At 35.0% G+C, this 115343-nt stretch carries 98 protein-coding genes and 4 pseudogenes (2 of these 102 cut by a window edge); 81 read left to right on the top strand and 21 right to left on the bottom strand.

From position 1 onward, the window contains the following. The 8 genes from D2K62_RS08400 to D2K62_RS08365 form a co-directional block, all read left to right on the top strand. Positions 1-608 carry the 3' portion of a glycosyltransferase family 4 protein gene (locus D2K62_RS08400; RefSeq protein WP_117161245.1) on the top strand. The gene continues 601 nt to the left of window position 1, outside the view, so 608 of the gene's 1209 nt are visible here — the last part of the coding sequence; the start codon falls outside the window, past its left edge; it ends in the stop codon at positions 606-608. Beyond that, entirely contained in the window at positions 601-1620 is a 1020-nt protein-coding gene (locus D2K62_RS08395) for a polysaccharide biosynthesis protein (RefSeq protein WP_117161244.1), read from the top strand. The genes D2K62_RS08400 and D2K62_RS08395 overlap by 8 nt, the downstream gene beginning before the upstream one ends. Continuing rightward, positions 1620-2729 carry a capsular polysaccharide biosynthesis protein CapF gene (locus D2K62_RS08390; RefSeq protein WP_117161243.1) on the top strand — a complete coding sequence of 370 codons (1110 nt, stop codon included), beginning with the start codon at positions 1620-1622 and terminating at the stop codon, positions 2727-2729. Before D2K62_RS08395 ends, D2K62_RS08390 begins: the two co-directional genes overlap by 1 nt. A 3-nt stretch (positions 2730-2732) precedes the next feature. After that, positions 2733-3878 (top strand): non-hydrolyzing UDP-N-acetylglucosamine 2-epimerase, encoded by a 1146-nt coding sequence (wecB, locus tag D2K62_RS08385; protein ID WP_112182125.1) that lies wholly within the window; start codon positions 2733-2735, stop codon positions 3876-3878. Continuing rightward, a complete protein-coding gene (locus tag D2K62_RS08380; RefSeq protein ID WP_112182124.1) occupies positions 3859-5064 on the top strand; it encodes a glycosyltransferase in 1206 nt (401 codons plus the stop codon). The genes wecB and D2K62_RS08380 overlap by 20 nt, the downstream gene beginning before the upstream one ends. Before the next feature lie 6 nt (positions 5065-5070). Further along, positions 5071-6231: a glycosyltransferase family 4 protein gene (locus tag D2K62_RS08375; RefSeq protein ID WP_112182123.1), complete on the top strand. Its 1161-nt coding sequence runs from the start codon at positions 5071-5073 to the stop codon at positions 6229-6231. Between the two features lie 163 nt (positions 6232-6394). Next, positions 6395-7690, top strand: a complete 1296-nt coding sequence (locus D2K62_RS08370) for a hypothetical protein (RefSeq protein ID WP_112182122.1) — start codon at positions 6395-6397, stop codon at positions 7688-7690. 47 nt (positions 7691-7737) lie between these two features. Continuing rightward, positions 7738-8949 (top strand): lipopolysaccharide biosynthesis protein, encoded by a 1212-nt coding sequence (locus D2K62_RS08365; RefSeq protein WP_112182121.1) that lies wholly within the window; start codon positions 7738-7740, stop codon positions 8947-8949. 33 nt (positions 8950-8982) lie between these two features. Here the strand turns inward: D2K62_RS08365 and D2K62_RS08360 are convergent. Next, positions 8983-10144, bottom strand: a pseudogene (locus D2K62_RS08360) (IS3 family transposase). 397 nt (positions 10145-10541) lie between these two features. Here D2K62_RS08360 and tnpA point away from each other — a divergent pair. Further along, positions 10542-10835, top strand: a complete 294-nt coding sequence (gene tnpA / locus D2K62_RS08355) for an IS66 family insertion sequence element accessory protein TnpA (protein WP_112182120.1) — start codon at positions 10542-10544, stop codon at positions 10833-10835. A gap of 5 nt (positions 10836-10840) precedes the next feature. Next, entirely contained in the window at positions 10841-11002 is a 162-nt protein-coding gene (tnpB, locus tag D2K62_RS19455; protein ID WP_112182119.1) for an IS66 family insertion sequence element accessory protein TnpB, read from the top strand. Positions 11003-11016: 14 nt separating this feature from the next. On the opposite strand, the pseudogene D2K62_RS19450 reads toward tnpB, so the two are convergent. Beyond that, positions 11017-11363, bottom strand: a pseudogene (locus tag D2K62_RS19450) (endonuclease); the annotation flags it as partial. Positions 11364-11371: 8 nt separating this feature from the next. Here D2K62_RS19450 and D2K62_RS08340 point away from each other — a divergent pair. Continuing rightward, positions 11372-11761, top strand: a pseudogene (locus tag D2K62_RS08340) (endonuclease I family protein); the annotation flags it as partial. Between the two features lie 105 nt (positions 11762-11866). Here the strand turns inward: D2K62_RS08340 and D2K62_RS08335 are convergent. The 3 genes from D2K62_RS08335 to D2K62_RS08325 form a co-directional block, all read right to left on the bottom strand. Beyond that, positions 11867-12166: a hypothetical protein gene (locus tag D2K62_RS08335; RefSeq protein ID WP_112182117.1), complete on the bottom strand. Its 300-nt coding sequence runs from the start codon at positions 12164-12166 to the stop codon at positions 11867-11869. Positions 12167-12253: 87 nt separating this feature from the next. Next, the gene (locus D2K62_RS08330) at positions 12254-12742 is read right to left on the bottom strand and encodes a competence protein ComK (RefSeq protein ID WP_112182116.1); all 489 of its coding nucleotides are present in this window, start codon (positions 12740-12742) and stop codon (positions 12254-12256) included. Between the two features lie 37 nt (positions 12743-12779). After that, positions 12780-13022 carry a helix-turn-helix domain-containing protein gene (locus tag D2K62_RS08325; RefSeq protein WP_112182115.1) on the bottom strand — a complete coding sequence of 81 codons (243 nt, stop codon included), beginning with the start codon at positions 13020-13022 and terminating at the stop codon, positions 12780-12782. Positions 13023-13564: 542 nt separating this feature from the next. On the opposite strand from D2K62_RS08325, the gene D2K62_RS08315 reads away from it, so the two are divergent. After that, positions 13565-13951 (top strand): AbrB/MazE/SpoVT family DNA-binding domain-containing protein, encoded by a 387-nt coding sequence (locus D2K62_RS08315; protein ID WP_232827984.1) that lies wholly within the window; start codon positions 13565-13567, stop codon positions 13949-13951. 33 nt (positions 13952-13984) lie between these two features. Next, a pseudogene (locus D2K62_RS08310) lies at positions 13985-14260 on the top strand (type II toxin-antitoxin system RelE/ParE family toxin); the annotation flags it as partial. 188 nt (positions 14261-14448) lie between these two features. Here D2K62_RS08310 and D2K62_RS08305 read toward each other — a convergent pair. Then, positions 14449-15552 carry a Fic family protein gene (locus tag D2K62_RS08305; RefSeq protein WP_112182113.1) on the bottom strand — a complete coding sequence of 368 codons (1104 nt, stop codon included), beginning with the start codon at positions 15550-15552 and terminating at the stop codon, positions 14449-14451. A 538-nt stretch (positions 15553-16090) separates the two neighbouring features. Here D2K62_RS08305 and D2K62_RS08300 point away from each other — a divergent pair. Both D2K62_RS08300 and D2K62_RS08295 read left to right on the top strand, forming a co-directional pair. Then, entirely contained in the window at positions 16091-16573 is a 483-nt protein-coding gene (locus D2K62_RS08300; protein ID WP_112182112.1) for a PTS sugar transporter subunit IIA, read from the top strand. Between the two features lie 281 nt (positions 16574-16854). After that, positions 16855-17550 carry an N-acetylmannosamine-6-phosphate 2-epimerase gene (locus D2K62_RS08295; protein WP_112182111.1) on the top strand — a complete coding sequence of 232 codons (696 nt, stop codon included), beginning with the start codon at positions 16855-16857 and terminating at the stop codon, positions 17548-17550. A 349-nt stretch (positions 17551-17899) separates the two neighbouring features. Here D2K62_RS08295 and D2K62_RS08290 read toward each other — a convergent pair whose 3' ends face one another. Further along, positions 17900-18649, bottom strand: coding sequence for an SDR family NAD(P)-dependent oxidoreductase (locus tag D2K62_RS08290; RefSeq protein WP_112182110.1), 750 nt, complete (start codon positions 18647-18649; stop codon positions 17900-17902). 374 nt (positions 18650-19023) lie between these two features. Here D2K62_RS08290 and D2K62_RS08285 point away from each other — a divergent pair, with 374 nt between their 5' ends. The 7 genes from D2K62_RS08285 to D2K62_RS08255 all read left to right on the top strand — a co-directional run bounded on the left by D2K62_RS08285 (position 19024) and on the right by D2K62_RS08255 (position 29536). After that, entirely contained in the window at positions 19024-20016 is a 993-nt protein-coding gene (locus D2K62_RS08285; RefSeq protein WP_117161240.1) for a galactan degradation operon transcriptional regulator GanR, read from the top strand. A 291-nt stretch (positions 20017-20307) separates the two neighbouring features. After that, positions 20308-21597, top strand: coding sequence for a galactooligosaccharide ABC transporter substrate-binding protein GanS (ganS, locus tag D2K62_RS08280; RefSeq protein ID WP_117161239.1), 1290 nt, complete (start codon positions 20308-20310; stop codon positions 21595-21597). A gap of 105 nt (positions 21598-21702) precedes the next feature. Continuing rightward, positions 21703-22956, top strand: coding sequence for a sugar ABC transporter permease (gene ganP, locus D2K62_RS08275; protein ID WP_112182107.1), 1254 nt, complete (start codon positions 21703-21705; stop codon positions 22954-22956). Between the two features lie 15 nt (positions 22957-22971). Beyond that, complete coding sequence (ganQ, locus tag D2K62_RS08270; RefSeq protein ID WP_369974644.1) at positions 22972-23811, top strand: galactooligosaccharide ABC transporter permease GanQ; 840 nt, start codon at positions 22972-22974, stop codon at positions 23809-23811. 90 nt (positions 23812-23901) lie between these two features. Then, positions 23902-25965, top strand: a complete 2064-nt coding sequence (locus D2K62_RS08265; RefSeq protein WP_112182105.1) for a beta-galactosidase GanA — start codon at positions 23902-23904, stop codon at positions 25963-25965. Between the two features lie 178 nt (positions 25966-26143). Then, entirely contained in the window at positions 26144-28408 is a 2265-nt protein-coding gene (locus D2K62_RS19340; RefSeq protein WP_117161237.1) for a glycosyl hydrolase 53 family protein, read from the top strand. A gap of 45 nt (positions 28409-28453) precedes the next feature. Then, positions 28454-29536: an LPXTG cell wall anchor domain-containing protein gene (locus D2K62_RS08255; protein WP_117161236.1), complete on the top strand. Its 1083-nt coding sequence runs from the start codon at positions 28454-28456 to the stop codon at positions 29534-29536. Positions 29537-29627: 91 nt separating this feature from the next. On the opposite strand, the gene D2K62_RS08250 is transcribed toward D2K62_RS08255, so the two are convergent. Continuing rightward, entirely contained in the window at positions 29628-30254 is a 627-nt protein-coding gene (locus D2K62_RS08250; protein WP_117161235.1) for a helix-turn-helix transcriptional regulator, read from the bottom strand. 266 nt (positions 30255-30520) lie between these two features. On the opposite strand from D2K62_RS08250, the gene D2K62_RS08245 reads away from it, so the two are divergent. From D2K62_RS08245 to D2K62_RS08235, 3 genes are all read left to right on the top strand, one after another. Next, on the top strand, positions 30521-31144 hold the full coding sequence (locus tag D2K62_RS08245) for a superoxide dismutase (RefSeq protein ID WP_117161234.1): 624 nt from the start codon (positions 30521-30523) through the stop codon (positions 31142-31144). Between the two features lie 68 nt (positions 31145-31212). Next, the gene (gene ribF / locus D2K62_RS08240) at positions 31213-32157 is read left to right on the top strand and encodes a riboflavin biosynthesis protein RibF (RefSeq protein ID WP_117161233.1); all 945 of its coding nucleotides are present in this window, start codon (positions 31213-31215) and stop codon (positions 32155-32157) included. 67 nt (positions 32158-32224) lie between these two features. After that, entirely contained in the window at positions 32225-32464 is a 240-nt protein-coding gene (locus tag D2K62_RS08235; RefSeq protein WP_112182100.1) for a ferredoxin family protein, read from the top strand. Between the two features lie 149 nt (positions 32465-32613). Here the strand turns inward: D2K62_RS08235 and D2K62_RS08230 are convergent, their stop codons facing one another. Beyond that, positions 32614-33624: a DUF3048 domain-containing protein gene (locus tag D2K62_RS08230; protein ID WP_117161232.1), complete on the bottom strand. Its 1011-nt coding sequence runs from the start codon at positions 33622-33624 to the stop codon at positions 32614-32616. Between the two features lie 303 nt (positions 33625-33927). Here D2K62_RS08230 and D2K62_RS08225 point away from each other — a divergent pair, with 303 nt between their 5' ends. The 5 genes from D2K62_RS08225 to D2K62_RS08205 all read left to right on the top strand — a co-directional run bounded on the left by D2K62_RS08225 (position 33928) and on the right by D2K62_RS08205 (position 38397). Next, positions 33928-34371, top strand: coding sequence for a YbaN family protein (locus D2K62_RS08225; protein ID WP_117161231.1), 444 nt, complete (start codon positions 33928-33930; stop codon positions 34369-34371). Between the two features lie 339 nt (positions 34372-34710). Then, positions 34711-35577 carry a helix-turn-helix domain-containing protein gene (locus tag D2K62_RS08220; protein ID WP_112182098.1) on the top strand — a complete coding sequence of 289 codons (867 nt, stop codon included), beginning with the start codon at positions 34711-34713 and terminating at the stop codon, positions 35575-35577. A 24-nt stretch (positions 35578-35601) separates the two neighbouring features. Continuing rightward, positions 35602-36561 carry an FAD:protein FMN transferase gene (locus D2K62_RS08215; protein WP_112182097.1) on the top strand — a complete coding sequence of 320 codons (960 nt, stop codon included), beginning with the start codon at positions 35602-35604 and terminating at the stop codon, positions 36559-36561. Positions 36562-36582: 21 nt separating this feature from the next. Continuing rightward, positions 36583-37191, top strand: coding sequence for an NADPH-dependent FMN reductase (locus D2K62_RS08210; RefSeq protein WP_112182096.1), 609 nt, complete (start codon positions 36583-36585; stop codon positions 37189-37191). A gap of 18 nt (positions 37192-37209) precedes the next feature. Continuing rightward, the gene (locus D2K62_RS08205; RefSeq protein WP_112182095.1) at positions 37210-38397 is read left to right on the top strand and encodes an NADPH-dependent oxidoreductase; all 1188 of its coding nucleotides are present in this window, start codon (positions 37210-37212) and stop codon (positions 38395-38397) included. Between the two features lie 243 nt (positions 38398-38640). Here D2K62_RS08205 and D2K62_RS08200 read toward each other — a convergent pair whose 3' ends face one another. Then, positions 38641-39519, bottom strand: coding sequence for an aldo/keto reductase (locus D2K62_RS08200; RefSeq protein ID WP_198663194.1), 879 nt, complete (start codon positions 39517-39519; stop codon positions 38641-38643). A 472-nt stretch (positions 39520-39991) separates the two neighbouring features. Between D2K62_RS08200 and D2K62_RS08195 the strand changes: the two genes are divergently transcribed. Both D2K62_RS08195 and D2K62_RS08190 read left to right on the top strand, forming a co-directional pair. After that, on the top strand, positions 39992-41728 hold the full coding sequence (locus tag D2K62_RS08195; protein WP_117161230.1) for an ABC transporter ATP-binding protein: 1737 nt from the start codon (positions 39992-39994) through the stop codon (positions 41726-41728). Beyond that, on the top strand, positions 41715-43520 hold the full coding sequence (locus tag D2K62_RS08190) for an ABC transporter ATP-binding protein (protein ID WP_198671285.1): 1806 nt from the start codon (positions 41715-41717) through the stop codon (positions 43518-43520). The genes D2K62_RS08195 and D2K62_RS08190 overlap by 14 nt, the downstream gene beginning before the upstream one ends. 40 nt (positions 43521-43560) lie before the next feature. Here D2K62_RS08190 and D2K62_RS08185 read toward each other — a convergent pair whose 3' ends face one another. From D2K62_RS08185 to D2K62_RS08170, 4 genes are all read right to left on the bottom strand, one after another. Further along, positions 43561-44973, bottom strand: coding sequence for a glycoside hydrolase family 1 protein (locus D2K62_RS08185; RefSeq protein ID WP_112182091.1), 1413 nt, complete (start codon positions 44971-44973; stop codon positions 43561-43563). 37 nt (positions 44974-45010) lie between these two features. Further along, on the bottom strand, positions 45011-46852 hold the full coding sequence (locus D2K62_RS08180; protein WP_112182090.1) for a beta-glucoside-specific PTS transporter subunit IIABC: 1842 nt from the start codon (positions 46850-46852) through the stop codon (positions 45011-45013). Positions 46853-47023: 171 nt separating this feature from the next. Then, on the bottom strand, positions 47024-47875 hold the full coding sequence (gene licT, locus D2K62_RS08175) for a BglG family transcription antiterminator LicT (RefSeq protein WP_112182089.1): 852 nt from the start codon (positions 47873-47875) through the stop codon (positions 47024-47026). A gap of 772 nt (positions 47876-48647) precedes the next feature. Then, on the bottom strand, positions 48648-49166 hold the full coding sequence (locus tag D2K62_RS08170) for a sigma-70 family RNA polymerase sigma factor (protein WP_112182088.1): 519 nt from the start codon (positions 49164-49166) through the stop codon (positions 48648-48650). A 475-nt stretch (positions 49167-49641) separates the two neighbouring features. Here D2K62_RS08170 and D2K62_RS08165 point away from each other — a divergent pair, with 475 nt between their 5' ends. The 34 genes from D2K62_RS08165 to D2K62_RS08000 all read left to right on the top strand — a co-directional run bounded on the left by D2K62_RS08165 (position 49642) and on the right by D2K62_RS08000 (position 89535). Next, the gene (locus D2K62_RS08165; RefSeq protein ID WP_162632676.1) at positions 49642-54264 is read left to right on the top strand and encodes an AAA family ATPase; all 4623 of its coding nucleotides are present in this window, start codon (positions 49642-49644) and stop codon (positions 54262-54264) included. Between the two features lie 214 nt (positions 54265-54478). Continuing rightward, complete coding sequence (locus D2K62_RS08160; RefSeq protein ID WP_112182086.1) at positions 54479-55225, top strand: YveK family protein; 747 nt, start codon at positions 54479-54481, stop codon at positions 55223-55225. Further along, positions 55203-55889 (top strand): CpsD/CapB family tyrosine-protein kinase, encoded by a 687-nt coding sequence (locus tag D2K62_RS08155; protein WP_112182085.1) that lies wholly within the window; start codon positions 55203-55205, stop codon positions 55887-55889. The genes D2K62_RS08160 and D2K62_RS08155 overlap by 23 nt, the downstream gene beginning before the upstream one ends. Positions 55890-56644: 755 nt before the next feature. Continuing rightward, positions 56645-57523, top strand: coding sequence for a UTP--glucose-1-phosphate uridylyltransferase GalU (galU, locus tag D2K62_RS08150; RefSeq protein WP_112182084.1), 879 nt, complete (start codon positions 56645-56647; stop codon positions 57521-57523). A gap of 85 nt (positions 57524-57608) precedes the next feature. Next, positions 57609-58256 carry a sugar transferase gene (locus D2K62_RS08145; protein ID WP_112182767.1) on the top strand — a complete coding sequence of 216 codons (648 nt, stop codon included), beginning with the start codon at positions 57609-57611 and terminating at the stop codon, positions 58254-58256. 25 nt (positions 58257-58281) lie between these two features. Beyond that, positions 58282-59214, top strand: coding sequence for a glycosyltransferase family 2 protein (locus tag D2K62_RS08140; protein ID WP_112182083.1), 933 nt, complete (start codon positions 58282-58284; stop codon positions 59212-59214). A 22-nt stretch (positions 59215-59236) separates the two neighbouring features. Then, positions 59237-60385 carry a glycosyltransferase family 4 protein gene (locus D2K62_RS08135; protein WP_112182082.1) on the top strand — a complete coding sequence of 383 codons (1149 nt, stop codon included), beginning with the start codon at positions 59237-59239 and terminating at the stop codon, positions 60383-60385. A 23-nt stretch (positions 60386-60408) separates the two neighbouring features. After that, positions 60409-61839 carry a hypothetical protein gene (locus D2K62_RS08130; protein WP_117149474.1) on the top strand — a complete coding sequence of 477 codons (1431 nt, stop codon included), beginning with the start codon at positions 60409-60411 and terminating at the stop codon, positions 61837-61839. Beyond that, the gene (locus tag D2K62_RS08125) at positions 61820-62953 is read left to right on the top strand and encodes a glycosyltransferase (RefSeq protein ID WP_112182080.1); all 1134 of its coding nucleotides are present in this window, start codon (positions 61820-61822) and stop codon (positions 62951-62953) included. Before D2K62_RS08130 ends, D2K62_RS08125 begins: the two co-directional genes overlap by 20 nt. 21 nt (positions 62954-62974) lie before the next feature. Beyond that, positions 62975-64108: a glycosyltransferase gene (locus D2K62_RS08120; protein ID WP_117149473.1), complete on the top strand. Its 1134-nt coding sequence runs from the start codon at positions 62975-62977 to the stop codon at positions 64106-64108. Beyond that, positions 64109-65245, top strand: coding sequence for a glycosyltransferase family 4 protein (locus D2K62_RS08115; RefSeq protein WP_112182077.1), 1137 nt, complete (start codon positions 64109-64111; stop codon positions 65243-65245). 59 nt (positions 65246-65304) lie between these two features. Beyond that, positions 65305-66294 carry a GDP-mannose 4,6-dehydratase gene (gene gmd, locus D2K62_RS08110; RefSeq protein ID WP_112182076.1) on the top strand — a complete coding sequence of 330 codons (990 nt, stop codon included), beginning with the start codon at positions 65305-65307 and terminating at the stop codon, positions 66292-66294. A 3-nt stretch (positions 66295-66297) separates the two neighbouring features. Further along, positions 66298-67251: a GDP-mannose 4,6-dehydratase gene (locus tag D2K62_RS08105; RefSeq protein ID WP_117149472.1), complete on the top strand. Its 954-nt coding sequence runs from the start codon at positions 66298-66300 to the stop codon at positions 67249-67251. A 25-nt stretch (positions 67252-67276) separates the two neighbouring features. Further along, positions 67277-67858, top strand: coding sequence for a glycosyltransferase (locus D2K62_RS08100; protein ID WP_117149471.1), 582 nt, complete (start codon positions 67277-67279; stop codon positions 67856-67858). Beyond that, a complete protein-coding gene (locus D2K62_RS08095; protein WP_157967392.1) occupies positions 67845-68417 on the top strand; it encodes a glycosyltransferase in 573 nt (190 codons plus the stop codon). The genes D2K62_RS08100 and D2K62_RS08095 overlap by 14 nt, the downstream gene beginning before the upstream one ends. 36 nt (positions 68418-68453) lie before the next feature. Further along, positions 68454-69587 (top strand): glycosyltransferase family 4 protein, encoded by a 1134-nt coding sequence (locus tag D2K62_RS08090; protein ID WP_157967391.1) that lies wholly within the window; start codon positions 68454-68456, stop codon positions 69585-69587. Between the two features lie 41 nt (positions 69588-69628). Continuing rightward, complete coding sequence (locus D2K62_RS08085) at positions 69629-70636, top strand: glycosyltransferase (RefSeq protein WP_117149468.1); 1008 nt, start codon at positions 69629-69631, stop codon at positions 70634-70636. 79 nt (positions 70637-70715) lie between these two features. Continuing rightward, on the top strand, positions 70716-71831 hold the full coding sequence (locus D2K62_RS08080) for a polysaccharide pyruvyl transferase family protein (protein ID WP_117149467.1): 1116 nt from the start codon (positions 70716-70718) through the stop codon (positions 71829-71831). A gap of 25 nt (positions 71832-71856) precedes the next feature. Then, complete coding sequence (locus tag D2K62_RS08075; protein WP_117161229.1) at positions 71857-73371, top strand: oligosaccharide flippase family protein; 1515 nt, start codon at positions 71857-71859, stop codon at positions 73369-73371. Positions 73372-73397: 26 nt separating this feature from the next. Continuing rightward, on the top strand, positions 73398-74609 hold the full coding sequence (locus D2K62_RS08070) for a glycosyltransferase family 4 protein (RefSeq protein ID WP_112182068.1): 1212 nt from the start codon (positions 73398-73400) through the stop codon (positions 74607-74609). A gap of 28 nt (positions 74610-74637) precedes the next feature. Beyond that, on the top strand, positions 74638-74937 hold the full coding sequence (locus D2K62_RS08065) for a PqqD family peptide modification chaperone (protein ID WP_112182067.1): 300 nt from the start codon (positions 74638-74640) through the stop codon (positions 74935-74937). Between the two features lie 6 nt (positions 74938-74943). Further along, entirely contained in the window at positions 74944-76119 is a 1176-nt protein-coding gene (locus D2K62_RS08060) for a nucleotidyltransferase domain-containing protein (protein ID WP_117161228.1), read from the top strand. 80 nt (positions 76120-76199) lie between these two features. Then, positions 76200-77579 carry a sugar phosphate nucleotidyltransferase gene (locus D2K62_RS08055; RefSeq protein WP_112182065.1) on the top strand — a complete coding sequence of 460 codons (1380 nt, stop codon included), beginning with the start codon at positions 76200-76202 and terminating at the stop codon, positions 77577-77579. Between the two features lie 101 nt (positions 77580-77680). Further along, a complete protein-coding gene (locus D2K62_RS08050) occupies positions 77681-78859 on the top strand; it encodes a phosphohexomutase domain-containing protein (RefSeq protein ID WP_117161227.1) in 1179 nt (392 codons plus the stop codon). Between the two features lie 40 nt (positions 78860-78899). Beyond that, on the top strand, positions 78900-79586 hold the full coding sequence (locus tag D2K62_RS08045) for a response regulator (RefSeq protein WP_112182063.1): 687 nt from the start codon (positions 78900-78902) through the stop codon (positions 79584-79586). 1 nt (position 79587) lies between these two features. Next, entirely contained in the window at positions 79588-80046 is a 459-nt protein-coding gene (locus D2K62_RS08040; protein ID WP_112182062.1) for a lasso peptide biosynthesis B2 protein, read from the top strand. Next, positions 80043-81962, top strand: a complete 1920-nt coding sequence (locus tag D2K62_RS08035; RefSeq protein ID WP_117161226.1) for an asparagine synthase-related protein — start codon at positions 80043-80045, stop codon at positions 81960-81962. The genes D2K62_RS08040 and D2K62_RS08035 overlap by 4 nt, the downstream gene beginning before the upstream one ends. 15 nt (positions 81963-81977) lie before the next feature. Beyond that, positions 81978-82130, top strand: coding sequence for a paeninodin family lasso peptide (locus D2K62_RS08030; RefSeq protein WP_112182060.1), 153 nt, complete (start codon positions 81978-81980; stop codon positions 82128-82130). Between the two features lie 124 nt (positions 82131-82254). Continuing rightward, positions 82255-83181 carry a phosphoenolpyruvate carboxykinase (ATP) gene (locus D2K62_RS08025; protein ID WP_112182059.1) on the top strand — a complete coding sequence of 309 codons (927 nt, stop codon included), beginning with the start codon at positions 82255-82257 and terminating at the stop codon, positions 83179-83181. Beyond that, positions 83174-83467, top strand: coding sequence for a lasso peptide biosynthesis PqqD family chaperone (locus tag D2K62_RS08020; protein ID WP_112182058.1), 294 nt, complete (start codon positions 83174-83176; stop codon positions 83465-83467). Before D2K62_RS08025 ends, D2K62_RS08020 begins: the two co-directional genes overlap by 8 nt. Positions 83468-83499: 32 nt before the next feature. Next, entirely contained in the window at positions 83500-85281 is a 1782-nt protein-coding gene (locus D2K62_RS08015) for an ABC transporter ATP-binding protein (protein ID WP_117161225.1), read from the top strand. A 322-nt stretch (positions 85282-85603) separates the two neighbouring features. Next, positions 85604-86731 (top strand): GGDEF domain-containing protein, encoded by a 1128-nt coding sequence (locus tag D2K62_RS08010; protein WP_112182056.1) that lies wholly within the window; start codon positions 85604-85606, stop codon positions 86729-86731. A gap of 270 nt (positions 86732-87001) precedes the next feature. Continuing rightward, positions 87002-88396, top strand: coding sequence for a M24 family metallopeptidase (locus D2K62_RS08005; protein WP_198671284.1), 1395 nt, complete (start codon positions 87002-87004; stop codon positions 88394-88396). A gap of 359 nt (positions 88397-88755) precedes the next feature. Further along, entirely contained in the window at positions 88756-89535 is a 780-nt protein-coding gene (locus D2K62_RS08000) for a transposase (protein ID WP_117161223.1), read from the top strand. A gap of 42 nt (positions 89536-89577) precedes the next feature. On the opposite strand, the gene D2K62_RS07995 is transcribed toward D2K62_RS08000, so the two are convergent. Beyond that, positions 89578-90423, bottom strand: coding sequence for a DUF1206 domain-containing protein (locus D2K62_RS07995; protein WP_117161222.1), 846 nt, complete (start codon positions 90421-90423; stop codon positions 89578-89580). Positions 90424-90792: 369 nt separating this feature from the next. Then, positions 90793-91593, bottom strand: coding sequence for a Cof-type HAD-IIB family hydrolase (locus D2K62_RS07990; RefSeq protein WP_112182052.1), 801 nt, complete (start codon positions 91591-91593; stop codon positions 90793-90795). 142 nt (positions 91594-91735) lie between these two features. On the opposite strand from D2K62_RS07990, the gene D2K62_RS07985 reads away from it, so the two are divergent. The 6 genes from D2K62_RS07985 (at position 91736) to D2K62_RS07960 (ending at position 99337) form a co-directional block, all read left to right on the top strand. Next, positions 91736-92434 (top strand): HAD family hydrolase, encoded by a 699-nt coding sequence (locus tag D2K62_RS07985; RefSeq protein WP_117161221.1) that lies wholly within the window; start codon positions 91736-91738, stop codon positions 92432-92434. Positions 92435-92593: 159 nt separating this feature from the next. Next, positions 92594-93568 carry an SIR2 family protein gene (locus D2K62_RS07980; RefSeq protein WP_117149017.1) on the top strand — a complete coding sequence of 325 codons (975 nt, stop codon included), beginning with the start codon at positions 92594-92596 and terminating at the stop codon, positions 93566-93568. Between the two features lie 134 nt (positions 93569-93702). Next, the gene (locus D2K62_RS07975; RefSeq protein WP_232824137.1) at positions 93703-94704 is read left to right on the top strand and encodes a sugar-binding protein; all 1002 of its coding nucleotides are present in this window, start codon (positions 93703-93705) and stop codon (positions 94702-94704) included. Further along, entirely contained in the window at positions 94701-96125 is a 1425-nt protein-coding gene (locus D2K62_RS07970; RefSeq protein ID WP_112182048.1) for a sensor histidine kinase, read from the top strand. The genes D2K62_RS07975 and D2K62_RS07970 overlap by 4 nt, the downstream gene beginning before the upstream one ends. A gap of 15 nt (positions 96126-96140) precedes the next feature. Continuing rightward, positions 96141-97709: a response regulator gene (locus D2K62_RS07965; RefSeq protein ID WP_117161220.1), complete on the top strand. Its 1569-nt coding sequence runs from the start codon at positions 96141-96143 to the stop codon at positions 97707-97709. A gap of 230 nt (positions 97710-97939) precedes the next feature. Beyond that, a complete protein-coding gene (locus D2K62_RS07960) occupies positions 97940-99337 on the top strand; it encodes a sugar porter family MFS transporter (RefSeq protein WP_117149016.1) in 1398 nt (465 codons plus the stop codon). A gap of 161 nt (positions 99338-99498) precedes the next feature. Here the strand turns inward: D2K62_RS07960 and D2K62_RS07955 are convergent, their stop codons facing one another. The 4 genes from D2K62_RS07955 to D2K62_RS07940 form a co-directional block, all read right to left on the bottom strand. Continuing rightward, positions 99499-100296: a DUF817 domain-containing protein gene (locus D2K62_RS07955; protein ID WP_112182045.1), complete on the bottom strand. Its 798-nt coding sequence runs from the start codon at positions 100294-100296 to the stop codon at positions 99499-99501. A 58-nt stretch (positions 100297-100354) separates the two neighbouring features. Next, complete coding sequence (locus D2K62_RS07950; protein WP_117149015.1) at positions 100355-102541, bottom strand: type IA DNA topoisomerase; 2187 nt, start codon at positions 102539-102541, stop codon at positions 100355-100357. 501 nt (positions 102542-103042) lie between these two features. Beyond that, a complete protein-coding gene (locus D2K62_RS07945; RefSeq protein WP_112182043.1) occupies positions 103043-103843 on the bottom strand; it encodes a protein kinase domain-containing protein in 801 nt (266 codons plus the stop codon). A 200-nt stretch (positions 103844-104043) separates the two neighbouring features. Beyond that, complete coding sequence (locus D2K62_RS07940) at positions 104044-104799, bottom strand: SDR family NAD(P)-dependent oxidoreductase (RefSeq protein WP_117149014.1); 756 nt, start codon at positions 104797-104799, stop codon at positions 104044-104046. A gap of 464 nt (positions 104800-105263) precedes the next feature. On the opposite strand from D2K62_RS07940, the gene nagA reads away from it, so the two are divergent. From nagA to D2K62_RS07905, 7 genes are all read left to right on the top strand, one after another. Beyond that, entirely contained in the window at positions 105264-106433 is a 1170-nt protein-coding gene (nagA, locus tag D2K62_RS07935) for an N-acetylglucosamine-6-phosphate deacetylase (protein WP_198671287.1), read from the top strand. A gap of 1 nt (position 106434) precedes the next feature. After that, the gene (nagB, locus tag D2K62_RS07930; RefSeq protein ID WP_112182040.1) at positions 106435-107172 is read left to right on the top strand and encodes a glucosamine-6-phosphate deaminase; all 738 of its coding nucleotides are present in this window, start codon (positions 106435-106437) and stop codon (positions 107170-107172) included. A gap of 79 nt (positions 107173-107251) precedes the next feature. Next, a complete protein-coding gene (locus tag D2K62_RS07925; protein ID WP_112182039.1) occupies positions 107252-107977 on the top strand; it encodes a GntR family transcriptional regulator in 726 nt (241 codons plus the stop codon). Between the two features lie 25 nt (positions 107978-108002). Then, the gene (murQ, locus tag D2K62_RS07920; protein WP_117161218.1) at positions 108003-108899 is read left to right on the top strand and encodes an N-acetylmuramic acid 6-phosphate etherase; all 897 of its coding nucleotides are present in this window, start codon (positions 108003-108005) and stop codon (positions 108897-108899) included. Between the two features lie 124 nt (positions 108900-109023). After that, positions 109024-110037: an RpnC/YadD family protein gene (locus tag D2K62_RS07915; protein ID WP_232827983.1), complete on the top strand. Its 1014-nt coding sequence runs from the start codon at positions 109024-109026 to the stop codon at positions 110035-110037. Positions 110038-110141: 104 nt separating this feature from the next. Beyond that, positions 110142-110405 carry a 5'-nucleotidase gene (locus D2K62_RS07910; RefSeq protein WP_117161217.1) on the top strand — a complete coding sequence of 88 codons (264 nt, stop codon included), beginning with the start codon at positions 110142-110144 and terminating at the stop codon, positions 110403-110405. A gap of 79 nt (positions 110406-110484) precedes the next feature. Next, positions 110485-110724, top strand: coding sequence for a Parvovirus coat protein VP1-like protein (locus tag D2K62_RS07905; RefSeq protein WP_117161216.1), 240 nt, complete (start codon positions 110485-110487; stop codon positions 110722-110724). 63 nt (positions 110725-110787) lie between these two features. Here D2K62_RS07905 and D2K62_RS07900 read toward each other — a convergent pair whose 3' ends face one another. Further along, positions 110788-111882, bottom strand: a complete 1095-nt coding sequence (locus tag D2K62_RS07900) for an NAD(P)-dependent alcohol dehydrogenase (RefSeq protein WP_117161215.1) — start codon at positions 111880-111882, stop codon at positions 110788-110790. 456 nt (positions 111883-112338) lie between these two features. Here D2K62_RS07900 and D2K62_RS07895 point away from each other — a divergent pair, with 456 nt between their 5' ends. Both D2K62_RS07895 and ggt read left to right on the top strand, forming a co-directional pair. After that, positions 112339-115023 carry a GTPase domain-containing protein gene (locus tag D2K62_RS07895; protein ID WP_117161214.1) on the top strand — a complete coding sequence of 895 codons (2685 nt, stop codon included), beginning with the start codon at positions 112339-112341 and terminating at the stop codon, positions 115021-115023. Between the two features lie 149 nt (positions 115024-115172). After that, positions 115173-115343, top strand: partial view of a gamma-glutamyltransferase gene (gene ggt / locus D2K62_RS07890; protein WP_112182032.1) — the start only. It continues 1470 nt past the right edge of the window; only the first 171 of its 1641 coding nucleotides appear in the window; its start codon is at positions 115173-115175; its stop codon lies off the right edge, out of view.

Here is a 115343-nt window from a genome sequence, read left to right as displayed (position 1 = left end):
ATTTATTTACCACTGAATTTAATTCAATATCAGATTCTAAAGATTATAAATATATATTTGTGTTTGCAGGAAATATTGGTGATATGCAAAGTGTTGAAACAATAGTTAAAGCGGCTAATGAATTAAGTGATTATCCAGATATAGGGTTTTATATAATTGGAGATGGATCCAAGTTAGAAGAATGTAAGATAATCAGTAAAAGCTTAGGGCTGAAAAATGTTAGGTATTATGGAAGACTTCCTTTGAGTGAAATGCCAAAGTATTATAGTATGGCAGATGCAATGTTAATAACCCTAAAAGATAACAAAAACCTTTCTTATACACTTCCTGGTAAAGTCCAATCTTATATGGCAGCTGGTAAACCCATAATAGGAGCAATTAACGGTGAGACAAGACGTGTAATAGAAGAATCAAATAGCGGATTATGTTGTGCTGCAGAGGATTATAAAGGGCTAGCAAATATAGTTATTGAGTATTGTAATAGTAGTGAAAAAGAAAACATGGCTAGTAACTCATATGATTATTACATTGAGAATTATAGTAAAGAGAAATTTATGTCGATATTAGAGAACACCCTAAAAAGTCTTGGAGGGATAATAGATGTTTAAGAATAAAACGCTACTGATAACTGGTGGTACAGGATCTTTTGGTAATGCTGTTATGAAAAGATTTTTAGGTACAGATATAAAAGAAATTCGTATATTCTCACGAGATGAGAAAAAACAAGATGACATGCGTAAACTCTATAAAAATGATAAACTTAAATTTTATATAGGTGATGTACGTGATTTAGCAAGTGTAAAGAACGCAATGTATGGTGTTGATTATATTTTTCATGCAGCCGCTCTTAAACAAGTTCCATCATGTGAGTTTTTTCCTTTAGAAGCAGTAAAAACTAATGTTCTCGGTACGGAAAATGTTTTAAATGGTGCAGTGGAGAGTGGAGTTAAAAAAGTAATTTGCTTGTCTACTGACAAAGCTGCTTACCCTATTAATGCAATGGGGATTTCTAAAGCCATGATGGAAAAGGTTTTTGTGGCTAAGGGTAAGACAGTTGATCCCGCTGAAACTCTAATCTGTGGTACACGCTATGGAAATGTTATGGCTTCAAGAGGGTCTGTTATTCCACTATTTATTGAACAAGTTAAAAATGGGCAACCCTTGACGGTTACTGATCCTAACATGACAAGGTTCTTGATGAGTCTTGATGAGGCCGTCGAATTAGTAGTATTTGCATTTGAGAACGCTGAAGCTGGAGATATCATGGTCCAAAAATCACCAGCGTCAACTATCGGAGATTTAGCAAAAGCTGTTAATGAGTTATTCGATTCTGATAATGAAATAAAAACAATTGGTACGCGCCATGGTGAAAAGTTATATGAAACTCTTTTAACTAGAGAAGAGCATGTTGTTGCAAAAGATTTAGGTGGTTTTTATAGAGTACCTGCTGATAAGAGAGATCTTAACTATGATAAGTATTTCGAAGAAGGTGACCAGCAGTTATCCACTGAAGAAGAATATAATTCTCATAACACTGAGAGATTAAGTATTGAAGCAATAAAAGATAAATTATTAATGCTAGACTTTGTTCAAAATGAATTAAAAGGTTGGAATAAATAATGAAGATACTAGTAACTGGTGCCAAGGGTTTTATCGGTAAGAACCTTGTAGCAGAATTAAGGAACCAAAATTATACTGACATCTTTGAATATAATAAGAACACTAATCCTGATTTACTCGGTGATTATTGTAAAGAAGCTGACTTTGTGTTTCATTTGGCTGGAGTCAATCGACCTAAGAATGAGTCAGATTTTATGGATGGCAACTTTGGATTCACATCAATTCTGTTAGACACGCTAAAAAGACAAAAAAATACTTGCCCAGTTATGATTTCTTCATCAACCCAAGCCGAATTGGCTAACGGATATGGTATCAGCAAAAAAGCGGGGGAAGATTTACTTTATGAATATAATAAAGTCACAGGAGCAAAGGTTCTAGTTTACCGTTTTCCTAATGTTTTTGGTAAATGGTGTAGACCAAATTATAACAGTGCAGTAGCTACGTTTTGTTATAACGTATCTCATGACTTATCTATCACTCTTAACGACCCTAGTGTTGAGATGAAGTTGGTATATATTGATGATGTGATCGAAGAATTGATCAATGCATTAAAAAATAAAGAAACTTCGTCTGGTGATTTTTGTAGGATTCCGATAGTTCATACTCTTACTCTTGGGAAAATTGTTGACTTAATATATTCATTTAAAAAAAGTCGAGAAGAACGATCAATTCCAGATATGTCTAATTCATTTGAAATGAAATTGTATAGTACTTATCTCAGTTATTTACCAGAAGATAAATTCAGTTATGACCTTAAGATGAATGTAGACCAGAGAGGCTCCTTTACAGAGTTTATTAAGACTCCAGAAAGAGGTCAAGTTTCTGTTAACATATCAAAACCTGGTGTCACGAAGGGTAACCATTGGCACCATACAAAAAATGAGAAATTTCTTGTCGTAAGTGGGAATGGCGTCATTCGCTTTAGAGAAATTAACTCTGATGAAGTCATTGAATATTTTGTAAGTGCAGAAAAAATGGAGGTAGTTGATATACCAACGGGCTATACCCATAATATAGAAAACCAAGGTGTTACAGATATGGTCACTATTATGTGGGCCAACGAGCCATTTGACCCAGAGAAGCCAGACACATACTACCTGGAGGTATAACTAATGAAAAAGTTAAAAGTTATGACAGTTGTAGGTACTAGACCAGAGATTATAAGGTTGTCAGCTGTTTTAAATAAATTAGAAGAATCAAATGCAATTGAACACACGCTAGTTCATACTGGACAAAATTATGATTATGAATTAAATGAAATATTCTTTAGGGATTTTGGCCTGAAAAAACCTGACTTTTTTCTAAACGCAGCTACAGGAACAGCAGTAGAAACTATTGGTAATATTTTAGTCAAGATCGATCCTATTATGGAAGAAGTTAAGCCAGATGCTTTCTTAGTCCTAGGAGATACAAATAGTTGTTTATGTGCAATTGCAGCAAAAAGAAGGCAGATTCCAATTTTTCATATGGAAGCTGGAAACAGATGCTTTGACCAACGAGTTCCCGAAGAAACGAACAGAAAAATCGTCGATCATACAGCTGATGTTAATTTAACTTATAGTGATATTGCAAGAGAATATTTGTTAAGAGAAGGCCTCCCTGCGGATAGAATTATTAAAACGGGAAGTCCAATGTTTGAAGTGCTTCACTCTAGAAAAGCTGACATAGAGAAATCAGATGTACTAGAGAGATTGGAGCTACATGAAGAAAAATATTTTGTAGTATCAGCTCACAGAGAAGAAAATGTGAATTCAGATATAAACTTCTTAGATTTAGTTGTTAGTTTAAATGCGATTGCTGAAAAATATAATATGCCTGTTATTGTAAGTACACATCCTAGAACTAGAAAGATGATTGAGACTAAAGGAATAGAGTTTAATCCTTTAGTGAAAACTATGAAGCCATTAGGGTTTAATGATTATGTCAAGCTACAAATTAAAGCTAAAGCGGTGCTTAGTGATAGTGGAACGATCAGTGAGGAATCTTCCATTCTTGGATTTAGAGCACTTAATATTAGACAAACTCATGAAAGACCAGAAGCTATGGAAGAGGCTTCAGTTATGATGGTTGGACTGAAAAAAGATAGAATATTACAAGGCCTTAAAATCTTAGAAACTCAAGAAACTGGTACATTAAGGCTTGTTGAAGATTATAGTATGTCTAATGTATCCGATAAGGTAGTTAGAATACTTCTATCATATACAGATTATGTGAATAGGGTCGTGTGGGGGAAATATAGTGAGAATTTTACAAATTAACTCTGTTTGTGGTGTTGGAAGTACAGGAAGGATTACAACGGATATACATTCTATCTTAAAAGAACAGGGTCATGAAAGCTATGTTGCTTATGGAAGAAATAATCCAATGAATTGTGAATCAGCTATACGGATAGGAAATAAATTTGATAACTATTCCCATGTAGCTAAGACAAGAATACTTGATAAACATGGTTTTGGATCTCGAAGAGCTACTAAGAATTTTATTGAAAAGATAAAGTTCTTAGATCCGGATGTAATTCATTTGCACAACATTCACGGATATTATATTAATATTAAAATTTTGTTTGATTATCTAAAAGAAATTAATAAGCCTGTTGTTTGGACTTTACATGATTGTTGGGCATTTACTGGTCATTGTACTCATTTTGAATATGTAGGTTGTGAATGTTGGAAGGTAGATGGTAATCATATTTGTTCTCAAAAGAGAGAATATCCTGCAAGTCTATTTATTAATAATTCAAAAAAAAATTACAAAAAGAAGAAAGAAGCCTTTACGGGAGTGAAAAATTTAACTATTGTTACCCCTTCAAATTGGTTGAAAAATATAGTGAAAGCTTCTTTTTTGAAAGAGTATCCAGTTAAATTGATAAATAATGGAATAGATATAGATGTTTTTAAACCATCAAAAGGCACCTTTAGATCTAGATACGGACTTGAAAATAAATTTATTCTTCTAGGTGCCGCAAGTACTTGGAGTGAAAAAAAAGGTTATAACTTTTTTTTAGAACTTTCTTACAATTTAGAACAAGATGAAAAAATAGTTTTAATTGGATTATCAGAAAATCAAAAACAGAATTTACCTAATAATATTTTAGGTATTACAAGAACTAATGATATTAAAGAATTGGCAGAAATATATTCTTCAGCCGATGTATTTGTTAATCCTACTCTAGAAGAAGTATTAGGTTTAACTAATTTAGAGGCATTGGCATGTGGAACTCCTGTAATCACCTTTGAAACAGGTGGAAGTATTGAGTGTATAGATGATTCTTGCGGCATAGTTGTAGAGAAAGGTAATATGTATAAAACACTTGAAGCTATTAAGATTATAAAGACAAAATATAAATCATTTTATAGTATGAGTTGTATTGATCGTGTAAATAAGCTATTTAGTAAGGAAGATAAATATAGCGAGTATGTAGAACTATATGAAAATTGCAGGTGAAAAAATATGAAAATCACACATTTATGCTTATGCGGGCCACTAACTGATAATTGGACATATCAAGATAATCTACTTCCTAAATATCATAAAGCTTTAGGATATGATGTTAGTGTAATAACATCTCAGTATATATGGAATGATGTTGGAGACTTGGATATAGATAGTAGGGAAATCTATTATAATGAGTATGGAATTAAAACAATTAGAATTAAATCTCAATACAATACAAATGTTCATTCGAAATTCAAAAAATACCAAAATCTATATAAGACAATCTCTAATGAAAGGGCCGATATCCTTTTTATCCATGGTATACAATTTATAGATATTATTACAATTGTTAGATACTTAAAAAAACATTCTGAAGTTGTTGTTTATGTTGATAATCATGCTGATTTTTCAAATAGTGCTACAAATTGGTTCTCAGAGTATATCCTTCATAAGGTTATTTGGAAGTGGTGTGGTAAATTGATAGAGCCTTATACTAAAAAATTTTATGGGGTTCTGCCGGCTAGAGTTAATTTTCTAAAAGAGGTATATAAATTACCTGATAAAAAAGTAGAATTGTTGGTCTTAGGTGCTGACGATGAAAGAGTTAAAGAGGCGAAAGCTAATAGTAATAGATTAGACATTCGGAAAAAACATCAAATTAATTCAGATGATTTTTTGATTATAACAGGTGGTAAGATTGATTCAGCAAAAAAACAAATATTACTTTTAATGAAAGCAGTTAGCGAAATTGAAGTTGATAATAAAAAAGTTAAGCTTATTGTTTTTGGATCAGTTGAACCTGAGATTAAAGATGAATTAAAGTTATTAATTAATGGAAATAAGATACAATACGTAGGGTGGATTTCACCGTATGACACATACCAATATTTAGCTGCCGCTGATTTAGCTGTTTTTCCAGGAAGACATTCTGTCATATGGGAGCAAGTTGTTGGAATAGGAGTCCCTTGTCTATTTAAATATTGGGAGGGAACAACCCATATTAATGTAGGTGGGAATTGCCAATTTCTCTATGAAGATTCTGTGGATGAAATAAGAACTAAAGTTAAAGAAATCCTAGATAATCCAAATTTTTATGAATCTATGAAAAATAATGCAGAACTATATGGAATGGCAAGGTTCTCATATGCAAAAATTGCGAAAGAAAGCATACAATAATATGCTCTAGTATGGAATCTATTAATCTGAAAGAATTACCTTTTTTGACGAGATATGTATTAATTACATTACTTGCATAGATCTAGTTAATAATTTAATTAATGTTTTAAATAAATGAGGATTTTATAACTATGAAACATTAAGCAATAGAGGTGAAGTGAATTTGAAACAAGATAAGTATACAGGAGATAAGTTAAACATACTAAAGATATTTATGTATGTCTTAATATATAAAACAGTTATAGAACTTATTTATATTTTTAGAATATCACCATTATATAAATACACAGGTTTGACTTTAGAAACTAATGTTTTAGGTTTTTTTATTTCAACATTATTTCTTCTAATTATAATCTTTCTATTGCCAACAGATAAATCAAGACCCTCAACATATCTGTATTTAATGTTTGTTTTATTTTTAGTTGTACCATTACTTTCATATTATTGGCTAAATAATCAAAGTTTATCATATATTAGTGTTGTAATTTTGGCTTGTTTAATAATATCTATTTTTCTTAAATCAATAAAAATTGTTAATATTTTTGAAGAAATAAAATTCGCAAAATTACTTTTAAGTATTTTATTTATTATATATATACTGATAACAGTATATATGATTATAAAAAGAGGTGGAATAGATTTTAGGGCATTTAATTTTAATTCTATTTATGATTTACGTTCAGAGATTCACTTTTCTGGTATATCAGGATACCTATTAAATTGGTGTGCAAAAGTATTTTGTCCATTTTTCTTTGCATATTTTCTATTTAAAAGGCAAAAAGGGAAAATGTTTCTAATATTAATGCTTCAACTGCTACTTTATTTAAGTTTTGGTTTTAAAGCATATTTATTTTCTGTTGGGATGTTAGTGATGGTTGCTATAGTTTTCAGGAAAAATAAATTTGAAAGAGATTTTACATTAGGATTCACTGGTATAATCATAGTCTCTTATATCTTAGATATCATTAATATTTCAACTACACTTCGAAATTCCATTCCGTTTAGAATGGTTTATGTGCCTGCTCAAATACAGTACCAGTATTATGATTTCTTTAAATATAGAGATAAAATGTTTTTTGCAGATGGTATCATAGGGGAAATTTTCTCTGTAGAAAGTCCATTTAGTAAACCAGTACCATTCGTCATTAGTAGCCATTTTCACGATGGAGCTGTATCTAATTCTAACACTGGTATTTTCGCTGATGCCTATGCGAATGGTGGATTTATCAATTTGATATTTTTCGCAATAGTACTAGCTATCATTTTTTATATGATTGACTCATTAACCAGGCGAATTCCTCAGTATATAGTAGTAGCTGCATTTAGTTATATGGTGTTTGTACTGAATGACAACTCTCTTTTAACTGCTTTTCTTACAGGAGGAATAGGGTTAATGCTTCTATTATTAATATTGTTTAATTCCAGTTTGAAAAATGACGAACTTAAGGGGCTTACTTAAATAAAGATTCTATATTTAAAGTTGACATAAAAGAACGGGGTTAAAGCATGCTTTCATTTTTTAAAAAAGGTATCTATAAGGATTCATTTTTAAATATTGTTGCTTCACTAATTTTAACTGCAGCAGTTCAATTACTTGCATATCCATTTCTTGGTCGGCAATTTTCAGTATCTGATTATGGATTAATTCTTATGATTATGGGAATTATTAATGCTATAGGTGTATCCTTAGGTAATTCATTAAATAATACTAGAATATTATTACAGGCGGAATATGAGAAAAAAGGTTTTCATGGTGATTATAATCCAATATTCTTAGGTATCTCGATAGTAGGTGCTATTACTGTAGCCGTAATAACTACTATAGTTCTAAAGAAAATTGATGTAACAGTAATAGGCTCTATTGTAATAACCTTGCTAATTTTAATTCGTGCTTATTACTCAGCTAGTTTTAGAATAAATATAAATTATAATAAAGTACTAATGTCAAATTTATTTGGATTGTTTGGATATTTATTTGGTATTATTATTACTTATTTCACAGGATTATGGGTGTTTTTATTTATTTTCGGAGAATTATTTTCATGTATATACATTCTAAATACATCGAAAATTGTGCGTGATAAATTTCAAATAACGTCATTATTCAAAAAAAGTTTTAACAAATTCTTTTTCATTATGTCAGCATCTGTTTTATCTACAATGATGATGTATATGGATCGATTTTATATATATCCTTTTCTGGGAGCTGAAGAAGTTTCTGCATATACTGTTGCGTCATACCTTGGTAAGACAGCAGGAATTATATTTATTCCTATTGCGGGTGTTTTGCTCACATATTACGCCAAGGAAGACGAACTAAAAATAAGAGAGTTCTACAAACGTACAAGTCTTTTTGTGTTATGTTCCTTTGTTATTTATATAGGAATAATTACATTAGGAATTCCTATTACGAAGTTACTTTATCCAACAATTATTAATGACGCAATACCTTATTTTAATATTGCTAATCTAGCCGCTATTGTTTTTATTTTAGGAAACACAATTCAACCAACATTATTAAGATATTGTGAAGCAAAATGGCCACCTATAATTCAAGGTGTCTATTTTATTGTATATTTAATATTAGGTTATTACGGCATGATTCACTATGGTTTGCTTGGTTTTTGCTATGCTATATTAATTTCAAATATATTTCAAGTTATATTTATGTTAATTACAGTAACTGTCTCTTTGCATAAAAAAATTGTTATTCTATGAACTGACCTAGTGATATGAGACAAGAAAAAACACCTATGCTGCCTTTGCCCTGAATTGAACAGGGGAAAGGCAGTTTAATTTTGAAAATGGTCGTATATAGTTATAATAATACATGTAAGATTCCACTTTTTCTAGTACAATAGAGTTTGTAAGACGCGCCTTTTGGTGTGTGTAAATTCTTCCGACTTTATGGTGGAGTGGAAGGATTCAATGACGGCATTATCAAAGCAATTGCCTTTACGGGACACGCTTGTGATAATGCCTTTTTCTTGGGCTGAATTTTGAAAAGCATACGATGTATATTGCGCTCCCTGGTCACTGTGAAGAATCAGTCCTTTCGTTTCACGCCCATTACAAGCTGATTTCAATGTTTCTAGTACGAGATCTACCTTTTGGTTATGACCAATTCGATAAGCAATAATTTCATTGTTGTACAGATCCATAATGGTTGATAAATACATCGTTGATTCTCCAAAATTCAAGTAGGTTATATCTGTAACCCACTTTCGATTTGGTTTATCTACTTTAAAATTCTGTTCCAGTAAATTTGGAACGATACATTTACTTTCACCGGCAATTTTTGTTTTCCGTTTAGGTTTGACGCGACATTGGATCTTATATTTTTGCATGATCTTTTGCACAGTTAATCTATTAAGCGAAATCTGATGATCTTCTTTTAATAACTTTTTAACCATTCTGTGCCCTACTCTGTATTTTAGGGAGTTATAAATATCGATTATTTGTTTTTCTAGTTCTGTCGGCTTCCATGACTTTTGAATCCAACGATAGTAAGTGGACCTAGGAACGCCGATACAATCGCATATCATCGCTATCGTATAAACGCCTTTTAGCGACTCTACTAGCTCTATTACTACTTTTGGTGCCAACTCCTTTCGATTTCCTGGTACTTTTTTAAGATGTCATTTTTAATTTCTAGATGTTTCACTTTCCGTTTTAATTGTTCTATCTCGCTCAGTTCCTCAGGACCTTTCCCAAAGGAATATTGTTTACCAATGGGTTGTGACAGTCGATGTTCTTCTCCTTGTCTGTACCATCTCATCCACGTCTTAATTTGAGACTCATTACGTATCCCAAACTTGTCCATAAGCTGTTTATTCGTGTACTTCTTGGATAACTTCATTTCAATTACTTCTCGTTTAACTTCTTCCGTATAGAATCTTTTCTTTTCCCCCATGAGAAAAGTACCTCCAATAATAGTCGTTTAATATATATACGACTCACGGGGTGCTTTTTCCTTTGTCTCATTTAATTAGGTCTCTTCACTACATAATTGGTTTCAAAACGGTTTTTCTTATGATATACCCTATACCCTAAGAATAGTTTCGGGTGCCTGTCACTTCTCGAATAATCCTGTTTCAACTAGATTTTGATTAGTATGACCACTATAAGTTGAGAAGTCTTGTGAGGAAAATCGCAGCAAGGCTTTTTTGGTTGAAATTTTTTGAATTAATTGAATTGAAAGTTTAGAGGGCTGTGTTAGATGAAATATAAGCGTCAAATACTTCACGCGTATTCATCACAGCCTCCAGATGAGATAATCTTCATAGATTAAATCTCGAAGGAGGCTTTTCATGTCAGATAAACAGTTAGAATGGGAGGCAAGTATGGACCAATGGAGCGATAGTGGCCTTAGTATGGCTGCTTGGTACCGCAAAAAAAATATTAATATTCATCAAATGTATTACTGGAAACGTAAGTTTGATCAACAAACAGATAATATTTCTTCTAGCAATTGGTTAGAAATTAGCCATTCGGCTAACATCGATGAGCATTCATCTATCATTATTAAGATAGATAAGCTATCAGTGGAAGTAAAACCACAGGTTGATCGTCAACTTGTATCTGATGTATTACATTTATTGTAGTATCAATGATTCATCCATACTATGAAAGGGTCTATTTAGCTTGTAGTGGTCCTACGGACCTTAGAAAGTCAATTGATGGCCTAGCAATTATAGTAAAAGAAGCATTTGAACTTGATCCATTCTCCCTGCACTCTTTATGTTCTGTAATCGAAATAGAGATAAATTAAAAATTTTACAGTGGGATAATAACATTATTCGAGTTGTTTGGATCTTCATCTGTAGAACGAAGAGCATCCCAAACGTCATTATAGGAAAGCTCGGTATGATCATCAATAATATTATGGAGTGCCGATTTCAGGTTAGATCCCGTCTTGCCAATAGCATTATCATAATAGTCTCCAGTAGGATCAGAACTACTGTCTAACGTGAATTGATTTGTATTTTTAAGACCGGGATGGGCGTAATATGAGGTGTGTCATCAGCAATTGCCAAAGAATAATCATCACTGAAATTTGATGTTTGGATGGAAGATGAAGAAATTGGTTTACCTACTATATAACCTTCTACGGTTTGAACCGAGTTATCTTGTAATTGACTTGCGTCCTACGGATATGACTGTCAATAGCTCAAGAGGGAATAAAGAATTTGATAATGGGGGTACCGCACAAGGCGAAGCACCAGACACATATGCAGACAGTGATTCTTGGGAACCTCGTGATGAAGTTAAAGGCGATGTTGCACGCATGATTTTTTACATGGCAGTACGTTATGAAGGGGATAATGGTGAGTTAGACTTAGAGGTTTCTGGATCTGTAAATAACGGTTCTTCGCCTTTACACGGTAAACTTTCAACTTTAAAAGAATGGAATGAACAAGACCCAGTAGATGACTTTGAAAGAGAAAGGAATGAAATAATTTATCTTGATTATCAACATAATCGCAATCCATTTATAGACAATCCAGGATGGGTAGAAGAAATATGGTGATAACAGTAAAAATCCAGGACCCTGACGATAGAGGGAGAGTGTAGCTGCTAAAATATAATGAAATAGTAGAATTATTGAAGAAGCAGAGAACTTTTCGCTGCTTCTTCAATAATTTACTTCAATAAACGCGTTGAATTCACTTTCTCTTAAGGTAGAAAAGGTATGAAGAAATGCTTGGACATCATCTTCTGATTTGAATGCTTTATGAAGTAAATGCCGTTCGATATGATAGGTTGTTTCGTCACGCAAGGTTATTTTATAAATGTCTAAGATGAGGTCACTGGCATTACTACGCATGACAGCCATGCCGTGTATTGGGTTTGTTGGATGAATTAACATACCTTCATAATAAGAATGTGCTGCGATGTTTTCGTCTACTAGGAAGCTAAGATTTTGGTTGGTCATTAGTCGATCTCCTTTTAATAGATTACTTCCATTCTACATTATTCTCTTGTTTAAGTCCTTCTGATTTTATGTCTATTTTATTACAGTTTAGACAGGTTGTAAGTTCGCATCTTTAATCGCATAGTGTAGTTTTAATGTGCGAGTTAGTTGGTTTTGTAGTTGATAAGCAGATTCTTCGAAGTCAATTGTCGTGCCATTACGAAAGATGATCGTTGATTGGGTTTGTTTACTTCTTGCTTGTGGGTGTTCGATTATTTTATGTATATGCTTGGCAAACACCCAACTACAGCTAAAGTTGCTAGGTGATTGCGTGGGAAATGCATAAATCTGTGCACGTTCATAGATAAGTATAGGTACTTTACGGGTTGAACCAATTAGCTTACTTGCTGCTTTTTGTCGTCCTTGATAAGAGGCAGCGCCTGCTATGCAATTGGTTTTTATGATTGTGAGTGGTGTTTGTTGGACAAGCAACTCACGCTTCGTTTCCCGCACAATTGCTTGATAGTCCACAGTCATAGCAGGAAGGATTGCTAGTGTATTGCGATTAATTTGATAGAACGTACTTATTTTTAACATAGATATCTACCCTTTTCGATAGCATAAATAAGCGCGACTATGATTCGGAGTCACTAGAATGATGTAATAGATTCTTAATATACGTATGATCAAGATGTAGTTTCTCTTCTAGCAACAGACTACTTGTTAAACTTGGAGAAGTAATTCCTCTTTCAATCCGTCCGATAGCCTCCGTACTGATGCCAATTTGATAGGCCAATTCTTCCTGTGACAGCTCCTGGATATTTCGTTGATTCTGTATGTATTGCCCATAACTTCTTTTGAATTGTTCACGTGTCATTTGTAGGCCCTCTTATTTATTTTCCAAGAATGAATAAGAAATGAGTACAAACTATAGTGTGTTTAATGGAAATTAAAGGGTATTTTGGGGAGTTTATTTTCAAGTGTCTGTCACTATCTGTGTTAAGTCGTATGAACGTTGTGGATGTGTGAGGGAAAGTCTTGTGAGAGAAATCGTAGCAAGGACTTTTCGGTTGAAAAAAGTCTTTAAATAAAGAGATCTGTGAGCGTATCCTTGAGATGGATAAATTAAATGATTTGTTCTTTTCGGAAGAATAGTTAGTATTTGGCGCTTCCCATTAGCATGATTTTATATGAGGTATTTTTAATCAAAGTTAAGTATATTTTAGGAAAAGGGCAATGAAAGGCTTATTGGCTAGGGTAGTCTTTTTGATAGCAATATGTTATTATTAAACAAAGAAACAAAGAAACAAAGAAACAAAGAAACAAAGAAACAAAGAAACAAAGAAACAAAGAAACAAAGAAACAAGGAAAAAACAAACAAAGAAATCGGTATATTATGCGATGGAGAGGACATAACTTATGGTAATGATACAAAAAGAAGCGGAGAGAGCTGCCATGCCAAATCGTCCCAGAAAGGCTAAACGAATTGCCGTTTCAAGTAAAAGGCAGATTAGCATTCCTAAAGAATTTTATGACCAGTTAAATATTGGTGAAGAAGTTAGTTTGGAACTATACGGAAATCATTTAATTTTAAAGCCAATAAGTGAAAACTTTGATGATTTTTCTGAGGATATCTTAGGAGACCTTATAAGGGAAGGTTATCAAGGGGAAGATCTGATGGTGGAATTTAAACATCGTAAATCTCAAATAGGAAATGCCGTTGATAAGTTGGTAGCTGATACTAAATATTCAGGAGAAAAAACAACGATTGACGATTTATTTGGAGAAGACGATGATGCACTATGATTTAATTACTTCTTCAGCAACAAAAAAGTTTATAAAAAAATGAAAGATAAGCCTTTAAAAGAAAAATTTAAATCTGCTTTTAAAGAAATTCAGCTAGACCCTTTTTATGTAGGTGAACCGAAAAAAGGTGATCTGGCTGGAGTTTATGGTTATGATATAAAACATAACGGCACTTCTTATGAAGTAGCTTATGCAATTGAAGAAGATGAAAATGGGAATGTTGTACTTGTAATCCTTGCAGGAACAAGAGAACAGTTTTATGAAGAACTAAAAAGGTATATTAAAGGTTCAAAGATACATAAAAATTAACAATAGAGAGCTGGTTCCCTCTGACTGGTTAGTTTCATTGTTACTTGCTTAATAGGAAGCTGGGGACGGTTCCAGTTTAATGACAAACAAAAAAAGCCCTGCAGAGATATCTCTATACAAAGCTCTTAATGGCACTTGAAGTAATTGCCATTATAAGCTGATCTCTATGTCAAGACTGGTTAGTTTTTTTAATCATTCATAATTCGAATGAGGTCGTAATGATAGAATCTTCTATTTCTTTTTCTATCGTCCCCATAAATCATCTTCAAGTGAACAAGTTCGTTTAGACTTTTTCGGATAGTCACAGGAGCTAAACTAGTATCGTTTACTATTTGATGCACTGTTGCAATAGGATATTTAAAAAGGGCTCCCCAAACTTTTTCAGTAGAAGGTTGTTTCAATTTACTTAATCCTTCTTTATATAATCTTTCTGCTTGTTCAAGTTTATTAAATTGTCGTTCCGCCATTCGAATCGTTGCATTAAGGAAGAAGGTTATCCAACTATCCCAATCAGGTTCGAATTTGTTTAGTGCACGAACACCGTTTAACATTGTATAATATTTAAACTTTTCTTTCTCTAGTTCTTCACTTAGGAAAAAGAACGGGGAGTCAATTATATTGGATTGCAACATATAAAGTACGATTAGAATCCTTCCTAACCGACCGTTTCCATCTAAAAAAGGGTGAATAGATTCAAATTGTGCATGGATGATTGCTACTTTAATTAAAGGGTGAAGTGTGTCCATTTCTTCATCTAAGTATGGATGCCCATTAATATATCTCTCTAAATTGGCCATATATTCTCCCATTAATTGTGGTTCAGGCGGAATATAAGAAGCATCTTTTAATTGCTTTGTAGGTCCGATAAAATTCTGGATGGTCCTATATTCACCTGCAGCACTTGTAGAACCACGATTATCTTTCATCAACTCGCTATGGATATCACGAATCAATCGTTCCGATAATGGATATCCTGTCTGTATGATTTCAACACCAATTTTTAATGCTCTTTGGTAATTACGAACTTCAACATTCTCCCAGTCCTTTTTTTGATCAATTTCATCTTCTAGCATTTCACTAAAAGTCACTTTGGTTCCTTCAATTCTTGTAGATTGAACAGACTCATGTAGTGTTAATAATTGCAGAAATGATTCACTGATTAAAGAATAATGAATTTTTTGTTTCAGCTTTTCCAACACGGATGAGGCTTCAACGACTTTCTTATAAAAAGTAAGTTCAGATTCAGCATCAAATGTGTGTGATAGAAGTGGTAATGGATAAGGCTTTTTCATTCTTAACACCTCGTTAGAATATTTATTGATTATATTATAGTTTAAAATACATCAAAGTAAATAATAGTGATATTTTGAAGTGATGAAATATCGTTATGGTGTTATGTGTGTTTTCAGGTGCCTGGTCATTTTCAGTTTTATGTCGAATAAATGTTCATGGTGTTTGAGTAGGAGGTAGGGTGCTTGTGTAACTGCTAAACAAACTAAGGGAAATCGTTTTGCTTGATAAAACTGAACACATTATGGTCATACATACCAGCTATGGCTGTCGAATCTGTAATCACAAAGAACAATAACTTCTATAGATCCGTTCCTAATCCTCTGTTAAGAAATCTAACAGGTTTATTGATATCGGTGTCTATTATGTTACTTTGAGTATAGGTAAGAAAAACAGTGAACTTCCTACAAAAATACAGATAATTTGTATCTTAGATGATTATCTCCCCTGTAATTTATATAGATTACTAAATTGGTTCAATAATAATTGAGCATATCATTAGGATAATATAAAAAATGAATGTAATGGGAGAGGATCTTTATGTTTGGTCTATTTAAGAATAAAAATAAAGTAACCGCGGTTGATGAGTTTGTTATGCCAATTGAGGGTGAAATTATTGACATCACAGAAGTGGAAGATCCTGTTTTCTCGGAAAAAATGATGGGGGACGGCTTTGCAATTATTCCAGTCGCTGGTTCTGTGGTTTCACCTGTTAATGGGGAAATCATTAAGGTGTTTCCAACAAAACATGCGATTGGAATTAAATCCGCGAAAGGATATGAAATTCTCATTCATGTAGGCATTGATACGGTTCAGTTAAATGGGAAAGGCTTCACTGCCCTTGTTAACGATGGGGATAAGATAAAGGTAGGACAAGAAATTTTACAGTTTAATGTAGAAATTATTAAGAAATCGGCTTCATCTTATGTAGTTCCTGTGGTCTTTACCGATTCGACAAAAGTTAGTGTGAAAAAGTTTGGCAAAACAGCGCAAGGCGAAAGAGACATCTTGTCTTTTGACTAAGAACACGCATGAACATAAAAAGCTACTTGATTTGGAGTAACACTCCTTTCAAGTAGTTTTTTTGTATTTTAATTGTTGAAGATAAGATAATGAAAACATTTATAACACCATTGAATAACGATAAGCTGGACTATATGATAGGAGTATAAGTTTAAGTGAGTTACCACATAACACTTATAAAACATAAATAAGATAGACTTGATGAAGAAAATTTTTGAGAAAGCTCAGCAATTTGGTAAATCGTTGAGTAATAAGATTTTATAGTAAGGACGTGTTTGGATATGCATCAAGTGTTAGATAAGATTGAAAAGGGATTAATTGTTTCTTGCCAGGCTTTAGAAGGGGAACCGTTACACAGTTCTTTCATCATGGGGCGTATGGCAGTAGCTGCAAAAGAAGGTGGAGCTGTTGGGATTCGTGCCAACTCCGTTTCGGACATAGTCGAAATCAAAAAACAAGTAGGGTTGCCGGTCATTGGCATCATTAAACAAGTGTACAAAGACCATCCAGTCTTTATTACACCTACGATGAAAGAGATCGATGCCTTAGCAGAAACTGGTGTCGAGATCATTGCCACAGATGCGACAAATCGACTTCGACCTGATGGTTGCGATTTAGCTACATTTTATAAAGAGATAAGATCTAAGTATCCTGATCTCTTGTTGATGGCGGACGTCTCTTCGGTTGAAGAAGCAATGTTTGCCGATGAGTTAGGGTTTGATATAGTGGCGCCGACTTTATACGGCTATACAGCGAAAACGAATGGATTGAAAATTGATGATCATGATTATGACGTTATTAAACAAATTGTAAAAAAAGTGACTAAAGCAAAGGTTTTGGCAGAGGGAAATGTTTCGACGCCAACTATCGCAAGGTCCGTTCTAGATAGTAATGTTCATGCGGTCGTTGTAGGTGGTGCAATTACAAGACCACAGCAAATTACACAAAGATTTGTTGATGCATTGGCACAAGATTAACGATGAGTGAATAGTTCATGAGTGGATTATGCTGGCTAGCTACATTAGTAAACAGTGTTAATATCATATCTAGCAAAGTCCGCTTGTGATAAGCTTTTGTATCGACTCGAGCGACGAAACTCTGATTATTGATGGCTGAATATACGGATGTTTCTTCTCCTATGGGTGCCAGTTTAAAGGTTCTCTGCTTTTTTTTTGGTTCTTATTAATCTTGATTTCATTTAAAATACGAATAAAAATTTTGCTTACCATTTATAGTGACTTTTCATAATATATACAGCATAAATAGGCAAACGCTTAAAATCAGTGTTTGCCTATTTATATATAAATCTATATTTAGTGTTAAAGATTATTTTGTATTCGTGAATCCACCATCAATTCTAATCACATCACCATTTATATATTGTGCTTTAGAAGTTAGTAAGAATGCCACTAGTTCAGCGACTTCTTCAGGGGTACCCAAACGTTTTTGTGGTATACCATTTTCTGCGTTTTCTTTCATTTCAGGATTCGCATCAAAGAATTCCTTCACCATTGGCGTTTCTGTAGGTCCTGGAGCAATGGCATTGACACGCAATCCATCCTTGGCATATTCAGCAACCATACTCTTTGTTAATCCAATGATACCGTGTTTTGTTGCTGAATACGTTACAACAGAGTCTTGTCCTATTACGCCTGCGCTTGATGCAGTGTTAACAATTGAACCTCCGCCATTCTTTAACATCACTTCAGCTACGTAGCGAACACCATACAATGCTCCCATCAGATTGATGCCAACGATTTGTTCAATTTCTTTAATATCCGTATCTAAGTAGTATTTACCACTGCCTGAAATACCAGCATTGTTAAAGAAATAATCAATGGAACCAAACTTCTCAACAGTTTTCTCAACATAATTTTTGACTTCGTCGACTTTAGCTACGTCAGCTTTAATGAAAATAGCATCCACTCCAGATTTCTTCAGCAATTCTACTGTTTCATTTCCACCTTGTTCATTAACGTCTACTACTGCAATGTTAATACCTTCTTCAGCTAGACGTAGTGCTGTTGCTTGTCCTAATCCACTACCACCGCCGGTTATAACTGCAACTTTATTCATGTGAAAAACCTCCTCAATATTAATTCAAGAGCCCAAATGGTAAGGGTGTCTTATAAGTATATACCCTTAATTTTATGAATTAAAATCAAAAGATTTAAATTAAAAATTTTCATAAATAGATAAAAAAGTTACAACGCGATTTTAATAGGAAGCTTTATATATTTTAACCCCGAACTAATGCTACAGTTTTGGGATTAGCCGTTTTCTTCTATCAGATAACTCTTGATTAACCCCCCAATAAAAACTGCCCTTGACATTTATTTTCAATACGATAAACTAATGGTAAAATGTTTTACTAAATATTATTAAATGTAGTGCTTTTCTATATATATTTTGAGTTGATGTAAAGGTGATTTTGGTAGGAGGAAGAAGCGATGGCGACGATTAAAGATGTGGCGAAAACGGCAGGTTGTTCTATTACAACGGTTTCTCGGGTGTTAAATAATGATCCAAAGCTTTCTGTTTCAGATGAGATGCGTGAGAAAGTGTATCAGGTTGCTGATCAACTGGATTATAAGAAGAAAGTGATGCGGCCATTAATTAAGAATATTGTATTTTTATACTGGTTAACGGATATTGAAGAACTAGAAGATGTTTATTTTAAAGCGATGCGTTTAGAGTTAGATAAATTAGCCAAGAAATTCAATGTGGAACTTACAACCTATAAAATTAATGAAGGAATTGAGCGGATTCCTGATGATATTGAAGGATTTATTGCGGTGGGGACCTTTTCCAATAAAGAGTTAGTTCAACTGAGGGAGTTAACACCAAATGGTGTCTTTATTGATGCGACACCTGATCCTTATCACTTTGATTCAGTAAGACCGGATTTAGCGCAGGTGACCCGAAGAACAGTTGACTTTTTAGTGGATAAAGGACATAAAGAAATTGGATTTATAGGTGGGACTTTTCGCAATCCAAATACCCATGAAGATGAAATGGATATTAGAGAACGAACATTTCGGCAGTATATGGAGGAGAAAGGTTTGTTAAATGAAGATTTTATCTTTTGTCACAGAGGCTTCTCTGTCGCAAATGGCTATCACTTAATGAACAATGCTTTGGAAACACTGGGTGATCAATTACCGACTGCGTTTTTTACAGCTGCTGATCCGATTGCAGTTGGTTGTTTGCAAGCATTAAACGAAGCAGGTATTGCGATTCCAAACAGAGTATCCATTATCGGCATTAATAATATTAGTGTTGCAAAATATATCTCTCCACCGCTCACTACATTCGATATAGATATCCATGAAATGTGTAAAAATGCGTTGGAGTTACTGGTAGAAAGAGTTGTAGAAAAACGTAAAATAGTAAAAACATTATATCTAGGTCCGGAAATGATCATTAGAAAAAGTACAAACTAAACTAGTTGAGGGTGACGAAGAAGGCTATTACCAGGCGAATAATCGTTGGTAATAGCCTTCTTTATTGTTATCTAAGTTAGACGGAAGCGGAGAACCGTCCCTCGCTCCCAGTAAAATATATTGATTATCAAGTAAAATATTTTACTTGATAAAGGTAAAAATATAATAATAAAAAGGTAAAAAATTTGTTTACTTATATTATTTCTTGTGCTATATTTATATCAATAAAACGTTTTCATTATATAAGAAAGCGCTTTATCAATTTATTGATTAAAAGGGAGATGTATCCTAATGATAAGATTAAAAAAATACTTAGGACTTATTAGTTTTACAGCGTTACTTTTTGCTTTAGTTGCTTGTGGACCTCAGGAGAGCAATGGAGACTCTGGTGATTCATCAGATTCGAGTCAAAATGCAGAAGAAACGAAAGAATTAACTGTTTGGGCAGATATTGATAAATCTGCAGGTATAGAAGCTGCAATCGCTGTGTTTGAAGAAGAACATGATGTTGAAATAGAAGTAATCGAAAAGGCTTATGCACAACAAGTAGAAGATTTACGTTTAGATGGACCAGCTGGTACAGGCCCAGATGTTTTCACAATGCCTGGTGATCAAATTGGTACAGCTGTTACAGAAGGCTTACTTAAAGAATTAGATGTAAGCGAAGACGTTCAATCCATCTACACAGATGTTGCGATGAATTCTCAAATTTATGATGGTAAAGTTTATGGCTTACCAAAAGCAGTTGAAACAAACGTGCTTTTCTATAACAAAGATCTTGTTTCAGAAGATGAAGTTCCTACAACATTAGATGGTTGGTATGAATTATCTCTTGAGTTAACAGAAGGTGAAAACTACGGTCTATTAGCTCTATTTGACCAAATCTACTATGCCAATGGTGTGTTAAGTGGTTATGGCGGATACGTGTTTGGGAAAGATGCTGACGGTAACTTTGATCCAACCGATGTTGGATTAAACAACGAAGGCGCTATTGAAGGGGCAGAGTCAATTCAAAAGTTTTATGATGAGGGTCTTTTCCCATCAGGTTTAGTTGGGGAACAAGGTATTAATGTGTTAGATTCTTTATTCTCTGAAGGTAAAGCTGCTGCAGTTATTTCTGGTCCATGGAATCTAGGACCATATGAAGAAGCTGGTATTAATTATGGAGTTATGAAATTACCTGAATTAGCAAATGGTGAAAACATGAGTGCATTTGTTGGTGTGAAAAGCTACAATGTCAGCTCGTATGCTAAAAATCCAGAACTTGCAGAAGAATTTGTTGAATTCATAACAAATGAAGAAAATTCAAAAACAAGATATGAAATTACAGGCGAAGTGCCAGCTGTTAAAGCATTGGCAGAGGATCCTGTAGTTGCGGAAAGTGAAGCAGCACAAGCTGTAGCACAACAGTCGCAGTTCTCAGAATTGACTCCAAGTATTCCTGAAATGAATGAAGTTTGGACACCTGCTGATGCGGCATTACAAACAATTGCTACTGGTAAGGCAGATCCAGAAGAAGCATTAAACCAAGCGGTGGAAACAATTGAAGGACAAATTGAAGCAAACCACGCTGGACAATAATTAATATTTATTAGCTACATTTAAAAACTGGTGTCAAATGATTATACGATATTTGGCACCTTTCTAATTTGAAAAAAATGTTTCCTATATAAAGAGGTGAGAAAAGTGCAACATCGGACAAAAGCAAGCTTGTTATCTATCATTCCTGGTTTTGGACAATTTTACAATAAGCAATGGGTGAAAGGTCTTGTGTTCTTAGGATTTGGTGGTGCGTTTTTATTCGCATTTGGTGATATGTTAAATATGGGTTATTGGGGAATTTTCACCCTTGGAACAGAAGTACCGAGAGATAATTCGGTATTTTTATTAGCGCAAGGTATTATCGCAATCCTTGTTACACTTTTAGGATTACTAGTGTACTACTTGAATTTCCGTGACGCTTATAAAAATGGTGAATTACGTGATAAAAATAGACCGCTATCTTCACTTAGAAAGCAATATCATAACCTAGTAGAGTCAGGATATCCCTATGTAGTTAGTGGTCCATCGTTTTTCATTTTAGTATTTGCTGTTATTTTTCCGATTTTATTTAGTCTTGCAGTAGCGTTTACAAATTACGACTTATATCATTCCCCGCCAGCTAATTTAGTGGATTGGGTAGGATTTGATACATTCGCAAAAATTTTCACAGTTGATATTTGGCGTTCTACTTTTTTTGATGTTTTAGGATGGACGGTTATTTGGACACTCGTTGCAACTACTTTACAAGTTGGTCTTGGTATTTTGTTAGCAGTTGTTGTGAACCAAAAGGATATCCATTTCAAAAGAGTCGTTCGAACAGTCCTCGTTTTACCATGGGCTGTACCAGGATTTGTTACGATTTTAATTTTCGCAGGTCTCTTTAACGATAGTTTTGGTGCTATTAATAATGATATCTTAGCATTCTTTGGAATTGATGCGATTCCATGGTTAACCAATGCGGCATGGTCAAAACTAGCGCTTATTCTTATGCAAGGTTGGTTGGGATTTCCTTATATATTCCTAGTAACCACAGGAGTCTTGCAATCTATTCCGGATGATTTATATGAAGCGGCGACGATTGATGGTGCATCTATTTTTGCTAAATTCAAGCATATTACGATGCCAATGATACTACTCGCGATTGCGCCGATTATCATTACGCAGTATACATTTAACTTTAACAACTTTAATATTATTTATTTGTTCAACGGTGGTGGTCCAGCAGTTCCAGGGTCTACAGCTGGCGGAACAGATATCTTAGTATCATGGATTTATAAATTAACCATGCAATCCAGTCAATATTCTCTAGCGGCTGCGTTAACTATTTTGTTATCTGTATTTGTCATTGGAATTGCATTATGGCAGTTCAGACGAACGAATTCATTTAAGGAGGATTAAGAGTTGATGACGAATATGAAGAGAAAGAAATTCACCCGACTCTTTGCCTCTTACTCTTTACTCATTTTCATGATGATTGTAATTATTTATCCGTTGCTTTGGACGGTGGGCGCAAGCTTTAATCCAGGTAATAGTTTAATAAGTACCTCAATCATTCCTGAAAATCCGACTTTGAATCATTACAAAGAGTTATTTGCAGGCAAAGAAAGTCTACAGTATGGACAATGGTATATAAATTCTATCAAAATTAGTGTGTTAACAATGATTGGAACAGTTATTAGTGTTTCCTTTATGGCTTATGCTTTTTCACGGTTTCGTTTTGTCGGTAGAAAAAATGGCTTAATCTTATTTTTGCTATTACAAATGATCCCACAGTTTTCGGCTTTAATTGCACTATTTGTATTAGCACAAGTTCTTGGCCTAATGAACAGTCATTGGTTATTGATCTTCCTTTACATTGGTGGTCAAATTCCAATGTGTACGTATCTAATGAAAGGCTATATCGACTCGATTCCAATGTCTTTAGATGAAAGTGCACGAATTGATGGTGCGAGTAATACAACGATTTTCTTCCGGATTATTATGCCATTATCTAGACCAATGATCGCTGTTGTTGCAATGAATGGCTTTATTATTCCGCTTGCTGATTTCGTTTTAGCATCAACCATCTTGCGGTCACCTGAATCGTATACATTGCCAATTGGTTTATACAATTTAGTTAATGATGTAATGGGAGCAAGTTATACAACGTTTGCTGCCGGTGCCATTCTAATCAGTATTCCAATCGCTGTCGTATTCGTTCTTTTACAAAAGAACTTTGTATCAGGGTTAACATCAGGTGGAACGAAAGGGTAAGAATGAAGGATTGCTGGGAATTATTAATCCTAATAGGGCTTCAACCTAGGTATCGATAAATAGATAAATAAAAATATGGGGGACAGTAACATGCCAAAACACCAAAAGACTTATGTAACGAAAGCAGATTTTATGCTTCATGGCGGCGACTACAATCCTGATCAATGGTTAGATCGACCAGAAATTTTAGCCGATGACATAAACTTGATGAAACTTTCACATACAAATACATTTTCATTAGGAATTTTTGCGTGGAGTACATTGGAACCTGAAGAAGGTGTGTACAACTTTGAATGGCTGGACACGATCATTGAAAATATTGCGAACATCAAGGGTCGCGTTATTTTAGCTACACCAAGTGGAGCGCGTCCAGCGTGGATGTCACAAAAGTATCCTGAAGTATTACGTGTAAATGAAAGTCGTGTGAAACAACTGCACGGTGGTCGTCACAATCACTGTTTTTCATCAGTTGTTTACCGTGAAAAAACACAACAGATGAATCGGTTACTTACAGAAAGATATGGTAAGAATCCTGCATTAATCATGTGGCACATTTCAAATGAATATAGTGGTGAATGCCATTGTGATAATTGTCAGCAGGCATTTAGAGGCTGGTTGAAGGAAAAATACAAGGATGATCTTCAAGCATTGAACGATGCGTGGTGGGGTCCATTCTGGAGCCATACGTTTTCCGATTGGTCACAGATAGAATCGCCTTCACCAATTGGGGAGAGTGCTGTCCATGGTTTAAATTTGGATTGGCGCCGTTTCGTAACCGACCAAACGATAGACTTTTATGAAAATGAAATTGTCCCAATGCGTGAACTGACACCAGACATTCCGATTACAACGAACTTCATGGCTGATACATTTGATTTAATTCCATTTCAGTCACTCGATTACAGTAAATTTGCAAAGCACCTTGATGTTATTAGCTGGGATGCATATCCTGCATGGCACAATGACTGGGAAACAACTGCTGATTTAGCGATGAAGGTTGGTTTTATCGATGACTTGTATCGTAGCTTAAAGCAAAAGCCATTTCTTTTAATGGAATCAACGCCAAGCCTAGTAAACTGGCATGAAGTAAATAAAGCGAAACGTCCTGGAATGCACTTACTTTCCTCGATGCAAATGCTTGCGCATGGTTCAGACAGCATTATGTATTTCCAATGGCGCAAATCTCGTGGTTCATCAGAGAAGTTTCATGGATCAGTAGTTGATCATGATAATAGTTCTGAAAATCGTGTGTTTAAAGAGGTTGCTAAAGTGGGGGAAACATTAGAGAAGCTTTCTGATGTTGTCGGAACAAATCGTCCTGCAGATGTGGCGATTATGTATGATTGGGAAAGTAACTGGGCATTAAATGATGCACAGGGATTTGGACTTTCAACGAAACAATACCCGCAAACATTGCAAGAGCACTATCGTACGTTCTGGGAACAAGATATTCCAGTAGATGTGATCACAAAAGAACAAGATTTTTCTAATTATAAATTGTTAATCGTTCCGATGCTTTATTTAGTAAGTGAAGCTACGATTGCACGTTTAAAAGTCTTTGTTGCTGGTGGTGGTCGATTAGTTATGACCTATATCAGTGGGCTCGTGAATGAACATGATCTAACCTTTTTAGGTGGATGGCATAAAGATTTACAAGATATATTTGGAATGAAGCCAACGGAAACAGATACATTGTATCCAAAAGATAGAAATATGGTTACCTATCAAGATAAGAAATATGAAGTGAAGGATTATGCAACTGTCCTTGATTTAGCAACAGCTACTACAGAAGGAATCTATCAAGAAGATTTTTATGAAAATACAGCTGCTGTTACAAGTCATTCCTATCAACAAGGGAAGTCCTATTATATTGGGGCAAGGTTAGATGATCAATTCCATCGTGATTTTTATCAAACATTAATCGAGGAATTAGCACTTAAGCCAGTTGTTGCTAGTAAACATGGTAAAGGCGTTTCAGTCCAAGCAAGACAAGGTGTGGAATCTGACTATGTCTTTGTGATGAACTTTACCGAAGAAGCACAACAAATAGCATTCGATTCCAACTTAACTGATTTAGTTACCGGAGAAATTGTCCCAGAACAACTCACACTAAAACAATACGAAGTCAGAATACTAGAACAACCAAGAAAATGAAGCAGGGGACGGTTCTCTGCTTCCTCTCTTTTGTATGGGGAGGAAGCAAGGGACGGTTCTTTGCTTTATTATCTACCTATAAATGAAAGCGTTTAATAAATATGAAAGGTGGAGTTTAAACACTCGTTTTTGCACAAGAACAATGTAAAAAATAAATGAATAAGAGGAGATAAGAGATATGAGGATAAAAGGGAAAAAGTTGAAATTTGTTTACGTATTACTTGCATTTTTGCTAATGTTTAGCACATTTGGAATAAATACAAATTCTGTAAATGTGCAAGCTTCATCGACAAACCTATTAACAAATGGTGGATTTGAGACAGACTTTTGGGATGACGGATCATGGGAGGTAACTTCTCAAGGGATGGTTAATGTTAACCAGTTTGAATATGTGGAAGATGAGTGGATGACCAAAGATGAGGGGGAGTTTGCAACTAACTTTTGGGTGCAAGATACAGCAGAAGGAAATCAATCCTCTAGGTTAAGTCAAACAATTACGAGCCTTTCAGCTGGAAGTTATGAGCTTTCTGTAAATGTAATGGGTGGTTCAGATGCTGAAGCAAGTAACGTGAAATTATTTGCAGGAGAAGATATAGAAAATGTGGTAACGACAACAGGATATAATAATTGGGAAACAGTTACACTGACTTTTGAAATAACTGAAGATGTAACTGATTTTCAAGTTGGAGCAATTGTTGATGGTGAACCGAATGCATGGGGTTATGTAGATAGCTTCCAACTGCTATCTACAAACGATGATGGCGTGACTATTCCTGATCCAGTCGAAGCTGCTATTTTTGTAGAAAGAGTAGATGGAATGGCTGATGATTTTATCAAAGGTGTCGACGTTTCTAGTATTCTTTCATTAGAAAATAGCGGTGTGAAATACTACAATGAAGCGGGCAACGAACAGGATATTTTCAGAACATTAAAAGATTCTGGTGTTAACTATGTTCGTGTGCGTATATGGAATGACCCATACGATGCAGACGGTAATGGCTATGGTGGCGGTAATAATGATTTACAGAAGGCGATTGAAATAGGAAAAAGAGCTGCGGCAAATGATATGAAGCTTTTAGTAGATTTTCACTACTCGGATTTTTGGGCAGATCCTGCGAAACAACAAGCACCAAAGGCGTGGGAAGATCTAAGTTTTGATGACAAGAAAGATGCAGTTTATACCTATACAAATGATAGCGTCCAAGCTTTACTTGATGCAGGTGTTGACGTTGGTATGGTTCAAGTTGGGAATGAAACGAATGGTGGATTTGTTGGGGAAACTGATTGGACAAAGATGAGTGCATTATTTAATGAAGGAAGTAAGGCAATTAGAGATGTAGATACTTCTATTATAATAGCATTACATTTTACCAATCCAGAATCTTCTGGAAGATATAGTGGGATTGCGGAAACATTGGATAATAATAATGTAGATTATGATGTGTTTGCAAGTTCATATTATCCATTTTGGCATGGGACGCTTGATAATTTAACCGCGGTGCTTAAAAATGTTGCTGATACGTATGGTAAACAAGTGATGGTAGCGGAAACTTCCTATGTTTACACGGAAGAAGATGGAGACGGACATGGTAATACAGCACCAAAGGATTCTGGACAAGTATTGAACTACCCGATTACGGTACAAGGACAAGCGAATGCACTCAGAGATGTATTTCAAGCAGTTGCTGATGTTGGTGAAGCGGGTATTGGTGTATTTTATTGGGAACCTGCATGGCTTCCAGTTGGTCCTGCTGAAGAGTTAGAAGAAAATAAAGCAACTTGGGAACAACAGGGTTCAGGCTGGGCAACTAGTTTTGCATCTGAATATGATCCGGAAGATGCGGGTGAATGGTACGGAGGAAGCGCGGTCGACAATCAAGCATTATTTGATTTTAACGGTCATCCATTAGCTTCATTAAACGTATTTAACTATATTGATACTGGTGCAGTGGCAGGTTTGGAGATTGATAAGATTAACGATATAACAGTTACTGCTAATCTAGGTGATGAGATAACATTACCGGAAACTGTAACAGCCGTTTATAACGATGGCAGTGAACAGGACGCTTCCGTAACATGGGACAATGAGGCATTAGACCAAGCAATTAACAGTGGTGCTGGCACATATGATATTGCAGGTGTTACAGATGAGGGATTTACTGTTGTAGCACATCTTGAAATAATGGCGATGAATTTTGTAGCAAACCCAGGCTTTGAGGATAGTGATCGGAGCATGTGGACTATTACCTATCCAAGTGGAACAGCACATACGGACTTTCAAAACAATGCAGCAGATGCAAAAACAGGAGATTACTCTCTACACTTTTATTCTGATAGTGGAGTGGATTTCCAAGCAGAACAGACCATTACTGGTTTAGAACCGGGTTATTATAATTACTCGATGTTCTTACAAGGCGGAGACGCTGGAGATTCTAATATGTAAATTTATACGAAAACAGCGGATGAAACCCTTGAAGCGGAGACAGAAGTGAGTGGTTGGACCAATTGGAACAACCCAGAAATTGGTGATATTCTTGTATTAGATGGAACAATCACGATAGGTGCAGTGATCCAAGCAGATGCAGGGGCATGGGGAACATTGGATGACTTTACTTTTTATAAAGTAGGAGATTATCAAGCGCCAGAAGAACCGGGTGACCAGAATGGAGAACAGCCAGAGAATCCAGGGATTGAAGAGCCAGAGATAGAGGAACCTGGAGCAGAAGAGCCAGAGACTGAAGAGCCTGTGATACAGGATCCAGGTGAACAAGAACCAGAGACGGGAGAACCTGGAGCAGAAGAGCCAGAGACTGAAGAACCTGTGATGCAGGATCCAGGTGAACAAGAACCAGAGACAGGAGATCCAGGAACAGAAGAACAGGGACCTGAAGAGGCGGAGACAGAGGATTCAGGAACAGAGAACGTAGACTCAAAAGAGTCAGTTACTGTTAAAGAAGCTGATTTAGTTAAAAATGATACAAGTAAGGTTTACACGTATCCTAACGCTTCAAAGGTCGTTAAAATTAGCAAAGCAGAGTTAGAAAAGTTTGCTGATGGCTATTCTCTTGAGCTTACAGATGGTAACGTGAAAGCTACTATTCCAGTAGCATTACTTTCAAGAGGTGGAGATTTGGTCTTTGAATTTGGCAAAGTTTCCAATAAGATTACCAATGAAAATAAAGATGTTTTGAGTGAGTTAATCGATTTCTCTCTTTTAATAGGTGGAGAAGAAATTACTGATTTTAGTGATACCCCGATTACGGTTACATTTAAAGTTGACCCAGATAAAGTTAAGAATTGGGATGATTTGCGAGTAGTATATATCGATGAAAATGGTGAAAAGAAAGAGTTTATCACACCAATTTCATACAACAAGGAGAATGGTGAAGTAGTGACAGAATTGACACACTTTAGTGCATATGGTGTCTTTGAAATTGCTGATCAAGCAACTTCTGATTCTGAATTACCAGATACTGCAACCAATCAGTTTAAGTGGTTACTGTTAGGCGCATTATTATTAGCTGGTGGAACTATTTCCTTAGTAGCTAATAGAAGAAAAGTACGAGACTGATTATATTTGTGAAATTACCCCCTCAGCTATCAGATTAGTATTCTGTTATGTTGAGGGGGTTTTTGGAAGCGGAGAACCGTCCCCTGCTTCTTTAAAATTTAATTGTAAACTTACAGTGGTTATTTCCTTCTGTTTTGCAGCTTGTTCTTTTAACGTTTTCTGTTTTGAGTACATTTTTGAACATAGTTGTCTCACATTGGCAAGCTGTTTTGAATTCTTTTGCTACGGCCATGATTGGACAATTATATTCTATTATTTCATACGTATTTTCATCTAATTGAGAGGAATCTGCCATATATCCTTTTTCATTTTGGATTTGAACGATCTCATTTAGTCTCTCACTTGCTGATTTATTTCCGATTCGAGTAGCGTATTCTTTGGTAAGACGTTGTTCTCTTTTCTTAAATAATTGTTCAATAGATTCATTTCCGTATAGGTCACTAATATCATTCAAAAATTCAACACTTAATCCCTCGTAGTTTTTCGGGAAAAGGAGTTCGCCTTTCTCTGATAAATAATAAAGTAGCATCGGTCTTCCAATGGGTTTTTTAGCTTCTTCTGAAAAGATTAGGCCATCTTTTTCCATAACAGAAAGGTGTTTTCTTACTGCCATGTCTGTGATATTTAAATGTTGTGTTAACTCGCCGACAGTTAATTTTACTTTCTTTTTTAATAAATCAAGGATTTTATCTTTCGTGGTAGTTTTAGTTTTTTCCAATCTAAACACCTCAGTTATTGAGAATCAATCTATATTTGTCCAATCTGATTCGAATAGTTCACTAGTTTATTGCTGTGTGCTTATTATATAAGAAAGTATAAAAACTTAAAAGAGAAACAGATTATCAGCTAGTAGCAACAAATATAAAAAGTGGAAATTTTTGTTGAGCAAATGGATTGATTTTTAATTTTATATCGAATAATCTATTATTGTACTTTTTATACCTTTTAGTATAAAAAGACTAAAAGTAATGGGGGAATAGTATTATGGCTAAATTTGAATTACCAGCACTACCGTATGGTTTCGATGCATTGGAACCTTATATCGACAAACAAACAATGGAGATTCACCACGGCAAGCACCACCAAACATATGTAACGAAGCTAAATGCTGCTGTTGAAGGCAAAGCTGAGTTAGAGGGTAAATCAATCGAAGAATTACTTAGCGACTTAGAAGCTGTTCCATCAGAAGTAAGAACAGCTGTTAGAAACAATGGTGGGGGACACTTTAACCATACACTTTTTTGGGAAGTGATTGCTCCTGGAAAAGAACAAGCTGCACCAACTGGTAAATTAGCAGATGCTATTAATCATGCATTCGGAAGCATCAGCGCGTTTGAAGAAAAATTTTATGATGCAGCAACAACTCGTTTCGGCTCAGGATGGGCATGGCTTGTAGTAAATGGTAATGGAGAATTAGAAATTACTAGCACGCCAAATCAAGATAACCCGATTACGGATGGTAAAACAGCAATTCTCGGACTTGATGTATGGGAACACGCATATTACTTAAATTACCAAAATAGAAGACCAGATTATATCAAAAACTTCTTTAATATCATTAACTGGGATGTAGTGGCGGATAAATTCGCACAAGCTGCAAACAAATAAGACATAACAAGAAGGTACCTTTATGGTACCTTCTTGTATCAACTGAAATTTTAGAAGAGGGATAGAGAATGGAAATTATCGATGTAACAGGTAAACCACCCCTGAATAAAGACCCACTAGTACTAGTAATAGGTAAATTTGATGGTATTCACAAGGGACACCAGCAAATCCTTCAAACAGCAAAAGGTTTTATCGATGAAAGTAGTGAGACATTAGCCGTAATGGGTTTTTCTGACCATCCGCTTTGGATCCTCAAACAAAACGTAGATTTTGAAAAGCGAATAACCCCCGATAATGACAAACTCGCTTTACTAAAGCAATATGGTGTCGGTCGGTATTATCGAATTAAATTTACAAAAGAATACGCAAAGACGACAGCAAACACGTTTGTTGTTGAGCATCTTTCACAGTTAAATATAAAGCGGATTATAATTGGAGAAGGATTCCGATTTGGTTCTGGTGGTGCTTCAAGTACAGGAGAACTGGTTCAATTATGTGCGCAGCTTAATATAGATGTAACAGTTTTACCTTTAATTAAAGAAAATGCACAGAAAATCAGTAGTAGTACTATCCGTGCAGCGATTAAGGAAGGGCTTATGGAACCAGTGCATTCTCTGTTAGGTCGTCCTTTTGCAATAAAAGGGACAGTTATCCATGGAGAAAAAATGGGGCGAAAGCTGGGATTCCCGACTATTAATATCGGGGAAACTGAAGCATATGTCGAACCTAAACCAGGTGTTTACCTTGGGGTAGTTGGCATTTATAATGAATCAATAATTACTGATTATTACCATGCGCTTATCAGTGCTGGTTACCGCCCTAGTGTAAATGGTGAAGGCTATTTAGTCGAGGCATATTTACTCAATTATTCTGGCGACTTATATGGAAAATCTGTATCTGTTTCTTTCTTACGATATCTTAGAGGAGAAATTAATTTTTCTAATTTAGATGACTTAGTAAAACAAATGGAACTCGATAAGAGCGAAGCAGAAAAGCTAATGGGATTCATATAGAAACTCCAGGAGTCATTTTTCTCGTCATCTACAATATGGATGAAATTTTTTATCAAGGAGGTATAATATGGCGTTTGTAATTGTAAGCCCGTGTGAAACGGAAAAAGCAGGAGAATGTGTAACGGTTTGTCCTGTCGATTGTATAGAAGAAGGCAAAAGCCAGTTCTACATTAACCCAGATATTTGTATTGATTGCGGAGCCTGTGTTGCAGTGTGCCCTGTTGATGCTATTGTTGAGGAGTTTGATTTAACAGAAGCACAGGAACCTTATTTAGAAAAAGCTGAACAATTCTTTGAAAACTCTTAAACAAAAGGCTAGTATTTTTTCTAACTATACATATTGCTATCATTAAAGTAGAATAGCAGTAATCTAAAAAACTCTCGATAATTTATCGAGAGCCTTTTTTGATGTTTGTTTCATTTTTACCGGGCAATTATAAGAAAAAACCATTTTATTTAGTAGGAGACATTCTCTTTTTTTGATGCATCTACGACTTGTACCCACGTCTTACCAGGATTAAGCGCAATAAGTGTATCATCTAAATAAAAGCCAAGATTTCCGTCTTCCGTTTTCCATGTTCCTTTGACAGCTTGCCCGTCTAAAAAGTACACTGCTTCCCCCGTACCTGTTAACGTTATATCAATTCTTCCACTATTATCGCCAGGAATTAATTGTTGATTAGCGTAAGCAACGATAATGTTGTTTGCGCTAATCTGCGTTCCAGTTTCTCTGTCCGCATGAGGCTGTCCTTCTAAAAAACGCTTGTATTGATTTGCCTCTTCATCATACTGATATTCTACGTGGGTAAAATTGTTATAAGTGATTTCTAAAGAAGTAGAGTTCAAGGCTTCTTCGTAGCTGGCATCTTCATCAAATGCAAACTTTTCATTTATAGGTTCCTCTTCAAAAGCATCCAACTGGTTCGTAACAAGATATGCATTGTGCGGGGCATATCTACTGCTATCCCTTATAAAATAATTACTTTGTGTCATCCCATCTATTGTAGGAACATTGAGCGTACTTAACTTATTGTATGCTTGTGGTGAGCCACCAAAGTGGATATAAGGCATATTCCATGATTCTGCAACTGGTAAATAATAATGTCTAGAGCTACGAGCTGGACCAACTTTTTCGGGGATATCATCGTTAAAAAGAGCAAGAAAACGTGTCACATTACCTTCGACTTCCATCTCATAAACGACATCTGCCTGAACTAAACCCGAATGAGGTCGAGCGTCAGGAGAGTTTTCAATCATAACAGAGAATTTAGGATTTTCGGTATTTTCCTCTTCTAGAGGTAAACCAGTAGTAATAGAAACTGGTCCTATTTCTAATTGTTGTTTTTCTGTATCTATCCGCGCTGTGCTCTCCAAATCTCCAGCGCTTTTCATTGAGTCTTCATTTTGATTACAACCAACTAGTAGTACGATTAGCGCTAAAATAATAAGGTAACTGGCCTTTTTCATATTAGTACTTCCTTTCCACCTATGTATTCATATACTTGTTATTCTACCATGAATTTATTAAGAATTGGGAAGCGGGGGTGGTTCAGGACCAGTGAAAAAGTAGTTATTTTTGAAAAGCGGTCTATTTTGGAGGTACATAAATGTCCCATCAACGACAATTTGATTTTGAAAAAGTTGGACTTTATCATCGGTCCCGAACCATCCCCTGCTTCCACTTGACTTACATTTCATCACGTGCTATAAGTGAAGAACAAACAGGGATAATCTCATCGTGACATAATAAGACACGATAGGTGATAATTAATGAAAATTAAAGATTTCAAAAAAATAGTCTATATAATCGTGGGATCAATTACGCTTGCGTTAGGAACTATTGGGATATTTTTACCGATCTTGCCAACAACGCCATTGCTTTTACTTACCGCTTTTTTTTATTTGCGAAGTTCTGATAAGTTATATCGATGGTTAATGCACCATCGTATATTTGGTGCATATATTTATAGTTATGTAACGTATAAAGCTGTGTCTTTTAAAACAAAGGTTGGTGCGATTGCCATTCTTTGGCCTTCTATTCTTTTTTCAATCTACTTAATTGATCATGGAATATTAAAAATCATGGTATTTATTATTGCAATAGGTGTTACTATTTATATCGGTTCGCTTCAAACACTTCCAAAAGAAAAAGTGCTGGAAATGAAAAAAAGGCATATTGAATTTCGTGAGGAAGCACTACAATCCACAAACTAATTCAAACGTTGACCATATACTTGGTCAGCGTTTTTTATATAATTTTATATATTCTCATTTATAACACTATATTCCGGATAGATATTAGATTAACTTCTCATAAGGAGGATTTTTTGTTCATCAAAAGATTAGAATGGGGCTAATTAGTTAATTATGTTCAAGAAGTTGACATATAAAACGGGTTAAATATATTATTTTATATATTCTGTTGACGCTTTTTTTATGTAGATGTATAATTTAGTCAATGTCACGTATGTGAATAAAAGCACAAGAGTAAATTATCCCTGTTTATATTACTTACTCTAACTTGATTTAACTACTCAGAAAGGAGCACGGCAATTGAATATTCAGTGGTTTATTGATACTCGTAAAGCGCGCGGGTTAACGCAAAATGAACTTGCAGATGGCATTTGTACGCAAGCTACACTTAGCCGGTTTGAAAATAATGGTCAATTACCAAATTTAAAAATATTGATTAAGCTCTGCAATAGAATAAATTTGCCTCTTAGCGAATTATTTCCAAAAGTAGGTGTGCGCTATTCTGAAGTAGTTGAAAAAATGAATAAAGCTGAATTCTATCTAATCACAAGTAAATATGAAGAAGCGCATCAGCTAATCAATAGTATCGATATTGAAAAAATTGAAGACGAACATCTATCATTTCGTTATTACTATTTAAATGGCTTTATTATGATTTTCCGGCAACAGCCGATTATGGATATACTTTTTACTTTTGATCAAGTTCTACTAGAAGAAGAAACGAAGGACTCTTTAATCTTTCGTTTACTAGCTTATACTGGAATTGGTATGGTGTACGCTCGGGAAAATGACTTGTCTAAAGCTGAATTTTACTTTAACAAAGTACTTGAAAAGATTTATAACTATCCAGCTCAAAATATGGAGGGGACATGGCGGGTACTAAATATTGTATTTCAATGCGGAGTGTTTTACTCGACGATTGAGGAACTTGAAATAAGTGATGCACTCTTAAACTACGCTGTTACCATTTGTTCCGATAACCATGTTACTTACTATTTAGCACGTGCTGCGATTCAACTTGCTAAAAACGCTATTTTAAAAAATGAAACGAAAGAGAAGATCTTGGAGTTAATTTATGATGCTCGTGCTTACTCAAAAGTGAACCGAAATGAAATTGCACTTGCTGAACTTGTCGATCTTGAGCAATCTATTCTTCAAAACATGTAAATTATTGAAGAGAGGAGGATGTATATGCCTCGTTCAGAAGAATCGGTTCATATGATGGGAACAATTATTGATCTTATGATTGATAGCAATGAGAGTAAGCAACTTATAAACCAGGTAATAGAGGATTTAAAGGTTTATGATAAACGGTTTAGTGCGAATGAGTTACAATCTGAATTAATGGCAGTCAATCAGCAAGCAGGTATTACGCCCGTTTCTGTTCACCCAGAATTGTATCATCTAATTAAATTAGGACAATTGCACAGTACTGCTAAAAGTAGCTTTTTAAATATTGCACTCGGACCATTAATTAAGATATGGCATATCGGCTTTAATGATGCAAAGAAGCCTATAGATTATAAAATAAACACGGTTCTGAAATTAACAGATCCAAATCAAATACAATTACATGATGAAACCAGGACCGTTTTTTTACCACAAAAGGGTATGGAAATTGATTTAGGGGCTTTAGCAAAAGGCTTTATCGCCGATCAAATTATCCGAAAGTTAAGACACAATAAAGTAAAAACAGCCTACATTAATTTAGGCGGAAACTTTCTTTCGACTGGTTTATCATCAACGCGTAAATCAGGTGAATATCGTATAGGTATTCAAGATCCAAAAAAAGAACGCCATCAATACTTACTTGCAGTCGATACATCAAATCAATCTGTCGTTACATCTGGTGTATACGAACGGAAGCTAAAACACGAAAATAATAGTTTTCATCATATTTTTGATCCAAAAACGGGTTACCCTATCAAAACAGATATTGCTAGTTTAACGATTGTTTCATCTACTTCGATTGATGGTGAGATATGGACAACGCGCCTTTTTGGCTATCCTGCTAAAGAGATAGCAACAATTGTGAATACTTTAACAAATGTTGAATCGATTGTTATCACGAACGATTCTAACATATATATATCAAAAGGACTAAAAGGAAAAATTACACCTTTTAATTCGGCATTAAAAATTATTGATTAACAGGAGAGGAAGAAAAATATAATGAATCATTTCATCGGTCTAGTAGGGACAAATTCTGATAAGTCTACCAACCGTCAGTTATTAAAATTTATGAAACAATATTTTAGTGAAAAAGCTACTATTGAAATTGTTGAGATTAGAGATTTACCGCTTTTTAATAAACCAGAAGATAAAACATTACCGCCACTTGTAAAAGAGATGGCAGATAAGATAGAACAAGCTGATGGTGTTATTATAAGTACGCCTGAGTATGATCATGCAGTTCCGGCATCACTTATGAGCGCATTAAACTGGTTATCTTATGGGATTTATCCGTTTGTTGATAAACCAGTTATGATTACGGGCGCTTCTTACGGCACACTAGGTTCTTCACGTGCACAAGCACACTTACGTCATATGCTTGATTCACCAGAATTAAAAGCACGAATCATGCCAAGCTCAGAATTTCTTTTAAACCATTCGCTACAATCCTTTGATGAAGAAAATAACTTGAAAGATCTTGAAAAAACCGAAGAGCTTTCGAATCTATTTGATGATTTTCTTATTTTCGTAAATATTGTCAATCAATTAGTACATGCACATGGCAGTAATAAAAAAGCTGCTGCAAACTTTTCTTGGGAAAATCAATAAAATAGGAGTGTGATTAATATGAAATTTGTTGGAATTGTCGGATCAAATGCAGAAAAATCGTACAATCGAAAACTACTTCACTTTATCAAAACAAAATATAAAGATCTATTCGAATTGGAAATAGTTGAAATTAAAGATATACCCCTATTTAATCAAAGTAATGACCAGACGCAGAGTGAACCTATCCAAAAACTAAACCAAGCAATTTTAGATGCTGATGGTGTCATTATTGCAACACCAGAGCATAATCATACAATTCCTGCTAGTTTAAAAAGTGTTCTGGAATGGTTATCATTTAATATTCATCCGTTTGATGCTAAACCTGTAATGATTGTAGGAGCTTCCTATTTTGATCAAGGTTCATCTCGCGCGCAACTACACTTGCGTCAAATCCTAGATGCCCCTGGAGTAAATGCAATTGTGATGCCAGGTAATGAATTTTTGCTAGGTAAAGTAAAAGAAGCTTTTGATGCGAACGATCAACTAAAAGATGCTAATACAATCAAATTCTTAGGAAGTGTTTTAGATAAATTCACAAAATTTGTTAGCTTAGTCAATCGATTAGAAGCGCCTAAAGAAGAGCCGTTGCCAAAAGAGGATCTACACGCAACACATGCAATAGATACTACAATTGAAGATATTGATATGGCAGCAGAAGACTGGGTTGAACAGGCTGCAAAGAAAGTCAAGGCCGTTGAAGGTAATACGTATGTAAAACTAAATCGAGGTATTTTAACAGTAGATCAAATCAATACTTTCCTTGCATCAATGCCAATGGAACTAACTTTTGCAGATGAAAATAATCAATTCTTATACTATAACTATACGAAGGAAGCCGCAGATATGCTGGCAGATCGTGTTCCAGGACAGGTTGGAAATCCGCTTGTGCTTTGCCACCCTGAGCGCTCGCTAGGTAGTGTAGAATGGGTTATTCAACAATTACGTTCTGGTAAGCAAGATGCTGTTCGTGTAAATGTTCCGACACATGGTCCAGATAAATTTGTTGTACACAATTACCAAGCGATGCGCGATGAAGAGGGTAATTATAAAGGTATTAATGAATACATTCTTGACTTTAAACCGATTATCGATTGGTACTTAAAACAAACAGGACTAAAACTTGAAGGTGAAATAGATGCAGGATCAGGCGCCTCAGCACAAGACCACAGCGTAGACGCAGGATCTGGAGCAACAGCAAAAGATTAAATATGGAGGAAGCAGGTCCCAGACGGTTCTCTGCTTCATTTTATAGGTAAAACAAAAACCCTAGTTTTCGTCTAATGATGAAAACTAGGGTTTAATGCTTTAATTAGGATTAAAGCAATCCATTCCTATCTATAGTGATAAGGTTTACTGTAATCCTTGTTAAGTTATCCTTGTTCAGAATGCTCTATATCAAGATCAGTTTGTTCTTATGATGCTGCATAGGAAGCGAATCGTCTCCTGCTTCTATTCGTTACTTTTTGCTACTGCGTCTGACAATGTTTTGAATTCTTCGTCAGTAAGTTCGATTTCAGCAGCTGCAAGATTATCTTCTAAGTGACTGACAGAAGATGTTCCTGGAATTGGCAGAATAACTTCAGAACGCTTCAATAACCATGCGAGCGCAAGTTGTGCTGGATGTGCATCATGTTCTTTGGCTAACTTATCCAGTGGGCCACCTTCTTTTGCTAATTCGCCAGTTGCAAGCGGGAACCAAGGAATAAATGCAATATGATTTTCTTCACAATACTCAAGCATCTCTTCCGATTCACGATTTGCCAGGTTGTACATGTTTTGCACAGAGGCAATTGGCGTGATTTCATTTGCTTCTTTAAACTCTTCCACACTTACTTGACTTAGTCCGATATGACGTATTTTGCCTTCTTCTTTCATTTTCTTTAATTCACCAATCTGATCAGCAAGGGGAACTTGAGGATCAATTCGGTGTAGTTGAAGGAGATCAATCGTATCGACACCTAAATCGTTAAGGTTTATTTCCACTTGTTGTCTTAAATATTCTGGACGTCCCACAGGGCGCCAGTCATTAGGACCTGCACGTGTCAGTCCAACTTTTGTGGCAATAACTAAATCTTCATTATAAGGATGTAGTGCTTTTTTAATTAATTTATTTGATACAAAAGGTCCATATGCGTCTGCTGTATCAATAAAGTTTACCCCAAGTTCAGTTGCCTTTTGAAGAACGCGCACAGCTTCCTCAGGATTATTGGGCTCACCCCAAATACCATCACCAGTTAACTGCATCGTACCATATCCTAAACGATTCACTTTTAATTCGCCACCAATAGTAAATGTACCTGCTTTAGCAGCTAGTTTTTGATTTGTCACTTCGTTCTCCTCCTTTAAATGGGCTTTATTAATGGAAACAATGATTACCATGATTTAATTTTAACAACACAATAGGCGTGATCTCAAATAATTGGATTGATACCTGTATTCCATTCTTCTAAAGTCGTATCTCTTTTATTAATAACCTTATCGTAAGGAATTGGACAATTTTTGTATTAAAAAGATACTCTCAATATTTAATTCTGTACCTTTATTGATGACTTCTGAACGGTGCATGTAACCTTAAAAAAGAAGCAGAGAACCGTCCCTTGCTTCATTCAATTTGAGTGAAAAAATACCTTCTATGTGAGTTCCGTAAAATGGTATAATAGTCAAAATTGGAATTATTTTTTTAGAGAGTTTTGATACATACAACGTAATACATAAGAACAATAATATTTTACTAAGATCAAAAAATAAAAGTTTAAAAGGAAGCAGAGAACCGTTCCCTGCTTCCGTGGGGGTGAAGCGGATGAAGAAAATATTTGGTTATGTTTCGCCTTACAAGTTATCGATGGCTGTTGCTCTAATTCTAATGGGAGTGGAACTTGCCGTAGAGCTAACCCAGCCAATTATTTTGGGTATCATTTTGGATCAAGGGATTGAAGGTCGAGATTCCACTGCGATATTGTTTTGGCTTGCAATATTACTTGGATTAACGATACTAGCATTTGCTGCTGGAATCTCAAGTTCTTATTTTGCAGCTAGAGTGAGTCAGGGGGTAGGGCATGATCTAAGAAAGGATTTGTTCCAACGTTCACAAGAGTTTTCTACCTTGCAAATGCAAACCTTTACTGCATCTTCATTGCTGACGCGTATCACAAATGATGTGACGCAAGTACAAGGATTCCTGTTTGCTTTCATGCGAATAATGCTAAGAGCCCCTTTATTTATTATTGGTGGATTGATCATGTCATTTACCGTACATGTAAAATTAGCTACGATTCTAGTAATCGTTGTTCCTATACTTCTAATTATCATGTTTTGGATTTTGACAAAAGGAATTGGAATGTTTCAAAAGGTGCAAAAGCGCCTAGATAAATTAAATAATGTGATTAGAGAAAATCTACTAGGAATAAAATTAGTAAAAGCATTTAATCGGAATAATCATGAACAACAACGATTCAAAAAAGAGAATAGAAAGCTAATGGAAGATAATAAAAAGGCATTACGGTTTATGGAATTAACGATGCCAATTGTCATGTTAGGGATGAATATTGGCATCGTGCTTTTGCTTTGGTTTGGATACATAGAGCTAAGTGTTGGTGGTGCCGAGCAAGGTGAGATTGTGTCTATATTAAACTATGCAACAAGAATGTCTGCTTCATTTGGTGTGTTTGGTTTTTTACTAATGAACTATTCTAGAGGGAAGGCGTCAGCATCACGTATTAATGAAGTGATTGAGACCGATCCGACAGATTTTGTTGCTACACAGGGAACCAACCACAGTAACAAAGAAATAAAAGGGGGAATTCGTTTTGAGGAAGTAAGTTTTGCCTATCCGAATGCAACGAAAGAAACACTGCATCAGATGTCTTTTCATATAAACGCAGGTGAGACAGTAGGTATTTTAGGTGAAACAGGATCAGGGAAATCGACTTTCTTGAAATTGATCCCGAGGTTGTATCCAACAAGTGAAGGGAAACTTTATATTGATCAAAAGTGGATAGAGGAGTGGGGACCAAGTGTCCGCGATAAAATCACGCTTGTCCCACAAGAAGGCTACTTATTTACTGGAACACTTCGAGAGAATATCGCTTGGGGAAATGAACAAGCATCAATGGAAGAAGTAATAAAAGTGGCGAAGGATGCGAATATTCACGACTTTATTATGACTTTAGCGGATCAGTATAACACACAGGTGGGGCAAAGAGGTGTTAATTTATCTGGTGGACAAAAGCAAAGAATCTCGATTGCAAGAGCACTAATCGCAAAACCAGCTATTCTTTTATTAGATGATAGTACAAGTGCATTGGATGCAAATACAGAAGTACGTGTATTAGCAGCCATTAAAGAAAGACAGTGTACGACAATCATTGTTGCCCAAAAGATTAGTTCCGTGATGGACGCTGACAAAATCATGATCCTACAGCATGGACAAATAGTTGCGGCAGGTAGACACGAAGAGCTTTTACAGAACAGTGAGTTATATAAGAAAATTTACCAATCTCAACTACATGAGGAAGGGCTTATCGATGAAAAATACTAAACAACAAAGTCACATTTTGGCTCCTGCTGCTTCACGTCAAAAAGCGAATAGTAGTATTATACAACATACTGTTAAGAGAATTTGGGAATATATGCGTCAGTATAAGAGGCTATTTGTGCTTGTACTTATGCTTGTGGTTGTTAGTTCTTTATTGTCTTTAGTTGGTCCATATTTATTAGGTAAGGCCGTCGATACGCTGATCGCTGGTGTTGATCAAAAGACATTGTTGCAGCTTATTATGCTTCTAATGGTTGTTTTTCTGCTACAGTCGATAACAGTTTGGTTTCAAAATTATTGGATGATTACGGTAGCGCAACAAACGATCTATCAAATAAGAAAAGACTTGTTTCACCATGTATTGCGCTTACCTCTCTTGTTTTTTCAAAAGAGACAGAGTGGGGAATTGATGAGTCGGTTGACCAATGATATTGAAAATGTAAGCCAGACATTAAACACTTCCGTTATTCAACTTGCTACTAGTTTGTTAACGCTTGTTGGAACAGTTGTTTTTATGCTTTTGTTAAGTCCATTATTAACGGTATTAACATTTATAATTGTCCCACTAATGTTTTTAGGAATGAAATGGATTACCAAACGTACGAATCAATACTTTAAACAACAACAAAATGATATAGGTGAACTAAATGGTTATGTAGAAGAAACTTTATCTGGACATCATATTATAAAACTATTTAATCAAGAAGAACGGGTAGAGCAGAAATTTGAAGAAAGGAATCAACGTTTAAGAGAATCTGGTTACTGGGCACAAGTATATTCGGGTTTCATCCCTAAATTAATGAATTCACTTAATAATTTAAGCTTTGCAATTATAGTTGGAATTGGTGCATTATTAGTTTTTAATGGAACAGGGGTTACGGTTGGGGTTATTGTTGCTTTTACCACATATGCTAGACAATTTACTAGACCGTTAAATGATTTAGCAAACCAATTTAACACGATCTTATCTGCGGTGGCTGGGGCCGAAAGGGTATTTGATATTATAGATGAAGCGAAAGAGGATGCACATGATTATGAACATCCTAAATCGCTAAATCAAAAATTTACTGGAGACGTCCGCTTTAGTTCAGTCTATTTCTCCTATGAACAAGGTGTAGATACGTTAGAAGATGTGTCTTTTCATGCAAAGCCAGGAGAAGTAATTGCATTAATAGGCCCAACAGGTGCAGGGAAAACAACAATTATATCCTTACTATCTAGGTTTTATGAAGTAAATAAAGGAAATATTTATATCGATAACCAAAATATTAGCGAGATCCCAAGAAGCGAATTGAGGGAGCAGATGGGGATTGTTTTGCAAGACTCCTTTTTGTTTGATACGAGTATTAAAGAAAATATTCGCTATGGTCACCTGGAGGCAACAGATGAAGCTGTTATTACTGCAGCGAAATCAGCCAATGCAGATTCTTTCATTTCACAACTAGAGCACGGCTATGATACGATACTAGATTCTAACGGTTCTGGAATTAGTCAAGGGCAAAGGCAATTGATCTCGATTGCAAGAGCTATGCTTGCCAGTCCTGCTATACTCATTTTGGATGAGGCGACTAGTAGCATTGATACCATTACAGAAATCAAAATTAATGATGCACTTTCCAATCTGATGAAAGGAAGGACTACTTTCGTTATTGCACATCGATTAAATACAATCAAACATGCAGACCAAATTTTAGTGCTCGAACATGGAAAAGTGATCGAACAAGGGAATCATGAACAATTATTAAGAAACAAAGGATTTTATGCCAATCTAGTTAGATCACAAAACAGAAGTTGATGTGGGAAGCAGAGAACCCCCCCTGCTTCCCTGTTGCTTTTTATGACATATCTTTTCCGTGGGTAGCTATAAGCTTTTTATACCAATAAAAACTTTGTTTGCGAATACGGCGTAAATCCTTTATATCAAACTCTTCTCTGTTTACATAAATAAAACCGTAGCGTTTACTAGATCCTTGGTGTGTGCTGACTAGGTCTATTGCTGACCAAGGGCAGAACCCGAATACTTCTACACCATCTGTTATAGCCAATTGAATTTGTTCGATATGCTGACGTAGGAAATCAATTCGATATGGATCATTAATGATATCCCCTTCTTCAAGCTTGTCAAATGCACCTAATCCATTTTCCGTAACGATAAGAGGTAGGTGATATCGATCAAAAATTTCACGCATTATAGTACGGAACCCAACAGGGTCAATCTCCCAACCGAATTCTGTTTTTCTTAAGTTATCATTTACTGATCCACGATATGCACCAGGTTCTCCAACAGTTTCATGTTGGTCGCCAGTGTGAGAAAAATCGGAATCGCTTTCTGTACTTTCAGCTACTGTCTGAGATGTATAATAATTAAAAGCAATGAAATCTGGATTACCTTTTTTTAGTATCTCCATATCTCCATCTAGTATATGTGGGACATAGCCTTTTTCTTGTAAATACGCCCAAGCTGTTTCATTATATCTACCATAAACTGCTACATCTAAATAGAGCCAATTTCGAATCGCCGCATAGGTGTTAGCAGCTAGTACATCCTCTGGTTTTGACGTTGCTGGATAGATAGTTGCGATATTTGGTGCTGGTCCTATTTTGGCATCAGGTAGCATTTGGTGACAGAGTATCATGGCTTTCGCTTGTGCTACTAACATGTGATGGTTTTGTTGGTAAAGATCCTTTTGAGGGTCTTCTACACTTTGTGCTGCTGTTCCTATCGAACTACCATGAAGGATCATCATATTTTGCTCATTTATTGTTAACCAGTATTTTACGCGGTCACCAAAATGCGTAAACAATGTTTTAGCATATTGTTCAAAGGCATTTACTGTTTCGCGATTGGACCAACCACCTTTTTCTTCCAAACCATATGGTAAATCAAAATGGTATAGTGTTACAATCGGTTCGATATTGTAAAAAAGTAGTTCGTTAATGAGATTATTATAAAATTGAAGTCCTTTCTCATTTATCTGCCCAGAACCTGATGGATAGATGCGTGTCCAAGCGATAGAAAAACGATAGGCTTTAAAACCCATTTCTGCAAGTAACGCAACATCTTCCTGAGAGTGATGATAATGGTCGCTCGTCACTTTAAAATCAGTAACGCCTTCTACATGATTGGCCATGTCAATAACAGATGGCCCTTTACCATCTTCATTCCAAGCACCTTCTACTTGATAGGCAGATGTTGAACCTCCCCACAAAAAGTCTGTGGAGAAGGATTTTAATTTGTTGTATTTCATAATATATATTCCTCCTTACATGTTGGTTATGATCTTTTTAGAGAACAACGGAAAAGAGTGGATCTTGTGTTGTTATCGTTTTTTCATTGGTTTGATATATATCAGAGTACTTATCAAAATTGGTCACAACGATAGAAGTTGTCATATCATATCCAGCTTTTTTAATTTCTTCTAATTTAAAGGTTGTAAGCAAATCTCCCTGTTGGATACGATCTCCTTGTAGGACGGAAGACTCAAAATACTTTCCGTCAAGTTTTACAGTATCGATTCCAATATGGATCAATATTTCTATTCCTTGATCTGACGTTATTCCTATTGCATGTTTTGTCGGATAAATGGCGGAAACCATACCATCAATTGGAGAATATAATTCACCAATTGATGGATCAATAGCTAATCCTTTTCCCATAGCTTCAGAAGAAAAGACTTTGTCGTTAACTTCTTGTAATGGGATAACATGACCAGTCATTGGACTACTAATCGTTTCTGTTTCGGTATTGCTCGTGGCAACTTGCTTATTATCTGTTTCTTTTTTGTCTTTACTTTGATAACCGAATAGAACGACCAGTATTGTTGCAGTAAAAAATGAGATTGAAATACTAGCAATATGAACGAGCATTGGAGAATAGGCTGCAACTGAAAAGATATTATGGAAAACATATGCAGTCATTTGTACACCGACTGTTCCGCTTAGAGCTCCCCCAGCCGCCCCTGCAATCATTAAAATTACTAGTGTGCGTTTATGTCTAAGGATAATACCATATAGAATTGGTTCAGTGATACCTGCTAGTAGCCCTGTTAATGATGCGGAACCTGCTAAGGCTCTTAACTTCTTATCTTGTTTTGAACGTAAGAATACACCAAAACCAATACCAACTTGAGCAAATACAGAGCAAGCAAATAGTGCTTCAATAGGATCTCCGCCTAAAGTGGCAAGGTTATCAAGTGTAATCGGCGTGATTCCCCAGTGAAGTCCAAAGATAACAAGGAATGCTTGTAAGCCACCTAATAGAATACCGGATATAAGACCACTCATTTCAATCAATCCCCATGCAGCAGATGAAATTGCTCCGCCAACATATGTTCCAAATGGTCCGAATAGGATTACGGTTAATGGCAACATGATCATGATTGCAAGCATTGGAACTAAGAATAGCTGAATATCTTTGTAAATAACTTTTTTTAGAAATTTATTTAAAAAGGAGTAAATCCCAATGGCGATAAATATAGGGAAAACAGACGTTGAATAATCAGCAAGTACAACCGGAATACCTAGAAAACCTGTTGTGCTTTCCTCTGTCATTAAAGCTGTATAAGAGGGTTCAAATAAGGCTGCTCCAATTACCCCCCCAATATAAGGATTCGCACCTAATTTATGCGAGATTGTGATACCTAGAAAAACGGGGAGAAAATAAAAGACTGCATTGCTTGCCGCTGATAAAAGAATATATGTACCACTTTCATAGGTTAGCCAACCTAGTTCAATACAGATGGTTAAAAGTGCTTTGATCATACCAGAGCCTGCTAGAGCAGGAATAAGAGGTGAGAAACTACCAGAAATAATTTCAAAGAGTTTTGAAACTAGTGAACTCTTTTCTTGTGTTTCGTTACTTTGACTTTCATTGTTCATACTAAGGTTAGCAAGTTTAACTAGTTCATTAAAAACCTCATCTACCATACTTCCAATTACAACTTGATATTGTCCTCCGCTTTTAACTACTTCTAAAACTTCATCTTTTTCCTGTAAACTCGCTTTGTTTGCTTTACTAGAATCTTTTAATTGAAAACGTAATCGAGTCGCACAGTGTACGAGACTATTTACATTTTCTTTACCTCCAACATCATCTAAAATCTCTTCTGCTAGCTTTTTATAATTCATCATTTCCCCTTCCTATAGTATTTTGGGAATAAAAAAACCCAAACTAGTGGCAAGGAAAAGAGGGTTTATCCTCTCCTTAAACTACTAATTTGGGTTTAGCCTGCTTTACCAGTAACATTCCCTAAACTATGTGTGGTTTTTTATTAATTATAATTCTTTATTAACGATAAACTAAGATTTCTTGGTTGTCAACACCTGTGAAACCACTCGGTTAATATGAATAGTAAGATAAAGCTTTTCGTCATTTGATAGTGTGTAATTATATGTGTTTTCAATAAACGTATTAATTCGTTCCGTGCAATTATAAGCTTTTTTGTGTTTATCTCGAACAATAGCATGTAGGAATTCTTCTTTTGGTGCATAGTCAAGGCCACTAAAAATTCGCTGCGCAAAGAATTTTAAGTGGGTCACAAAACGATGATGGGCGAGGGAAGTAGTGTTAAAATCAATGTTGAAATGGTATTTAACAATATTCAGAACTTCCTGTGTAACTTTCGTGATCTTAACGACATTAGTCATTTCCTCATTCAGTTCTGCATTTACAATATGATGAGCAATAAAAGCGGCTTCGTCCTCCGGTAATTGAATAGAAGTGTGTTTATTAATTATATTTAAAGCTTTCTTACCAATGGTGAATTCTTCATTGTACAATCGACTTATTTCCCATAATAATCCATTCTTAATATCCATGCCCTTTTTATTTCTTTCAATCGCATAGTGAATGTGATCAGTTAGAGAGACGTAAATAATATCATTTAAGTTTTTACCTAACGTCAATTTAGCAAGTTTAATAATCTCATCAGAAATATCAAAGATATCCTCTGGTACTTCTTCAAGTAATGTAGTCAAGCGTTTCGATATTTCAGTATTTTCTATAGTAAATATTTTTTCAATATTTTCTTCTAACACATCATCCCCAGGTTTTTTCATGAACCCTAAACCATTTCCTATGATGACAATTTCAAGATCATCCTCATCTCTAGCACTTATAACATTATTATTAAAAACCTGCTTAATCTTCATTTTATCCTCCCTCATTAGTTTGACTTATTTCGACACTTAAAAAATGATAGCACTTAAATCTGAATTTTACAAAAGTGATTAAACAAATATTTCGATCAACTTTTATAAAGAAAAGTTTAAGTTTCAAATATACAAACTAAGATAAGAGGATTCCAAATGTATATATTACAATTTAAAATTGAGCTACTTAAATTTGTTTGATTTCACAAAGTTACAATGAGTTTTTTACGAAAAAAAAACAGGTTTAAAACGTAATGTTTTAGGTATAACTAATCTGCTGAAAATATATATTCTATAACGTTCTTTATTCCTGTAGGGGTATCGTGTTATCCATTATATATAAAGTGAATACAGGGACGCGAACTTTTATTTTATTCACAAACTTTTAGTTATTCAATTCTCATTTATTATGAATAACAATGTCTTTTTTATATTATGATTTATTTTGCTCAATTTATTGTTTTGATTTGTAATTAAAGTAGGTAAATAAAAATAAAAATAAACTAGATTTGATTGTAAAAAATTCGTTTTCTATCTAACTAATAGTAATATCTAAAACTATTGTAACCAATTAATAACTTTATATAGAGAGTTTGAATACTTCATGAAAATGCCTCGTTTTGTCGCCTATTAAAAAAGAAGCAGAGAACAATCTATCCTGCACCCCAAAATTATGAGAACCATTACTTTCGTTACATGGCAGATGACTTTTCGTTTGGTATAAATAAGGAAGTAAGGAACAGCTTATTCGCTGCTCCCTGGGTTAGACGATTTACATTGCCTTTTCTGTTAGTATGATAAGCTGGATTTTAGGTTTGGCGAGTCTGGCCCAATTTTTCACCGCGTTCTCGGTTACCTTTTCTTGTTTAGCAATTTCCTTGTACGATTTTTCGTATAACACGGCTAGGGTAAACCAGGTCATTTGCTTCTCTGTTAAATTTTGTTTGATCTGATCTAACAGATAAGGATCAATCACAGGTTCTTCTTCTAATTCTGTGATTAAGTTGTCTCTTTCCCTAGAGACTGTAGCAATATATGCTTCTTGTTTTTCAGTATGCCGATTCCGTGTCCGTATCATTGTTAGAAATGTCTTATCAATTAAAAAATAAGCATAACTAGAGAATTTACCACGTGTTTCATTATAGTTGTCCATTGCCTTCCAAAGCGCAATGAGTCCTTCTTGATAGAATTCTTGATCTGGATCGCGAATGCCGTATTTCTTAATTAAATAATAAATAATATTTTCATGATCGGTTAACACATTTTCAAATTCTAGCGTTTCGTCAGCCATTATATCCTCTATCTATAAAGGCGCCTTTATTCGTATTCCGCGGTACATTTAGTTTAGTTTAAAGGTGCCTTGACTGCAGATAAGATAATTAGCAATAGATAGCTAGAAATGCAAGTTTAAGGAGGTGAAAGGAGAGAAAGGTTTCATAAAATGCGAGTTTAGTGGGAGTATTTGATAAGTTTCGGCTAAATTTAAAAAGGATGTTTGATCACAAACACTACAAATTTGATCACAACCCAAAATAAATATAAAAAACTTTTTTGTTTATTTCGCTAAATTATACCTATTCATTTAGTCGGTATTGCCTTATCTTATAACGTCATTCGACAAGTTAAGTGAAAATACGTCAAAAATCCCTTTATTGATAAGGTTTTAGTTACTTTTTTTAGCAAAAAAGTAACCTTGCATTTGACTATAACTTTGGTACTATATGTACAAACAACTAATTACCTAATAAGGAAAAGGAGGCATGTTTATGTTGACAGAATTGGAATTTCACGAGATCGAACCGATGTGGCGTGTTGGAGAATTTCAATTTTTAAGAGGAATCCCAGATAGCTCGGATAAATCGCTACTGTTACGCAAACAGATAAATTGCTCCACTTCTTCGCAAACGGAATTAGAAAGAGAGTTCTACATATTGAAAAAAGTCAGCTTACCGAACATGCTAGTTCCAATTAACGTGTGCGAACAAGGCATACTGTTTGAGGATACTGACGGTCAACCTTTACGAACGGCATTGAAAAATAAAACCCTAACGATCTTAGATAAACTTGAGATAGCACTTCATCTAGTTGAAACCATACACCACTACCACGAACAAGGGAAAATAAACCTCACGATTACGCCAGATCAACTTATCCTAGATTCGACTAACCAAATTAAAATAATACCATTACCATATGCAATAGAGCCATTTAAGAATAAATATCAATCACCTGAGGCGTTACTTAAACAAGAACAGACTTATGATCATCGTTCGGATTTATATAAACTAGGCATGTTATTGTACGTATTATTTACCAATGGGAGCCATCCTTTCCCAGGAAATAAAAACGTTAACTGGAAGCATAGCCACATTGCGGTTGAACCTGTTTCCTTAACAAGAATGAACCGCACGATTCCGAAAATGATTAACGATATTATGATGACTTTGTTAGCAAAGAATCCAGTAAATCGTTATCAGTCTGGTAGTCATTTGTTAAAAGATCTTGCTATTTGTTGGAATGCGTTAAAAGAACATGGAACAATTGAACCGTTTCGTTTATCGTTAAAACGGATCGATGGTCATTTTAAACTTCCGAATCATTTTTATGGTAGAGAGGACGAACTAAAAGTATTATATGATCTCTTCCAAAAGTCTGCCTTTGGCTCAACAGAGTTGGTGTTGTTAAATGGTGCGAGCGGCATTGGTAAAACAAGATTAGTTAATGATCAATTCAGACATATGATTCAAAATAGAGCCTATTTTATCTCAGGCAAGTTTGATCAAATGCAAAACAATGTCCCTTATCAGTCGTTAGTGGAAGCTTTTCGAGAAATTGTTTCTGAAATTTTAACGCAAACAAATCAACAGGTTGCAGACTGGAAAGACAAAATTCTTACTGCAGTTGGGACGAATGGTTATGTTATTACAAGTGTGATTCCTGAATTAACGGCAATTATTGGCGAGCAAGAAAGAATGGAACTATTGTCTGAAAAGGAGACAGAACATCGGTTTATTAGCGTCTTTCGTCAATTTGTTCAGGTGTTTACGAGTATCGATTATCCATTGGTATTGTTTCTAGATGATATTCATTGGGCAGATCAAGCCTCGATCCGATTAATTCATTCTTTATTAACCGATCCAAACTGTCATCGATTTATTGTGATTGGATCGTTTAGAGGAAGTGTGGAAGAACAAGCTACCTTCATAGAGGCGTCTTTTAAAGACATGGATCAGTATGGCGTTCGAACAACATCATTACAACTACCTGACTTATCGATTACAGATACAGAACAGTTCGTGGCAGATGCGTTTGATAGTGAGCTAGTTGATACAAGAGGTTTAGCACGGTTAGTCTTTCAAAAAACGGCTGGGAATCCTTTTTACACGGAACAACTACTTCAATTAATTTATCGTAACAAGTGGATCACCTTTGAGTACGCATCTCAAAAGTGGGGATGGAATGAAATCGCGATTCATACGATTAAAGATCAAGAACATATTCTTTCCCATATGATTAGTAAGATTAGTCAACTACCTGTGAATGTGAAGGATACACTGCGAATTACGGCTTGTTTTGGGAATTCCTTTTATAAGAAAGATCTAGCGTTGTTCTCGATGCTCTCCTCTGAAGAAATAGGAGAAGCATTAGAGATCGCTGAACAGGAAGGACTTATCTTACCGCCTGATCTAGAGAATGGTAATAAACGCTATCATTTCTTTCATGACCGCATTCAACAAATCGCATATAGTTTAAATACGGAAACGGATAAACAACGTATCCATCTAGGACTTGGTAGATTCTTAATTAGTATTGATCCAAAAGAAGAGCTTATTTATAAAACAGTCGATCATTATAATAAAGGAAATACTTTAATCAAAGAAATAACGGAGAAAGATAAACTCATTCAATTAAACTACCGGGCTGGTTATAAAGCAAAAGAATCGACTGCCTATGATACAGCTTTGCACTATTTTCAATCGGCAGCTGATATGATGGAAGCATCTAAATGGCAAACAGATTTCACGTTTTCTTTTCAACTCTATTTGGAGCTTTCAGGTGCAGCTTATAAATGTGGTGATTATAGATTAGCAGATAATATTTATACCGACTTGTTGCAAAAAGCACGTTCGTCGTCTGAAAGATCTTTGGTTTATTGTAAAATTATTATCCAATATGTTAATCAAGGAAAGTATGAAGAAGCTATCAATGCTGGTCTGTATTGTTTGGATGAGATGAATATAAATATTCCAACAAACCCAACTGATCAACTTCAAAAACAAGCAATTAGGAGCACGAAGGCGGTTTTGCCTAAAGATTTAACGAAATTGAAGGATATTCCTGATACGGAAGATAAAGAGATTGATGCCATAATGGCCGTCTTGTTTCAATTGTTTATACCGAGCTTCTTTTCAAACAAAGGCGTTTTCACACTGATTATATGTAATTTCGTGCAATTGATTTTACAACATGGGAAAACAAACGTTAGTCCTGCTGTGTTTGCAGGTTATGGTATTTTACTTTGTACCGAATTAGAGGAGTTTGATTCCAGTTATCAGATTGGCAAAATAGCAGTTGATCTTGCGGATGATACAAATCTTGCATCGGTTCAATGTAAAACATATATGATGTTTGGTGGTATTATTTGTCAATGGGATAAAAATGGTATACAAGGAGAAGGCACTGCTTACTTAAAGAAAGCTATCACATTAGGCATGCGTGTTGGTGACTATATCTATACAAGTATGGCGATTGGTGCCCATATTAATAGAATTTATGTCCATGAAACATTGGCTACGATTGGTCGTGTTAATCAAGGTTATGTGGAGACGTTGGAGCAAATTAGAGAAAACTTCGTGTTAAAAAATGCACAAGTTTATGTACAGTTTACCAAATGTTTGCAAAGTATGACAGCACAACCTTTATCAATGAATGATGCATCTTTTAATGAAGAAATGTTTCTTGCGGAAATTGAGCAACAAGATACGAAAAATATTACCTTGTTTCAGTTTTATACGTATAAAACCCAAATTTGCTATCTAAATGGCGCCTATCAAGAAGCTGTGGCCTATGCGGTAAAAGCAGAAGCTTATATTGCATATGCTAACCATCTACCACACTTAGGTGAGCACCATTTCTATAAAGCGTTAGCCATGTTGGAATGTTGGAAAGATGAAATCGGAGAGAAACAAATGAAATGGACGAGAATGTTGCGTTCTGACTTAGAACAACTAGCAAAATGGCGAGAACATAATCAGGAGAACTATGCACATAAGGAATGGTTAATTCGAGCGGAATATGCGAGAGTACTTGACTATCCTGATAAAGCAGAGATCTTATATGATCAGGCAATTACTGCAGTAGAGAAAAGTGGATTTGGTCGTAATATAGCAATTACGAATGAACTAGCAGGTAAGTTCTATCATATTAGAGGGAAAACGCGAATGGCTAAGCTTTCCCTAGAAGTAGCTGTGGAGGAATATAACAACTGGGGATTAAAGGCTAAAGCAAAAGCGATCCGTCAGACTTATCCAGCGTACTTTCCTATCGAAAAAGACAACGTGGTGATGTCTGAAGCTTATCGAAATGAACCTTTACAGATCCAAGATGAGTTGGATGCTTATCCAGTCAATAGTCTAGCTACTATTATGAAAGCATCAGAAGCCATGGCTGAAGAGATGGACTTTGCGCTTTCTTTAAAAAAATTAATGCTCTCTATTAAGCGAGAATCGCTTGCGGAAAAGGCTATCCTGCTCATCACAAAGGGGGATGAGATTACCGTAACGGCTATAGTAAAAGGGTCAGCAGATTTCATACTTGTGAATGAAACACTTGAGCAATCAGTGGAAATTCCACAGCAAATTATACGGTATGTGGCCCGAACGAAGAATCAGGTACGGACGGATGACCAAGCATATCAGAAAGCGTATCAAAGTGACGCCTATTTAAAACAACAACTGCCCAAATCGGTATTGTGTTTACCATTATCGCTTCAAGGTGAGTTTAAAGGAATCTTATATTTAGAAAATCGTTGGATTGCGCATTTATTCGCTGAAGAACAAGCCAAGATTGTAAAATACCTTGGCACCCAAGCGATGTTTGTTAATCGGCTATTGGAAACCTTTCAAATTAGCGAAAAGCCTAAGGTCGAAAATGAGACGGAAGATGATAACCCAGATATGATGCTCTTTGAAGAGCTTACCGAACGGGAATTAGAAATTATAAACTTAATGGCAGCAGGACTGTCCAATCAAGAGATAGCACGTACGTTAGGTTTAAAAATCGGTACAGTGAAAGTCCATAATCACAATATTTTCTCGAAATTAGATGTCACACGACGAACGAAAGCTGTCTTTAAAGCAAATGAATTAAAACTAATTAAGCAAGGCTAAAATAGTTCCTTTTGGGGCTATTTTTTTTGCATTCTAGCCGAAAAGTAATCAATAGAAACTTTTTATATGACGTGTTTATAAGTCGATTTAATCCGCACTATAACTTTTGATATATGCAGGTAGGTAAAGGTTCATAGTATAACTAATAACAAGTTAGTGTTTCTTAAAGCTGAAATAGATGAATTAACTAATAGAAACGAAATGGAGGGATAAGATGCAACAGGCAAATGCACTAAAGGAAATGTTTGAGGTCATAAAGAAACGCTTCGTGTGGATCTTATTACTAGCTATTGGAGCTGGGACTGTAAGTGGATTATTTAGTTACTATTGGGTCACACCATCCTATCAATCTAGTTCCCAATTCCTTGTTCAGACAACAAAAGAGCAGGAGCAACCAACGTATGATGCTAGTCAAATTAGTACAAATATCGATTTAATTAGTACATACAACGTCATTATTAGGAGTCCTAGAATTTTAGACATTGTATCAGAAGAGTTCGGACGTGGCGTTTCTGCGCAGAACATCACTGTGTCAAGTGAGTCTGGTTCACAGGTTGTAACAGTAGGTGCGACAGATAACGATCCAGAACAGGTAGTAAGACTTGCAAATACAGTTGTAGAAGTTTTTAAAGAAGAGATACCAAAGTTAATGTATGTAAACAACGTAAATATTATAGCAGAAGCGAAGGGTGCTCAACAGATCAGCCCGAATCCGGTGCTTAATATCGCAATTGCAGTTGTTCTTGGAATGATGGTAGGTGCAGGATTAGTTCTATTATTCGGTTACTTTGATAATACGATTAAATCAGAGGCGGATATTGAGCGACTAGTCGACATCCCAGTCATTGGGGTTATATCCCATGTTGATCATAAAGGCGTTATTTTAAAAGAAGAATTCACGAAAGCGCAACGTAAAAGGGGAAGGGGCGTCTTACTAAATGCCAAGAAAAAAACAGTCTAGCCAACAGTATACAAGTCTTTTAGCACGAAGTAACCCGATGTCAGTCATTACTGAGCAATACCGAACAGTTCGGACAAATCTTGAATTCATGGCAGTAGATAGTAATATAAACGCGATGATTGTTACTTCCCCAGGTCCAGGTGAAGGGAAGACAATGACAAGTGCTAACTTAGCTGTTGTTTTCGCCCAACAAGATAAAAAGGTCTTAATTGTTGATGCAGATATGCGAAAGCCTGCTTTACATTTACGTTTTCGAAAAAATAATCAAACAGGTCTTAGTAATATCCTAGCCGGTCACATGGGTCTGAAAGAAACGGTTTTAGAAAGTGGAGTACCAAATTTGGATTTAGTAACATGTGGTCCGATTCCACCTAATCCATCTGAATTATTAGGTTCAAAGGCAATGAAAGATTTTTTAATCGAGGCAAGAGAAACGTATGACTTAATTATTTTTGATACACCACCAGCGCTTGCAGTTGCCGATTCACAAGTACTAGCTACTATATGTGATGGTGCATTGTTAGTATTTCGGAGTAAGCATACAGAATCTGGAGGCGTACAGAAAACGGTCGAACTATTTGAAATGACTCACACCAAAATCTTAGGCATCGTCTTAAATGATCAGGAAAAGAAAAAATCAAATCACTACCAGTATATGAAGTAAATCAACAGAGCGAAGCGAATTCCTTTAGAAATATAATTTTTACTGCGACATAACGTTTTATTATATTAAGACGTAAACACTATGATCCATTACATGTATTTATATACAAAAACTAGCGTATCAAGTGAAATTGACGAGACTCCTGTGGGAATAGCGCGAGCTGAAGCCGTGCCCACGGAAAGGGAGTCAATTTCATTTGAGGAGCGGGTAAGAACTCAATACTTCTTACGATGGAGTTTCTTAAGTCCAAATATTGCAAACGAACAATATTCGTGAAAATTGCCTTATTAAAATAGATAATTATTTAATGTTTTTTAGGTAAATTTGGCGTTCTATATCTTTGGATATATGGCATATAACTTATTGTTTGCTATAAATAAGTCATAGGGATTAATAACAAGTGATTAAAAGTAATAAAGAACGAATGTAATTAGAAATAGTATAAACAAGAACTTACAAATAGCAGCAAAAAAATCATAGTAAGATAAGATTTCTGAATATTAAGTTTTTTATAGGTGATGTTTCCTTACCTTTATCAATGGAAGCACTCGGTCACACTGTGGGTTGGATAAAAGTCCAGAACCTTAGCGCATGTCAGCAGTAGTGTGGTGATGAGGTCGGGTTAAATGCCCATTATACATATTAAATTACTAACTATGGTTATTAAATAGTTAGTGAAACAGTATTTTAATAGAAAAGTATTGTTCCATTAGCTATTTAATGCACTCATTTATTTCAAGGGGGAAAAGGAAAAGATGAAAAAAGTCAGAAAAGCAATCATACCAGCAGCGGGATTAGGAACGCGTTTTTTACCAGCGACAAAGGCAATGCCAAAAGAGATGCTACCAATTGTAGATAAACCAACGATTCAATACATCGTTGAAGAAGCAGTCGCATCAGGTATTGAAGATATCATCATCGTAACAGGTAAAGGGAAGCGTGCGATTGAAGATCATTTCGATAATGCACCTGAGTTGGAAAGAAACCTTGCAGAGAAAGGTAAGTTAGATTTATTAGCGAAAGTCGAATACGCTTCGAACCTTGCAGACATACATTATATACGTCAAAGCCAACCAAAAGGCTTAGGACACGCAGTGTGGAGTGCACGTAATTTCATTGGGGATGAGCCATTTGCTGTTTTGCTTGGTGATGATATCGTCCAAAGTGATGTGCCGTGCTTAAAGCAATTAATTGATCAATATGAACAAACGCAATCTTCTATTATTGGTGTACAACAAGTACCAGAGAGTGAAACACATCGTTACGGCATCATTGAACCAGACACTTCGATTGGTCGTCGCTATCAAGTTAATAAGTTTGTAGAAAAGCCAACACCTGGTACAGCGCCATCTAATCTAGCAATTATGGGTCGTTATATTTTCACACCAGAGATTTTCAGATTCCTAGATAGACAAGAAATTGGAGCAGGTGGAGAGATTCAATTAACAGATGCGATTCAAAAACTTAATCAAATTCAACGCGTATATGGCTATGATTTTGAAGGGAAACGATACGATGTTGGTGAAAAATTAGGATTTATTCGGACAACAATTGAATTCGCCTTGCAAAATAAAGAAATAGGACCAGAAGTGGAACAGATGCTCAAAGAGATGCTAGCTGAACCAGTACTTTAAGTCGAACTGATAAAAAAGACAAAGATAATCCGAAAGTTGGTGATACAAGTTGCAAGTTCCCAAAGACCATACTGTCGCACAAGAAATGAGAAATGTTGCCTACCAAGATATAGCTACTAGTGAACGTAGAATATATTTAGTTACTAAAAGAATGGTTGATATTATCTGTGCTGTTATCGGGTTGATTATTTTGTCACCACTTATGGTTATTATTAGTGTACTTATTAAATTGGAAGATAAACACGGATCTGTTTTCTTCAGCCAGCCACGGCTAGGTAAAGATAGCAAAAGTTTTTCTATTTATAAATTCCGTTCAATGGTCTCCAATGCAGAGGAATTAAAATTAACACTCTTACAAGAAAATGAAGTAACAGGGCCAGTATTCAAAATGAAAAATGATCCCCGCGTTACGAAAATAGGAAGGTTTATGCGAAGGACGAGCTTAGATGAACTACCACAGTTAATCAATGTACTAAAAGGAGATATGAGTTTAGTAGGACCAAGGCCACCATTACCAGAGGAAGTTGCAAAATATAATGAGTATGAGAAGCAACGACTAAAAGTAGTTCCAGGCCTTACTTGTTACTGGCAGGTCAATGGACGAAGTAATCTGGATTTCAAAGAATGGGTCGATTTAGATCTGAAATACATTATGGAAAGAAATATGTTGATTGATATTAAATTAATAGCCAAAACAATATTCGTTTTATTTGGATCAAAAGATGCGTATTAAAATTAAAAGAGAATGGAGGTGAGAAATGGAAACGTCCGTTGTTATCCCAACGTATAAACGTACAGAAGATTTGAAACGATGCTTAGAGGCTTTAAGCAAACAGACATTGCTACCGGATGAAGTAATTGTTGTTGTCAGGGATACAGATAAACACACACAAGACTTTTTAGGCAATTATACTTCTTCACTCATTATTAAAATCTATCAAGTTGATCGACCAGGACAAGTGGCAGCGTTGAACATCGGATTAGCAACGTCGCAAAATGAAATCATTAGCATACTAGATGATGATACGGCACCACATAAACACTGGTTAAAGAGAATTACAGAAATATTCTCCGTATCTGATGACATAGGTGGCGTTGGTGGCCGTGACTGGGTCCATGAAGGCAATAAAAAACTAAATGGAGAAAAAGAACTCGTTGGCAAAGTCCAATGGTTCGGTCGTGTTATCGGCAATCATCATTTAGGCTCCGGACCAGCACGAGATGTAGAAGTTTTAAAAGGGGCAAACATGAGTTATAGAAGAGCAGCGATTAAAGGTATGCAATTCGATGAAAGACTACTTGGTAATGGTGCCCAAGTTCATAATGATATGGGATTTAGTCTTCGTGTCAAAAAGAGTGGCTGGCGATTGATCTATGATCCAACGGTTTCCATCGATCACTTCCCAGCACAACGATTTGATGCAGATGAACGCAACACCTTTAATCCAGAGGCTTATTATTACGCTGTTTATAATGAAACATTGATAATGACTGAATTTATGGAAACCCCATTTAAACGGTTTATTTTTATTTCTTGGTCTATTTTTATCGGCACTGCTGATAAGCCAGGAGTATTGCAATTAATGCGATTGATTCTAAAAAGTCCGAAACTAGCATGTAGGAAATTCTTGATTAACTTTACGACAAAGATTAAAGCTATGAAAATAGCAAAAAATGCAGCATTAACGTAAAGAACAGAGGGTGGCGTTTTTATTGAAGAAGAAGTTAGCGATTGTAGCCCATAATGTGAATAATAGAGGTGGGATGGAGATCCACCTATCCGAGATTATTAAACGTTCAAGAAAAGATTTTGATATTACGGTTATAGCTACTGAATTTACTGGTGATTACCCAGATGTGAACTTTATAAGAATACCAATACCTCAACGTCCAGTCTTTTTAAAAAGTTTGTTGTTCACTATAATAGTGAGCATTCTATTACTCATAAGAAAGTTTGATTTTGTTCATACTACTGGCGCAATTGTGCTAAATAGGGTTGAAATGTCAACTGTGCATTTCTGTCATAAAGCCTATAACAGCTTGGGATATAATGATCGTGTTAAAGGAGCGAAGTCATTCGCACATAAAATCAACTCTTGGTTGCAAGGTAAATTTGCAATAGTAATGGAAAAGATATGCTATCGTCCGAAACATATTCCAAACCTAGTTGTTGTGTCTGAACATGTTAAAGAAGAAATATTAAAACATTTTAGCTACAAGGAGAAAGATGTCACCATTATCTACAATGGAGTAGACACCACCACATTTAAGCCCGTAAGTGAAACAGAAAAGAAAAAATACAAACTGCAATATGGTATACCAAGTGACGCTTTGGTATTTGTTTTTGTTGGTGGAGATTGGTCTAGAAAAGGATTACAGCTTATTTTAGCTGCATTTGAAGGATTACGTTCTAAGTATCCTCAAATTAATGCAAAAGTGTTAGTAGTTGGCAAGGGAGATATAAAACAAGCACTTCAAGGATTTGATAAGAAGGTAAGTGATCATGTTATTTTTCAAGGGTTTCAAGAAAATCCATCTTTATTCTATAAAATGTCTGACATTTATGTTTTACCAAGTCTATATGAAACGTTTAGTATCGCTTCACTTGAAGCAGGTGCATGTGGACTACCAATTATCATGACAAAGGTAGGTATTTCTAACATAATTGCTGAGAATGGTATAACAGGATATACAATAAATCGAGATAAAGAATCATTGCAGAAAGCATTTGAAACTCTTGCTATAGATGCTTCATTAAGAGAGAAAATGTCTAAAGAAGTAAGATTACGGTCAGAAGCAATCACATGGGATAAGACATACGAACTATTCGCAAGTCACTATAAAAGATTAGTCGATCTGTAAATGAATAAAGGGGGTGATATTGGTTGTCTCACATATTCGATAAGAGATTTAATTTATTATTTGTACTATTGTTAGCTAGTATTTTTGTTATTGGAAGACTTTCGATTCACCCAGGGATGGTGAGAAACCTATTATTCGCATCCTTATTTATTGTAATTATGGCACTGACAATCCATTATCGAGAACGAATTATTGGTTTATTAATTATCTATTTGGTGTTTATGGGTTTAATTCGAAGAGCATTAATTCCGATTGCAGGATGGAGTGGATTTGATCCCCTTTTAATTTTAGGACCAGTCCTTACTGTTTTATTGGCGTTGATCATGTTTTGGGAACACAAAAAAACGCCTTTAGTAGTAAGAGAATCACCAGACAAATTAATGACTTTATTATTTCTAATTGGCTGTTTTCAAGTGGTGAATCCATTATCTGGAGGTCCTATAACTGGTTTAATAGCTAGTATGTATATTCTTATACCTTGGTTATGGTATTATATTTCATTTTATAATTTTAATAAAGATAATATAAGAATCATAGTTAATATCATTCAAGTAACTGGAACAATCATTGCAAGCTATTTAATTTATCAAACATTTTTTGGTCTACTGCCCTTTGAAATGGCATGGGTAGAGATTTCTGGATATGCAGCATTGTATTTAGCTGAGGATATGGTAAGGGCAATTGGTACGTTTCCAAGTGCACAAGAGTCTGTCTATTTTGTAATGATCACCTTTATAGTTGCATTTTCAAGGATGATTGTTGATAAAAATAAGTTACTTCATGTATTAATAGTGATAGTGACCTTAGCTTCTATAATCTTTGCAAGTTCAAGAACAATTATTTTCTTTATGATTTTAGCAAGTATCCTAATTATAGTTATGACTAGAAGAAATTTAATGAGTAGAGTTGTAGCTTGTATAACCTCCTTGATAGGAGTTTTTTTAATTTGGCTGTTATTGCCTTTAGTTAATCCAAATTGGTTTGGGATTGCTGAACCAACAATAGAACATATGATAGCTGGACTAATTGATCCATTATCAGAAGATCAAACAGGTGTTGGTCATATCAATCGGTTTACTGATGGAATGATGACACTATTTCAGAATCCTGCTGGCCATGGAATTGCATCAATAACGAAGGCGGCAGATAAAGTAGCAGGTTCAACTGCAATGTCTACAGAAGTTGATATATCTAATATGATAGTTGGATTGGGTTTAGGCGGTATTATTTACATGATAATTATTGGGTTAACAATTTATAGAGTTATTTGGCTGGTGAATTATCAAAAAAGTATAGAAATGGTAGCTACTTTAGGAATACTAGTTGGAAGTTTAGGTCAATGGATCAATGGTGGATTTTATTTAACACCTATTATCATCTGGATGCTCATTGGATGGATTCATAAAGAATACGTAAATAAACGGGGTGAATTAAATGCATCTAGCAGTAGTTAGTCATGCTTGTGTAACTGATATAAATCAACAAGTTTATAGTGAGATAGAAAAGCTTGGTCATAAGGTTGACCTGATTGTTCCGAGTAACTTTATAGCACCAGGATTAACTAATGAACCAATTAAAGTAAAAAGATGGCCAAGTTTTAAAGGAAGGATTATTGAAATACCGACTTTTTTAAAAGATAGCATCCCGTTACATTTTTATAAAAAAAGTTTAAGAAAAGTTCTTGATGATATTCAGCCTGATGCAATTTATGTAGCTGAAGAACCATATTCCATTAGTTGCTTTCAAGCATTAAGGGGGGCTCTTCCAATGAATAAAGCTGTTGGTTTCTATTCTGCACAGAATATTAAAAAGGATTATCCATTTATATTTAAAAAAATGGAAAAGTATGTTTATCAGAATGCTAGCTTAGCAGTAAGTATAAGTACAGATGTATCTACTGTATTAAGAGAAAAAGGATATCAGAATAATATTTGTGAGATCCCTTTAGGTGTTGATGAGGAACATTTTTATATTTCAATTGCTCAGAAGCAGGAGGCAAAAGTAAAATTAAATATACCAGATGATGCTTTTGTTGTTGGCTTTGCTGGACGTTTGGTAGAAGAAAAGGGTGTGGATCTGCTTTTAGAGGCAATCAATCAAGTTAAGACTACTATACCTAATATTCATCTAATAGTAGTTGGAAGAGGACCATTGTTGACTAGAATGAAAGAATTAGTGAGTGAATTTGAGATAAACGGAAATGTTCTCTTTGTTGAAGATGCAATCCATGGTGAAATGCCAATGTGGTTTAATTGTATGGATGTTCATGTTCTACCATCTAGAACTGTGGCCAATTGGAGAGAACAATTTGGAAGAGTTTTAATAGAAGCTGCTGCCTGTGGTGTACCCTCTATTGGAAGTACATGTGGTGAGATTCCAACTGTACTTAAAAGTATTGGAATGGATTCTGTGTTTGAAGAAGAAAATGTAGAAGAACTAGCAGAGCAGTTAGAAAAGATGTATCAGAATGAAATTAATCCTAACAATATTAGAAAAAAAACGGTAGAGCAATATGGCAATAAGGGAATAGCAACGCAATTAATAAAGGCTTTTGAAGGAGTAATATGAAACTAGTATCGGAGGTGAAAAATGAAAGTATTACTAATTTCTCCTGTTGGTGAATTGGGTGGTGGTGCAGAATCCATGTTATATGAGCTAGTAAGTGTTATGAAAGATAAAGATGAAGTAGAAGTATTATTTATGCAAGAAGGAGAGTTAAAAAACGCTATTCAAGCATTAGGTGTACAAACATTTCTTCTTAAGAACGCAAAAATGAGAAACATTCCAAGAGTAATTAGTTGGATGTTTAAATATTCAAAGATATTACGAGAAATACAACCTGATGTAATCTTAAGTTGGATGTCAAAAGCGCATATGTTCACGGCAATTCCTAACTATTTAGCAAAAATTCCAACTTGCTGGTGGCAGCATGGAGTACCAGAACCGCCAAATATATTTGATAAACTGTCTTCCAAATTACCTGCCAATAAGATTGGCTCTTCATCAACAATAGCGATGCATGCACAAAAAAAATTGACAAATAAGCCTGTATTTTGTAGTTTTCCAGGTTCCGATATAGCTAAACACGTTCCGAACTCTAAAAATAGATCAATTTTAAGAGAACAGTTAGGAATATCTGATGATACGATACTTTTAGGTAATGTGGGTAGAATTCAAAGTTGGAAAAAACAAGATCAATTAATTGAAGTTTTGGATATTTTAGTAAAGCAAGAAAAGAAAGTCAAACTACTACTTGTGGGTGGTAATCTTTACAATCTTGATAATGATTTTGAAAATAAAATCGTTCAGATGATTAAAGAAAAAGGATTAGAAGATTACGTGACAACTACTGGAAATCAATTAGATGTCTCACCTTATTACGATGCGATGGACATTTATGTGCATGCAGCCACAGGTGAACTGTTTGGAATTGTGATGGTAGAAGCGATGTTACATGCCAAACCACTCATTGTAGCTAAGTCACCAGGATCAGTTGAAATTGTAGAAAATGGTGTGACTGGAACGATTGTGGATGATGGTAGTAGTAAAACTATTGCCAGTGAAATAGAACGAATGATTACGAATGGAAACATGGAATTACTTGGAGAAAACGGCAGAAGTAGAGCTATTCGTTTATTCTCAAATAAACAAATGGGTTCTAGAATAATAAAAGAATTAGAAGGTATGAATAAAAATATAGAACATAATAAGGTTGTGGTCTAAGTGACTAATCGTTTATTTGTTTCTGTTGATTTCCCTCCTATTAAAGGAGGAATTCAGAACTATTTATATGGCATTATCTCCAATTTAGACCCCAGTAAAACGTTTGTTTTAACTTCAAATAGTGGGGATAACGATGAGAATAAACAGTTTGATAAATTACAAGAATTCATTATTTACAGAACGGAGATTTCAAACGGTATTAATTTTTTAAAGCAATTAGTTAAATTAATTCCATTATTATTTCAAATTAAGAGAATTATTAAACAACATAATATAAAGGAGATTCATTTTGGTAATACGCTTCCAATTGGATTGTTGATAATGTTACTAGGGAATAAAGTTACCACATACGCTTATCTATATGGTTTAGATATTTCACATGCTAAAATTTCTCCTATTAAATCTAGAATACTTAAATTAATCTTGAATAAGACAAAAAAAATAATAACAATAAGTAATTATACAAAAGATCTTATAACGTCATTAGGAATTAGTAATGAAAAAATTAAAATAATAAGCCCAGGTTACTCCATGCCTGAGTTACTAGAAACAAAGAAAGATATTAGGGATGAATATGGTATCAGTAAAAATAAGAAAATAGTTCTTACCGTTGCAAGGTTACATGAACGAAAAGGACATGATAATGTAATCGAAGCAATAGAATTAGCTTTAGAAGAAAATAAGGAGATCTTTTATGTTATTTGTGGAAAGGGCCCTTATGAAGAAACGCTAAAAAAACAAGTGAAAAACAAACAATTAGATCACTACATTTTATTTGCTGGAGAAGTTTCTAACGAAGAATTAATCTCGTGGTATAAAGTAGCAGATGTGTTTATTATGACTAGTCGACAAATAGGGAATCAAGGTGATGTAGAGGGATACGGAATTGTATTTCTTGAGGCTAATTACTTTGGAATTCCAGTGATTGGTGGTAATAGTGGAGGAATGCCTGATGCTATTAGAGATGGAAAAACAGGATTTTTAGTAGATCCATTAAATGTAAACGAAATTGCAGATAAATTAATTTCTCTAACAAATAGTGTTGAATTAAGAAATCTAATGGGTAAAGAAGGACATAAGTGGGTTATAAGTGAGTGTTCATGGCAGCAGAGAATCAAATTATTAGAGTCAGTGTAGTCCAACCAATAATTATTTTATTGGTTTTTTTAATGTAAAAAATATAGGGAGGCAGTTGTATGAAAGCAGCATTAATTACAGGTATTACAGGACAAGATGGGGCATATTTAGCGAAGCTTTTACTGAATAAAGGCTACAAGGTATATGGATTAATAGCTAGAAGGAGCACGGATACGTCGTGGCGACTAGATTATTTAAACATTAAAAAGGAAGTCCAGTTAATAGAAGGAGATATGACAGATTTATCTTCTTTAATAAGAGCTTTAAACCTATCCAAACCAACAGAAGTATATAATCTTGCAGCACAAAGTTTTGTTGGAACGTCGTGGGAACAGCCGGTATTAACAGCTAATGTCACAGGTGTAGGTGTAGTGAATTTATTAGAAGCAATACGGTTAACAAATCCAACTATTCGTTTTTATCAAGCTTCTACGAGTGAAATGTTTGGACTCATTCAGGAACCGATGCAATCAGAAAATACGCCTTTTTATCCAAGAAGTCCGTATGGAGTAGCTAAGTTATATGGCCATTGGATTACGGTAAACTATCGCGAAAGCTTTGGTATGCATACATCAAGTGGTATTTTGTTCAATCATGAATCGCCATTAAGAGGTATTGAGTTTGTTACTAGAAAAGTTACTGATGCAGCGGCAAGGATTAAACTTGGATTACAAAGCGAGTTAAGGCTTGGTAACATCGATGCTAAAAGAGACTGGGGCTTTGCTGGAGATTATGTTGAAGCAATGTGGCTGATGACACAACAAAAAGTTGGAGACGACTATGTAGTCGCCACTGGGAAGACAACAACAGTACGAGAAATGTGTGATATAGCCTTTTCATATTTGGAGTTGGATTATCAGGACTTTGTTATTATCGATCCTAAATTCTATCGTCCAGCTGAAGTAGAAGTATTATTAGGAGATCCAACAAAGGCAATTACGGAATTGAATTGGAAGCCCAAAACAAGCTTAAATGAGTTAGTAAGAATGATGGTAGATGCTGACTTGCAAAGGGTTAAAAAAGAAGTAAGTTTAGTTGCAGGGGTGTAAATTATGCGCATCCTCATTACAGGAGCAAACGGATTTGTGGGAAGGTATTTAGAGCGGGAATTGGTAAGTAGAAATCACGAAGTATTTCTAGGAGTCAAACAAATAGATGAGACGGAAGACATAGTAAGGATACAACGTTCTGTAGAGATAAACATTTTAGATAAGGAACAAGTCAAAAATACGATTGATTATATAAAGCCTGATGTGATTGTCCATTTAGCTGCACAAAGTAATGTAATAAATTCTTGGGTTGATCCAACGTATACAATGACCACCAATATTATAGGAACAATTAATATTGTAGAGGTTGTTGGAGAATTGTCATTAAGCACAAAGATACTTACTATTGGTTCAAGTGAAGAGTATGGTATAACTGCAAAATATACCAACAAGCTTAGTGAATCAAGTCCTTGTTTGCCACAGAATCCATATGCAACTAGTAAATTTGCAGCTGGAGAAGTAGCGAAGCAAATCGCAAAAAAGTATCACCTGAACCATATCCATGTAAGACCATTTAATCACTTTGGACCAGGTCAACAAGAAGGATTTGTGATTAGTGACTTTGCATCTGAAATTGCCAGAGTAGAAGCGGGTTTAGCTAGTAATAGTATTAAAGTAGGTTACTTGGAAGCAGAAAGAGATTTTACAGATGTTCGAGATATCATTGATGCATATGTACTATTAATAGAAAATAATGTTCCTAATGGTGTATATAATATCGGATCTGGTGTTTCAAGGAGAATCTCAGAAATATTGGATTACTTGATTGAATTGGCAGATGTACCAATAAATATAGAAATTGATTATGCCAAATATAGAATTTCAGAAGTGGAAAATATTGTTGGGGATTCGACGAAAATCCAACAGACGATTGATTGGAAACCAAAACATGATTTTAAAGATAGTTTGAAAGATACACTTGATTGGTGGAGAGCCTCGGTATCAGTGAAAATATAAATCTTTTAAGCGGAGGGTTACACTATTGATAAAAGATCACAGGATAAAGGTTATATTCTTGAATCACACTTCAACAATAGGTGGTGGTGAAAGAAGTTTGTTGGATATTCTTCGATTTATAAATAAAGATAAATTCGATGTTTTACTTGTTTGTTTCGAAGAAGGAGCCTTAGTAGAAAAAGTGAAGCAAATCAACGATGTAGATGTTACTGTCGTTCCATTTCCAAATAAAATATTAAAATATAATCGTGATAAAAGAAGTTTTCTTCAGCTATTTTCACTTTTTTATATGGTGATTCCAGTTATTAGATTATTACTATTCACATTGAGAAACAAGCCGAATGTATTATACACCAACTCAATGAAAGCACATTTTATTGGTGCTATTATTGGGAAGTTATCGTTTACAAAAGTAATTTGGCATGTCAGAGATATACTTGAGGATGGACTTAATAAACGGTTATTTATAAGGCTTTCTCATTTAACAAATGAAGTTATTTGTATTTCAAAGGCTGTTTCGAAGCAATTTGAACAAAGTGAAAAGATTAAGGTAGTTTATAACGGCATTCTTCCGGTTGAGGAGGTTACCATTAGTGAAAGAGTTTAAAATTGCAATCATAGGACAAATCGCAAGATGGAAAGGCCAAGACGTATTTATAAAAGCAGCAAAGTCACTTCACCTAGCAAATCCAAAGGTGAAGTTTTTAATTATTGGTGATGTTTTGTTTGATAAACAAGAAGAACGTGATTATAAAAAAGAGATAGTTGAACTTGCTAAAGACTGTGACTATATTACGTTTCTTGGTCATAGAGATGATGTAGCTGAATTGATAAAAGAAATAGATATTATTGTTCATGCTTCGATAAGAGAAGAGCCTTTTGGTCGAGTAATCATTGAGGGTATGGCAGCTAAGAAGCCAGTAATTGCATCTGCAATTGGTGGTCCATTAGAGATTATTGAGGGTGGTGTTTCAGGGATTTTTTATGAGCCTGGAGATTATAATGAGTTAGCGAAAAAGATAGAAACAATTATGATGGATGAGCAATTATATAAAGACGTAGCAATTAATGGATATAAAAAATTTCAACACTCATTCCATGTACGTAACACTGTTAATTTGGTAGAGCACTCACTTACTAATTATAATAGGAAAAAGATTAGATAACCAAGTTAAAAAATGATGACTTTAGAGGGTGATATATTGAGGATATTACAAATCGCGGATGATTTTCATAATGGTGGTGGAAAAGAAAAATTTATATATGATTTAACACAGAAACTAATTAATAAAGAAGTTAAAACATCACTTCTATGTATAGATCATGACAATACATCTAGTTGGGGGGATCAACTAAACTGTGAAATTATAAAGTTCAGTAGTACCTGGCTTAGTTATATTGAAGATTATAATCCTGATGCTATCATTTGGCATGTGGGTGTTGAGACCACAGATAAAGTAAATGAAATTGTCTCGAAATACAATGTTCTCTCCATTGTACACAATGCAACCTGTCCATCAGGAACTAGATTATTTAGGGATAATGATCAAATTTGCCAAGCTGCTACTGGTAATATGTGTATGGTTAATTGGTATGTTAGAAAATGTGGTACGAATAAGTCACCTAAAGAGGCATATAGACTATTTCATAAGAGTAAGGAAGTACATGTGATACTAAATAAGTGTAAGACTGTTTATGTTGCAACTAAGGCAATGCAGAAAACACTAGAAATAGAGAATATAAAAACTGAAAAAATAAGGCTATTTGATATTACACTAGGAAATCTTACTGACTTAGGGCCAATAAAAGTAACTAATAATACCGACTTATTAAAGGTCTTATATGTAGGTAGATTGTCATATAACAAAGGAGTTCAATACTTAATAGAGGCTATTTCAAAAATGAAACAAGATAATATTAATGTTATGTGTGACATTGTTGGAGGAGGGTGGTATGAGGATGAGTTAAAAGCTGTAGTAAAGAAAAAGGGTTTAGATAACTATATTAATTTTATTGGAAGAGTTAATGGATATGAAGTAAGTAAATATTATTTAGAAACAGATGTGGTTGTTGTTCCTTCTATTTGGTATGAAGCTGCTGGTTTAGTGGTCCCGGAAGCACGTGGAACAGGTAAACCTGTAGTTGTGTTTAATAGTGGGGGATTACAAGAATGGCAAGTAATGATGAATAATATTTATTATGCTGAGCGCACGGACTCGAGATCACTTGCAAAAACAATATTGGAAGCAAAACAGGGCATGAAAAATACACATCAGAATAATCAATTCAAATCACCTTATAAAGATTTATGTAGAGACTTGATAGAAGGGTATTAGTAATTACGCTATATAATGTCAAAAAGAGTGAGGGTAAATTCATGGATCAAAAGATAAGTGTTATTGTGCCAATTTATCAAGTAGAGAAATACCTAAGTAAATGTATTGAAAGTATTATAAATCAAACATATTCTAATTTAGAGATAATACTTATTGATGATGGTTCACCAGATCGGTGTTTTGAAATTTGCGATAAGTATGCCTCTATGGACAAAAGAATAGTAGTTATTCGAAAAGAAAATGGTGGACTTTCAGATGCTAGAAATGCTGGTTTAGCAATCGCTACTGGTGAGTATATTAGTTTTATAGATTCAGATGACTATATTCATTTGAGTTTTTATGAAGTTTTATTGGGGTTGATCTTAACTAATGATGCTGATATAGCTCAATGTGACTTTTCAGAGTTATATGATCTAGATACTAATATGGTTAAGGTTTTTGACAGCACTAAAGAAATATTAATTCTTAATAATATAGAATGTCTAAATAATTTATACAATCAAAACCATGCAAGGACTGTTGTGGTTTGGAATAAGATATATAGAAAAGATGTATTAAAAGGTATAAGTTTCCCAGTTGGAAAAGTGCACGAAGATTTATTAACAACATATAAAATATTTTATAGAGCAAATAAAGTAGTCTATACCTCTGAGCAAATGTATTATTATGTACAAAGGCAGGACAGTATAATGGGTGATATAAGGAAAGACAGGGATTTTAATGTTAAGAGTTTTGATAAATTAGAAGCATATTATGATCAAATTATTTTTTTTAATGAGAATAGTTTATTTAAGTTAAGTGATAAGGCAACTGAAAGATTAGAAATTCACATTAGAGTATCATTAAATAAAATTATTTCTTCAAGTTTAGACAATAAGGATGCTTTATTTGAATATCTAGTTGATTATTATAAAGATAAATTTTGGTTATTTAATAATGGTCCAAGGAATATAAAATTAAAAACTATTAGAATTATGTTTTATATTTCTCCTAAAATTGTAATTAAAATGATATGTAATGTTTTGTCCTTAAAACAGGTTCAGTTATAAATCTAGAAGTTTAAGCTTTTCGAATATAACATAACAGCCAAGAAGCTTTGTGAATTACTAATAGACAGGAGATTCTAATGTGAAAAACAAATTTATAAATTATACTAGGTATCAAAAGAGAAGATTCCTTAGAGTAACAAGTAATTTATCAGGTTCTATTTTTGCTTTTAAACTTAAGTACAAATTAAAGAGGAGTACTAAAACAAGAATCTTTTTAATGGGTTCGCCACTTCATGGTAATCTAGGAGACCAAGCTATTGCATTTGCGGAAAAAGAACTAATTGAGGGAAACCTTGAGAAATATGAATTTATAGATATTCAGTTTAATGCGGTAAATCAATCTATAAAAGTGATTAAAAAGTTGATGAATAAAGACGATGTTTTTATACTTCATGGAGGTGGAAATTTTGGGATTGAATATTTTGAAGAGGAGGAGCTAAGACGCCAAGTTATAGTGGGTTTTAAAATGCAAAAGGTCATCTTATTCCCTCAAACTATTTACTTTGGTGATTCGGACAAAGGTAAAGAAGAATTCAAGAAGTCTAAATTAATATATAATTCACATTCTAATTTAACATTAATTGCTAGAGAAAAAAAATCCTATGAAATAATGAAAATTGAATTTGCAAACAACAAGGTACTATTGACCCCTGATATTGTATTGTATTTAAATCAAAGTAATCCAGTAGTGAAGCGAAAAGGTATATTATTATGTTTTAGAAAAGATGTTGAAAGTATATTGAATCCTGAATTTAAGGAAGAATTAATAAAGAATATTTCATTGAAGAATAAAGTTCTTATTACAGATACTGTTGTTGACCACACAATTAAAAAATCAAAAAGGGAAAAAGAACTTTTAGACATATGGGCTTCTTTTAAAGGTTCTGAATTAGTAATCACGGATAGATTACATGGAATGGTTTTTGCGGCCATTACATCGACTCCTTGTATCGTTATTAGTAACTATAACCACAAAGTAAAGGGTACGTATGAATGGATTAAGCATTTATCCTATATAAAATTCATAGAAAACCCTAACAATGTATTAGAACATGTTGATAAATTATTAAATCTAGATCCATGTGAATTACATTATGATAATAGGTTTGCCATGGATTATTATAACGATATCATAGCTAGTATTAAGTCATCAGAAGTAATAAAAAGAGATACATTAAAAGAAAAGTTAGTATGATGTTTATTAGAAAAGAGGTAAGATTTTGGGTAAGCAAATTAAATTTGGTGTGATATTAACGTATATAAGCACTTTTATAAATATAATAGCGGGCCTATTAATCACACCGATCACACTAAGACTATTCGGGCAGGCAGAGTATGGATTATATACTTTGGCAATGTCTGTAATGGGTATGTTATTTCTATTTGATTTTGGATTCTCTAATGCAATTGTAAAATATGTTTCACAATTTAAAGAACGAGATAACAAGAAAGATTTTGAAAATATTAATGCAATGTTCTTGATCCTCTATACCATTATAGGAGTAATAGCTTTTTCTTTTGGAATGTTTGCAGCTACTGGTGCAGATAAAATATTCTCAAATGGACTTACACTTGAAGAAATAGAAAAATTTAAAATTATGCTTCAAATAGTTGCTGTTACATTAGGAATATCTTTTCCTCTTAAACTATTTAATGGAATCATAATTGCACATGAAAAATTCATCTTCAATAAATTAATTACTGTAGTAAGATTCATAACAAATCCAATTATTACTGTTACGATATTATTTATGGGATTTTCTTCGATTGGCGTTTTGATAGCAATATCAATCGTCAATTTTTTATTATCATTAATTGATGTTTACTATTGTTTTGTCATACTTAAAACTAAAATTAAGTTACATAAATTCGATTTCAAACTGATGAAAGAGATTTCTATGTATTCCTTATGGGTCTTTATTGCAAGTTTAGCTGATTTTATTTATAGCCGAACGGACATGTTTATTTTAGGTGCATTAGTAAATACAGCTGCTGTTGCTATTTATAACGTAGCGGAAGTGATAAACGGATTATATACAAAATTAACAATGGTTTTAAGTGGTTTCTTCTTACCTAGACTTGTTCAAATGGTATCTAAGAATGTATCAAATCATGAACTGACAAATATGTTTATTAAAGTTTCTAGGATTCAATTTTTATTAGCTGCTCTTGTTTTAACTGGATTTGCTCTTGTTGGTAATGAATTTATCGTAATCTGGGCTGGTGTTGATTATGTCTTAGCCTATTGGGTTGCGTTATTAGTTATGTCATCAAGGTTTATCCCAGTAGTTCAAGTACTGGCCACGTCTATTTTACAAGCAAAAAACAAACACGCTTTTCAGTCAAAGTTGTATCTAGGAGTAGCAATTTTAAATTTAGCTATTAGTATTCCATTAGCCCTTACTTATGGTGTTATTGGGGTTGCAATTGGAACATTAATAGGGAAGATAATCAATACGATCGTTATGAATTTCAACTATGCTAAAGTTGGTATCGAGATGAAGCGATATTTTAAAGAAGTTTTTGTGCTATTCATTCCAATGACGCTTGTTTTTATAATTGGAGTCATACTTAAAAGAATACTAAGTGTTACGACTTGGTTTGATATTTTAGTATTTTCTTTACTATTAACTGCATTTTATGGTGGAATCATGTTTCGATACTTTATGAATAGAAGCGAGAAGGATATGTTGGTAAAACCATTAAAGAGAATGGTTTTAAGGAAAGCGAGTTAAGTACCTAATAAGTAAGGAGGGATTATATGAAAACAGCTATCATCCACGATTGGCTTGTAGTCTACAGTGGTGCGGAAAAAGTCTTAGAAGAAATGCTGAAGATCTATCCGGATGCTGATCTGTTTAGTACGGTTGATTACTTACCAGAAGGTCAGCGTGACTTTATTATGAATAAAAAGGTTAAGACAACATTTATTCAGAAGTTGCCATTTTCCAAACGTAAATATCGGAATTATCTTCCGTTTATGCCTTTAGCAATTGAACAGTTGGATTTATCGGAATATGATTTAATTATTTCTAGTTCTCATGCTGTAGCTAAAGGGGTTATCACTGGACCTGATCAGTTACATATTTCTTATGTGTATTCACCTATTCGCTATGCTTGGGATTTACAACACCAATATTTAAGAGAAACTGGTATGGACAAAGGAATTAAAGGTTTTGTTACTAGATATCTTCTACACAAAGTTCGAAACTGGGATTCCAGGACTTCGAATGGTGTAGATTTTTTTATATCTGTTTCAGATTTTATTGGCAGAAGAATTTGGAAAGTTTATCGTAGAGAGTCTGAAACGATTTATCCACCTGTTGATGTATCAGCATTTGCTTTTCATGAACAAAAAGAAGATTTCTATTTAACTGCTTCTCGAATGGTTCCGTATAAAAAGATTGATGCGATTGTTGAAGCTTTTTCATTGATGCCGGATAAGAAGTTGATTGTTATTGGCGATGGTCCTGACTTTAAGAAGATTAAAGCGAAAGCCGGTCCGAATGTTAAATTGCTTGGTTATCAATCTTTTGATGTATTGAAAAGTCATATGCAACGTGCGAAGGGGTTTATTTTTGCTGCGGAAGAGGATTTTGGAATCACACCATTAGAAGCACAGGCATGCGGGACGCCTGTGATTGCATACGGTAAAGGGGGCTCTCGGGAAACTGTTCGGGGGTTTAATGAATCAGTAGATCCTACTGGTTTATTTTTTTATCATCAAACAGCTGAAGCTATCAAAAATGCTGTTGCACAATTTGAACTGTTAGAAATAAATCCACAGCATTGTCGAGCACACGCTATTAAGTTTTCACCAGATCGCTTTCGGACAGAAATAAAGGATTTTGTTGATGCGAAAATAGCGAGTAGACAAGAAGAGTTGTCACCTGTAGAAGAGAAAACAGTCACACAGACATTTTCAATTACAGGTATTAAGTGGCAGAAGAGAGTGTACAAAGTGAGGATGTAAGTAACTAGGATAAGGGGGTATAGTTTGAATGATTAACAGTCAATTGACCAATCAGCAAATGTATATTCAATCCAAAGATAATGTGATTCATAGTAATGAACAGAAGCAGATGGTCGTAAATATGGACAATGGCACATGTTACGACCTAGGCGAAATAGGGCAAGTCATTTGGGAAGTTCTTTCGATGGCAGCTACGATCGATCAGATTGTTACTATTTTAACTACTGAATTTGAGGTTACGAATGAGGAGTGTAGAAGTATCGTTGAACAGTTTATAACGGAATTATTAGCGACAGGTTTAATTGAAACGGACCAGGAATCAAGGTGATTATTGATGAAAAAATTGGTTGGTCATCGGTCTAATGAACTTACATTATTAATAGAGCTTTTAGATAGTGAAAAAGTGAAGCTACTCAAGCAGAATAAGCACTTGTTTTCAAAGGTGAATTGGGAAGTGTTTTTAGAACTAACGAGCTACCATCGTGTTTATCCGACTATCTATAAAAATATCAAGCTGCTAGATAGTCCGCTTGTTCCAACTGAGGTAGTTGCTTCTTTACATCGTCATTACGTAGAGAATACGATGCGAATGATGCAACTAACTGCTGAAATGGAACGTGTATGTCACGTGTTCCAACAACATAGTCTAAATGTGATCATCTTAAAAGGGCCTATTCTTTCTTATCAATTATACGAGGATTTATCTTCACGGACATCGAATGATTTGGATGTATTAATAGATTTAGAAGATTTAGATAAAATGACTGACGTTCTCGGTACGCTTGGTTATCAGATAGCATATGAACCGCCAAGAATGCTGGAAGACTGGAAGGTGCAGAATCATCATATTGAATTCTACAATAAAGAAAAAGGTTGCGAAATTGAGATCCATTGGAAGTTAAACCCAGGTCCGACAAATGAACCAAGTTTCAAGGAGATGTGGCAACATAAAATCCGTGTTCCGGTCACGACATCTGCAGTTTATGGGCTCGATGAAGCATATCTACTGTATCATTTAATCACCCACGGCGCACGACATGGCTGGTTTAGATTGAGATGGTTGACAGATATTGATCAATTACTTAAACGAACAGACGATCATCAAAGATTGATTTTCTTATTGAAAAAGTACAACTATAGTTACCTAATTGGGCAATATGTTCATCTTGTTAGTGATGTTTTAGATCAACCAATACCAGCAGAATTACTACCATACGGATCATCTCATAAGGCAAGAAGTCTCGCCAAAAAAGCAGCAACTTTTATCGAGAATAAAGTAGATGTAGATCATCCACCATCAGGGTGGGAAAAGAGCTGTACGGATTATCTGTACAGTATTAAAAATCGCTCTCAGAAATGGCAATTTTTTATTCGAAAAGCCTACCCGAATTCATGGGATGCACAAGTACTCCCATTACCAAAGTCACTTTATTTTCTCTATATACCATTACGGCCTATCCTCGGATTGTGGCGCTATACGCGCAGACGGTTCTTCTCTGTCAAAGGTTAGTCGTTCACTATGTCTATTAATCAACTGTTATATCAGTTGATTTTTTTAATACTTAAAAATAATAGAAAGGAAGGGATAATATGAAACTCGTACTCTTATCTGGAGGTTCTGGTAAACGATTATGGCCACTATCAAATGATGCTAGGTCGAAACAGTTCTTGAAAGTATTAACAAATGAATTTGCTGATAAAGAATCAATGGTTCAGCGCGTTTGGGGACAATTAACAAAGAATGATTTAGCGAAAGATTCTATTATTGCAACAAGTAAGAATCAAGTTGATATGATCCATAATCAGATTGGCGTAGGTGTACCAATGGTAGTAGAACCGGAACGTCGTGACACGTTTCCTGCAATTGCACTTGCTGCTGTTTACTTGTTTGATGTGAAGGGTTGTAGTCCGGATGAAGTGGTCGCAATGCTACCAGTTGATCCTTATGTAGAGGATCACTTTTTTTCGAAAGTAAAAGAATTAGAGGATATCTTGCTAGAATCTGATGCAGATTTAGCGTTAATGGGTGTGACACCAACGTATCCTTCAGAAAAATATGGCTATATTGTTCCGAAAAAAGCTGATGAAAAGCGTTATGTAACGGTTGATTCATTTAAAGAGAAACCAAATGAAGTGACTGCGACAGAGCTGATTTTGAATGATGCATTATGGAACTGTGGGGTGTTCGCCTTTCGGTTGGATTATATTTTAAATCTATTAAAAGAAAAAGGATTGCCGATTCAATATGACGCGCTCTTAAAACAGTATCCACTTTTACCTAAAACAAGTTTTGATTATGAAGTAGTTGAGAAAGCAAAACATATTGTCGCGCTACCATATGACGGTTTTTGGAAAGACCTTGGTACATGGAACACACTAACAGAAGAAATGGCATCGAATTTGGTAGGCAAAGGAATAATTGATGAAACACTAGAGAATTCTCATATCGTTAATGAGTTGGATATTCCGATTGCATTGATTGGTTTGGATAATGTGGTAATTGCTGCAAGCCCTGATGGCATTCTTGTTTCAGATAAAGCTGCCAGTGCGAAAGTGAAAGATTATGTTAATGGATTTGCCGGTCGTCCCATGTATGAGGAAAGAAGATGGGGCTGGTATCGTGTACTAGAATACACAAAATATCAAGAAGGCAACGAAGTTTTAACGAAAAGAATTGGTATAAATGCTGGTAAAAACCTTAGCTACCATGTTCACTACAAACGAAGTGAGATATGGACGGTGATAAAAGGTGATGGTGTCTTAGTGCTTGACGATCAAATTCGTCACGTCAGATCTGGTGACGTACTAAATATCCCATTAGCTACGAAACATGCGATTAGAGCAACTACTGATATGGAGTTCATTGAAGTACAAACAGGTAGTGAATTAGTAGAAGAAGATGTTCATCGATTCGCAATGAAATGGGAAGATATTGAAGACATTATGCGCGCGTATATGTTAAGTAACTAACGTTTAAGCCATGCTTCTTCTCAAAAGCAAGAATCTAACATGCTAGCAAGTTAATAAAATTGATTTCTAACAGGAGCAGCAGCTTTTGAGGAGGAGGGCCTATGGATTGGATAGAGGAATATGAGAAGTGGAAACAATTTGATGATCTGGATAGTGGGATCAGACATCAATTAAAAGTTTTTGAAAGGGATCTAAGCGAATTAGAAGATTGTTTTGATCAAACGATTACGTTTGATCAAGTTGGTATGTGCGGAGAAATTGGTCCAGGGCCAAATCGAATCAATATCTATACGATCAGAAAAGCAGCTGAAGGTTTAGCTCGTTATATGGAAGCACAAAGTATTTATCACCGTGTAAGAGGGGTCGTAATTGCCTATGATTCACGCTTTCGATCAACGGAGTTTGCTTTAGAAGTAGTTAAAACCTTGGGTATTCATGGTATCCCTGTTTATTTGTTTGACCGATTGCGCCCGGTGCCACTGCTCAATTTCGCTATTCGTTATTTACATGCTTACGCAGGTGTGATGATAACAGCGGGGCAACATACAGCAGAATATAATGGATTCAGAGTTTATGGACCAGATGGAGAGAATCTTTCTGACGAGGAAGCTGGATTATTAATCTACAAAGTGAATCAAGTGAAAGAACAATTAGCGATTAAAATAGCAGATAAAGATGAACTACTTCATTTGAAATTATTAAAGATTCTTCATGATAATGAATTGGAACGAGCGTATATGATGGAACTTAAAAAGATAACTGGTAAAGCCGAGCTGATCCAAGCCTATCATGATTTATGTATAGTATACACACCTTTACATGGTGCTGGTAATTCACTCGTCCGAAACTGTTTTGATTCGATTGGCTTTACGAATGTCCATGTCGTGGTTGAGCAAGAGTTAGCAGATCCGACTTTTTCTACGGTAACGTGCTTAAATCCAGAAGACATAGAGGCTTATACACTAGCGATAGAATATGGTGCACGTTTAGATGCGGCTATTCTATTTGCAACAGATCCAGATGTGAATCAAGTGGGCGTTGCAGTTAAAAATTGCGAGGACATTTATCAGGTACTCACGAAAACGGAGAGGAATGCGTTACTTCTGGATTATCTGAATAATATAGTAAACATGCCACTTAATAGTGGGCAAGAGTTTTTAAAAGCGAGAGACGCGGTTCAAATCTGTATGTTGCTTGCTGAAGTAGCGGTTTATTATAAATCAAAAGCAATGACGCTGTTTGAAGGACTGTTAGAAATTACCGAGAAATCTGGTGGGTGATGGATGAAAAGCGTTTTGACTGACGCAAGGAGAGAATAGGATGAATAAAAAGTATACGGTATTAATTGCTGAAGATCAGTTACTCTTTCGTGAAATGATTATAAATATATTTAGAGAAATGGATGAATTCTTTGTGATCGCAAGTGTCGATAGCGGGGAAGAAGCAATTGAATTTATTAATAGAAGAGAAGTCTTTCCTGATCTCTGTTTACTAGATATTCAAACGCAAAAAATGGCTGGTGTTATTTGCGCAGAGAAATTAAAAGATTTATTTCCGAAAACAAAGGTTGTTTTGTTAACGGATTTAGCTGGTGAATCTTTTATTGAGAAGGCATTATCTGTTGGGATAGATGGTTACGTATTAAAGGAATCGAGTTTAGACCAATTTAAACAAATGTTACGGTTTATTATCGAAGGACAATTTGTTGCACCACAACATCTTATTCACCATTTTTCTGAGCGGTTAGTAACGTTACAAGGGATTGAACAAGATGGATCCATGTATGCGATTAAAGAACACTTTCGCCAGGAAAAGGATCTAGATTTAAATGATCGTGATTATCGGTTGATTCAATATATTAATAAAGGGTGGACAAATCAGATGATAGCGAAGGAACTTTCGATTAAAGAGGGTACCGTGAAAAATTATATATCGGGGATGTATAAGAAATTGCATGTAAGAAGTCGAAGAGAACTGATGCAGATCCTGATGAAGTCGACAAGTTGACATGGATAAACTAAAAAAAATACTGTTCTTACCCTTTGCTAGAAAACGTCTATATGTCGAAGTATTGGTTCTATTAGCTTGGGCTCGTATTTTAAAAGCCTTACCATTTGCTCGAGTTGCTCCTAGTTTGGGTCAAAAATCACAGGAGACAGCGGAAAATATTGACGCAAACCCTGCGCTTATTAACGACATAGCAAAAGCGGTTGTACTTATTAGCCGTTACACCTTTTGGGAAAGTGCGTGTCTCGTTCAAGCAATTGCTGCAATGAAAATGCTAGAAAGAAGAAAGATAGAAAGCACGTTATATCTAGGGACAGCTATAGATCAGGAAGGTAAACTGATCGCACATGCATGGTTAAGAAGCGGCCCTTTTTATGTAACCGGTAGTAGTGTGATGAATAACTTCACTGTCGTTAGTGTGTTTGGCAAATTTATTGATAGGGAGGAGGGAAGTCTATGAGCGCGATTGCTGGAATATATCATCTTAATAAACAACCCGTCTCATCTGAAGCTAGTTCAGGTATGATGGATAACTTAAGTCAATTTCCTGCAGATGACGTAAGTATTTGGCAAAAAGAAAATGTTTTCCTAGGTTGCCATGCACAATGGATTACACCTGAATCTGTTGGTGAAGTCTTGCCTTATTATAATCCAGAGCGACAATTGGCGATCACAGCCGACGCAATCATTGATAACAGAGCGGAGCTATTTGAATCCTTACAAGTTGATAAAGCGAAAAGAAAAGGGATGCCAGATAGTCAGTTGATTTTGCTTGCTTATTGTAAATGGGGAGAAGATGCACCGAAATATTTGATTGGTGACTTCGCATTTATGATTTGGGATGAGCGCGAGCAGAAGTTATTTGGTGCGAGAGATCCTTCTGGTTATCGAACATTATATTACTATCTTAACCAGTCTAATTTTTCCTTTTGCACAACGATCGAACCTTTACTTGAGCTGTCGTTTACTCGGAAAAAATTAAATGAAGCATGGCTTGCTGAATTTCTAGCCATCTCGGGAATGATTGACACGGTCGATGCGCGGATGACACCTTATCTAGGTCTAGAACAAATACCTCCTTTTCATTCATTTAGTTTAGTTAAAGGTGAAATAGAGCTTAAAAAATATGGGTCATTTTATCCTAAAGAAGCTTTGAAATTAGATTCAAATGAAGCATATGTAGCCGCTTTTCAAGAAGTGTATCAACGAGCTGTTAACGACAGGCTGCGAACATATCGTAATGTGGGTTCGCAACTTAGTGGTGGATTGGATTCTGGTTCGGTAGTTGGTTTTGCGGTAAAAGAACTTAAGAAAAAGGATAAAATGTTGTATACATTTAGTTATGTACCACCGAGTGATTTTGTTGATTATACTCCGAGACATCAATTCCCTAATGAGCGTCCGGCTGTTAAGCAAACAGTGGAATATGTTGGAGGGATAGATGATTATTATGCTGACTTTGAAGGTAGAAGTTCTTTTACGGAAATTGATACGTATCTTGATGTGATGGAAATGCCGTATAAATTCCTTGAAAATTCTTTTTGGTTAAGTGGCATGTTCGAAAAAGCACAAGAAAAGGATGTTGGCATTTTATTAAATGGGGATAGAGGGAATTTCACGGTGTCTTGGGGAACTCCAATAGACCATTACGCAGTACTTTTAAAAAAGTTTAAATGGATTCGATTCTATCAAGAACTTAAATCATATAGTGAAAAATTAGGTGCAGCTAGATCTTATCTTTTTCCTGTGATTGCAAAAACAGCTTTTCCATTTCATAAGAGAAAAACTGCTGGCACTAAGTTAATTAATTCAGAATTTGCTGATAAAATAGGTGTTTTTCAAAAACTAAAGGAACATGGTATCGACGATTCAGGTTGGTTTGGCACGCCAAATATATATCAACAAAGGCGAATCCTATTTGAAGATATTCTTCCTTGGAATGCAGGTAATACACTTGATTGCAAATTATCGTTACGTTATTCCTTATGGAAACGGGATCCAACAAATGATATAAGAGTTGTTCGTTTTTGTTTGTCATTGCCAGAAGAGCAATATACACAAAATGGATTAGATCGAGCGCTTATCCGAAGGTCGACGGCGAAGATATTGCCTGACAGTATTCGCCTAAATCAACGTACTAGAGGTGTTCAAGCAGCTGATTGGATTCATCGGATGATACCAGATTGGGATTCTTTCGTAAATGAGGCGAAGAAACTAACTATGGATCCAAGTTTTTTAGCGTTTATTAATGGAGAACTGTTAGCAAAAGCTATAGCAAAGGCTGAAGAGGGACCACAACAAGAATATCGTGGTTTTGATTATAGTCTGTTGATGCGTTGTTTGATTGTCAATCGATTTATTACTAAAAATTTTTGAAAGGAGGTGATACGTATGAAAAAAGAGTGGAAAGCACCGAAGTTAGAAGTGTTAGATGTTAGTAAGACAATGGGTGGAACTGATTATAGTAAATTTGATGGTAATTTTAATGATTCAGAACAAATCCCTCTAGATCCAGAAGGAAATCCTATGATTGGTGCTAGCTAATATTAGGTGATTGCCTAGGTTTATTACTTATAAAATGAATTAGTAGGATGTTATGTGAGAGCTCTTATTTAATTTATAAGAGCTCTTTTTTATAAAAAAATTAGAAATGAAGAGTGGATGAGTGATGAAACAAAACATGTATAAAGCTTTTGGATTAACAATAGACAGTTATCTACAATTACCAGAATTAAGTGTAGTTATGGATCCTTATTCTTGTATAGATGTTTCGATAAAAACAGGTGATTTAGATGCTATTTGGTCGGAAAAAGTAGAAGATAAGCACACGCTTTATGTTAAAGAAATGTTGATTCTGTTTCGTATTGATAAAGTTGCTACTTTTCTTATTCGTAATGGAAATGAAATTATTGTTTCACCAGTAACAGATACCAGTGAAGATGCACTACGGTTATACCTACTTGGTACATGTATGGGCGCGATATTAATGCAAAGAAAGATCCTACCTTTACATGGTAGTGCAATAGTTATTGATAAAAAGGCATATGCGATTGTTGGTGATTCTGGTGCAGGTAAATCAACGCTAGCATCGGCATTTCTACAAAAAGGATATCAACTTCTTACGGATGATATAATCCCGGTTGTATTTTCAAATCAAGGAAAACCAGTAACTATTCCAGCATATCCTTACCAAAAATTATGGATAAAAACATTAGATTACTATGGTAGAGATACAAGCAAATTCAAACCGATTATTGATCGAGAAACAAAATTCTCGATACCAGTTAGTGATCAATTTACTGACGAAATAACGCCTTTAGCAGGTGTATTTGAGCTTACTAAATCGGATAACGATCATATTTCAATCAATTTAGTTGAGGGGCTAGAGCGATTTCAAATGCTTTTCAAACACACGTATCGTAATTTTTTTCTTGCTAAAGCCAATTTGATGGAGTGGCATTTTCAAACATCCGTACAATTAGCAACTCAGATACCATTATATCGGATTCACCGACCAACAAATCGATTTACAGCGGATGAATTAGTTGATTTGATGTTAGAGACGATTGAAAGGAGTAAAATTTCACATGAATAAAATAGATGTTATATCGATTGATCAACTAGTTAGTCAAGTAGAGGGCAATATTGTAAGTGATATGAATGGGGAAAAAGTAATGTTAAACGTTACAAATGGAAAGTATTATAACTTTGGTATTTTAGGTGGCGAAATATGGGGTGAAGTTGAAGAAGGGATTTCGATTCGAGCGTTGGTAACAAAGCTTGTCGATCGTTATGAAGTAACGGAAAAAGAATGCGAGGAGCAGACGCTTGCTTTTATTAATCAATTAGCTAAAGAAGGACTAATTCGACTTCATGAGTGATTGTTGAAAAATAGGATATGGAGGTGAGAGAGATGAAACACGTTTTATATTTTTTAAAACAAATACATGGTCATACCGGTAAGGTACTTTATATCAATACCATTGCAATGTTAGGAATAGGTTTACTTGATAGTGTTGGCATTCTGCTGCTTATTCCAATGATAAGTATAAGTGGTATTGTAGCGCTTGATGCAGCAGAGTTGCCCTTTGCAAATTTGTTTGGTTTTTTAGATAACTTTTCTACTACTATTGGTCTAATTCTAATTTTGACAACCTATGTAGGTATTGCTATAGGTCAAAATTTGTTAAAAAGACATATTACCATTAAGAATGCGATTATCCAGCAAGGGTTTTTACGCTATCTCCAAATAGATACGTATGGATCGATGCTAAAGGCGAATTGGGATTTTTTTATTAGAAATAGAAAAACAGACCTTATACATATTTTAACTACAGAAATTGGACGGACTAATGCTGGTACACAGGCATTTTTAAATTTAGTAGCCTCATTTATATTTACAATTGTTCAAATAGTTCTTGCCTTTATTCTATCGCCTACTATTACTACTTTCGTTTTAGGATGTGGTTTACTGTTGTTATTTTTCAACCGTAAATTCTTAAAACGGTCCGTGTTATTAGGAAGTAGAAATGTTGAATTAGGAAAACGCTTTATGGGAGGAATAACCGATCAAATTAATGGAATCAAGGATATCAAGAGTAATTCATTAGAAGAGCCAAGGATGGTTTGGTATCGTTCCATTACCAAGGAAATGCAGGACCAACAAGTAAATTTCACTCAATTAAAAGCTACTTCACAAGTTTATTATAAAATTTCTTCGGCAGTGTTTATCGCAATCTTTATTTTTGTTTCAATTCATTTATTTGCAGCACAAGCAGCAGAATTAACGCTGATTATCGTTATCTTTTCAAGATTGTGGCCAAGAGTCGCTGGGATTCAAGGTTCAATGGAGCAAATAGCTATGACAATTCCTTCATTAAAAGTAGTTCGATCGATGCAAAAGGAAACAAATGATGCAATCGAGTTTAAAGAGAAGGTGCGAGCTGTTGTTAAACCGATTCAAATTGAGAAAGGTATTTTATGTGATCATGCGTCGTTTCGCTATGATAAAAAGAAACCGACATTCGCTTTAATGGATATCGATCTATTTATTCCTGCCAATCAAATAACGGCAATTGTAGGAAAGTCTGGTGCTGGGAAGAGTACGTTAATTGATTTGCTAATGGGACTTAATCAGCCAGAATTCGGATTGGTGTTAATTGATGGTATCCCACTGCAAGGTGATCGTTTACTTTCTTTAAGAGAATCACTCAGTTATGTTTCTCAAGAACCATTTTTGTTTAATACAACTGTTAGAGAAAACTTATTGCTTGTTTCTCCAACAGCTAGTGAATCTGATTTATGGGAAGCACTTGAATTCGCTTCAGCTGAAGCGTTTATTGGGAAATTACCAGACGGACTGGATACGGTTATTGGTGATAGAGGAATTAAGTTATCAGGCGGGGAGCGACAGCGACTTGTATTAGCTAGAGCAATTTTACGTAAACCATCTATTCTAGTATTAGATGAAGCAACGAGTGCACTCGACACAGAGAACGAATTGAAAATCCAACAAGCAATAGAACGATTAAAAGGCACAATGACGATCATCGTAATTGCCCACCGATTATCCACAATCCGCAACGCTGATCAAGTAATCGTATTAGATGAAGGTAAAGTCGTACAACAAGGCGGATACCAACAACTATCAGATGAAACCACAGGTGTTTTTAGTAAATTAGTCAATCAGGCATAGAGAGGAAGCGAGGTGCGGGTGGTTCTCTGTTTCCTTTTGGGAGTTGCATTTTATTGTTTCATCATAAGCGTATAAAAAGGTGCACACATCATGTATGTGTGCACCTTTTTTGGGTTGCTTAATTTTTATGTGCACTTACTTCTGATTTAAGTACTTATAACATTATAAATTATATTTTACAATAACTCATTTTTAGCTTTTATATCTTCCTTATGAAAAGTGTATAGGAGTAGGAGTTTTGACTCAGATGAAAAATATGGATATAATTATTTAAACTATAAAAACAATTACTTGATGATAGATTAATTGTGGGGGACGAGATATGCAATATTTAGTGCAATTTCAAATAAATATTTTTGCAATAATGATTTTAATGGTGATATTTTTAATTATAAAAATGAAATCTAAGGTAAAAAGTTTTGGGAAAAAACTACTCAAGGTAATTATAATAGCCAGTGCAGTCGCCATCGTGATTGAACCATTAACATGGATATTTGATGGGATGCAATTTTTTGGTTCCTTTTTGTTAGAATACTCCACAAATTTTTTATTGTTTATGATGGGACCTATCTTAGGTGGGTTAATGTTATCGTATGTTGACTACCATGTTTTTAAAGCCCCCAAACGAATCTCTAAACGAATATTTTATCAAGGTATAAGTATTATTACATTTATAGTGTTAATGATTAACATATTTCACCCAATTTATTTTGAAGTTGATCCAGTCACAAATGGTTTCAGTAGTGGTGATTATAAATGGATTCATTATTTGGTACTAGCAGGTCTATATATCTATATGTTTCTCTTTGTGATAATAAATAGAAAAAGAATTAAATTCTATGTAATTAATATTTTCTTAGTGTTTTTTATGCTGCCTATAGTTGGAATGGTCGTGCAACTGTTTGATTCAAGATTATACTTTTCTTGGACATCTATTGTATTAGGAATATTGGTTGCCTATGTATTTTTGGAAACTACATCGTCAGAGGAAGACTATCTTACAAAATTATATAATCGGAAAAGTTATGAAAACTATGTAGAGCACTTAATTGAAGCTGATAAGTATTTTTCTGTAATCTTAATTGATTTAGATGATTTTAAAAACATAAATGATCAATATGGCCATAATAAAGGAGATCAAGTGATCGTCGCATTCGCTCAAATATTGCAGAGAGTTTTTAACAATAATTCACTCGTTTCAAGGTTGGGGGGAGATGAGTTTATTGTCGTGATTGAGAAAATGGATGTAGAGGTGATACAATTTATCTCAAGCATAGATCTATTGCTAAAAAAACATGAAGATGAATTTATTAATAGACTATCTTTTAGCTATGGTTACCAAGAATATTCAAAAACGATGAATGCAGATGAACTTTTTACTATTGTTGATAAGAAAATGTATAAAGATAAAAAAACGAACAGTATAGAGCCTGCCACTTCTCACCTTTAAGGAAGCAGGATATCAGGGTTTCTGCTTCTTTTTGGTTTATCTATCAACTTAATTTTCTTTGAGTTAGAAAATAACCGACACTTTTTACGGAATTATAGGTATTTGTCTTATACCTGTTGCAGTGATATATTTGAAATGCTGAATAAAGAAAGTGTGTCATTTTACAGGTGATGAGTTTTATTATGGCATTCAAGAATGAATATCCACAAATGAACATAGTTCGTGAGATGAATCAAAACATCAGAGAATGAATGGAAAGGACGCCTTATGATGAACTATAAAGAGAAGATTAAGTATGAAGAGGTATCGGCTCCTATAATAGAAAGTGCAACCCAACCAGTTGATCTAACGGATGAAACCATGCAACTTCATAAAGAAAAAGTGTTAGAGCGTATGAAAGAGAAAATGATGGATGTTCTTTTAGTTTATGCAGATCGAGAACATGGTACTAACTTTGGTTATCTCGCAGGATTTGAACCGAGGTTTGAAGAAGCTGTCTTGGTTTTGCATCAAAGCGGAAAGACATATATGTTATTAGGAAATGAATCGCTTCGCATGCAACAATATAGTCGAATTCCTGTAGAGGCAATTGCTATTCCTCATTTCTCTTTACCAAATCAACCTATGGGAAATAGTAAGACATTCTCAGAATTAATTCAATCTGCTGGCATTGAAAAGGGTATGAAAATAGGTATAGCTGGGTGGAAGATGTTTACAAGTGAAATGGATGAAAATGAGCAGCTGTTTGATACACCATATTTTATTGTAGAAGCTGTTAAAAAACTTGTTGGGGAAGCAGGACATGTGTACAACGCAACCTCACTTTTTATTCATCCCGGTACAGGAGCTCGAGTCAATATGAATGCTAATGAAATCGCACATTATGAATTTGGAGCATCCTTAGCCTCTTCACGTATGATGAAAATGCTGGACAAGCTAGAACCGGGTATGACTGAAATGGAGCTAGCTGATGAATTGGCAGCTTACGGACAACCAAATAATGTCCAGACAATCTGTGCAACAGGTGATCGTTTTACTAATGCTGTTGTAGCACCAAGAGCTAAAAAGGTTAGTATTGGTGATAAATTTTCATCAACACTTGGTTTCAAAGGTGGGCTTACTAATCGTTCTGGCTACGTGGCTACATCTGCAGAAGAATTACCAGAAGATGTCTCAGATTATCTGGAAGCAGTAGCTCGACCATACTTTGCAGCTAATGTTGCCTGGTATGAAAATATTGAAATTGGTATGACTGGTTCAGATATGTATGAGGTAATTGAATCTGTTCTTCCTAAATCGGTTTATGGTTGGAAATTAAATCCCGGTCACTTAACGGCTGGAGAAGAGTGGATGTCATCACCAATGTACCCTGGGTCAGATATTGCTGTTTCGAGTGGCATGCTGTTCCAGGTTGATATCATCCCGAGTGTTCCTGGATATGGTGGAGCAAATGCAGAAGATGGTATAGCTATAGCTAATGAAGGATTAAGAAAGCAAATTGCAGAAAATTATCCAGATGTATGGCGAAGAATACAAGCACGTCGAGATTATATGATTAAGACGCTAGGTATTCGTCTTAAGCCAGAAGTTCTTCCATTGTCTACTATAAATGGTTATTACCGACCGTTTTTATTGAATAAAAAATATGCATTCAAAGTTAATTAAGCTGGAGGCAGGGGACGGTTCTCTGCTTCTTTTTGCGTTTTATATTTTTTTGAACAAATTAACGAAACTGATGAAATTTTTGTGGAATTGGTATATTATATATATGGTAATTGACAATTGCACAGTTACTTTCACTTTGAATATTTCTTCGTTTTAAGCCCGCTAATAATCATGCCTTCTATTTTTGATTTACATCAACTAGTTGACTTTTGCTATACTCCCTTTGCCTGCCATAGAACCAACTGGAATTTTCACTATATTACTACCTCTATAGAGCCTACAAACACTACGAGAATAAATCACTTCATTTTTACCTACCGTAATTTCCATAATCCTAATTGAAAAAAAGGGGAGATCAAATGCCTCGTAAAGCTAGATTGAAAAGCGCAAGCAGTATATACCATATTATGTTAAGGGGAGCAAATAAACAGGAAATCTTTCATGATGAAGCGGATTGTAGATATTTTTTAAATACGATTAAAAAGTACAAGATTATCTCAGGACTTAGCGTTTATGGGTGGTGTTTAATGAATAACCATGTACACCTGTTGTTAAAAGAGGGTAGTGAAGAATTATCAACTACAATCAAGCGGATAGATGTGGCGTATGTCTATTACTATAATTGTAAATATGAAACGAATGGCCACCTTTTTCAAGATAGATTTAAAAGTGAGAACGTTGAGACTATCCGCTATTTACTAACGGTGATCCGTTATATTCATCAAAATCCGCTCAAAGCAGGAATAGTATCTAAAATAGATGAATGGAGATGGAGTAGTTTGTCAGGTTACTTGGACAGTGCTATTTACCCTTTCGATTTACTAGACAGTGATTACATTTTAAATTATTTTTCTAAAAATAGGGTGGTTGCTCAAGTTAGGTTTGAGGCGTTTAATCTAAAAAACAATAAGGATGAATGTCTGGAGGATTTGTATGTTGAAAGAAGAAGGTTTACAGATGAAGAAGCTAGAAAGAAGATAGTGAAGCTGTTGGGAGATTTAGAGATAGCGCAGGTTAAAAGTCTACCAAAATTCGAGCGAGACAACATATTACGTGAAGTAAAAGAGGTGAAAGAGATTTCACAGCGACAGGCATCAAGAATACTAGGTATATCACCAAACTTGATATTTAAGGCTTAGTTGGGAAGAAGTAAAGGAAGCAGAGAACCGTCCCCTGCTTCATCAGTATTTTCCTAAGCCCATATGCTGATATCTGCCCCTTGCAATTTGGTATACACCATATAAAAATAATCCAATTGCAGTTATTGCAAGCATTAACTGTCCATAAGGCTCCTGAGATAACTCTGATAGGACACCATCCAGTCCTTTTACTTGATCGGAATTAGAGGTCCACGCGGTTTTAATAAATAAAAAACCAATCATACCGAACACAACTCCTCGTGAAGCTAGACCTAATCTCCCAGCATTTTTAGCAATTTTATACTCATGTGAGCTCATATTCTCTGTGTGAAATCTTTTGATGAACTTTGTAGTAACTCCCTTGTAAAGCTCTAATAGTCCATAACCAATGATAATTACTCCAATTGCTACTATGATCCATTGTCCAAAAGGTTGTGATAATAACTTAGCGGTTATTGTTTTCTCGGTATTACCACCACTACTTCCTGCATTTAAAGCTATTTTAAAAGCACTATAAATAAGTCCTCCATATATAATTGCAATTACCAAACTTGCTCCTCGTGAAAAAAGTCCTTTCAATCCATTTCCTTTATTCTGTGGATCTTCGATAACTTTAATGAGTAACCACATTTCATATAATAATAACCCAATAACAATTAGCCAAAGTAATATTTCGCCAAAAGGCATTCCAGCTAAAGATCTAAACATCCCTTGTGTACCTGATGTGTTGCCACCAACGCCGATCGCTGCCATAAACGTTAGTATACCGACCATGACAAATACCAAACCTTTTGCCATGTATCCGATTCTTGCAAGGCGTCTAATCCAAGGCTTCAATTCTTCTTTAGCTTTTTCTTTTGATACGTTGCTAGAGTTAGCTATTTCCATAAGTCTCCTTCTTTCTAAAATAATAATTTAACTTTAATATTCCCTTTCATATAAAAAAGAAACCAATGGAGCAGGGGACGGTTCTCTGCTTCATTTTAAACTCCATTTTTAATCAATAAGGATGAATATCTTTGGGTCAATATACTGGAAAGAAAAACATACACAGAAGTAGAAGCTAGAAAGGAAATAGTGAACAGTTGGGAGATTTTAAAAAAATTATAAGAGATAACATATTACTGAAAGTAAAAGGAGTGGAAGAGACCTCACAGCGACAGGCATTTAGTATATTAGATATATATCACCGAATCTAATATTTAAAACTTAGTTAGGAAGTAGGAAAGGAAGCAGAGAACCGTCCCCTGCTTCCCTTTAAATAAATTTATCAACGACTTTTGCTACTCCGTCGTTCATATTTGTATCTGTTACGTAATCAGCTATTGCTTTGATGTCATCTGGGGAATTTCCCATTGCGACACCGAGACCGGCAAATTCAATCATTGCTTGATCATTGTAACTGTCACCGATAGCTATGACTTCCTCACGTTTAATGCCACAAGCTTTGATTAAGTGGTCAAGGCTTGTCCCTTTTGTTACACCTTTTTCCGTGAATTCTAGAAAGTATGGCTTCGAACGCATCACACTAAATTCTTCTGCTAATTCAGCTTGAAGTTTTTTTTCAACATTCTTTAATTTATCAGGAGCGTCCACCATTAAGATCTTAACAACGGGTTCAGAAACAAAGTCTACAAAATTAGGTACTAATTTTATTGGTAGTCCAGTAAGTTCAGCTTCTATCGTTGTATAGGGATTCTCGGCTTCTGTAATAAGTTCATCACCTACATAAGTATGGACAAAAACATCTTCACGACGGCTTAGGTCATAAATTCTTTTTATATTTTCTACAGATAAGGTACTGCTCAACAACTCTTCATTAGAATGACAATTTATTATCTTACCCCCATTAAACGAAAGAATATAACTCCCATATTTCGCTAAAGAAAGTTCTTCGGCAATTTTTTTCATGCCAAACGTTGGTCGACCAGAGGCAAGGACTACTTTTATCCCTTTTTCTTGTGCATTCATCAAAGCTAATTTTGTGCGCTTAGAAATTGTCTGATCATTGCGCAATAACGTGTCATCTAAATCTAGTACTATCATTTTATAGGCCATTTAGTTTAATCCTTTCTATTTGCAACATTTCTTTTAATTCTACTAGATTTTATAAGAAAAAGGGTTGAAATGATAAAAATTCAAGATTATTTTTTCTGATTAATACGTGTTATATTAGAAAGAAGTTGAGGAGGCTATTCTAATGGACACAATAATTTTTGATGTGGATGACACATTATATGATCAAGCGCTATCCTTTCATCATACGTTCAGAAAGATGTTTGAAGGATCATTTACATATGAAGAGATTGATCAGATATACAAAGTTAGTCGTAAATATAGTGAGATCTTATTTGATCAAAGTGAAGCAGGCGAAATATCAGAATTCGATTGGCAAACGGGTCGTATTATAGCTGCCTGTAAGGATTTTGATATACCTATAGATACAAAAAAAGCAGCAGCTTTTCATGAAGCGTATGTTGATGAACAACAAAACATCGCAATGTTTGAGGAAATAGAAGAGCTGTTGGATTTGCTTTATAAGCAGGGTAAACAGCTTGCGATCCTAACAAATGGAGAAGAGCAACATCAGAAGCGGAAAATTGAGCAGTTAAAACTTAATAAATGGATTCCGGTCGAGAATATCTTTATTTCTGGAACCCTTGGTCATGCAAAACCGAAAAAAGAAGTCTTTCAGATTATCGAAGAAAAGCTCCAGCTTGATAGAACAAAAACTGTATATATCGGGGACTCTTTTAAAAAAGATGTTTTAGGAGCAAAACAAGTTGGATGGCATGCAATCTGGATGAATCATCGCAAAAGAGAATTGCCAGTTGATGCTCCGTTTAAACCAGATCAAGAAGTGTTTAGTGCAAAAGAGCTGTTAGGATTATTTGTGTAAAATCGAAAAAGCCACATTTAAATGTTCACTTTAGGGATCGGTCCAAAACTGATTCCTATTTTTTATTGTATCAATCTGTAGTTTAATTTAATGTATACAGACAATAGTTCTTTTCCGATACTAATATAATATCCTCAATCAAAACAAGGAGTCATCATTATGAGAAAAAGAAGAATGTTTATTTTGGCTGGAAATGGTTTATCTGTTGATTTGATACACTACTTACAGTTGAAGCTTGATACCTCCTCACCATTAAAATCTTTTCATAATCCAAACATAAAATTTGATCCGTTTATTAATAAGCTGGATACAATCAAGAATAAGTTAATGCCTCTCTCTCATAATCAATCTGATTTTGATGCGATGAATGAATTTTTAGATTTTGGCCATTGGAAAAAGTATGACCAGCAGAATGAATCCGAATTAAGGAAATTCCTAGCTCTATCTTATTCGACTTTTCAATTAGAAATGGATAAATATAATTTAGTGCAGTGGCCATGGACAATGTGGATGAAGAAATATAGAAAAGATATAATCGGTTTGATATCTTTTAATTATGACTTGATTTTAGAGAATGCTTTTAGGCAAGCACATCCTATCACAGGATATCATCGAGTTGGTACAAATAATGAAAGAGGCGGCATACCATTATTCAAGCCACATGGGTCAATTGATTTTGAAATAGCTCCAGATTTAAGGACGGCTGAAGATAATACTTCTACTTGGAGTGCAAGAATGAATGGGAATCAAATACATAAATCAAATAGAAAAGGTTTTGTGACAACAGTTTCCTATCATGATGTAGATGATTTTAGATTACAACCGGACTTAATACCACCGACGCAGGAAAATTACCATAAAGAAAGAGCATGGATTCAAGATCTATTTAAGAGCTATTCAAACTGTGTGCAACACTTTGATGTGAATACATTTGTAATAGTTGGTCACTCATTTGGAAATCCGGACAGAAAGGAAATAAAATATTTTATTTCTGAACTACCAAAGGGTTGTTCCTTTTATATTGTTAATCCTTCGTATAACTCCGAGGCTATTCAAGAATTGATTGCTTTTATTGAATCGAATGGTCATATAGTGAGAGAAACACGAGAATATGGTCCGCCTCATTTAGTGTAAGTAAGATTCAAAGTAATTGCTATGATCTACTAGATTGAAACACCCCTGTGCTTGTAATGCAATAATGTGATACGATAATTGAAAGAATTAGACGGTATATTATTCCTTTTTATATGTCTGACTGCCAGGAGGTAATGATGAAACGCATATCCTACTTATATATTTTTTTACTAGTATTGTTTATTGTGGGGCTAGCTTTTTCTTTTTCATTTTATAAGAAAGCGGATACTTATGATGAGCGATTGACTAATGCCAGACCATCTTCATCTCTTCCTACCTATCACTTTTCCTTAATCGGTGAGGAAATGGATCATGATTATTGGCGTTTAGTTGGGGATGGAGCAAAAACGACAGAGTCCATATACGATGTGTTTGTTGAATACGATGGACCAAATCGATCAAATCCAGAGGAACAACTGGAACTTCTTGATATGGCGATTAAATCAAAAGTGGACGGGATTATTGTGCAAGCATTGAATGAAGATTTCACCCCAATGATTAATAAAGCCGTGGATGCAGGTATTCCTGTTATAACGATTGATACTGATTCTCCGACAAGCTTACGTTCTGCTTATATTGGTACTGATAACTACGCTGCAGGACAGTTAGCGGGAGAGGCATTAGTCAAAGATACTGATGGAGAAGCAACTGTAGGAATTATTACGGGTAGTTTTGATAATGTACATCACCAACTTCGAATAGAAGGATTTAAAAATATTGTGGATCAAATCGAAGGAATTAGGATTGTTGGGATTGATGAATCAAATATCACAGGCGTGGAAGCTGAGGAAAAAGCGTATACCATGTTAGCGGAGCATAATGAAATCACAGCATTTTACGGTACGAGTTCGTTTGATGCGAGCGGCATTGTTGCAGCAGCAAATTCTTTAAATCTACAAGGTAATTTGTATGTAATTGGTTTTGATACACTGGATGAAAATATAGATTTATTGAAAAACGGTGAAATTGACGTACTTATTGAACAACAACCATATGAAATGGGTTACCGAAGCATTGAAATTATGCTTGATATTATTAAGGATAGATCAATTGAAGAAATCAATCATACCGATGCAACCGCTATCCGCAGAGTGGACTTAGCTGATTGGACAAGACCAAAGGACGATACCCCATGATTAAAATACGGTCGAAGCTATTACTTTATTTTATTGTTCTCTTATTATTCATTTTAGTTCTGTTTTTTGTTCGTGAACAAAACGATCAACAAGTAAAGGAGTTATATGAAGAAAGTTCGAATCATTTATTACTATTAAATGATATCACCAACATAACGGATCAAATGTATCAATCTTTACAACTTTATGTAAAAGAACCGATAACAGATAACCTTGATTCATATAAGCAAGATAAAGAAGAGTTACGCGACTTACAACAGACTTTTACGAATAGAGAAATGTTAGGTATAACAAAGAAAAACTATCTGAATATAATCACAAGTTTTATTGAACACACGGATCAGACAGTTCAAGGAGTAAACGATCAGGATATTCAAAATTATTCGATTCATTTAAGTGAAGCAGAAAAAACATCAACATACATTCATTCACAAACACTCGATCTTATTAATAATGAACTATCAAACTATCAGGGTATATACAAGCTTGAGGATCAAAAAATTCAGCAAACAAAAAATATGGGCACTGCGATATTCATTTCTTTTATCGTCCTTAGTATTTTATTTGCAATTTGGTTTTCTAATGGTATTACGAGAACGATTGATCGCTTAACAAGGGCGGCACAAGAAATATCTTCTGGATACTTTTCTGGAAAGGATGTTGTCATTTCAAGAAAAGACGAACTATGGTTTTTAACTAAAACATTTAATGAAATGAAAAGAAATATCAGACAATCTGTAGCGGAAATTGAAGAAAAGGCTAGGCTTGCTCAATTATTAAAAGAGATGGAGTTAAAAAGTCTACAAAATCAAATTAATCCACACTTCCTTTTTAACACACTAAATACAATATCTAAAACATCAATTATTGAAGGTGCGGAGCGGACAAATGATTTAATTGCATCCGTCTCAGCGTTACTTCGCTATAATATTGGCAATATCGATCGAGATACATTTCTAAGGGATGAGGTGGAAGTTGTAAAAGAATATTTCTTTATTCAAAAAACGCGTTTTGGAAATCGTGTGGAGTTCACTCAACATATTGATCAAACGTGCTTGTTGACACCTATCCCATGTCTAACCCTCCAGCCAATTGTAGAGAATGCTTTTATGCACGGCATAGAATCGATGGCAGCTGGAGCCAAAATCGAATTGCGTATTTATCAAGATGGAGAAAGAGTCGTAATTAATATTAGCGATAATGGTGTTGGTATGGACCAAGATACAATTGATCACCTATTAGAAGAAAGAGAAGAGCCAGAACTCGTTCTATCCGAAAAAAGATCAGGACACTCAACAGGGATTGGACTAAGGAATGTTATTGATCGACTTAAATTATTTGACAAAGATAGTGAAGTTACCATTTCTTCGAGACTAGGAATTGGTACTACTGTTTCGATTTGGTTAAAGAAACAACAGTAACAGGGGGAAAGTAGCTTGATAAAGATAATGTTGGTGGATGATGAACCATTAGAAAGACAAGGATTAGGACTTATTCTACAAAAGAATCGTTCCAATTTTGAAATTGTAACAGAAGCTGGAAATGGTGAAGAAGCGGTGGAATTAGCTTTAAAACATAAGCCTGACTTGATTTTTATGGATATAAAGATGCCAGTTTTTGATGGTATTATAGCAATTAAGAAGATTCTAGCTGTTATGCCTAAGATAAAGTGTATTATGGTTTCTGCATTCGACACATTTAATTACGCGCAGGAAGCCATGAAGTTAGGTATAAAAGAGTATTTATTGAAGCCAAATAAAGTTTCTAATGTCTTAGAGTCATATGATCGCATGGTAAATGAACTGGAGAGTGAAAAACAGCAAGCAATCAAAAAAGTTGAGATCGATCATCGTCTTGAACGAGCTAATTCCGTGGTGGAAATGGAATTTGTCATTTCATTGATGATGAATCATGTGCATGAATTTAGTGAAAAAGATTGGGATCAATGGTTGCAATTAGAAGAGAGCCAAGGTTTTGTTGCGGTTTTTTCTTTTGATTCTAGTACGTTAAAACCAAGTCGAGATGAAAAGAGTGACTGGTATCGATTGCTGAAACAATCACTAGATGAACATGACTATCACTGTCTAGTCGGACCATTAACTGGATTCCAAGTACCTGTCTTTACTTTATTTCATAGCGATCACGATGTAACGTTAGAAATGAGACAAGCATTCGCACGATCAATCATTCATACCGTCCAGAATAAACTCGATCAGATTCGTCTGCTAGCTGGAGTCGGTGCAGTGATAACGAATGTGAACGACTTTTCTCAGTCTTATCAGGAAGCAAGTTATGCTTTAGAGTTTGTTCATCACCATCAGAAAGCTTCCTATTTGGTTTATAGTCCTAAATTAAAACAAACACAACAAGCGTTAATTCCATTTAAAGTAGAGAAGGCATTAATTGAATCTATTAAACATGGAGACTTACAAGAAACGTTACAAAGATTTGATTCTTATTACCAATTAATTCAAGATGCATCTGATTATAAAGTAAAAACTATGAAGAAGGCACTGGAAGACTTTGTAATTGTATTAACTCGTTCGATGAAAGAGCTGGGAATAATGGAAAATTTCCAGATGAGCTTCACGCATTTAGAAACGTCGATGCAAATAAAAGAAGCAACCAAAACCCATCTTTCTTATATCGTTGAGCAAATTACGAATTGGCGTACAGATGGTGTTCAAGGCTTGCTAATTCAAGCAAAAGACTACATCGATTTTCATTTTCATGAACAAATATCATTAGAGGAAGTGGCCGAAGAGATTGGTCTTAGCTCTTATTACTTAAGTAAATTATTTAAAGAACGTTTTCAAATAACCTTTATAGACTATTTAACAAATACGAGACTTGAAAAAGCGAAAGTTCTGCTGTTAGATAGTGTTATGCCATTAAAAGAAATAGCACTGACTATCGGATACAAAGATCCAAATTATTTTAGCCGTGTTTTCAAGAAAGAAACAGGTTGGAGCCCACGTTATTATCGAGCTAACTATCAACAGTAACAAAAGACGATTAGTTCATATATAAATGCATTGTGATCGACCTAAATGGGACAAGCTTATACTTGTCTCATTTTTTCGTTTCACAAGATAATCTAGGTTTTCACAAGAATGTACAGACGAAAGCGCTAACAAATAAACGAATTCTTGATAAATTAAATATAAGTTAAAACGAAATATTGTAAACGGAATCATTTGTAGGGTTTAGCTTAAAAAAATGGAGGGGGATCATCATGGTAAAAAAACATTCTTTTTGGTATGTAATTTTAATCACGGCATCTGCTGGTATGGGTGGTTTATTATACGGTTTTGATACGGCAGTAATTTCAGGAGCAATTGGCTATTTACAAGTTTTATATGATTTGAGTCCAGCGATGGAAGGTTGGGTCATTTCATGTGTAATGATTGGTGGTGTTTTAGGTGTCGCGATGTCAGGCTTTTTAAGTGATAAATATGGAAGAAAAAACATCCTTATCATTTCGGCAGTGTTCTTTATTGTTTCTGCCCTTGGTTCTGCACTTGCTATAAACGTAACAATGCTTGTTTTTGCTAGAATACTAGGTGGATTTGGTATTGGCTTTGCTTCTGCTTTATCTGTTACGTACATTAGTGAATGTGCTCCACCTGCAATTAGAGGACGTTTAGGTTCACTTTATCAATTGTTTACGATCATAGGTATTTCGGTTACTTTTTATATTAATTTTGGTGTAGCAAATAGTGGAACTTATGAATGGGGTCTAGAAACTGGTTGGCGTTGGATGTTGGGATATGGAACTTTCCCAGGAATTATTTTCTTGATTCTATTGTTTTTTATTCCAGAAAGTCCAAGATTCTTAATTAAAAAAGGAAACGAAACAGAAGCATTTCAGATATTAAAGAAAATTAATGGAGAAAAAGTAGCGATAAAGGAAGCTAAAGAAATAAAGCATTCTATTGAAGTGGAAGAGAATACTTCAGTTAAACAGTTATTCAAGCCTGGTCTTCGGGCAGCAATGGGTGTTGGGATATTTCTAGCTTTGTTTAATCAAGTAATTGGAATGAATGCGGTTACGTACTATGGTCCAGATATTTTCCGAAGTGTTGGTTTTGAAAATAACACAGAATTTTTGGCGACAAGTATTATTGGTAGTGTACAACTTGTGTTTACTGTAGTTGCGATTCTATTAATTGATAGATTAGGAAGAAAAAAATTAATGGCTATCGGTTCGAGTTTAATGGCGATCTTTATGGTGCTAATTGGATGCGTGTTCTACTTTACGCCAGAAAACAGTGGTCCTTTACTGGTAATTTTCATTGCAGGTTTCACAGCTGCTTTCTGTGTTTCCATGGGACCAATTCCTTGGGTTATGATACCGGAGATTTTTCCAAACCATTTACGTGGAAAAGCTGTTGGAATTGCAACAATGTTTCTTTGGGGAGCGAATTGGTCAATTGGTCAATTTACACCAATGCTAATTAATGGCATGGGTGGTGCATTTACATTTTGGATGTTCGCAGCAATTAACGTTGTCTGCTTTACATTTGTAATGACAATTGTTCCAGAAACAAAAAATAAATCCCTAGAAGAAATCGCATTGATTTGGAAGCCAAAGAATAAAAATGGCCAAGATAAAATAGCAAGTGTACGTTAATAGTGAATGAGTAATTTCAATTTCATCTATATGTAGCTTGGTAATAGGATAATAATTCAGGAAAAAAGTAAATAAGGCGATGAAATAACCGATCTCTAGTAGTTGTTAATTCAACAATAGGTCGGTTATTTTATTTGGTGAAAAATTTGAGTTTACTATAATTAATTACCTGCAGAATTATCTATGCCTTCACCAGTAGAACGTGTATTTTTTACTTGTTTTAACGTCGCTACTATTAAAAAGCTGACAATAACAAGCAATAGCCAAGAACTTACTTTTCCTAAGTGAACGAGAGTCCAGGCTTCTGCTTGGTTGGGGTATTCCCAAGCACTGAAAAATGTTGCAATGTTTTCAGCTATCCAAATAAAAAATCCAATCAATACAAAAGATAAGGAAAGTGGCATACGGTAGAACCTGCTTCCTACTTCGAACACTACCCATGTTCTCCAGAAGACAACAATAACTAGTGCGGATATGAACCACCTAGTATCAATCCAAAAATGATGTGTGAAAAAGTTTAAATAAATGGCTGCAGCAAGTGGAACAACAAGTAAAAAAGGAGGCCATTTAATTAAGCGAACATTAAGTCTCCGCCATGCCTGACATAAATAGCTGGCCACACTGGCATACATAAAGCCACTATATAATGGCACACCGAATAATTTAGAGTAACCTTCACCGGGATAGGACCACGAGCCCATATGTACTTTAAATAGTTCAAGAGCAAGTCCGATTAAATGAAAGATAGTAATCACTTTTAATTCATCCCACGTTTCCAGACGTGTATAAACCATCAAGACCTGTGTGACGAGACAAAGCAGCAATAACCAATCATAACGAGAAAGTAGCGGGAGTGAAACTAGCTTGGTAAGTGCAAGTGAAGCAAAAATGACAACTGGAAAGATACAGGACAATGCTTGTTGCCAACCAAATAGGTAAAGTTGTTTAAAGGCTCGCATGAGATTTTACCCTCCATTATTTTCATAATCCATTTTGAAACATTACTTCATAGCATATTTAATTAATAAACTCTTTCTCATTAAAAGCCATTTTCCAGCTGTAGTAGTCATTGTCGAGATTTTTATGATAGCGTAAAAAGGCATTAAATGTGTTGCCCTTTTTACTTGTTAATCCTTTAACGTGGACAACTTCTTTTGTTAACAGCGTCTTTGCCATTGTTTTGGTTACACACTTTTTCATCGTTGCTAGGAATTTATCATTCTTCCATAATACGAAGGTACAACCGTTTTTCCAATTGCTACATCCGAAACCTTTTACGCCTTCGATCACATGACTTCCACATGCAGGGCACTTTCCAAGTGATTCCTTAGAAGTTGCTTCATTATTTTCGCTTCCAGGGATATTTCGAATTGTTATCGCTTCTGTTCCCTTTATAGTAGAAACAGCGTTAGTGGTGAATGCATATACTTCATTAAGAAATTCATTTTTGCTGATTTTGCTTTTTTCCATATCGAATAAGGATTTCTCTAACCGACCTGTAAATTCCAGATCAAATAATTGTTTGATAGGAAAGGATTCTACCAATCTTTTTCCTAATGCAGTACAGGTTAAGTTCTTTTGTTCTGTTGTAATATAACCGACATCTTTAAGTTTCTTAATTGTGTCAGCACGGGTTGCCGCGGTACCAATACTAAATCCTTGTAAAATTGTTCCCATTATTGCTTCACTTGTTTCACTATCGTCATCTTTATAAGACTTCCCACACGTTTCCATAACACGGAGAAGCGTTCTCTCGGTATGCTTTTTGGGAGGTTTTGTCGCATGGGTAGATAGTTCTGTATCTAATAGTTGAACTTTCATATTTACTTCTACGGCAGGTAAAAGTACGTCCTTTGTTTGAATCCGCTCTACCTTTTTCCAACCTTCTGTAATTTGTACTTTTCCCTTTGTTTGAAAGAACCCTGCTAAGTTGACGTTATCTACTTCTGTTTTAATTGTTGTTTCCTCATATTTTGCAATTGGCATAAATTGCATGATGAAACGATTTTTAATTACGGTGTAGACAATCTGTTCATCGCTTGTCAGGCGTTTTGGAATCAGATAGGTTGGTATAATCGCACTATGACTCTCTACTTTTGCATTATTAAATATACGTTTATTCTTTTGAAATTTAATTTCATTTCTATAAGGTAAATCGGTCGAAACAGCTTCAAGGACTTTTGCTGTCTTATCAACTAAGCTCTCTTCTAAAGCAGTACTGGATGTTCTTGGATATGTAATGAATTTCTTTTCATAGATTGACTGGGCCACTTTTAAGACTTTATCTGACGTCCAACCTTTATATTTGTTTGTAATATAACCTTGTAAGTTAGATAGATTAAATAAAAATGGTGGATATTCTGTTTTTTGTTCAACCTGTTTATCTGTTATCGTTGCAGGTTGATTTTCTATCTGCTTTTGTACCGCTACTAACTGTGTTTTATCCTTGAATTTAGCATTTTTTTCAATATATGTACCTTGATATACTTGGGTTTCAACTGTCTGAAAATTTGCATTTAACTTGTAATAATCTTCGGGTTTAAATTGTTCAATCTCACTATCTCGATCATAGATTACTTTTAAAGTAGGTAGCAGTACACGGCCGATATTAAGTACCCTCCCTCTACCTTTTTGGAACTTCAAGGTTGCGACAGAAGTCAGATTAATACCAATCACCCAATCTGTCCATTGCCGGCTTAAACCTGCATGAAGTAATGGCCTCATTTCTTCGTTAGGCTTTAGATTCTCCATTCCACGTAGTATTTCTTTTGGTGTCCATTCATTTAAAAGTAAACGGTAAACCTGCTTCTTTGTTTTGCTATTGTAAATGATACTATCTCCAATCAGTTGGCCTTCTCGATCGAAGTCACAAGCAGAAACAATTGCAACAACATCTTGTCGCTTAATAAGGGAATGAATGATTTGCAATTGTTTTGCTGCCCCTGCATCACGTTGTTTCCGATTTCGTGGATTACTTTTCACTTTATATTGAAATGCAGGAGGAATAAATGGGAAGTTATCCAATTTCCATCGTGCCATTTTTTCATCATAATCTTTCGAATCATATAACTCTAGTAAATGACCGAAAGCCCAAGTGATTATATATCCATTGCCATCAAAATAACCATCTTTTTTCTCTTTTACTTTTAATGCATCCGCAATATTTTTTGCTACCGAGGGCTTTTCAGCTATAAATAATTTCATTGTTGTACTCCAATCATTAAGGGATTTATTTATGTTTGAGGGTATGGAAATGTGGTGAAGCGATTAATATATGTTTGTTTATTATAACACGATATTTTCTTTGATTGAGAGAAAATCTTGTCGGGATGGAAATGGAGGCATCAAACAGCTTTGAAGTTGGAGGTGGGATCACAATAGCTCTATCATAGATTTATTTTTGTACTATTCACCGACATGCCAAATCTCATGGTATTATAAGGGGGACTATTTTTCTTTTTTGAAACCTTTTGACCAATTAGACGTATTCATATGTAGAACGAAGGGAGTTTTTAATATGTTTGATAAATTCTTTAAAAAATTAAAACAATACACTGGTAGCAGTAGTAAGAGAAAGCATAGAAGCTATAACCATAGTTCGAGTCGCCGTAAATATAGTCGTCATAGTAGTAGTGGTCATCATAGACACTCGCCATATCAAGGGAGTAGTCGTTATAAAAGAAGAGGACACGGAAACAGCAGTAGTTAAGACTGACTTTCTAAACAAGCTATTGTATGATTAATATCATCTAATGCTGCTTCCGTATGTGAGTATGGTTGTTCGATACTTAGTAATCTCTTTAAACAATGCGTCGTTTCTGGATGAAGCGTTAATTCTTCCGTCCAAGAACGACCTTTTTTTACGTTAGAACTGTAATTAGAATAGAGTAAAAACAACAACAGATCGCCTATATCAAAATAATCTTCTCTAAGTAAGTCAGTCTTTTTCTTCAAGTTACCTTTTCCTGGTGTATGTTGAAATAATTCGGCTAATCCAAAATCTATCATATAGGTTTTATTGTTTTGTAGAATCACATTAGGTATTCTGAGATCTCCATGAATCATCCCCATCGAGTGTACATAGGCAACAATTTGTAATAAGTTTCTAATTAATAGTAACGCTTCTCTTTCTTTAAACTTGAGCTTGTCTGTAAATAAAATATCTTCTAGATTACGTCCTTTTATATATTCCATAGAGAAAAAGTGATTATTTTCAAATATAAAACGTTCATAAAACATTGGAATATTAGGATGATCCAATTGTTCCAGTATCTGCGTTTCATGCTTGTATTGCTCATGCATGATTGTCTTTTTTTTACTTTTAGTCATTTGTTTTAGTACACACAATTGTTCACTTTCTATGTTTTCACATAAATAAGTGATCCCATAACTACCCATACCTAATGTTAACTTCACTTGGTATTTGTCTGCTAACAGATCCCCTCGGTTATAGCGCCGGTCTGTTAATAATCTATATCCCTGCCCAACCATTTCGAAAGCTTTCATCAACTTTTTCACCGCGTTTTCTAAATATAATTGCTACTCCATTATACTTCATTATTCGCACTTAGGGGTAAGAATATGGTTACTAATACTTGAAACAAAAACGGTTTCTATTTAGTCACAAAAGATAAGTACTGACATAAAACACCTAACTTAATAAAAAAAGAGTAGCTCCGTATCGAAGCTACTCTTTTAACACTTAATTATTTTGTTTTAAAGCTTAAGAAGCCATCATCTACGGGTAGTGTTTGTCCGTTGATTGCACTAGCATCTTCACTAAATAAGAATGATACAACACTCGCTACTTTATCTGGCTTAATTAATTCACCGCGCATATGTTGTTCTGCTAGGAACTTCTTCGTTTCTTCATCATCACCAATGATTGGTGTGTCAATAAATCCAGGCGCGACACCTACAACGCGAATGTTATATTCTGCTAATTCTAATGCTGCAGATCTACTCATCATCACAACAGCTGCTTTTGCTGCATTATAATTAAAGCTTCCAACTGCTGCAAGTGATCCATAAATAGATGCAGTATTAACAATAGTACCCTTAACGCCTAGTTCAACCATCTTCTTGGCGCCATAATATAAGCCATAGTATACACTATGCTGATCAACATCAATTACTTTATGATAAGATTCGGGATCCATCTCTAAGAATGGCTTTACGAGGCCAATTCCAGCGTTATTGAATATACCGTTCAACGTTCCGAATTTTTCAACTGTCCAGTCAATTAAGGCCTTGATTTCATCCCCGTTAGCCACGTCAACTTTATATGAAGCGGCTTTTCCACCAGTTGCTTCGATTTCTGTTACTACCTGTTTTGCACCTTCTTCATTAAAGTCCGCAATAACTACACTAGCTCCTCTAGCTGTTAGCTTTAAAGCAGTTTCTTTACCTATTCCGCTAGCTCCACCTGTTACGATGATTGCTTGTCCTTTTAAACTTTCCATTTTAAAGACTCCTTTTTAAAGAATAGTTGTTTACTAATAAAATTATACGCTTCTTATTTTACTTTTGAAAATAAAAAGATTATAAAGTTATTGATGATGATCCTTGTAAGAAGTATAAAAATTACTTTGGGAGTAATATTAAATTTTACTATTAGTGTGAACCTTTCACTTAGTTAATGTAATCAAGTACATAGATATCAGCATAAATGTAATATAGTTGTCTATACCAATTTTCATTGTGATATAATATTACTAAAATTATAATTTAATGTGTTAAACCTTATTAATCAAACGTTTATTAGTGATTTTATTTTAACTAATCTTAACTAAAATTGTCTATACGAATAAGTGGTATTTAATATTTTTAACTAATTGCTTTAGTTAACTAGACAACTATACATTATGGTGATATCATTATTTATATATTAAAAATTACTGGCGGTGAGAAATTGAATAATCATAATATGCTACTTACCAATTTGGAAGTTTACACAGATAATGGCAAGATCGAAAATGGTTATATTAAAGTAGTTAATGGAACAATAACCGAAGTGGAAGATATGGATAAACTTACAAATCATGAGGGGTTTGAATTAATAAGATTACCAGATCATTCAAAAGCAATTCCTGGAATGATTGATGTTCATATTCATGGTGTTAACGGTGCAGATACAATGGATGCAACGAAAGAAAGTTTGCAAACCATTGTCACTTCTCTTCCATCTGAAGGGACAACCAGTTTTTTGGCGACAACCATTACCCAAGAGCAATCATCAATAGAAAATGCATTAAGTAATGCAGGTGACTTTATAAAGAACCAACAATCATCAGGGCAAGCTGAGATATTAGGTGTGCACTTAGAAGGTCCTTTTATCAATCGAAAAAGAGCTGGCGCACAGCCAGTTGAACATGTGATTGATCCTAACCTAGCGTTATTTAAAAAATGGCAAACTATTGCGAATGATACGATTAAACTAGTGACATTAGCCCCTGAAAAAGCTGGCGCAAATGCACTGATTAATTATTTGAAAGAATCAAATGTTATTGCTTCTATTGGTCATTCGGATGCGACGCTTAAAGAAGTTGATCAAGCAATTACAGCTGGTCTAACGCATGTCACACATTTATTTAATCAAATGCGTGAATTCCATCATCGCGAAGTTGGTGTTGTTGGCGCAGCCTTACTTAGAGAAGAATTAATAACCGAAATAATCGCAGATGGTATTCATGTTGAACCGGAGGCAATCAAATTAGCTTACCAACAAAAAACGGCAGATCGATTACTATTAATAACAGATGCGATGCGGGCAAAGTGTTTAAAAAATGGAAGTTATGATCTAGGTGGACAACAAGTAACGGTTATAGATGGTAAAGCAACACTTGCAGATGGCACGTTAGCAGGTAGTGTACTAACTATGGCACAAGCATTTAAAAATATCATTACTTTCACTAATTGTGAAATAGAAGATGCAATTAAGATGTCCTCAACGACACCGGCAAAAGAATTAAACGTGTATAATCGAAAAGGCAGTATCTCAACTGGTAAAGATGCTGATATCGTCATTCTGGATGAACAGTTGGATATTACTATGACGCTATGTCGAGGCGCACTTGCATATAAGAAGGAGATATAAAATGAAACTTATTACGGCAACGGATTATAGCGATATGAGCAGAATTGCTACAGAACTACTATTAAAGCGTATCAAGTCATCAGACAAACTCACGCTAGGTTTAGCTACTGGAAGTACACCAATTGAAACGTATCAATATATGATAGATGATTATCAGCAGAATAAAACGGATTACCAGCACGTAACAACGTTTAATTTAGATGAATATGTAGGTGTCGGTCCAACTGATCCAACTAGCTATTATCGTTTTATGGAAACGCAGCTATTCGATCCTATTCATTTACCGAAAGAACAAACCCATATTCCAAATGGTTTAGCTAACAATTTAAATGATGAGTGTATGCTTTATGAGAATAAAATCAAAAATCAAGGTGGAATTGACCTACAGTTGCTTGGATTAGGAAGTAACGGTCATATTGGATTTAATGAGCCAGGAACGAAATTTGATACTAGAACACATGTAGAAACGTTGACTGACATGACGCGTACTGCAAATGCAAGGTTTTTTAATAGTCTAGAGGAAGTACCTACGCATGCAATTACGATGGGAATTAGCACCATATTGCAAAGTAAAGAAATATTACTATTAGTATCTGGCAAAAAAAAGAGTGATGCACTTACAAGATTACTAAAGGATGAAAAATGGGATCCGTCGTTTCCAGCCTCTGCATTGCACCATCATCCAAATGTAACGATTGTTGCAGATGAAGAAGCATTGCAGTATGCTAATGTTAATTAAATAAGGCTATTTAAAGAGATAATCTATTCATTGGATCAAATGAATAGATTGTTTGCACGTTTGAAAGGGGTAACCGAGAATGATTGATAAAAATTCACCCGTTCCAATCTATCACCAACTAGAGCAACATATTAAACAATTAATAGAAAAAGGTGATTTAAAACCAGGTGATATGATTCCATCTGAACGTGAATATGCTGATAAGTATAACGTAAGTAGAATGACAATACGCCAGGCAATTGTGAATCTAGTAAATGAGCGTTATCTTTATCGTGTAAAAGGCAAAGGAACATTTATTAAGGAAAAAAAGTTAGAACAAAGTTTACAAGGACTAACTAGCTTTTCTGAGGATATGAAATCAAGAGGTATGAAAGCAAGTAGTAAGTTAATCAGCTTTGAGATTATTCCTGCTGACAGCAAACTAGCAAATCAGTTGGGAATTCAAGAACATGGTCCGGTCTATGAAATAAAACGAATTCGTTTAGCTGAAGAAGAACCAATGGCACTGGAGCGTACTTATATTTCTGCAAATAAAGTAAAAGGCTTAACAGAGGAAATCGTACAACAATCTCTATATGAATATATGGAAGAGAAACTTCTTTTGAAAATTGCTAAAGGCACGCAAGAAATTGAGGCAGCTATTGTAAACAATGAAGAAGTGGAATACTTAAAAATTCCAGAACATTCACCGATTATGTTAATTCAGCGTGCAACTAGTCTTGAAGACGGCACAATAGTTGAAGTGGTCAAATCCTCTTATCGTGCAGATAGATACAAGTTTATGATTGAATTAACGAGGCTTTAAATTTCTATGTATCGGGGTGAATGCAATGAAAAAAATACCTATTACGGAATCGGTTAATGAAAACAGTTTAGCGATAGATGAAATGGATGCAATGGATATTGTTACATTAATGCTTGAAGAAGACCGCGTGATATATCAAGGCGTAAAGCCCTGTTTACCTCATATAGCACGTGCTGTTGATTTAATCGTCTCCCAATGGAACAAAGGTGGACGTGTATTTGTTGTTGGGGCTGGAACAAGTGGGAGAATTGGTGTACTTGATGCGGTCGAGCTAGGACCTACCTTTTCCGTTTCAGCAGATCGTTGGATAGCGATTGTTGCTGGAGGTTATGAGGCGATGTGGCATCCACTTGAACAGCATGAAGATGAGAGCGCTAAGGTTATGAAGGAATTAGAACAGTATAAATTAAATTCGCGTGATGTTGTGATCGGAATAACTGCTAGTGGATCAACCGCATTTGCACTGGCGGCAATCAATTATGCGAATGAGGTGGACGCGGTGACGATAGCGATAAGTTGTAATCATGAAGCAGCTGCTTCTGCTATAAGTGATTGCGCAATTGAAGCTGTGGTTGGTCCTGAGGTTATACGCGGCTCAACTCGGTTGAAGGCAGGTACAGCGCAAAAGACGATTATCAACATGTTGTCTACAGCTACAATGATTCGACTCGGAAAAGTCTATCAAAATCAAATGGTAGAAGTACAACTTATCAATAAAAAGTTAGTCAAACGCGCTGAGCAATCTTTAATGGCGATTACAGATATATCAAAACCTGAAGCAAAAGAACTTATGAAAAAAACAAGAAATGATTTGAAAAAGGCTATTTTTATAAGTATGACAGATGCAAGTGTTGAACAAGCGGACAAATATTTACGAGAATCAAACGGACACTTGAAAAAGGCATTACATGATTTCTTCTAGTAATCCTGCCTGTTTAGTCACTTTCTGAAATGAAACGATTCGGAAAAAACGAACATTAGTTCTTTATTTGTATGCTCCTTTGATGTATACTTATAGTAACTATATGAAAGGGTGGTGATTATGATTGCCAGCGTTATTAACAGTTCATGAAGATAGGCCTATATACATGGACCACGATCAGTTGTTCAAGCAGTTGATCGGTACATTTTTCGAAGAATTTATATCGCTATTTTTCCCCGAGATTCACCAACAACTAGATTTCTCATCCTTAAAGCCCCTAGCAGATGAAGTATTTACTGATTTAATTCATGGAGAAAGACGCCAAGCAGATATGGTGATGGAAGCAACATGGAAAGAACAGGATACACTACTCATTATACATGTAGAATCACAGAGTTATCCGCAAGAAAATTTTGATGAAAGAATGTTTCAATACTTCAGTTTGTTGTATACTAAATATAGAAAACCAATCCTTCCAATTGCACTATTTACCTATGATGCGATTCGAGATGAACCAGACGTTTTTGAAATGACATTTCCTTTTCACCATGTATTAACTTTCCAATTTTTAAAAGTTGAATTAAAGAAACATAATTGGCGTACTTTTTTAACGTCTGATAATCCGATCGCAGCGGCATTATTAAGTAAAATGGGTTATAAACAGACAGAGAGAATACAAGTGAAAAAGGAATTCTTACGTATGTTAGCGAGAATGGAACTGAATCCAGCCAAAATGGAATTAATATTCGGCTTTTTTGAGTCGTATATGAGTCTAAATCAAACAGAGGAGGAAATTCTAATGGAAAGTTTGCGAGAATCCAAAGATGAAAGTCTAGAGGAATTCGTGAAAAAACTGCCTAACTCCTGGCGTGATAAAGGTTTGCGTGAAGGAAGGGAAGCAGGAAAGATCGAAGGAAAAATAGAAGGAAAAATAGAAGGAAAGATAGAAGGCAAGATCGAAGGAAAAACAGAGGCACTTGCAGCTGTTGCTATTCGATTAATCACAAAATTTGTAGCTCCCCTTCCAGATGAGATGGAGAAAAAGTTAAATGAACAAGAAATCGAGACATTAGAATTGGTTATCGACCATATAGATAATTTCAAAAATATAGATGAAGTAAGAGAGTACTTGAAATAATTTTTAGGTTCAACAACTTCTTGAAATATAATGGTGTCTGATGAGTCTTGTGGAGAGTAATCGCTGCAAGGCTTTTTTGTAACATGCTATAATTATTAAAGACTTTGGTATTCCTGCAAAAAGAGTTTGGATCAGATGAAAAGACGATTCGAACAGCTTTAGTCACAGCTCGGAATTTGCATGCCCACGAACGTGTTATTCGCACTTTAAGATCATGGGATATTCGAATTGACGAGGCATTTTTTCTTGGAGGGGCTTCAAAAGAAAAGATTCTAGAAGCATTTGGAGCGCGTATCTTCTTTGATGATCAGGAAGTTCATTTATCAAAAAACATTCCATCAGCCAGAGTACCCTACAAAAATAAATAAATAGCAGTAAGTTGCACACACAGTCGTTCTCTCTCCGTTCCCATATAATATTATAAAATATGAAATGGAGGAATCTGGTATGCCTTGTTATCCTGGTTATCGTTATTGTGGTCCTGATTGCAGCGGTCCTGGTACGCCGGTTAATCGATTAGATGCAATTTGTATAGAACATGATGCTTGTTACCGAAGATATGGTCAAAAAGTGTGTGATGATATCTTCTTAAGACAAACGAGTCGATTAGCAAATCAACCTAATAAAATAGGGAGAGATGCTAGATTTATGAATAGAGTTATCGGAAATAAACGCAATAGGTACTAATATTTTTCATCATAAAAAACTGTTAGCTTTAACAAAAGCTAACAGTTTATAAAATAAAGTCCCTTATTCCATAACAAGTATTGGTTTAATCGTACTACCATTCTTCGAGTCTTCAAATGCTTGTTTCACATCTGTGTATTTGTATAATTTCACTAGTTTATCGAATGGGAAGAGCCCATCTTGATAGAATTTCACTAGTTTTGGTATAAACGTTTGTGGAACAGCATCGCCCTCTATGACACCTTTTATCGTTACGGCTTTAAAAACCACATCGCTTGTATAATCCAATGTCACATCTTTTTTACCTACTGCTACTGAGGCCAGTACCCCTTTAACACGTAAAGATTTTACGGCTTGAACAATTACGGTGTTGACACCAGTGGTTTCGAATCCATAATTGGCGCCACCATTCGTAATTTTGTTAATTTTTTCAACTGGATCTTCTTTTGTACTATTAATAGTGTGTGTTGCGCCTAATTCACGCGCCAACTCTAAACGACTATCATGAATATCAACCGCAATGATTGTAGAACAGTTACTAATCTTCGCAGCCATTAAACCACTTAAACCAACGGCACCGGTACCATAAATAACAATGCTAGATCCTGGTTTTGGTGCTAAAGAATTAAGGATTGTACCGCTACCTGTCATAATTCCGCAACCTAAAGGACCTAATAGTTTTAAATCTACATCTTTTGAAACTTTAACAACATTTTTTTCATCAGCTACAGAATAATGTGCAAAAGACGACTGACCAAAAAATTGCGATATGTCTTTTCCTTCTGTTGAATGAAGTGGTGTTTCTCCGTTCTCATCTGTACCAGAAGTATTTAACGCGATCATGTTTTCACATCCACCGGGATTTCCGCTTAAACAACCTTCGCAATGACCACAATAGGAAAATCCTAAGACAACGTGGTCCCCTTTTACTACACTTTTTACATTACTACCTACTTTTTCGACTATTCCAGAACCTTCATGTCCTAAAACAGCCGGATAAGGTGTTGGTATGGATCCATCGAGCACCGTAGCATCAGTATGACAAATACCAGAAGCAACAACTTTTACTAACACTTGATTCTCACCAGGATCATCCAATGCTATCGTCGTATAATTAAAATGTTCTTCTTCATTTGTAACAATTGCTTTCATTTCCATTAAATTCCCTCCAGTTATTATTTTGAAAAGTTTGTCTGTGAATTTTACTAGAATCTACTATTGTAACCATCTGATTTACGATTAAATGAAATCCATACCTCCTTTTCTAGTATAATACAATGTTAACACACCATTTGAAGGCGCTTCAATTAATTCAACTTGATCTTTTAGGATGAATAGTCTGTAAGGATATCTAATCATTTCTGATGAAATCTATTATGATTTGAAACATATGAGTTCTCTAACCATTGATTATGTATTAACTAAACAGCGGATTATCCTCTAAATAATCTGCTCATTAAGCATGTATTAAAAATGATAAGAAAATGAAACAATGTACAAACATAATATTTGTTACAATGAAAGAAAGTAGAAAAATGGACTTTTAAGACATCGATAATGTATATGTACAAAACAAAGATGTACATTTCTAAATACGCGCTATGGGGGATTTAAATGACAACACTAGAGAAACAACTGATCAGTAAATCTTTTTATAAAACGCTTATGGAAAATAATGAAGACGAACATCCAATTAAGGTTTTGGGTGAACAATATAGGATAGCGCAACAGAATGAAACGGACGATTTAGCTTCGATTCGCTTTGCGCAGGGTGAAGTTTATTTCCTAAATAAAGACTTTGAAACGGCAATTTATAAATGGAAAAACGTTTCTAATGAGTTACAATCTTGGGCACAGTTGAATATTGCTGATGCGCATTATGAAATGCATGCATTCTCTATTGCTGAGGAGAATTATAAAGAAATTGAAACAGATTCAGATATTTTGAAAATAGAAGTACTCTTGCAATTAATGGCACTTTACATACAACAGGGAAAGCTTGATATGGCAACAGAAACAATAAAGAAAGCGGTACGTCTAAACCCGGATGATGCGGATGTCACGAATACTGCTCGAACGTTCTTTGAGGATAATCAGGATTATGATAATGCAGTTGCGCTTGCGGTTGATGAAGTCATTCGAACGCAATCTCTTGTTTGGGTAGACTCTTTAGAATCGTATATAAGACAAGGACATACAGCTCAAATGGAGCCAGGCTATTTTAGTGATGTCTTGATGGTGGTCTACAATAGCGATCATGTTCGTTTTGAAAGTCTTACTGCTGCACTATGGAAGAGCTATAGGGAAACAGATTATTACTTCACTTGGCTAAAAGAGATCAATGACTTGATTTTGGATACTGCACCAGAGTATGGGCTTATTTGGAAAGATCTTTCTCTCCTATATAAAGAAACCTATTTTTCATTGATAAACGGGCAGTATGTAATAAGGGAGTTCTCTTATTTAATAGCAAATCATTTAACAAATTGGATCAAATTATCTACTGAATCAGACGCTTTGGTTGCGTCAGCTGCTGTACTTGCTTGGAACGAGGTTTTCCCTTCGGATCTTGAAGATTCTGTAGTCAATGAGGCGGAAAATTTGGTGCGTAATGCTGGAACCTATCCGAGGCTTTTAAGTGATGCTTTAGACCTCTTTGAATCGATTAGGAAATGGGCTGACAGTAAGAGTTTATCTGTTAGTAAGCGAATGGAAGCGATGGTTAGTGAGCTATTGGATGTTGATCATCACCACTTACTTGTTGCCGGAACAGCAAGTAGTAAAAAGTCTGTTTTTGTAAATAGGTTATTAGGTGATGAACTCGTAGACCATGCAAGCGCAGCTACCATACTTTTTAAAGATGCTAAAGAAACGGATATTCAGGCGATTTCAGATGAAGAGATTAAAAACATTACTGATTTGAGTGATTTGAAAGATTTTTCAAAACAGAAGGATACGTTTATTCGTTGCGATATGCCACATTCCTTTCTAAATGAAAATAAGCTTGGATTGCTTGTGGGTAAGGGTGAGCGATTTAGAGATATGCATGTAGCCGATAGTATCCTATTTGTCCTTGACGCTGATACTTCTCTAACAGGGAAAGAGTTGGATACAGTTATCAGAATAGGCGAACGCATTCCAACAATGCCAATTCATTTTCTATTAAGTAAGAAAGACAATTTAATAGATAATGAGATAGTGGAACAAACAACGACAAGAATTACAACATATTTTCCAGGTGCAAAAATATTTACTTTTTACGAAAATGAAGAGACTACAGGGTTATTCAATGAGTTATCTACGCTTGTTCAATCCTTAAATTTGAAAAATCAAAATGCACAATCAAATAGTCTTCTTTATTATATGAAGGAATCAATTGCCTATCTGCTTGAAAAACGCGTAGAAATGGAAAATGATATCGTTGACCATATCAAATGGAATGAAGAAATTGTCGCAAAGCTAAATGGCGCATTTAATCAATTAAGTGATATGGAAGAGAATCAAGTTCGTGTTACAAAACACGCTTATAGTACGATTAAAAATGAAATGAAAAAAGATATAATGAAAAAAGTACCAGAAATCCTCCGAAATTGTTCTAAGATGGTCACGAAAGATAGTGATTTTGGTAAAATACATGTCGAACTAAATGATGAAATGAATAAACAAGTGACTGCCTATTTAGAAGGTACCGCAATGCCAAACTTTCGAGCGGCAATTCAAAGTTGGATTGTGGAAAGTGAAGGGGCGTTCAATGAAAATCAGTCCTATTTAGATGAGATGAGTGAAAGTTTCAATCAACTATATGGAGAAGAAAAGATCGTTCTAAATTGTGATTTTAAAGTTATCGATGATTGGCGTCGTGATGTAGATAGAATGACACTTGGAAGTGTTCAACTTGAAAAAAATAATATTCTCATGCGTTTTACGCAATCACAGTTTTTATTAAAAGGTGCTGGAAAGCTATTTGATGCACTATCGCAAAAGGAATTGCTTCATAATAAATATAAGCAATACATTGAAAATAAAGACTATAAGGCGACAACGATAACCATTACGAATAATTTCATGCAACAATTCGAACTATTTGAGAGGTCGCTAGAACGAGATATTAGTATGTTTTTCAAGGAGCCAATTGCCGTATTAAATAGAACGTTAGGGGAAACAAAAACGGAGATTGAGGAAAATAATGCAGCATTAACTGGCATGCAAAAAAATCCAGAAATCTACCGTGACCCACTTAACTTGTTTGAATTAAAGCTACGTCAATACGATTGGATGGCAGTTGCTGGAAGAGAATAGATGCATAGAACCTCTCAAGTCTCTTGAGAGGTTCTTTAGTGTTATGTAGTACCTGTCTTGATTTAATTCGTATTTGTTATAAAATAAAGAATATTAGCAATAGTATGATTTAAGTTAGAAAACAAATGCATTATGAAAGGCTGATTACGATGAAATCATATCGACCAACAACTATGGGAATGAATGGCATGGTGACCACACCTCATTATTTAGCTTCACAAGCAGCAATTGCAACATTACAAAAAGGAGGAAATGCTGTTGAGGCAGCGATTACAGCAGCATCTGTCTTATCTGTTGTTTACCCGCATATGAACGGTTTA

The organism is Paraliobacillus sp. X-1268, from assembly GCF_003426095.1.
GTDB classification, from domain to species: Bacteria; Bacillota; Bacilli; order Bacillales; family Amphibacillaceae; genus Paraliobacillus_A; species Paraliobacillus_A zengyii.
Note: the sequence above shows the minus strand (reverse complement) of the source record. Positions and strands in the feature narration are given on the sequence as shown.

What these genes read in the sequence shown, in the direction of transcription:
- D2K62_RS08395 (WP_117161244.1), top strand. Translation starts at nt 601, where the DNA reads ATGTTTAAGAATAAAACGCTACTGATAACTGGTGGTACAGGATCTTTT.
- D2K62_RS08390 (WP_117161243.1), top strand. Translation starts at nt 1,620, where the DNA reads ATGAAGATACTAGTAACTGGTGCCAAGGGTTTTATCGGTAAGAACCTT.
- wecB (WP_112182125.1), top strand. Translation starts at nt 2,733, where the DNA reads ATGAAAAAGTTAAAAGTTATGACAGTTGTAGGTACTAGACCAGAGATT.
- D2K62_RS08375 (WP_112182123.1), top strand. Translation starts at nt 5,071, where the DNA reads ATGAAAATCACACATTTATGCTTATGCGGGCCACTAACTGATAATTGG.
- D2K62_RS08365 (WP_112182121.1), top strand. Translation starts at nt 7,738, where the DNA reads ATGCTTTCATTTTTTAAAAAAGGTATCTATAAGGATTCATTTTTAAAT.
- tnpA (WP_112182120.1), top strand. Translation starts at nt 10,542, where the DNA reads ATGTCAGATAAACAGTTAGAATGGGAGGCAAGTATGGACCAATGGAGC.
- tnpB (WP_112182119.1), top strand. Translation starts at nt 10,841, where the DNA reads ATGATTCATCCATACTATGAAAGGGTCTATTTAGCTTGTAGTGGTCCT.
- D2K62_RS08335 (WP_112182117.1), bottom strand. Translation starts at nt 12,166, where the DNA reads ATGACCAACCAAAATCTTAGCTTCCTAGTAGACGAAAACATCGCAGCA.
- D2K62_RS08330 (WP_112182116.1), bottom strand. Translation starts at nt 12,742, where the DNA reads ATGTTAAAAATAAGTACGTTCTATCAAATTAATCGCAATACACTAGCA.
- D2K62_RS08325 (WP_112182115.1), bottom strand. Translation starts at nt 13,022, where the DNA reads ATGACACGTGAACAATTCAAAAGAAGTTATGGGCAATACATACAGAAT.
- D2K62_RS08315 (WP_232827984.1), top strand. Translation starts at nt 13,565, where the DNA reads ATGGTAATGATACAAAAAGAAGCGGAGAGAGCTGCCATGCCAAATCGT.
- D2K62_RS08305 (WP_112182113.1), bottom strand. Translation starts at nt 15,552, where the DNA reads ATGAAAAAGCCTTATCCATTACCACTTCTATCACACACATTTGATGCT.
- D2K62_RS08300 (WP_112182112.1), top strand. Translation starts at nt 16,091, where the DNA reads ATGTTTGGTCTATTTAAGAATAAAAATAAAGTAACCGCGGTTGATGAG.
- D2K62_RS08295 (WP_112182111.1), top strand. Translation starts at nt 16,855, where the DNA reads ATGCATCAAGTGTTAGATAAGATTGAAAAGGGATTAATTGTTTCTTGC.
- D2K62_RS08290 (WP_112182110.1), bottom strand. Translation starts at nt 18,649, where the DNA reads ATGAATAAAGTTGCAGTTATAACCGGCGGTGGTAGTGGATTAGGACAA.
- D2K62_RS08285 (WP_117161240.1), top strand. Translation starts at nt 19,024, where the DNA reads ATGGCGACGATTAAAGATGTGGCGAAAACGGCAGGTTGTTCTATTACA.
- ganS (WP_117161239.1), top strand. Translation starts at nt 20,308, where the DNA reads ATGATAAGATTAAAAAAATACTTAGGACTTATTAGTTTTACAGCGTTA.
- ganQ (WP_369974644.1), top strand. Translation starts at nt 22,972, where the DNA reads ATGAAGAGAAAGAAATTCACCCGACTCTTTGCCTCTTACTCTTTACTC.
- D2K62_RS08265 (WP_112182105.1), top strand. Translation starts at nt 23,902, where the DNA reads ATGCCAAAACACCAAAAGACTTATGTAACGAAAGCAGATTTTATGCTT.
- D2K62_RS19340 (WP_117161237.1), top strand. Translation starts at nt 26,144, where the DNA reads ATGAGGATAAAAGGGAAAAAGTTGAAATTTGTTTACGTATTACTTGCA.
- D2K62_RS08245 (WP_117161234.1), top strand. Translation starts at nt 30,521, where the DNA reads ATGGCTAAATTTGAATTACCAGCACTACCGTATGGTTTCGATGCATTG.
- ribF (WP_117161233.1), top strand. Translation starts at nt 31,213, where the DNA reads ATGGAAATTATCGATGTAACAGGTAAACCACCCCTGAATAAAGACCCA.
- D2K62_RS08235 (WP_112182100.1), top strand. Translation starts at nt 32,225, where the DNA reads ATGGCGTTTGTAATTGTAAGCCCGTGTGAAACGGAAAAAGCAGGAGAA.
- D2K62_RS08230 (WP_117161232.1), bottom strand. Translation starts at nt 33,624, where the DNA reads ATGAAAAAGGCCAGTTACCTTATTATTTTAGCGCTAATCGTACTACTA.
- D2K62_RS08225 (WP_117161231.1), top strand. Translation starts at nt 33,928, where the DNA reads ATGAAAATTAAAGATTTCAAAAAAATAGTCTATATAATCGTGGGATCA.
- D2K62_RS08215 (WP_112182097.1), top strand. Translation starts at nt 35,602, where the DNA reads ATGCCTCGTTCAGAAGAATCGGTTCATATGATGGGAACAATTATTGAT.
- D2K62_RS08210 (WP_112182096.1), top strand. Translation starts at nt 36,583, where the DNA reads ATGAATCATTTCATCGGTCTAGTAGGGACAAATTCTGATAAGTCTACC.
- D2K62_RS08205 (WP_112182095.1), top strand. Translation starts at nt 37,210, where the DNA reads ATGAAATTTGTTGGAATTGTCGGATCAAATGCAGAAAAATCGTACAAT.
- D2K62_RS08195 (WP_117161230.1), top strand. Translation starts at nt 39,992, where the DNA reads ATGAAGAAAATATTTGGTTATGTTTCGCCTTACAAGTTATCGATGGCT.
- D2K62_RS08190 (WP_198671285.1), top strand. Translation starts at nt 41,715, where the DNA reads ATGAAAAATACTAAACAACAAAGTCACATTTTGGCTCCTGCTGCTTCA.
- D2K62_RS08185 (WP_112182091.1), bottom strand. Translation starts at nt 44,973, where the DNA reads ATGAAATACAACAAATTAAAATCCTTCTCCACAGACTTTTTGTGGGGA.
- D2K62_RS08180 (WP_112182090.1), bottom strand. Translation starts at nt 46,852, where the DNA reads ATGAATTATAAAAAGCTAGCAGAAGAGATTTTAGATGATGTTGGAGGT.
- licT (WP_112182089.1), bottom strand. Translation starts at nt 47,875, where the DNA reads ATGAAGATTAAGCAGGTTTTTAATAATAATGTTATAAGTGCTAGAGAT.
- D2K62_RS08170 (WP_112182088.1), bottom strand. Translation starts at nt 49,166, where the DNA reads ATGGCTGACGAAACGCTAGAATTTGAAAATGTGTTAACCGATCATGAA.
- D2K62_RS08165 (WP_162632676.1), top strand. Translation starts at nt 49,642, where the DNA reads ATGTTGACAGAATTGGAATTTCACGAGATCGAACCGATGTGGCGTGTT.
- D2K62_RS08160 (WP_112182086.1), top strand. Translation starts at nt 54,479, where the DNA reads ATGCAACAGGCAAATGCACTAAAGGAAATGTTTGAGGTCATAAAGAAA.
- D2K62_RS08155 (WP_112182085.1), top strand. Translation starts at nt 55,203, where the DNA reads ATGCCAAGAAAAAAACAGTCTAGCCAACAGTATACAAGTCTTTTAGCA.
- galU (WP_112182084.1), top strand. Translation starts at nt 56,645, where the DNA reads ATGAAAAAAGTCAGAAAAGCAATCATACCAGCAGCGGGATTAGGAACG.
- D2K62_RS08145 (WP_112182767.1), top strand. Translation starts at nt 57,609, where the DNA reads ATGAGAAATGTTGCCTACCAAGATATAGCTACTAGTGAACGTAGAATA.
- D2K62_RS08140 (WP_112182083.1), top strand. Translation starts at nt 58,282, where the DNA reads ATGGAAACGTCCGTTGTTATCCCAACGTATAAACGTACAGAAGATTTG.
- D2K62_RS08125 (WP_112182080.1), top strand. Translation starts at nt 61,820, where the DNA reads ATGCATCTAGCAGTAGTTAGTCATGCTTGTGTAACTGATATAAATCAA.
- D2K62_RS08120 (WP_117149473.1), top strand. Translation starts at nt 62,975, where the DNA reads ATGAAAGTATTACTAATTTCTCCTGTTGGTGAATTGGGTGGTGGTGCA.
- gmd (WP_112182076.1), top strand. Translation starts at nt 65,305, where the DNA reads ATGAAAGCAGCATTAATTACAGGTATTACAGGACAAGATGGGGCATAT.
- D2K62_RS08105 (WP_117149472.1), top strand. Translation starts at nt 66,298, where the DNA reads ATGCGCATCCTCATTACAGGAGCAAACGGATTTGTGGGAAGGTATTTA.
- D2K62_RS08085 (WP_117149468.1), top strand. Translation starts at nt 69,629, where the DNA reads ATGGATCAAAAGATAAGTGTTATTGTGCCAATTTATCAAGTAGAGAAA.
- D2K62_RS08070 (WP_112182068.1), top strand. Translation starts at nt 73,398, where the DNA reads ATGAAAACAGCTATCATCCACGATTGGCTTGTAGTCTACAGTGGTGCG.
- D2K62_RS08065 (WP_112182067.1), top strand. Translation starts at nt 74,638, where the DNA reads ATGATTAACAGTCAATTGACCAATCAGCAAATGTATATTCAATCCAAA.
- D2K62_RS08060 (WP_117161228.1), top strand. Translation starts at nt 74,944, where the DNA reads ATGAAAAAATTGGTTGGTCATCGGTCTAATGAACTTACATTATTAATA.
- D2K62_RS08055 (WP_112182065.1), top strand. Translation starts at nt 76,200, where the DNA reads ATGAAACTCGTACTCTTATCTGGAGGTTCTGGTAAACGATTATGGCCA.
- D2K62_RS08050 (WP_117161227.1), top strand. Translation starts at nt 77,681, where the DNA reads ATGGATTGGATAGAGGAATATGAGAAGTGGAAACAATTTGATGATCTG.
- D2K62_RS08045 (WP_112182063.1), top strand. Translation starts at nt 78,900, where the DNA reads ATGAATAAAAAGTATACGGTATTAATTGCTGAAGATCAGTTACTCTTT.
- D2K62_RS08040 (WP_112182062.1), top strand. Translation starts at nt 79,588, where the DNA reads ATGGATAAACTAAAAAAAATACTGTTCTTACCCTTTGCTAGAAAACGT.
- D2K62_RS08035 (WP_117161226.1), top strand. Translation starts at nt 80,043, where the DNA reads ATGAGCGCGATTGCTGGAATATATCATCTTAATAAACAACCCGTCTCA.
- D2K62_RS08030 (WP_112182060.1), top strand. Translation starts at nt 81,978, where the DNA reads ATGAAAAAAGAGTGGAAAGCACCGAAGTTAGAAGTGTTAGATGTTAGT.
- D2K62_RS08025 (WP_112182059.1), top strand. Translation starts at nt 82,255, where the DNA reads ATGAAACAAAACATGTATAAAGCTTTTGGATTAACAATAGACAGTTAT.
- D2K62_RS08020 (WP_112182058.1), top strand. Translation starts at nt 83,174, where the DNA reads ATGAATAAAATAGATGTTATATCGATTGATCAACTAGTTAGTCAAGTA.
- D2K62_RS08015 (WP_117161225.1), top strand. Translation starts at nt 83,500, where the DNA reads ATGAAACACGTTTTATATTTTTTAAAACAAATACATGGTCATACCGGT.
- D2K62_RS08010 (WP_112182056.1), top strand. Translation starts at nt 85,604, where the DNA reads ATGCAATATTTAGTGCAATTTCAAATAAATATTTTTGCAATAATGATT.
- D2K62_RS08005 (WP_198671284.1), top strand. Translation starts at nt 87,002, where the DNA reads ATGAACTATAAAGAGAAGATTAAGTATGAAGAGGTATCGGCTCCTATA.
- D2K62_RS08000 (WP_117161223.1), top strand. Translation starts at nt 88,756, where the DNA reads ATGCCTCGTAAAGCTAGATTGAAAAGCGCAAGCAGTATATACCATATT.
- D2K62_RS07995 (WP_117161222.1), bottom strand. Translation starts at nt 90,423, where the DNA reads ATGGAAATAGCTAACTCTAGCAACGTATCAAAAGAAAAAGCTAAAGAA.
- D2K62_RS07990 (WP_112182052.1), bottom strand. Translation starts at nt 91,593, where the DNA reads ATGGCCTATAAAATGATAGTACTAGATTTAGATGACACGTTATTGCGC.
- D2K62_RS07985 (WP_117161221.1), top strand. Translation starts at nt 91,736, where the DNA reads ATGGACACAATAATTTTTGATGTGGATGACACATTATATGATCAAGCG.
- D2K62_RS07980 (WP_117149017.1), top strand. Translation starts at nt 92,594, where the DNA reads ATGAGAAAAAGAAGAATGTTTATTTTGGCTGGAAATGGTTTATCTGTT.
- D2K62_RS07975 (WP_232824137.1), top strand. Translation starts at nt 93,703, where the DNA reads ATGATGAAACGCATATCCTACTTATATATTTTTTTACTAGTATTGTTT.
- D2K62_RS07970 (WP_112182048.1), top strand. Translation starts at nt 94,701, where the DNA reads ATGATTAAAATACGGTCGAAGCTATTACTTTATTTTATTGTTCTCTTA.
- D2K62_RS07960 (WP_117149016.1), top strand. Translation starts at nt 97,940, where the DNA reads ATGGTAAAAAAACATTCTTTTTGGTATGTAATTTTAATCACGGCATCT.
- D2K62_RS07955 (WP_112182045.1), bottom strand. Translation starts at nt 100,296, where the DNA reads ATGCGAGCCTTTAAACAACTTTACCTATTTGGTTGGCAACAAGCATTG.
- D2K62_RS07950 (WP_117149015.1), bottom strand. Translation starts at nt 102,541, where the DNA reads ATGAAATTATTTATAGCTGAAAAGCCCTCGGTAGCAAAAAATATTGCG.
- D2K62_RS07945 (WP_112182043.1), bottom strand. Translation starts at nt 103,843, where the DNA reads ATGAAAGCTTTCGAAATGGTTGGGCAGGGATATAGATTATTAACAGAC.
- D2K62_RS07940 (WP_117149014.1), bottom strand. Translation starts at nt 104,799, where the DNA reads ATGGAAAGTTTAAAAGGACAAGCAATCATCGTAACAGGTGGAGCTAGC.
- nagA (WP_198671287.1), top strand. Translation starts at nt 105,264, where the DNA reads ATGCTACTTACCAATTTGGAAGTTTACACAGATAATGGCAAGATCGAA.
- nagB (WP_112182040.1), top strand. Translation starts at nt 106,435, where the DNA reads ATGAAACTTATTACGGCAACGGATTATAGCGATATGAGCAGAATTGCT.
- D2K62_RS07925 (WP_112182039.1), top strand. Translation starts at nt 107,252, where the DNA reads ATGATTGATAAAAATTCACCCGTTCCAATCTATCACCAACTAGAGCAA.
- murQ (WP_117161218.1), top strand. Translation starts at nt 108,003, where the DNA reads ATGAAAAAAATACCTATTACGGAATCGGTTAATGAAAACAGTTTAGCG.
- D2K62_RS07905 (WP_117161216.1), top strand. Translation starts at nt 110,485, where the DNA reads ATGCCTTGTTATCCTGGTTATCGTTATTGTGGTCCTGATTGCAGCGGT.
- D2K62_RS07900 (WP_117161215.1), bottom strand. Translation starts at nt 111,882, where the DNA reads ATGGAAATGAAAGCAATTGTTACAAATGAAGAAGAACATTTTAATTAT.
- D2K62_RS07895 (WP_117161214.1), top strand. Translation starts at nt 112,339, where the DNA reads ATGACAACACTAGAGAAACAACTGATCAGTAAATCTTTTTATAAAACG.